Annotated in this window: 109 protein-coding genes and 2 pseudogenes (2 of these 111 running past the window's edge); 35 read left to right on the top strand and 76 right to left on the bottom strand. The window is 42.5% G+C overall.

Translation table 11 applies throughout. The annotated features are described in order from the left end of the window. Positions 1–170, bottom strand: the beginning of a protein-coding gene (locus tag MHN79_RS02775) for a MarR family transcriptional regulator (protein WP_239171618.1). 262 nt of this gene lie to the left of the window's left edge; 170 of the gene's 432 nt are visible here — the first part of the coding sequence; the start codon lies at positions 168–170; its stop codon lies off the left edge, out of view. Between the two features lie 171 nt (positions 171–341). On the opposite strand from MHN79_RS02775, the gene MHN79_RS02780 reads away from it, so the two are divergent. Beyond that, a complete protein-coding gene (locus MHN79_RS02780; protein WP_239171619.1) occupies positions 342–794 on the top strand; it encodes a hypothetical protein in 453 nt (150 codons plus the stop codon). Here the strand turns inward: MHN79_RS02780 and MHN79_RS02785 are convergent. From MHN79_RS02785 to MHN79_RS20970, 19 genes are all read right to left on the bottom strand, one after another. Next, positions 791–2,227, bottom strand: a complete 1,437-nt coding sequence (locus tag MHN79_RS02785; protein ID WP_239171620.1) for a coniferyl aldehyde dehydrogenase — start codon at positions 2,225–2,227, stop codon at positions 791–793. The two genes, MHN79_RS02780 and MHN79_RS02785, sit on opposite strands and share 4 nt — an antisense overlap. Before the next feature lie 120 nt (positions 2,228–2,347). Then, positions 2,348–4,090, bottom strand: a complete 1,743-nt coding sequence (gene dsbD / locus MHN79_RS02790) for a protein-disulfide reductase DsbD (protein ID WP_239171621.1) — start codon at positions 4,088–4,090, stop codon at positions 2,348–2,350. Next, positions 4,084–4,968, bottom strand: coding sequence for an FAD:protein FMN transferase (locus MHN79_RS02795; protein ID WP_239171622.1), 885 nt, complete (start codon positions 4,966–4,968; stop codon positions 4,084–4,086). The genes dsbD and MHN79_RS02795 overlap by 7 nt, the downstream gene beginning before the upstream one ends. Further along, a complete protein-coding gene (locus tag MHN79_RS02800; RefSeq protein ID WP_239171623.1) occupies positions 4,958–6,181 on the bottom strand; it encodes a DUF3570 domain-containing protein in 1,224 nt (407 codons plus the stop codon). The genes MHN79_RS02795 and MHN79_RS02800 overlap by 11 nt, the downstream gene beginning before the upstream one ends. Positions 6,182–6,200: 19 nt before the next feature. Beyond that, on the bottom strand, positions 6,201–6,674 hold the full coding sequence (locus MHN79_RS02805; RefSeq protein WP_239171624.1) for a DUF4266 domain-containing protein: 474 nt from the start codon (positions 6,672–6,674) through the stop codon (positions 6,201–6,203). Beyond that, the gene (locus tag MHN79_RS02810; protein WP_239171625.1) at positions 6,671–7,135 is read right to left on the bottom strand and encodes a TlpA disulfide reductase family protein; all 465 of its coding nucleotides are present in this window, start codon (positions 7,133–7,135) and stop codon (positions 6,671–6,673) included. The genes MHN79_RS02805 and MHN79_RS02810 overlap by 4 nt, the downstream gene beginning before the upstream one ends. Positions 7,136–7,160: 25 nt before the next feature. Next, entirely contained in the window at positions 7,161–8,354 is a 1,194-nt protein-coding gene (locus MHN79_RS02815) for a VWA domain-containing protein (RefSeq protein ID WP_239171626.1), read from the bottom strand. Continuing rightward, a complete protein-coding gene (gene tadF, locus MHN79_RS02820) occupies positions 8,347–8,916 on the bottom strand; it encodes a tight adherence pilus pseudopilin TadF (protein ID WP_239171627.1) in 570 nt (189 codons plus the stop codon). Before tadF ends, MHN79_RS02815 begins: the two co-directional genes overlap by 8 nt. Beyond that, positions 8,906–9,340 carry a TadE family protein gene (locus tag MHN79_RS02825; RefSeq protein WP_239171628.1) on the bottom strand — a complete coding sequence of 145 codons (435 nt, stop codon included), beginning with the start codon at positions 9,338–9,340 and terminating at the stop codon, positions 8,906–8,908. Before MHN79_RS02825 ends, tadF begins: the two co-directional genes overlap by 11 nt. After that, positions 9,340–10,068: a tetratricopeptide repeat protein gene (locus MHN79_RS02830; protein ID WP_239171629.1), complete on the bottom strand. Its 729-nt coding sequence runs from the start codon at positions 10,066–10,068 to the stop codon at positions 9,340–9,342. Before MHN79_RS02830 ends, MHN79_RS02825 begins: the two co-directional genes overlap by 1 nt. Next, the gene (locus MHN79_RS02835; protein ID WP_239171630.1) at positions 10,065–10,919 is read right to left on the bottom strand and encodes a type II secretion system F family protein; all 855 of its coding nucleotides are present in this window, start codon (positions 10,917–10,919) and stop codon (positions 10,065–10,067) included. The genes MHN79_RS02830 and MHN79_RS02835 overlap by 4 nt, the downstream gene beginning before the upstream one ends. Further along, entirely contained in the window at positions 10,916–11,821 is a 906-nt protein-coding gene (locus tag MHN79_RS02840; protein ID WP_239171784.1) for a type II secretion system F family protein, read from the bottom strand. Before MHN79_RS02840 ends, MHN79_RS02835 begins: the two co-directional genes overlap by 4 nt. Beyond that, complete coding sequence (locus tag MHN79_RS02845) at positions 11,821–13,146, bottom strand: CpaF family protein (protein ID WP_239171631.1); 1,326 nt, start codon at positions 13,144–13,146, stop codon at positions 11,821–11,823. The genes MHN79_RS02840 and MHN79_RS02845 overlap by 1 nt, the downstream gene beginning before the upstream one ends. Next, entirely contained in the window at positions 13,146–14,312 is a 1,167-nt protein-coding gene (locus MHN79_RS02850; RefSeq protein WP_239171632.1) for a P-loop NTPase, read from the bottom strand. Before MHN79_RS02850 ends, MHN79_RS02845 begins: the two co-directional genes overlap by 1 nt. Then, complete coding sequence (locus tag MHN79_RS02855) at positions 14,309–14,935, bottom strand: CpaD family pilus assembly lipoprotein (RefSeq protein WP_239171633.1); 627 nt, start codon at positions 14,933–14,935, stop codon at positions 14,309–14,311. The genes MHN79_RS02850 and MHN79_RS02855 overlap by 4 nt, the downstream gene beginning before the upstream one ends. 7 nt (positions 14,936–14,942) lie before the next feature. Beyond that, positions 14,943–16,349 carry a type II and III secretion system protein family protein gene (locus MHN79_RS02860; RefSeq protein WP_239171634.1) on the bottom strand — a complete coding sequence of 469 codons (1,407 nt, stop codon included), beginning with the start codon at positions 16,347–16,349 and terminating at the stop codon, positions 14,943–14,945. 18 nt (positions 16,350–16,367) lie between these two features. After that, positions 16,368–17,207 (bottom strand): Flp pilus assembly protein CpaB, encoded by an 840-nt coding sequence (cpaB, locus tag MHN79_RS02865; RefSeq protein ID WP_239171635.1) that lies wholly within the window; start codon positions 17,205–17,207, stop codon positions 16,368–16,370. Between the two features lie 21 nt (positions 17,208–17,228). Beyond that, complete coding sequence (locus MHN79_RS02870) at positions 17,229–17,411, bottom strand: Flp family type IVb pilin (RefSeq protein WP_239171636.1); 183 nt, start codon at positions 17,409–17,411, stop codon at positions 17,229–17,231. Between the two features lie 39 nt (positions 17,412–17,450). Continuing rightward, the gene (locus MHN79_RS20970; RefSeq protein ID WP_239171637.1) at positions 17,451–20,021 is read right to left on the bottom strand and encodes a DUF1566 domain-containing protein; all 2,571 of its coding nucleotides are present in this window, start codon (positions 20,019–20,021) and stop codon (positions 17,451–17,453) included. 162 nt (positions 20,022–20,183) lie between these two features. On the opposite strand from MHN79_RS20970, the gene MHN79_RS02880 reads away from it, so the two are divergent. Next, complete coding sequence (locus MHN79_RS02880; protein WP_239171638.1) at positions 20,184–22,316, top strand: hypothetical protein; 2,133 nt, start codon at positions 20,184–20,186, stop codon at positions 22,314–22,316. Positions 22,317–22,494: 178 nt separating this feature from the next. Then, positions 22,495–23,217, top strand: a complete 723-nt coding sequence (gene nfsA / locus MHN79_RS02885) for an oxygen-insensitive NADPH nitroreductase (RefSeq protein ID WP_239171639.1) — start codon at positions 22,495–22,497, stop codon at positions 23,215–23,217. 128 nt (positions 23,218–23,345) lie between these two features. On the opposite strand, the gene MHN79_RS20850 is transcribed toward nfsA, so the two are convergent. Beyond that, on the bottom strand, positions 23,346–23,471 hold the full coding sequence (locus MHN79_RS20850; RefSeq protein WP_275435931.1) for a hypothetical protein: 126 nt from the start codon (positions 23,469–23,471) through the stop codon (positions 23,346–23,348). Positions 23,472–23,650: 179 nt separating this feature from the next. Between MHN79_RS20850 and MHN79_RS02890 the strand changes: the two genes are divergently transcribed. Next, the gene (locus MHN79_RS02890) at positions 23,651–25,402 is read left to right on the top strand and encodes an SgrR family transcriptional regulator (RefSeq protein ID WP_239171640.1); all 1,752 of its coding nucleotides are present in this window, start codon (positions 23,651–23,653) and stop codon (positions 25,400–25,402) included. A 176-nt stretch (positions 25,403–25,578) separates the two neighbouring features. Next, positions 25,579–26,526: a hypothetical protein gene (locus MHN79_RS02895; protein ID WP_239171641.1), complete on the top strand. Its 948-nt coding sequence runs from the start codon at positions 25,579–25,581 to the stop codon at positions 26,524–26,526. Between the two features lie 12 nt (positions 26,527–26,538). Here the strand turns inward: MHN79_RS02895 and MHN79_RS02900 are convergent, their stop codons facing one another. The 7 genes from MHN79_RS02900 to MHN79_RS02930 form a co-directional block, all read right to left on the bottom strand. Then, the gene (locus MHN79_RS02900) at positions 26,539–26,916 is read right to left on the bottom strand and encodes a VOC family protein (protein ID WP_239171642.1); all 378 of its coding nucleotides are present in this window, start codon (positions 26,914–26,916) and stop codon (positions 26,539–26,541) included. 171 nt (positions 26,917–27,087) lie between these two features. Next, positions 27,088–28,089, bottom strand: a complete 1,002-nt coding sequence (locus MHN79_RS02905) for an HD domain-containing phosphohydrolase (RefSeq protein WP_239171643.1) — start codon at positions 28,087–28,089, stop codon at positions 27,088–27,090. A gap of 21 nt (positions 28,090–28,110) precedes the next feature. After that, positions 28,111–30,831 carry a response regulator gene (locus MHN79_RS02910; protein ID WP_239171644.1) on the bottom strand — a complete coding sequence of 907 codons (2,721 nt, stop codon included), beginning with the start codon at positions 30,829–30,831 and terminating at the stop codon, positions 28,111–28,113. Positions 30,832–30,848: 17 nt separating this feature from the next. Next, positions 30,849–31,427, bottom strand: a complete 579-nt coding sequence (locus MHN79_RS02915; protein WP_160928783.1) for a SpoIIE family protein phosphatase — start codon at positions 31,425–31,427, stop codon at positions 30,849–30,851. Then, positions 31,424–31,855, bottom strand: coding sequence for an anti-sigma regulatory factor (locus MHN79_RS02920; RefSeq protein ID WP_239171645.1), 432 nt, complete (start codon positions 31,853–31,855; stop codon positions 31,424–31,426). Before MHN79_RS02920 ends, MHN79_RS02915 begins: the two co-directional genes overlap by 4 nt. 27 nt (positions 31,856–31,882) lie before the next feature. Further along, complete coding sequence (locus tag MHN79_RS02925; RefSeq protein WP_239171646.1) at positions 31,883–32,254, bottom strand: STAS domain-containing protein; 372 nt, start codon at positions 32,252–32,254, stop codon at positions 31,883–31,885. Next, positions 32,247–33,818, bottom strand: a complete 1,572-nt coding sequence (locus MHN79_RS02930) for a PAS domain-containing protein (RefSeq protein ID WP_239171647.1) — start codon at positions 33,816–33,818, stop codon at positions 32,247–32,249. Before MHN79_RS02930 ends, MHN79_RS02925 begins: the two co-directional genes overlap by 8 nt. A 265-nt stretch (positions 33,819–34,083) precedes the next feature. Between MHN79_RS02930 and MHN79_RS02935 the strand changes: the two genes are divergently transcribed. Genes MHN79_RS02935 through MHN79_RS02950 form a run of 4 tightly spaced genes read left to right on the top strand, consistent with a single transcriptional unit; the run spans position 34,084 to position 40,231 of the window. Then, a complete protein-coding gene (locus tag MHN79_RS02935; protein ID WP_239171648.1) occupies positions 34,084–35,475 on the top strand; it encodes an HlyD family type I secretion periplasmic adaptor subunit in 1,392 nt (463 codons plus the stop codon). A 45-nt stretch (positions 35,476–35,520) separates the two neighbouring features. After that, positions 35,521–36,183 carry a transglutaminase-like cysteine peptidase gene (locus tag MHN79_RS02940; RefSeq protein WP_239171649.1) on the top strand — a complete coding sequence of 221 codons (663 nt, stop codon included), beginning with the start codon at positions 35,521–35,523 and terminating at the stop codon, positions 36,181–36,183. 5 nt (positions 36,184–36,188) lie between these two features. Next, a complete protein-coding gene (locus tag MHN79_RS02945) occupies positions 36,189–38,099 on the top strand; it encodes an EAL domain-containing protein (protein ID WP_152432466.1) in 1,911 nt (636 codons plus the stop codon). A gap of 17 nt (positions 38,100–38,116) precedes the next feature. Then, positions 38,117–40,231 (top strand): type I secretion system permease/ATPase, encoded by a 2,115-nt coding sequence (locus MHN79_RS02950; RefSeq protein ID WP_239171650.1) that lies wholly within the window; start codon positions 38,117–38,119, stop codon positions 40,229–40,231. A 68-nt stretch (positions 40,232–40,299) separates the two neighbouring features. Here MHN79_RS02950 and ribA read toward each other — a convergent pair whose 3' ends face one another. Beyond that, positions 40,300–40,896, bottom strand: coding sequence for a GTP cyclohydrolase II (ribA, locus tag MHN79_RS02955; protein ID WP_239171651.1), 597 nt, complete (start codon positions 40,894–40,896; stop codon positions 40,300–40,302). Between the two features lie 518 nt (positions 40,897–41,414). Between ribA and MHN79_RS02960 the strand changes: the two genes are divergently transcribed. Further along, the gene (locus tag MHN79_RS02960) at positions 41,415–41,798 is read left to right on the top strand and encodes an SgcJ/EcaC family oxidoreductase (RefSeq protein WP_239171652.1); all 384 of its coding nucleotides are present in this window, start codon (positions 41,415–41,417) and stop codon (positions 41,796–41,798) included. Positions 41,799–41,936: 138 nt separating this feature from the next. Here MHN79_RS02960 and MHN79_RS02965 read toward each other — a convergent pair whose 3' ends face one another. Continuing rightward, complete coding sequence (locus tag MHN79_RS02965; protein WP_239171653.1) at positions 41,937–44,474, bottom strand: glycosyl hydrolase family 18 protein; 2,538 nt, start codon at positions 44,472–44,474, stop codon at positions 41,937–41,939. Between the two features lie 397 nt (positions 44,475–44,871). Between MHN79_RS02965 and MHN79_RS02970 the strand changes: the two genes are divergently transcribed. Beyond that, a complete protein-coding gene (locus MHN79_RS02970) occupies positions 44,872–45,522 on the top strand; it encodes a DUF2057 family protein (protein WP_239171654.1) in 651 nt (216 codons plus the stop codon). Between the two features lie 19 nt (positions 45,523–45,541). Here the strand turns inward: MHN79_RS02970 and MHN79_RS02975 are convergent, their stop codons facing one another. Continuing rightward, on the bottom strand, positions 45,542–46,813 hold the full coding sequence (locus MHN79_RS02975) for an HD domain-containing phosphohydrolase (protein WP_239171655.1): 1,272 nt from the start codon (positions 46,811–46,813) through the stop codon (positions 45,542–45,544). 299 nt (positions 46,814–47,112) lie between these two features. Here MHN79_RS02975 and MHN79_RS02980 point away from each other — a divergent pair, with 299 nt between their 5' ends. The 3 genes from MHN79_RS02980 to MHN79_RS02990 are packed head-to-tail and all read left to right on the top strand — an operon-like array spanning position 47,113 to position 48,583. Beyond that, positions 47,113–47,541, top strand: coding sequence for a hypothetical protein (locus MHN79_RS02980; protein WP_239171656.1), 429 nt, complete (start codon positions 47,113–47,115; stop codon positions 47,539–47,541). Beyond that, a complete protein-coding gene (locus tag MHN79_RS02985; RefSeq protein ID WP_160928807.1) occupies positions 47,538–48,137 on the top strand; it encodes an SCO family protein in 600 nt (199 codons plus the stop codon). Before MHN79_RS02980 ends, MHN79_RS02985 begins: the two co-directional genes overlap by 4 nt. Next, complete coding sequence (locus tag MHN79_RS02990) at positions 48,137–48,583, top strand: copper chaperone PCu(A)C (RefSeq protein ID WP_239171657.1); 447 nt, start codon at positions 48,137–48,139, stop codon at positions 48,581–48,583. The genes MHN79_RS02985 and MHN79_RS02990 overlap by 1 nt, the downstream gene beginning before the upstream one ends. A gap of 57 nt (positions 48,584–48,640) precedes the next feature. Here MHN79_RS02990 and MHN79_RS02995 read toward each other — a convergent pair whose 3' ends face one another. The 3 genes from MHN79_RS02995 to MHN79_RS03005 form a co-directional block, all read right to left on the bottom strand. Next, the gene (locus MHN79_RS02995; RefSeq protein WP_239171658.1) at positions 48,641–49,270 is read right to left on the bottom strand and encodes a PepSY-associated TM helix domain-containing protein; all 630 of its coding nucleotides are present in this window, start codon (positions 49,268–49,270) and stop codon (positions 48,641–48,643) included. A gap of 36 nt (positions 49,271–49,306) precedes the next feature. After that, the gene (locus MHN79_RS03000) at positions 49,307–51,349 is read right to left on the bottom strand and encodes a TonB-dependent siderophore receptor (protein WP_343283924.1); all 2,043 of its coding nucleotides are present in this window, start codon (positions 51,347–51,349) and stop codon (positions 49,307–49,309) included. Positions 51,350–51,825: 476 nt separating this feature from the next. Then, a complete protein-coding gene (locus tag MHN79_RS03005; protein WP_239171660.1) occupies positions 51,826–52,077 on the bottom strand; it encodes a hypothetical protein in 252 nt (83 codons plus the stop codon). Between the two features lie 246 nt (positions 52,078–52,323). On the opposite strand from MHN79_RS03005, the gene MHN79_RS03010 reads away from it, so the two are divergent. Continuing rightward, positions 52,324–52,869 carry a GNAT family protein gene (locus MHN79_RS03010; RefSeq protein WP_239171661.1) on the top strand — a complete coding sequence of 182 codons (546 nt, stop codon included), beginning with the start codon at positions 52,324–52,326 and terminating at the stop codon, positions 52,867–52,869. A 150-nt stretch (positions 52,870–53,019) separates the two neighbouring features. Continuing rightward, complete coding sequence (locus tag MHN79_RS03015; RefSeq protein ID WP_239171662.1) at positions 53,020–53,655, top strand: RIO1 family regulatory kinase/ATPase; 636 nt, start codon at positions 53,020–53,022, stop codon at positions 53,653–53,655. A gap of 145 nt (positions 53,656–53,800) precedes the next feature. Here MHN79_RS03015 and MHN79_RS03020 read toward each other — a convergent pair whose 3' ends face one another. Beyond that, positions 53,801–54,256 carry a YaiI/YqxD family protein gene (locus MHN79_RS03020; RefSeq protein WP_239171663.1) on the bottom strand — a complete coding sequence of 152 codons (456 nt, stop codon included), beginning with the start codon at positions 54,254–54,256 and terminating at the stop codon, positions 53,801–53,803. Positions 54,257–54,927: 671 nt separating this feature from the next. On the opposite strand from MHN79_RS03020, the gene MHN79_RS03025 reads away from it, so the two are divergent. Continuing rightward, positions 54,928–56,232 carry a dicarboxylate/amino acid:cation symporter gene (locus MHN79_RS03025; protein WP_239171664.1) on the top strand — a complete coding sequence of 435 codons (1,305 nt, stop codon included), beginning with the start codon at positions 54,928–54,930 and terminating at the stop codon, positions 56,230–56,232. A gap of 338 nt (positions 56,233–56,570) precedes the next feature. Continuing rightward, on the top strand, positions 56,571–59,681 hold the full coding sequence (locus MHN79_RS03030; RefSeq protein ID WP_239171665.1) for an HD domain-containing phosphohydrolase: 3,111 nt from the start codon (positions 56,571–56,573) through the stop codon (positions 59,679–59,681). 62 nt (positions 59,682–59,743) lie between these two features. Here the strand turns inward: MHN79_RS03030 and MHN79_RS03035 are convergent, their stop codons facing one another. Next, positions 59,744–60,397, bottom strand: a complete 654-nt coding sequence (locus MHN79_RS03035) for a tail fiber domain-containing protein (RefSeq protein WP_239171666.1) — start codon at positions 60,395–60,397, stop codon at positions 59,744–59,746. Between the two features lie 257 nt (positions 60,398–60,654). Between MHN79_RS03035 and nhaD the strand changes: the two genes are divergently transcribed. Next, positions 60,655–62,088: a sodium:proton antiporter NhaD gene (gene nhaD, locus MHN79_RS03040; RefSeq protein WP_239171667.1), complete on the top strand. Its 1,434-nt coding sequence runs from the start codon at positions 60,655–60,657 to the stop codon at positions 62,086–62,088. A 57-nt stretch (positions 62,089–62,145) separates the two neighbouring features. On the opposite strand, the gene MHN79_RS03045 is transcribed toward nhaD, so the two are convergent. From MHN79_RS03045 to MHN79_RS03055, 3 genes are read right to left on the bottom strand one after another with little or no spacing between them, the layout of a single operon-like run. Beyond that, a complete protein-coding gene (locus MHN79_RS03045) occupies positions 62,146–62,511 on the bottom strand; it encodes a hypothetical protein (protein ID WP_114784169.1) in 366 nt (121 codons plus the stop codon). Further along, positions 62,511–62,993: a methylated-DNA--[protein]-cysteine S-methyltransferase gene (locus MHN79_RS03050; RefSeq protein WP_239171668.1), complete on the bottom strand. Its 483-nt coding sequence runs from the start codon at positions 62,991–62,993 to the stop codon at positions 62,511–62,513. The genes MHN79_RS03045 and MHN79_RS03050 overlap by 1 nt, the downstream gene beginning before the upstream one ends. After that, positions 62,990–64,354, bottom strand: a complete 1,365-nt coding sequence (locus tag MHN79_RS03055) for an Ada metal-binding domain-containing protein (protein ID WP_239171669.1) — start codon at positions 64,352–64,354, stop codon at positions 62,990–62,992. Before MHN79_RS03055 ends, MHN79_RS03050 begins: the two co-directional genes overlap by 4 nt. Before the next feature lie 149 nt (positions 64,355–64,503). Between MHN79_RS03055 and MHN79_RS03060 the strand changes: the two genes are divergently transcribed. After that, the gene (locus MHN79_RS03060; protein ID WP_160928826.1) at positions 64,504–64,707 is read left to right on the top strand and encodes a hypothetical protein; all 204 of its coding nucleotides are present in this window, start codon (positions 64,504–64,506) and stop codon (positions 64,705–64,707) included. Between the two features lie 71 nt (positions 64,708–64,778). Here MHN79_RS03060 and MHN79_RS03065 read toward each other — a convergent pair whose 3' ends face one another. Then, a complete protein-coding gene (locus MHN79_RS03065) occupies positions 64,779–65,270 on the bottom strand; it encodes a GNAT family N-acetyltransferase (protein WP_239171670.1) in 492 nt (163 codons plus the stop codon). Positions 65,271–65,418: 148 nt separating this feature from the next. After that, positions 65,419–65,775 (bottom strand): YibL family ribosome-associated protein, encoded by a 357-nt coding sequence (locus MHN79_RS03070; RefSeq protein WP_239171671.1) that lies wholly within the window; start codon positions 65,773–65,775, stop codon positions 65,419–65,421. Positions 65,776–66,252: 477 nt separating this feature from the next. Here MHN79_RS03070 and MHN79_RS03075 point away from each other — a divergent pair, with 477 nt between their 5' ends. From MHN79_RS03075 to MHN79_RS03105, 7 genes are all read left to right on the top strand, one after another. Further along, positions 66,253–67,914, top strand: coding sequence for a methyl-accepting chemotaxis protein (locus tag MHN79_RS03075; protein ID WP_239171672.1), 1,662 nt, complete (start codon positions 66,253–66,255; stop codon positions 67,912–67,914). Positions 67,915–68,250: 336 nt separating this feature from the next. Next, positions 68,251–69,837: a S8 family peptidase gene (locus tag MHN79_RS03080; RefSeq protein ID WP_239171673.1), complete on the top strand. Its 1,587-nt coding sequence runs from the start codon at positions 68,251–68,253 to the stop codon at positions 69,835–69,837. 329 nt (positions 69,838–70,166) lie between these two features. Next, entirely contained in the window at positions 70,167–71,555 is a 1,389-nt protein-coding gene (xdhA, locus tag MHN79_RS03085; protein ID WP_239171785.1) for a xanthine dehydrogenase small subunit, read from the top strand. Next, positions 71,548–73,869 (top strand): xanthine dehydrogenase molybdopterin binding subunit, encoded by a 2,322-nt coding sequence (xdhB, locus tag MHN79_RS03090; RefSeq protein ID WP_239171674.1) that lies wholly within the window; start codon positions 71,548–71,550, stop codon positions 73,867–73,869. The genes xdhA and xdhB overlap by 8 nt, the downstream gene beginning before the upstream one ends. A gap of 34 nt (positions 73,870–73,903) precedes the next feature. Continuing rightward, positions 73,904–74,743, top strand: coding sequence for a xanthine dehydrogenase accessory protein XdhC (gene xdhC, locus MHN79_RS03095; RefSeq protein WP_239171675.1), 840 nt, complete (start codon positions 73,904–73,906; stop codon positions 74,741–74,743). A 31-nt stretch (positions 74,744–74,774) separates the two neighbouring features. Then, a complete protein-coding gene (gene guaD, locus MHN79_RS03100; protein ID WP_239171676.1) occupies positions 74,775–76,094 on the top strand; it encodes a guanine deaminase in 1,320 nt (439 codons plus the stop codon). Positions 76,095–76,237: 143 nt separating this feature from the next. Beyond that, positions 76,238–76,795, top strand: a complete 558-nt coding sequence (locus MHN79_RS03105) for a methyltransferase (RefSeq protein ID WP_239171677.1) — start codon at positions 76,238–76,240, stop codon at positions 76,793–76,795. A 107-nt stretch (positions 76,796–76,902) separates the two neighbouring features. On the opposite strand, the gene MHN79_RS03110 is transcribed toward MHN79_RS03105, so the two are convergent. The 7 genes from MHN79_RS03110 to puuE form a co-directional block, all read right to left on the bottom strand. Further along, positions 76,903–79,041, bottom strand: a complete 2,139-nt coding sequence (locus tag MHN79_RS03110) for an ATP-binding protein (protein ID WP_239171678.1) — start codon at positions 79,039–79,041, stop codon at positions 76,903–76,905. Between the two features lie 5 nt (positions 79,042–79,046). Further along, positions 79,047–79,547, bottom strand: a complete 501-nt coding sequence (locus MHN79_RS03115) for a hypothetical protein (RefSeq protein ID WP_239171679.1) — start codon at positions 79,545–79,547, stop codon at positions 79,047–79,049. 158 nt (positions 79,548–79,705) lie between these two features. Beyond that, the gene (locus MHN79_RS03120; RefSeq protein ID WP_239171680.1) at positions 79,706–80,935 is read right to left on the bottom strand and encodes a urate hydroxylase PuuD; all 1,230 of its coding nucleotides are present in this window, start codon (positions 80,933–80,935) and stop codon (positions 79,706–79,708) included. Between the two features lie 13 nt (positions 80,936–80,948). Beyond that, positions 80,949–81,497 carry an ureidoglycolate lyase gene (locus MHN79_RS03125; protein ID WP_239171681.1) on the bottom strand — a complete coding sequence of 183 codons (549 nt, stop codon included), beginning with the start codon at positions 81,495–81,497 and terminating at the stop codon, positions 80,949–80,951. 13 nt (positions 81,498–81,510) lie between these two features. Beyond that, on the bottom strand, positions 81,511–82,494 hold the full coding sequence (alc, locus tag MHN79_RS03130) for an allantoicase (protein ID WP_239171682.1): 984 nt from the start codon (positions 82,492–82,494) through the stop codon (positions 81,511–81,513). A 66-nt stretch (positions 82,495–82,560) separates the two neighbouring features. Beyond that, entirely contained in the window at positions 82,561–83,076 is a 516-nt protein-coding gene (gene uraD, locus MHN79_RS03135; protein WP_239171683.1) for a 2-oxo-4-hydroxy-4-carboxy-5-ureidoimidazoline decarboxylase, read from the bottom strand. A gap of 1 nt (position 83,077) precedes the next feature. Next, the gene (puuE, locus tag MHN79_RS03140) at positions 83,078–83,998 is read right to left on the bottom strand and encodes an allantoinase PuuE (RefSeq protein ID WP_239171684.1); all 921 of its coding nucleotides are present in this window, start codon (positions 83,996–83,998) and stop codon (positions 83,078–83,080) included. Between the two features lie 266 nt (positions 83,999–84,264). Between puuE and MHN79_RS03145 the strand changes: the two genes are divergently transcribed. Further along, entirely contained in the window at positions 84,265–85,098 is an 834-nt protein-coding gene (locus MHN79_RS03145) for an N-acetylmuramoyl-L-alanine amidase-like domain-containing protein (protein ID WP_239171685.1), read from the top strand. Positions 85,099–85,282: 184 nt separating this feature from the next. Here MHN79_RS03145 and MHN79_RS03150 read toward each other — a convergent pair whose 3' ends face one another. The 7 genes and pseudogenes from MHN79_RS03150 to MHN79_RS03180 all read right to left on the bottom strand — a co-directional run bounded on the left by MHN79_RS03150 (position 85,283) and on the right by MHN79_RS03180 (position 90,841). After that, positions 85,283–86,671, bottom strand: a complete 1,389-nt coding sequence (locus MHN79_RS03150) for an aspartate kinase (RefSeq protein ID WP_239171686.1) — start codon at positions 86,669–86,671, stop codon at positions 85,283–85,285. Positions 86,672–86,977: 306 nt separating this feature from the next. Then, on the bottom strand, positions 86,978–87,373 hold the full coding sequence (locus MHN79_RS03155) for a DUF2391 family protein (RefSeq protein WP_239171687.1): 396 nt from the start codon (positions 87,371–87,373) through the stop codon (positions 86,978–86,980). A 225-nt stretch (positions 87,374–87,598) separates the two neighbouring features. Then, the gene (locus MHN79_RS03160) at positions 87,599–87,799 is read right to left on the bottom strand and encodes a hypothetical protein (protein ID WP_239171688.1); all 201 of its coding nucleotides are present in this window, start codon (positions 87,797–87,799) and stop codon (positions 87,599–87,601) included. Between the two features lie 7 nt (positions 87,800–87,806). After that, the gene (locus MHN79_RS03165) at positions 87,807–87,953 is read right to left on the bottom strand and encodes a hypothetical protein (RefSeq protein ID WP_172971877.1); all 147 of its coding nucleotides are present in this window, start codon (positions 87,951–87,953) and stop codon (positions 87,807–87,809) included. A 370-nt stretch (positions 87,954–88,323) separates the two neighbouring features. After that, positions 88,324–88,536, bottom strand: coding sequence for a cold-shock protein (locus tag MHN79_RS03170; protein WP_114784217.1), 213 nt, complete (start codon positions 88,534–88,536; stop codon positions 88,324–88,326). 281 nt (positions 88,537–88,817) lie between these two features. After that, positions 88,818–90,011, bottom strand: coding sequence for an MFS transporter (locus MHN79_RS03175; protein ID WP_239171689.1), 1,194 nt, complete (start codon positions 90,009–90,011; stop codon positions 88,818–88,820). A 300-nt stretch (positions 90,012–90,311) separates the two neighbouring features. Beyond that, positions 90,312–90,841 (bottom strand): annotated as a pseudogene (locus tag MHN79_RS03180) (HPP family protein). Between the two features lie 141 nt (positions 90,842–90,982). Between MHN79_RS03180 and MHN79_RS03185 the strand changes: the two are divergent. Further along, positions 90,983–91,546 carry a TetR/AcrR family transcriptional regulator gene (locus tag MHN79_RS03185; protein ID WP_239171690.1) on the top strand — a complete coding sequence of 188 codons (564 nt, stop codon included), beginning with the start codon at positions 90,983–90,985 and terminating at the stop codon, positions 91,544–91,546. Positions 91,547–91,696: 150 nt separating this feature from the next. Here the strand turns inward: MHN79_RS03185 and MHN79_RS03190 are convergent, their stop codons facing one another. From MHN79_RS03190 to MHN79_RS03210, 5 genes are all read right to left on the bottom strand, one after another. Then, positions 91,697–92,722, bottom strand: coding sequence for a hypothetical protein (locus MHN79_RS03190; protein WP_239171691.1), 1,026 nt, complete (start codon positions 92,720–92,722; stop codon positions 91,697–91,699). 348 nt (positions 92,723–93,070) lie between these two features. After that, complete coding sequence (locus tag MHN79_RS03195; RefSeq protein WP_239171692.1) at positions 93,071–93,601, bottom strand: hypothetical protein; 531 nt, start codon at positions 93,599–93,601, stop codon at positions 93,071–93,073. Positions 93,602–93,797: 196 nt separating this feature from the next. Then, positions 93,798–94,127 (bottom strand): hypothetical protein, encoded by a 330-nt coding sequence (locus tag MHN79_RS03200; RefSeq protein ID WP_239171693.1) that lies wholly within the window; start codon positions 94,125–94,127, stop codon positions 93,798–93,800. Between the two features lies 1 nt (position 94,128). Beyond that, the gene (locus MHN79_RS03205; RefSeq protein WP_239171694.1) at positions 94,129–94,572 is read right to left on the bottom strand and encodes a hypothetical protein; all 444 of its coding nucleotides are present in this window, start codon (positions 94,570–94,572) and stop codon (positions 94,129–94,131) included. Positions 94,573–94,691: 119 nt separating this feature from the next. Next, positions 94,692–95,618, bottom strand: a complete 927-nt coding sequence (locus MHN79_RS03210; RefSeq protein ID WP_239171695.1) for a LysR family transcriptional regulator — start codon at positions 95,616–95,618, stop codon at positions 94,692–94,694. Positions 95,619–95,678: 60 nt separating this feature from the next. Here MHN79_RS03210 and MHN79_RS03215 point away from each other — a divergent pair, with 60 nt between their 5' ends. The 3 genes from MHN79_RS03215 (at position 95,679) to MHN79_RS03225 (ending at position 98,621) form a co-directional block, all read left to right on the top strand. After that, positions 95,679–96,662: an aldo/keto reductase gene (locus tag MHN79_RS03215; RefSeq protein ID WP_239171696.1), complete on the top strand. Its 984-nt coding sequence runs from the start codon at positions 95,679–95,681 to the stop codon at positions 96,660–96,662. Beyond that, positions 96,655–96,870 (top strand): hypothetical protein, encoded by a 216-nt coding sequence (locus tag MHN79_RS03220; protein WP_239171697.1) that lies wholly within the window; start codon positions 96,655–96,657, stop codon positions 96,868–96,870. Before MHN79_RS03215 ends, MHN79_RS03220 begins: the two co-directional genes overlap by 8 nt. A gap of 287 nt (positions 96,871–97,157) precedes the next feature. Further along, a complete protein-coding gene (locus MHN79_RS03225; RefSeq protein WP_239171698.1) occupies positions 97,158–98,621 on the top strand; it encodes a deoxyribodipyrimidine photo-lyase in 1,464 nt (487 codons plus the stop codon). A 1-nt stretch (position 98,622) separates the two neighbouring features. Here MHN79_RS03225 and MHN79_RS03230 read toward each other — a convergent pair whose 3' ends face one another. Together MHN79_RS03230 and MHN79_RS03235 are read right to left on the bottom strand one after the other, a co-directional pair. Further along, positions 98,623–99,309 carry a flavin reductase gene (locus MHN79_RS03230; protein WP_239171699.1) on the bottom strand — a complete coding sequence of 229 codons (687 nt, stop codon included), beginning with the start codon at positions 99,307–99,309 and terminating at the stop codon, positions 98,623–98,625. Positions 99,310–99,321: 12 nt separating this feature from the next. Then, entirely contained in the window at positions 99,322–99,729 is a 408-nt protein-coding gene (locus MHN79_RS03235; RefSeq protein WP_239171700.1) for a DCC1-like thiol-disulfide oxidoreductase family protein, read from the bottom strand. 166 nt (positions 99,730–99,895) lie between these two features. Here MHN79_RS03235 and uraH point away from each other — a divergent pair, with 166 nt between their 5' ends. Further along, on the top strand, positions 99,896–100,237 hold the full coding sequence (gene uraH / locus MHN79_RS03240) for a hydroxyisourate hydrolase (protein ID WP_239171701.1): 342 nt from the start codon (positions 99,896–99,898) through the stop codon (positions 100,235–100,237). Positions 100,238–100,410: 173 nt separating this feature from the next. After that, positions 100,411–101,262 (top strand): alpha/beta hydrolase, encoded by an 852-nt coding sequence (locus MHN79_RS03245; protein WP_239171702.1) that lies wholly within the window; start codon positions 100,411–100,413, stop codon positions 101,260–101,262. A gap of 23 nt (positions 101,263–101,285) precedes the next feature. Here MHN79_RS03245 and MHN79_RS03250 read toward each other — a convergent pair whose 3' ends face one another. From MHN79_RS03250 to MHN79_RS03315, 14 genes and pseudogenes are all read right to left on the bottom strand, one after another. Further along, a complete protein-coding gene (locus MHN79_RS03250) occupies positions 101,286–102,080 on the bottom strand; it encodes an MBL fold metallo-hydrolase (protein WP_239171703.1) in 795 nt (264 codons plus the stop codon). A gap of 144 nt (positions 102,081–102,224) precedes the next feature. Next, positions 102,225–102,362, bottom strand: a pseudogene (locus MHN79_RS03255) (GNAT family N-acetyltransferase); the annotation flags it as partial. A gap of 152 nt (positions 102,363–102,514) precedes the next feature. Continuing rightward, positions 102,515–102,838, bottom strand: coding sequence for a GNAT family N-acetyltransferase (locus MHN79_RS03260; RefSeq protein ID WP_239171704.1), 324 nt, complete (start codon positions 102,836–102,838; stop codon positions 102,515–102,517). A 148-nt stretch (positions 102,839–102,986) separates the two neighbouring features. Beyond that, positions 102,987–104,918, bottom strand: a complete 1,932-nt coding sequence (locus MHN79_RS03265) for a methyl-accepting chemotaxis protein (RefSeq protein WP_239171705.1) — start codon at positions 104,916–104,918, stop codon at positions 102,987–102,989. A 212-nt stretch (positions 104,919–105,130) separates the two neighbouring features. Further along, positions 105,131–105,802, bottom strand: coding sequence for a DJ-1/PfpI family protein (locus tag MHN79_RS03270; protein ID WP_239171706.1), 672 nt, complete (start codon positions 105,800–105,802; stop codon positions 105,131–105,133). Positions 105,803–105,940: 138 nt separating this feature from the next. Next, positions 105,941–106,807 carry a heme o synthase gene (gene cyoE / locus MHN79_RS03275; RefSeq protein WP_239171707.1) on the bottom strand — a complete coding sequence of 289 codons (867 nt, stop codon included), beginning with the start codon at positions 106,805–106,807 and terminating at the stop codon, positions 105,941–105,943. A gap of 8 nt (positions 106,808–106,815) precedes the next feature. Beyond that, positions 106,816–107,127 carry a cytochrome o ubiquinol oxidase subunit IV gene (gene cyoD / locus MHN79_RS03280; protein ID WP_114785271.1) on the bottom strand — a complete coding sequence of 104 codons (312 nt, stop codon included), beginning with the start codon at positions 107,125–107,127 and terminating at the stop codon, positions 106,816–106,818. Beyond that, complete coding sequence (cyoC, locus tag MHN79_RS03285; protein ID WP_239171708.1) at positions 107,127–107,729, bottom strand: cytochrome o ubiquinol oxidase subunit III; 603 nt, start codon at positions 107,727–107,729, stop codon at positions 107,127–107,129. Before cyoC ends, cyoD begins: the two co-directional genes overlap by 1 nt. Further along, complete coding sequence (gene cyoB, locus MHN79_RS03290) at positions 107,719–109,752, bottom strand: cytochrome o ubiquinol oxidase subunit I (RefSeq protein ID WP_160928916.1); 2,034 nt, start codon at positions 109,750–109,752, stop codon at positions 107,719–107,721. The genes cyoC and cyoB overlap by 11 nt, the downstream gene beginning before the upstream one ends. A gap of 5 nt (positions 109,753–109,757) precedes the next feature. Then, positions 109,758–110,639: a ubiquinol oxidase subunit II gene (gene cyoA / locus MHN79_RS03295; RefSeq protein WP_152432397.1), complete on the bottom strand. Its 882-nt coding sequence runs from the start codon at positions 110,637–110,639 to the stop codon at positions 109,758–109,760. Positions 110,640–111,253: 614 nt separating this feature from the next. Then, positions 111,254–111,982, bottom strand: coding sequence for a transporter substrate-binding domain-containing protein (locus tag MHN79_RS03300; protein WP_239171709.1), 729 nt, complete (start codon positions 111,980–111,982; stop codon positions 111,254–111,256). A gap of 25 nt (positions 111,983–112,007) precedes the next feature. Next, the gene (locus MHN79_RS03305; protein ID WP_239171710.1) at positions 112,008–113,543 is read right to left on the bottom strand and encodes a methyl-accepting chemotaxis protein; all 1,536 of its coding nucleotides are present in this window, start codon (positions 113,541–113,543) and stop codon (positions 112,008–112,010) included. A gap of 254 nt (positions 113,544–113,797) precedes the next feature. Then, positions 113,798–114,316: a GNAT family N-acetyltransferase gene (locus MHN79_RS03310; protein WP_239171711.1), complete on the bottom strand. Its 519-nt coding sequence runs from the start codon at positions 114,314–114,316 to the stop codon at positions 113,798–113,800. Between the two features lie 123 nt (positions 114,317–114,439). Then, positions 114,440–114,928 carry a MarR family transcriptional regulator gene (locus MHN79_RS03315; protein ID WP_239171712.1) on the bottom strand — a complete coding sequence of 163 codons (489 nt, stop codon included), beginning with the start codon at positions 114,926–114,928 and terminating at the stop codon, positions 114,440–114,442. Between the two features lie 113 nt (positions 114,929–115,041). Here MHN79_RS03315 and MHN79_RS03320 point away from each other — a divergent pair, with 113 nt between their 5' ends. Further along, positions 115,042–115,343, top strand: partial view of a DMT family transporter gene (locus MHN79_RS03320; RefSeq protein WP_239171713.1) — the 5' end (the start) only. 589 nt of this gene lie beyond the right edge of the window; 302 of the gene's 891 nt are visible here — the first part of the coding sequence; it begins with the start codon at positions 115,042–115,044; its stop codon lies beyond the right edge, outside the window.

Consider the following 115,343-nt stretch of genomic DNA (forward strand, 5'->3'; position numbering starts at 1 on the left):
ATTTCTCTTTGCGTAACACCTTCTTGCTCCCACAAACACATCAAAGTAGGCCACAGAGCAATACTCAAACCATGCTTTCTTAATTCAACGTCTAGGGATTTAGACATATAGTGAGCCATGGCATTAACCAACCAGCCAAAGCTTTCCTCTCTATTAAATTCTTCACTCACAACGATTGACTATTCGATTAAACAACACAATCCATGTTAACTCATGTCCTAACTCCTCGCATCATCAAACCGCAGTAGATGAAAGCCAACGCAGAAAATTTACACTGCAATTGTTGCTCGCGCAACAATTGCAGTGTAAATTATTAGGGCTTATATAAAAAAGGTAAAACAATGAAAAGTATATTTAAAATAGTCCATGTAATCGCATTATCTATATTTCTAGGGACCATTATTAGTTATATTTTGGTTGGTATTCTCAGTGGGGAAAACAACTTAAGCTTTAGCAGAGACGTTGTCTTAACTGGTACTCAGTATTTGACGATTCCAGCCCTATGGATAGTCGGATTTAGTGGCATTATGCTTAGTAAAAAGTCTTTTCAAGGTTGGAAGAGAGCCAAAATATTCGGCTTTTTATTGATCATGTTCAATACTCATTTCTTTATACTGCCAGCCATTGAAGATTCCATAAAGTACCTCAATCTAGGTGATCTCACCGCCTTAGACAATGCCCTATTTGTTGAAGCGATATCTGGGAGTATCAACCTCCTATTGATCGTGCTTATGACAATAGTTGCTGTGACCAAATGGAGGTCACTCAAAGGAAAAACGGCCGCTTCCGATTAGCGAATAAACAACCAATTGAGGATCTTTTCAGCCATGTTTCTAAATCTCAGTAACATGGCACTTCTTGGTAACCAAGCTGGTGTATAAAGAACCGTTTTTGCTTTGGAAAAGGTCAAAAAGCCCTCTTTCCCATGGTATTGACCAATACCTGATGCTCCAATGCCTCCAAAAGGAGCATCTTCAATGGCAACCTGCAGTAATGAGTCATTAATAGCAATACCGCCACTGTGTGTTTGCTCTATGACTTGGCGTTGCAGAACTTTATCGGTTGACATCAAATACAGAGCAAGAGGTCTGGGGTTAAAATTAATGTAGCTCAGTGCTTCATAGAGGTGGCTATAGCCAATCACAGGCAAGATAGGGCCGAAGATCTCTTGCTGCATTACTTGCATGTGTTCTGTGACACCCGTAACAAGGTGAGGCAGCATTTGACCTTCTTCCAAGTCAATATTTGCAATTGTGTGTACATCAGCGCCTCTATCGCGAGCATCCTCTAACATGCTGCTAAGCCGCTGATATTGAGTTGAGTTGATGATGTGTGTGATCTGAGTCGTATCCTTGTTTTGCAAATACAGCTCTTGGTAGCGTTTAAGATACAGATCAACAAATGTCTGTTCTTTTCCTTTAGGTAGGAGTACGTAATCTGGTGAGACGCAAATTTGCCCTGAATTAATCGATTTACCAAGTAATACCGCATCCACGGCAGATCTTAAATCGATGTCATTATCTATGATGACTGGTGATTTCCCCCCCAGCTCTAAGGTAACGGGAGTCAGGTTGTGCGCCGCAGCTTGAGCAACCAATTTCCCGACCTGAGTTGAGCCAGTGAAAATAAGATGATCGAAAGGCAGCTTAGAAAAATAGCTTGAGATATCAGCTTCACCCTCAACTGGATAAATATGCCCCTCCACACTGGTAAAGACATTACTTAATACAAGATTGGTGTGAGGAGTATGCTCGCTAAACTTAACCATAACACGATTGCCCGCTGCAATGGCGGTAACAATTGGAGCAATGCTCAAAACAATTGGAAAATTCCATGGGACGATCACCCCCACCACACCAAGAGGCTGATACTCGACTCTCACCGAAGATGGAAATAGAAATAAACCAGATTTTCTCCGACTCGATCTCATCCACTTTTTGAGATGCTTAATGGTGTAATTAATGTGCATTATTGCTGGGAGTAAATCACAAACTAGGCTATCGAAACGAGTTCTTGAACCATAATCTAGACTTAATGCATCGATAAGAGCATCTTGGTTTTCAACCAACGCCCGTTTAAGAGACTTGAGCCTCTCTATACGGGCGCTATGGGTCGAAAAAGGCTCGTTTTGATAATATGTTTTTACTTCCGCATAGAGTTGGTAAAGCTCTTCTTGAGTGCGGACATGCTCTTTTTGCCAGCGACTAAAATCAACAACGCCTTCCATCTGGTTATATTACCCAATTGCCCCTTATGTCCGATAACTATAGTATGCCCACATTGCACGGCGCAGTGACCAAAAACACAATTCTAATCAAGTCATAAGAATCTATGTACTTTAGCCGTATTACAGCTTAGCTATGACCGACTTAAAATGCTCAAGTCCGATAGTGCCGACCACTCTCTGTGGAGCAATTTCTGATCCACTGGTATCATAAAAGAAGACTGCCGGAGGGCCAAATACGTTTCGATCTGCTAACCAAGCCATCTGTTCAGGAGTACTCTCAGTGACGTCAAACTTTATTGTCTTCCAGTCAGAAAACTTAGAAAGTACCATTCGATCAGTAAACACTTCGCTTTCAATGACCTTACACGACACGCACCAGTCCGCGTACAGATCCAACATTACTCGCTGGTTTTGCTGCTTCGCTAAAGCTAGGCTTTGATCTAATGCGCGTACAGAATCCACTTTTACAAAAGGCAATAAAGACGTTTGTCCTTGTTTGGTTGGTGCAGAGACAAGGCTCAAAGGTTTAAGAGGATCGTGTGAGCCAAGTAACATACCCACAAAAACTATCAGGCCGTAAAACAAAGACATAAATGCGGCTAGCTTTCTCGTTCTCGCCCAACCAGGCTTGGCAGAGTCCAAAGCCCCAAAATGAATACCACTACCAATGGCAAGTAGTGCCCATAACAGCATAACAAGCCATGACGGCGCAAATCGACTGACCAAAACAATCGCCACAGCAAGTAACAAAATACCAAATAGTTGTTTGATGGCGACCATCCAAGGCCCGGATTTAGGCAACAACTTACCCCCACTCATCCCAATTAAAATCAGTGGTACCCCCATGCCTAATGCCATAACAAATAAGGTCACACCACCTAGCACCCAGTCTTGTGTGGTCGACACGTACAACAAAGCGCCTGCTAGTGGCGCACTCACACAAGGTGACACGACCAAAGCAGATAAAGCGCCCATGGCAAAAACACCAGCAATTTTTCCTCCACCTATGTTACCTGAGCGAGACGTCAGTTTTTGCTGCAATGTCGATGGCAGCTGTAGCTCATAAAAACCAAACATGGCTAATGCGAGGAGAACAAATACGATAGCGAACAGAGACAATAACCATGGCTGCTGCATGGCCGCTTGAAGGTTGACCCCTTTGGCTAAGGTGGTCACCAAAATACCTGTCAACGCATAGCTTGAAGCCATACCAAACACATAGGAAGTTGACAGCAACAGCCCTTTCTTGCCAGTCATCTTAGCATCACCGCCGATAATACTCGAAAGGATTGGCACCATAGGTAAAACGCAGGGGGTAAGGGAAAGGCCAAGACCGAGTAAAAAGAAAATCAGCAAGGCTTGTGCTTTGGGCATGTGGACCAACAGCTCAGATAATCCTGTGGTATTTTCTGCTAAACCACTGATATTTTTCCAACTCAAATCAGGTGGAGAACTAGACAAGCGAGACGGCAAATCCAAGGTTATTGTTTGGGGTAAATAACATAAACCTTGTTCAGAGCAACCTTGATAGCGGACTTTAATTTGCCCTTCACCACTGTATGGAATAAGTACCGTAACAGGTTGATTGAAGACAACCACATCACCAAAATACTTATCTTGCTTAGGTTTGCCCGCATACGAAAACTGAGGTTCGCTGAGCAACACTTTGCTATTGGAAGAGAACTTAAATCTACCTTTATAGAGATAATATTGCGGCTGGATAGCAAAATGGATCTGTACCCCTTGCTCTGTCACAGACCATTGATAAGGAAAGGCTTCATCAACAGGCAGAAACTCTTGTTCCTGCGCCAAAGAGATCCAAGGAAAGTAGATGAAAAGAGCAAGAATAAACGTCCTTAGCATGCGACAAACCCCGTGTCCTGATGGATGGATAATTGATCGTCAATAAATACGACCCCAACGTCGCTTGGTACTTCTAGTTTGGGATCGATAGTGAGTGCAGTACTCAATGCCCCGGCCTCAAGGGCTGTCGGAGCCAATACACTGACTGAGAGTACTTTAGGGTGTGTTCCGCATTGAGATAAAATATGCGAGCTTTGCTGATCGGCAAATTGGAAGCTCCGCTCATAATGAGCCGAAGTGGTTAGCGCCGCATTGACTAATGGCAAAGAGAACCACGGCTCACTTTTATTCTTTGGGTTTCTCACCGCCACATTAAACGCAGAGCCATCTGGCTTTTGACCCAAGGCTCTAATGTCTCCGCCAAAATTTACCAATGCTGATGATACACCCAGTGACTGAGCGATATTAATTGCTTGATCAACGGCAAATTCCTTAATCACCCCACCAAGATCAAACTGAGTCTCTAATGCTGGGACAGTAAGCGTATGTTCTGCTAAAGACCAAGCTTGAGGCCCCATAAAGTGTTTAGCACTATCATAAGCCGTAAACTTATCCAGTTCGGGGGTTTTATTGATTAGCGACTTAACTGTCCCAACCGTTGGATCAAAGATCCCTTTGGTTCCATCGACTAAACGTCTAACGACTTCAAACACTGTGTAGCTTTCATCATCCAAGGTTACGGTAGAGGTTTTACGCTGATTAACAACTTGGTTAAGCCATGATGACTGTGAATAAAAGTTATATTTTTCTTCTAATCGCCGGGTATTGGATTCGATCATCGCCGCGACACTTTTCGCATCAGCAGTGCCATATATCTGGACTTCACACACCACTGTCATGGCTTGAAACCTATGTATAAAAGGAAGATTAGAATTCATAGGTTGCTCCAACCGCCCACCACTGGGCTTCAAAGCCATTGGATTGCTCATAATAAGCACCCAAAAGATTCAAGCGTAGCGTTTTATGCAGCTTTACGCTCGCACCAAGTTCATACGAGTTAGCGGTAAAATCTCCCAAACGCAAATCCGATGTCGCATATCCTGTTGATGCAAAAGTTGGATCACTTCCATCAGGGTCACGGTAAAAATCAGCCGCCGATTGTGTGTACCAAAAATATCCAGGTGCTAGTGTTAACCAACTATTTAGCTGCCAAGAAAATTTACCCCCAATCTGGTGCGAGCTAACGCCCCAGTCGTCGTTGAAAAACTTGTAACGCGGACGCAGCACAATGGACTCAGACAGGGACCAGAAAGCTTGAATATTTACACCACCAGACACGCGCTTATCTGGACGCGAGTCTTGCCCCAGAAAGACTTCATCAGAGCCTATACTACCATTGCCATCAATATCCACTTCCCGCAGTACGGTCAAGTAGTGGTTACTCAGATATCCGGAGCGATATCCGGCATAAGCTGTTAAAATCATATAATAATTAGGCGTAAAAGTTTGCGATAATCCAGCTTCTAAATTGGCAGTAAATATATCTTCCCAAGCTTGCGAGTTTCCCGTAGTTTCATACTTACCAAATGCCATGGTCTCATCAAACAAAGCTGACATACCCAAACTGTATGACCGGTTCTTTTGGGAGTCAGCATATATTAACCCTTTGGCATTCACACCAAGACTTCGATAGTCTTCTTCGGTGGAATAGTTACCACCAAAAGTCCATTCATTGCGCTGCTCATCTCGATAAGTGACACTGCCATTAATTGATTGACGAGTGTCTTCTAGTTCGTACTTTTGCACTTTGTAGTTACTGCTGTTTGGATCATAACCTGCACGTATAACTTGGTCTGTCATCCCCTGTGCTTGCTGAGTTTTGAGTGCTCGATTATTTTTATCCGCCACACTCGCGATCGGTGTTGTTGGCCCCCATGATGGCGATGCCCCAGAGACAGTGTCATAACCCAGTTCAAGGTTCATTGTCCAATCCAAACCAATGCTTTTTTCAATCGAAACAATACTGTCACCAGCTTTCACTTTGTCATCGTATTCTTGGTAATTTAGGTAGTGTACTGAAATATGATCTTCAGCCATTACGTTATTGGCCACAGCCGCTGCACCAAGCAGAGTAATAGGTAATTTCTTCATTGTTAATTAGTTTGATAATCTAGTTACAACCGCAACCGCCGCCACCGACGCCACTGCCACCCACTGATCCTTGTTTGTACGAAAAGACTTTTTCAGAAAACAAATCGAATTCAGGTACAGGCCCACCTGGCTTCATTTCTTTTTTAGCAAGTGTCCCTTTTTGCCAGGGTTTGACCGCCTCAATACCAAGCGCTTCATCGACAAAAGCCAAGGCGGAGGTGTCATTGGTCTCTGCCTTGGGTGTCAATTTAGGTAAATTTAAGTTCTCTGCCTTTGGTTTCACCAATTCAATATTGCGCCGAACTCCGACTTCAGAGCGGCCACTGGTATATACCTGAGTTGAAATAACCTCTTCTTCAACCGTCTTTTGCTGCACTGAAGGCTCATTCTCCACAGTGCTTTTTTTACCCAAATGACTCAAATCGATTTTGGGCGTTGCGCCAAACACAACTGGAGTAAGCAAAAGAGTTGATATCACTATGCTTAGCCTCATAACTGAACTCCCATTTGGGCCAAGTCATCTAAAATAACGCTGCGAATATCCGTGATCGCGCCAAAACGAACTTTCACTACTTGCCCTTGGTATACGTAATACAGAGCTGGCATCCCTACAGGCTTAAATTGTGCGATTAGCTGCTGCTTTGGATCGTTGACCACAGGAAAATTAAGCCCAAGAGACTTTTGAAATTCGAGCCCGACTTCAATATCCTCATCAACGTCAACACCCACAAAAGTAACGCCTGTATCAGATATCTCTCCATATAACTTATTAACGACTGGCAATTCATAGCTACAAGACACACACCATTCAGCAAAGAAATCGACAATAGTCAGTCGATTAGGATCCAACTTTAATTCATTCGAAGCACTTTCTGTCAGTGTCTCCCCTTCTTGAAATGCAAACGTGGTAAAAGGGGTACATATAACGAGCACCATAGCCAATAACTTAACCATTTTTATATCCTTATGTTTTCTGAACTTATTTCTGCCCAAAGTTAAGAGTCGTGTCATAGTCGACATACAATACTTTTGAAAAATACTCATCCAGTTCCTGAGTATTGGTTGCCGACAAAACTTGACCTTTCAATTCGATATTGAGTGCAGCATCAACACAGCGGCTAAACTGCTCCAGTCGATAATCAGGGATATTAAAGCCTATAAAGTTCAGCTGAATACCGAACTCATTTGCCAAGCGATCACAAATTCCTGCGGAGATAAGCTCATCCAACGCTGAACTGCCGTCGACACCATCTGTCATCAAAATTAACCTTTGTGTTGGATGAGTAGCGTACGGGCGATAATTCCACTCTTGACGCCACTTGGGTATGAGCTGTCTAGCGCCCCAAATCAATCCTTGAAATGAACTTGTTCCACCTGTAGTTTGCAAATTTTCAATGGCTTGCTTGACCTCTCTCATATTGTCGGTCAGTGGCATAACAGGTGAAGAGCCGCTGCAACCAGCATAGAAATCATCTTGTACCTTTAGTTCGACTTTATTTTCCGAATGAACCGTATCTATGTTAGCCACTGTCTTTTCAGCAGAAAACTTATCGTTTTCATCCTTGCTTATCCCATTAGCACATTGTACTCCCGTGACATTCGCCCATGCGGGATTAATCACCGACACACCATCAGAAAAAGGGACAATTGAAATACTCACGGCTCTGCGGCCAGCAAGCTGGACATTGTTATGTTCAATGCGGTTAACCGCTCGGGTAAGTATGTTTTTTAGAGTTTGAATGGAGTCGACCATGGAACTAGAAATATCCAGTACTAGCGCCATTTCTGTAGGCGTCACTTTTGCTACATGGTGAACGTAGGTATGCTCCATTGCTCGAGACTCGGCAGCGTTAGAGCCCTGACCTATGCCCAATAGAGAAAAGGGACTATCAAGATGATAACTGACGCTAATCTCACAGTCCGTACCAGACAGATACTCACCATTCACCCCACGTATTTTAGGTTGGTAATAGTCTAAGTAAGCCTGAGAAAGATCAGCTTCAGAGGTGGCACTAAATGCACAAGCTAATGCCACCGTATCGGCTGCTTGCATCGCACGATTGTGGAGCTGAATATTAAACCCAACCATAATGGTAGTCAGTGCTAATGCTATCAAAGGTACTAACAGAGCAAGAAAAGACAAAGAAACAGAACCAAGCACCCGATTACGCACTGTACTTTCTCCCAATCACCGCAGCTTGACTTTGAAGCTTTGTAGGCAACGGCAAATCTAACCACTCAAAAATCGAGTCCACAGATTCTAAAGGTTTAGACACACACAAAGTGACTTGGTAAAGGTCAGCCGTCTTTCCTTGAAGAGACGCAATCATTCTCTGACTTTTGGGAGCAAGAGAAGCAAGTGATTCAATCTGCTTTTCACCCTGACAATCGTTGCCTGAGCGTTGGGTGATGATTTGGGTCTCATTCCCTGAAGAAAAGCGCATTTCCAATATCAAACCTACGCGGCTTAAATCCAAATCAGCCGGTAAGGAGGGTTTCGCCAAAACCATTAGGTGGTCAGCACTATCCGAGTAGTAAGGCGTGATTTGCCCATTTGGCACTAGCGCTCGTGATGCTGCGCTGACCAAAGAATAGGCCGTACTGTCTAAGCGAGTTTGTAGATACAAGATTTTGTACACCGCGAACAAACCCAGAACGATCACCAAAAACCCTAGAACCATTGCAGGGAACTCGATAACAGCAGAGCCGCATTGCCTGTGCGCCTTACGCGTCATAGCTCACCAACACAGTGCGGTTTAAGTTGGTCACCGATGGCAAAGACTCTGAAAATTTGGGAGCCAACAAAAACCGGAATTGATAGTTAATACGATATTGGGCAAGCATAGCCTGAGGCGAGCTGACCAACTGACCTGATGCTAAAGACGCCACACTATCGGCATAGCTAGGAGCATCAACTTGAATATTATCCAAACTCAATAAAGGAAACTGAGCAATATGCTCGCGCATTTTTTCTGCGACGGTAGGCGAAGGTATCATTGTACGGGCATCACGAATCGCTGACGATACCGCAGATTCAAAAACCATAGTCACCCACATAAGCCGAACCAGCTCAAAGCCAACTAACACAAGCATCATCAGCGGCAATATTATCAACGCAAACTCTATTGTCTGACTGCCTTTGTTGCGACGAAACATCATTAATGAATTCCTTGTTTCGCAAGAGTCTGGTAATAAAAAAGCGTACTCTCGAGTTCAGACCGGCTGAGCTCTGCGGAGGCAATAGTCTTAGCCGCATCAAGTTTACCGCTAGACGCATAAGATAAAGCGAGATTCAATCGCATCTTACTTGTTGCTTCCCCTCGGCTGTAAATAGGATATAAGATTTGAATGCTTTGTTCTGGGCGACCGTCTAAGAGCCAACCTAACGCTAGGTTATTTCGATACTCCATGCTATCAGGCCGGATGTTTATCGCACTTTTAAACGCATCACGAGCCTTTATGTAGTCTTTTTGTAGTGAGTAAGCCACACCCAAACTATTTAATGCTACGTCGTCCATTTTATTTGTCTCTACAGCATCAAACAGTTTACTTTCAGCGAGTTGGATATTACCAATAGCAAGATGTGCTCGGCCTAATTCACGATCAAACTCTGAAGACGGTGCCAGTGCACTGCCTTTTGTCAGATAATGCAGCGCTTCATCGTATCGAGCGGCTTGATTACAAGCATTACCAGCCAAAAAGAGCAGCTGAGCATCATTGGGATTTTGCTTAAGCTTTTGCTTGTATATTTCTAAAGCATTATCTGGATGGCCATTAGTTAATGCGGTTTGTGCAAGCTGCAAATCTTGGGCGCTAGGCTGGTTTTTTGTCGACTGACAACCCACAGCAAAGATTCCAACCCATATGAGGATAAACAACCGGCTCATAATCTCTCCAAGGTATCAAATAGGCTCAGGACAACTGGGGCAACGATCATGACCACTACAGGAAGCATGATCAAAACGACAAGAGGAAAAGACATTTTTGCTGGGATCTTACCTGCCCATTCTTCGAGTTCAAGCAACTGATAATGGCGGCTATCTGCTGCTATTAAGCTCAAAGCCTGCGAAAGTGGTGTACCAAACTTCAGTGCTTGACACATGGTTACCACCATATTGTTGATATCGGAAAGTTCCAGTCTTTGATCTAGATTAGTGAGTGCCTGTATGGGCGAATCAAGTACAGCCATTTCTGTCGCCGTCTGACACCATTGACGAGAAAGCGCGGACGAAACGTCTGCCATTTCTTCGCCCACAACTCGAAATGCTCTCTCAAGCGTCAAGCCAGATGCAACACATACAACCATAAGATCGAGTGCATCAGGCACCACTCTGGCGACTTGGCAACGAATCCTGTCCACCCATAGTGTTAATAAGCGATCGACCAGAATGCCGAGTAATATAGAAATGGTGACACACTGAGCAACATCTACCATAGACCCTGTTAGATCTCTCAGAGCAAACCACAGCAATGCGCCCACGACCATGATAGAAAGCCGAAACAATACAAACAGTGTTTCAGCTAAGTCGTGATTAAACCCGATTAACGCCAACGCTTTACGACGCTCAGGATTGGACTTCCAACGCCATTTAATCCTTTGTGAGTTAGCGGCAAGAGACACAGAGCTCACCTGATTGAGGCGGCGCTGAACCAAGTCTTGCTGGCGCGCGAGCCTAAAACACATCAAGGAACTAAAGACACCAGTAATAATCAAAACAGTTGCTATCATGGTGATCATGAGAACTTCCTATTTTTTGTGAGCGAATGCAGCGTCAACCCACCTAGCGCTATGCTGAGGCCACAATAAATAAGCACCCACTGGCCACTCTCACTGTAGATGAGTAATTCGAGCAAAGATGGATCAATCCAAGCAACCGCCAATACCAGAAAAACTGGCAGAAACGACAAAAACTTCGCCGTCATCCTAGGCTCTGAGGTCATGCTGGCAACCTTCTTTCGCATCGCACGATTGTCATGCAGCGTTCTGCTCAGGTTGTGCAAGATATCCCTCAATTGTCCGCCATTACTTTGATTGAGTACTAACGCGACAGTAAAGTACCGAAAAGTGTTATAGGGCAAACGAGTACATGCCTCATCCAAAGCTTGGCGCAGCGGAATACCAAGAGATAAGTTATCGTTGATGCGAGAAAATTCTCTACCTAGTACCCCCTCTTGAGTTTTCGCAACCTGCTCTAACGCCTGCTGAACAGACAACCCAGCAGAAACCGCTCGGCTCACTAAACCCAAGACCTGTACAATCGCTTTCTCAAACTCTTCGACCTGCTGCCTGCGGCGCAAGGCAAACAAAACGCCAAACAGCCCAATCACACAAGATATAACTAATAAAGCTTGCCAGTACCAATGTTGCGGTGGTAGCCACCAAGAAATCAAAAACGGCAGTATGCAAGCTGCTAAAGCCAGAAAAAGCTTATCTTGACGCGGCAATAGTGCTTGAGTCCGGCGCCAAAACCCTCCAACTGGCCCTGCTGAGTATCGCGGTTTAACGATAGCTTTCGCTATAGGCTTGGGCTGAGCAATATATCGTACTAACCGCAGTTTGACGCATCGACGACGCTGCCAATAGTGTTTCAAAACCAGCAGACTGCCTAAGCACCAAATCGTGAACAAGATTATGCTCATCATGCAAGCCTCATTGCGGCGCGCAGCTGAGAATCAAGTTGATAGTGCTGTGCTTTAGCAACAAAGGAAGGAAGGCGCCGAGCACTGACATATTCACCTAAAATCTTGCCTTGGTGATCTTCACCGTGAGTATCAAAATGATACAAATCTTGAGTGATATATTGATCGCTTTCGATGCCAACCACTTCGGTTATTGCGACAATGCGCCGCTTTCCATCACGCATCCTATCAACTTGTATAACGATATCTATCGTATCGGCAATTTGACGACGCAGGGCAAATAAAGGTAAGGTCGATTGCGCCATCATAAGCATGTTTTCAACTCTGACTAGTGCATCGGCAGGTGAATTGGCGTGCAAAGTGGACAAAGAGCCGTCATGACCAGTATTCATCGCCTGCATCATTTCAAAGGCTTCTTCACCCCTTACTTCTCCAAGTATGATGCGATCAGGACGCATTCTTAATGCATTCCTAACCAGTTCTCTTTGAGTGATTGCAGCCAATCCTTCGGCGTTTTCAGAGCGCGTTTCTGCACGCACCACATGAGGTTGCTGGAGTTTAAGCTCCGCCGCATCTTCAATAGTAATAATACGTTCATGAGGAGGTATGCTAAATGACATCGCATTGAGCAATGTAGTTTTACCCGCCCCCGTCCCTCCAGCGATGAGTACATTCAATCGGCAACGAACAATGACATCAAGCAAATGCATCATCCCTTCACTCAAAGCATCATTTTGTACCATTTGGCTTAAAGACAATTTTTCATGATTGAACTTACGTATAGAAATGCACGTTCCATCGAGCGCTAGCGGAGGGATCATCACATTGACACGGCTGCCATCTTCCAAGCGAGCATCAACCAAAGGAGAACTTTCATCAATACGACGTCCAACTTTACTGACAATTCGCCTCGCCATGTTAAGTAATTGTTCTTCCGAGCGAAATTCGATGGCGGTTTTATGCAATCTACCCAGCTTCTCGACATACACCTCATTAGGTCCATTAACCATGATGTCACTTACGCTGGGATCGTCGATCAAAGGTTGAAGAGGTCCTAAACCCAGTAACTCATCGACCAATTGCTGAACAACCTTAGTAACTTCACGATGACCGAGCGGCAGTTGGTGAGTGGCCACCACATCGGTAACCAAGGCAAGAATTCTTGCCTCCAACTCATTCGAGCTCAGTTTTACAACCGCACTCGCTTCTATCGTATTCACCACCTTAGAGTGGATAAGCTGGTAATGATCACGAATGGGATCGGAGTGAGACGTACCTAGCTGAGTATGACTAGGGGTGTCAATGAGTCGAGAAGACTTAAACATTAAGCGCCCCTCTTCCAAAACTGAAATGATCTCGGGCTTTCAACGCCCATCACTTTATCAGCTAACAAACAAAACGCTCGGCTGACTTTCCGGTGGCCCTTGACAGCAGACTGACCAAGCGCGCTTTTGTTTAAAAAATGTAAGGGAGCAAAAGGAATCGAGACATCAATTTCAGCGCCCAAAGTACGATGAATATCGTTTAATGTTAATAATGACGCTTTATCAGATTTAGTATGATTGACCACCAATAAGTTCTTTCTATTGAAAGCCGCTTGCTCCCCGGAAGATAAAATACTTAATATCTGTCCAGCATTACGAATCGCTGCCAAACTGGGTTCTATGACTAAAATACGCACATCAGAGCTCTTTAATGCGCTCATGCCTACTTGATCTCTCAGTGAAAACGCCGGGATATCAAAAATTAGACTGTCTGTGTGCTGTAAACAAAACTTACTAAAATGCTCAAGCGCTTGTTTTTCAGGCCAAAATGGATCGCTATCCAACGGCAGATAACCAGTTAGGAGCGACAGATTTGTCTCTACATTTATGCTGCTTCGCTCAAATACCACAGGTTCGAGACGCTCAGGATATTGCAGCATTTCGACCAATGCTGCATTGCCTTGTACATCAAAATGTAAATCCAGATCGCCTGCTGAAAAATCAAGGTCAGCGACCATCACTGACTGCCGCCTCTCACTCAAGATTCGAGCTAAACTGGCGACAACGGTCGAAGTCCCGACCCCACCTTTACAACCAACCACAGAAATACGACTGCCCATTGACTGAGTTTCCTGCTGGTCATGAAAATCCACCGCCACTAAGCCATGTTCAAGCACAGGGTTAACCAGATATTCAATCGCCCCTGCTTCACAAATAGCGCGATAGTAAGGGATAGTCTGATCATCACCGATGGCAATCACTTTGCAGCCCGTACGACGATTCATATCACTCACCCAGCCACGCGCCTCTTCTATAGACATACCCATTACATCTAGGGCTATCACATCATGACTGTCAGATAAGGCTTGCTTGATGAGTAGTTCTCTGTCTAAAGCAACTTGAGTCAGTTGGGTTATCCCACGCTCAGCAAACGCCAAACTTAAGTGATAAGTATCAAGGGAAGGAGAGGCCGCGACTAATACGGAAAAGTTATCGACTTTCATCATTGGTTACCTGCTGTAATACCGACACTAGAATCCAAGTTTTGGCTGCTACCATTGGTCGCCGAAGGGCTGATATAAGCATCGATAGCAGCGACTACCTTTTCGCCATTGGCTGGCCCCAAACGCTCTCCCACAATCAATTCTTTCGGATTGGCAACCATTTGAGCAAGAGCAGCCGCATTAGTGCAGCCATAAGCCTGATGAGATTGATATTGGTTAAATACTACTGGCTGCATTTTGCTCGCTCCGCAATTTGCCACCTTGGCGCGAAATGATTCAACAATAAGCTGAATATCACCTTGCTGAGATGGGCTTGCGTCCTCACTAATTATTTTGCTTTCACTAATGCCGCGAGCTAGTAAAACTTGATGTATTTTCTCTAATTGATCACGTCCCTTAGTTGAGCCACTAACCAGCTTGACACGCAAACCATAGGGATTACCGCGTTTAGCAATAAAGTCTTCAACTTTCAGGATCTGCTCGGTAGATAGCTCATTGCTATCAAGTGTAAGAGTCAGCTTATTGGTGACAGCAACAACATCAATGGCAGGTTGTTTAGCAATACGGTCATGCACGCAGCCACCCAGTACCAATAAAACCGGCAAAACAAACAGATTTAGTCTCATCTTCACCTCAGTAGTAAAATCCATTATCACCTAACAAACGCGGTTTGCGGTTGTCGGTATAAGTTGCATCACCGCCGGCCGCTGCATTCTTTTTACTTGGTAGTGCTAATAACCTTTCTAGGTCACTCTGGGGTATCAAAGTATCCGTTGGTAAAGCAAAGTTATTAGCGCGGGTAGGCTCAACCAGATAAGCCGTCGCAATGATGATCAGCTCTGTCTCTCGACGCTGATATTGGTTAGAGCGAAATAGAGTACCTAAGATTGGAATATCCCCTATTCCTGGCACTTTTTGTAACTGATCGATTTCACTACTTTGTAACAAACCACCAAGAGCAAAGCTTTGTCCGCTCGCCAGCTCTATCGTGGTTGAAGCCCTACGCGAAGTGAAAGAGGGCAGCACATTACCATTAAATACGGCTTGGTTGTCCACCGAGACACTGCTCACTTCCGGCTCAACTTTTAGACTGATTCGATCAGGGCCAAGCACTATAGGTTTGAAGTTAAGATTAACGCCAAAAGGACGGTATTCAACCTTTGCAGTATCGCCTTGAATCAAAGGAATTGGCACTTCTCCCCCGACAAGAAAACTCGCTTCTTCACCCGAAATTGCCGATAGGTTAGGCTCTGCGAGAATCGACATATCACCCGTCGATGCCAAGGCATCAACTAAGGCACTAAAGTTAGGTTTAGTCCAACTGCTGACACCAGATGGTTTGTTGTACATAAAACTGCCAATCACATTCTCAGCGCTACTCCCTTCCCCCATTAGTGATCCCCATTTAATGCCTAATGTATTTGAGACATTACGAGAAACTTCTGCAATTCGAACACGTATATTGACTTGGGTTGGCATGGTGACAAGTAGCTGGTTGATCAGTTCATCATTGTTCTCAGAGCTTGGCTCGGCTTGCTGCGTTGATGAACTATCAGATTGAGAAGAATCATTATCATTTGTGCCTTGGGACGCGGTGATAGGAGAAAGATAACCTTTCGCCACATTAACTATGCTATGTGCCATAGCTGGACTTGGTACTGAGCCTTTAAGCCATAACTTTCCACCCAAAGATTCAGTCTTGACTGAGGCCTCAGGAAACTGAGTTTTAATCAGGCTATCTAACTCTTGAGTGTCATGAACAACACGAATCTTATTGCTGTATATTACCTGCTCTTTATCGTTCAAAATGGTCATTGTCGCCGTGCCAGCCTGCTTACCAAATACCATTAATTTGGTATTTGTCATTGGCTGATAGTCAGCAATATGCGTGTTAGAGATAAAAATTGATTTTGCCTTTTGGGGCAAACGTACCATTTGCGCTTCATTTATGTTTACTTCAAGCGCCGACGCCCAAGAAGAGCATGTGAAAAACAAGCTAGGAAGCAATAACAAGCCCCACCAGCGCAGTAATGTAGTCATTGGTTGTTCCTGAAATTGTTAGTTATTTTTGTTATTTGGACGAAGCTCAATCAAATCCACATCTGGCGCGATTATTTTGCTTTGTGGGTTAAGCTGCGTCGAAGTAATCATGGAATTAACGGGTTCCGTCAAGTTCGGCTCTCCAGCACCGCGCAAAGACAAAGTAAGCCGACCAAGTTGATTGGCTAAAACAATTTGTGTTGCTTGCTCTGGCGTAACTTCGAGTGAGACTGAACTATTGTCGGGTATTTTGGCGCCGTAGTCTCGGCGCTGCTCTTGAAACCCTTCTGATGATGACAAGTTGTTGAAAGCAAGGATACGCACATTATGCGCAATCGTGCTGACATATAAGCCTTCAACTTGATTGTCATACTTTTTCAATTCGCTAAGCTTTGACGCCAATAGTAACACGTCAACTTTATCTCCCGGTTGAACAAAGCCTGAGTTGGCCGTGACTTGATCAACAGGCACGGATATGGCTCGATAGCCTGACCTGACTTTTAGTGCCAGTGATACACCGCCTCTAGGTGGCGTTAAATCCGCAGAACTTATCACCTGACCTTTCTCAATCGCAATATGCGCAATCCCAGCGGAAAGGTGAGCAGACTCAAGCTCATCTTCTGTAATGTAATCTAAATAATCGTCCAACTCATTTTGGGGCACTGCCTGCCAACGAAACATGGTGGCGCTATATACATCCCCTGCTTCAATATTTTTATTTGAAACCAGAACTCGCTTAAACACCGCTGCAGCTTGGTTAACCTCCGGTGACTGTGGCTTGGGTGAGTTTAAAAGCAGCAATCCTATCCCTATCCCTGACAATAAGATAGACACCAACATCAATCGCTTCGCTGTCATGACTTGTCCTTGTTTGTCTTTTTAATTGCCTGAGTCTTGAGTCTGTTCGAGTGACTCAATCACAGTGTCATAGGCGCCTACAATTGCTCTTGTTAGCTTGCCATCACTGCCACCCACAAATGAGAGTAGAAGCACAGACATGGCCGCAGCTAAAATTGCGTATTCAATCGCTGCTGCCCCACGTTGCTTTGTATTACGTAACATTAATAAACTCCTGAAAATGCTGTTCAGTCTCATTTAGACTTAAGGTGTTGCGATAAAACGGTATAGGTATCTATCATTAAGTAACGATACTTGTTTAACCTCTCCGAGAACGAAATCAAAATAACTACGTGTACTTTGTGTAGAAAAATCAGTGAAGTATTGTTCGCGGATAAGAGTGCCGAATGGATCTTTTACATCGTTGTAAATCAATACATTCTGCTCAACAGGAATTAGATTACCTAACTCACTAACGCTGGGAAGACGCCAATTCGACAAGCCACAAACTTGCTCTGATGTTTGAGCGTCTAGATTTTCTGTGAGGTCCTCATAATCAACCCATCGTGTGTCTCCGCGCTTATCAAACAGTTGCCAAACATGGCCAGTCATTAGATTTTTTGCGCAGCTTGCCTCTGCGCGGTTTTCCACCAACCCACCACTTACATCCAAATATTGCCATTGATTAGGTAAAGTGTTTTCACTCACAAGACGCACTAGAGCCGCCATGTTGTTAGCAGGAAAGGACTTAGATTCCTCGCTGTTACTTGTTGATGCATAAACATACGCTGTTTGTTCACCCTCTTTGCCTGGCTTAGCAGACCAATAATAAACCGGCTGATTGTGCGGATGATTAACAAATACATCAGTGTCGATGCTAAGACCTTTATCACTAGAATATTCTGAGTATTTAACATATCTAGAGGCCAAGCTTTGTAACTGAAGTATAGTGGGCACTCTCCAATCACTGACTCCGCAAAGTGCCTCTTGGTTGACATTTGAAATATACCCTTTGGGGCCTAACACATTTTTGCTTTCATCACTGCTGCCTTGATACGCGAAATAGTCAAGTGTGTTTGCTTCAACCTTGGGCAGTAACATCCAAATTCGTCTTCTATCGCCTGAGCCAAGTTCTAATACGCAGCGCCAACCTTGCTCGTAAGTGGAATTTTGGGCTAAATACAGCCCTGCTTTGTCCAACTTGGCATACTGTTTACCGGCTGCATCAACAATAATGGCTTGAAATTGCGAGACAACCGCCCCTGAGTTTTGTGCTCTTTCTCGTGCCGCTACAATAAGTTGCTCTATATTTTCCTTGTCGTAGTGACTTAACAAATCGTATTTATCTATCAGCGCCAAGGCACCACTACTTTTTAGGTTTGGTAGACTCTCGAGCCAAGCCGTTAGCTCAGCCCTTAATTGCTGAGAAGTAAAAAAGGCCTTGTGGAGACGATTAGCGCCAATCTGCTGTTTTTTACCGTCCTGTGTCCCATCCAGTGCAGCTATACTACTGGCAATAATAGAGTTTTGCTGATGAAGCTTAGCCAGACTATCAACCGCTTGCAGCTCTTTGAGTAAAGCTGCTGCGACTAAAACGTTATACTCATATTCACGCCAGTCACTAACATAGTTGTCCACCTTTAACACAAACTCTTGGCTTTTGCTGTCGCTACGATTTTTTGCTAAGAGCGCTCGCTGAACAAAAAAAGTGATCGCGGGTTGGTGCCCAGAATAGATATCTTGCCATGATGCCAAGGCGCTGCTTAATAGAGTTTGATACTGGGCGTTGTCAGCACTGAGTCTGGTGTAATCAACTTCGGTATCATCTAACAAGCTTAGAAGGTTCACCACGGCATCACGAGCTTGTTGTAAACGAGCAGCTTGTTCACTTAATCGAAGTTTCTGAGTAATCTGGGCACCATCAATCTCATCGACTAGCTGAGCACCAGCAGGCAAAGACCATACAGCAAACCATTGGTGAGAGAGATCGGGACTAATATCGCCTTCACCTGATTCTTTGATAGAAACAAGAGTACCATTTCGCTTGGCGACTAGAGGGCCTGAAAAGCTATTGATTACAAAGCTTCTGACTTTTTCATCAACTGTACGACTGCGTAACCTTTTCGCTGCATCAACCTCGATAAGTCGCGACCCCTTAATATTACAAGCATTCATTGCAGACACTTTATCACTCAGCTCATCGAACGTTTGCCGGTTGTAACTTTGGCTCTTGGCCCAAAAAATAGGCTCACCAGATCCATCTGGATTATATTCTGCAACGCAGTTCGCTCGCGTGTAGTCCCAGCCCTTATCTCCAAAGGTAATCACTTTGTTTATATTATCCATAGGAACAAATTGCAGTGCTACAAACTCACCTCGACTGGTGCTAGTGGCAAAAAGAGTCTCGCTAGCCGGAGTTGGCATGCCTTCAAGAGCATTTTGTTTTACGCGTATACCAACCTTATTTTTTGCGTATGCTTGTGGGCCAATAAACTGAGGTTTGGAAACTACCGTCTGCCAAGTACTTCCACCATCAGTGGTATATTCATAGTGCTCGGGTTGATCGAATGTGACTGGAGAGTTCCAAATACTCACACTGAGGTCGTCCCAAGAAATCATATTCCCGTAGATAGGGTTATCATCTGACGTCGATAGAATGTCCATTTTTTCTGGTGCTGGGAATTTGGGATTATTATTAGAAGAGACATTATCTGTCGTCGTGTTAGCGGCAAGGTTAGTAGCGTCAAGCTTAGGATCCGACTCATTGCCTCCTCCACATCCAGCAATAAAAGCCGCACAGGCCATAATACCAAAGGTTTGAGCGACTATTTTCACGGCCAATTACTCCTAAAACTTTGTGTTCCCTACAAAATCAGGCCGAGATAGTAATGCAAATGATATTTACTATCAATATCATTTGATCTTTTATTTGCACAAGTGATTAAATAAGCGCACACGATAACACTTTAAACCAAATTTGGTAAACAATTGATCAAAATGAACAAACCACCATCACCTCACTTGGTTGCAATCGCTGTTTCAGCAGCAATCTCGCTTTATGGATGTGGCGGCAGTGATAGCTCAGAAAGTACTTCGCCTACCACGAGCTATGCTCACTACAATCAAAAAGCATGCGCTGATACAAACTTTGATGGCCAATGCAGTCAATATGAGCAAAAATTATTACTGGCCAGTGGTTACCCTAAGATGCTCAATGTTGGTGGCGCTATTCTGACCGCTCCCGGCGAACTTGATATTATTTCTCCCTTTACAACCTTAATACACAGCGAAATGCTTTATAACCCCTTGGTTCAAGGTCAAGTCGTCAATGCCAAAGCCTACTTACAAGCCAAATTAGGCAATTATGTTGGTGTTAATTTCGACACGCTCGATATCAATTACGGGCCTAAAAATGAGAGCCAAGTCTTGACTGAATCGCTTATTCAAGCACAACAAAGCGGTCCAAGTGGCGCTTCTCCTTTGGTCAAAATCGCTCACGCCCTCGATATGATGATAAAGTACAAAACGCTGGATCTGAGCTCAATAAACTTAGACAAAGAGAGTTCACAACAGCTGAACCTTGATGGAGCGGTTCTTATACATGGGTCTCAGGAGGAAAAGGGACTCAAGTCACTTAAATCGATTGCACTAAACCCAGCCAACAATAAACTCCTCTATCTCGACGACTTAGATACGGTTAAAGAACTGAGTACTTCAGTCAAAAGAGCAGCTGGCTTAGCGACTTACCAGCAAGCGCCCTCAGAGGGAGCAATAGCCCCAAGTTCAATAACAAGAGCAAGTCTCAGAAATGATGACCATCACGAATCAGACCATGATAAAGAACACGACGATTTTGGTGGTAACGCAAGTAACCTACCGGATTTTGAAAAGGATGCTTCTCGAGAGCTAAAGCAAGTATTGCCTGCATTAAATGGCGTACAATCCTATAAGCTTTATAACCCCCAAAACCACGCTATCCAAGTCGATGCATGTGAAGCGAGTGGCGGCAATGGTATTTTACTAACCAGCCTGCAAGATAACACTGGCCACGACAGCTCTTCAGAGGCTCCTGACATAATCACAATTCAACCTTCTGCGGCTATTGATACTATCGGCGGGGCATCTGGCAGCGAGTTACCGACCTTGCCACCAGCTCCAGTGGTGATTGAGCCCTCTTCTGCCGCCTGTTACAACGATAACTTTGAATGGATGAAGCCCCTATACAGCCAGAGTAGTATTCTGGCCCGTTGGGATAATGGCTTAGATACAAAAAAGGACCAGCTCTGGCTTTTGGATGAAATAAGCCTAAATAAATTATCACTACTGGATCAAGTCTCTGAAAAAAAAATCCTTATATCTAAAGATGAGCAAGACATCCTGCTCATTGCGGATAGTGACAGCCAAACAATTGGCACATTAGAAGCTAAGTTGATTCCACTGAACAATCGAAGTTTTGGCTCCCCATCAATGATCAAACTTCAAAAAGACGACAGTTACCCGATTATTACTACCGCCAGTTTCGCTGCCAACCAGCAGATTGTATTTGCTTTACAAGACGAAAATACAACAAAACACAAAATCATTTGGATAAATAAAAGCGCGCCGACCAAACCCTTATCTAGTATCCAAGGCCAAGGGCAAGGGCAAGGGCAAGGGCAAGGGGTTATAAAGTATTTAGAATCATCGCCCGATGGTAAGTTTACCGTTGCAGTTACGAAAAAAAATATCTACTTACTTGATAATCAAACCCAGCGGATTTCCAAAACAATCGACTTTGATGCAAGCAGCATGACAGACTTATTTGTCCAGAATGATAAGGCGATTGCAATTGGAGAAGGCAAAGTTGATTATTTCCAGTTTGCTAATATTTCTGGCCCTCCGCTGATCGTTGCTACTCACTTAATTACCAAACAATTAGTCAATCAATGGGGCAAAGCACAGCTAGGTCCAATTACTTTGTATGATATGTTAAACCAAACCCCTCAATACACTAACTTGGCAGCTCATAACATACTGACTCCATTTAAAAACATTAACTTAGAATGGAATGTATTAGGTGGCCAGGTTAGAAGCGTGAACATTAGTGGCACCTACAGGGGAGAAGATATTGCTATCACCAAGCCTCTATAAAAGATAAATGTGTTGGTCCTCTCGCTACTTAAAGACCAACACCCTTTTATTCTCTAGTTCCAACAAACCGATTAGTTCGCCTTTATAAGAACCGACCCAAATTCCACAACATGGCGACTAGACATAAGAGCCTACTGTCGATATGTTTCTCAATCATTAGGTTATAAAGGATGTTCTGATGACCCCGACTATAGAAACAATTTTATCTCATCGTTCCATTCGTAAGTTTACCGAGCAAGCGATTGACCCTGAGCAGCTAGATACCATTATCCAATCCGGACTTGCTGCATCTTCATCAAGCATGCTTCAAGTGGTCTCTATTATTCGCGTCACCGATTTGGACAAACGTAAAACCTTAGCAAAGCTCGCTGGCAATCAACCTTATGTAGCAAGCGCAGCGGAGTTTTTGGTATTTTGCATCGATTATCACAGGCATTTTACTATCAACCCTAAGGTCAATGCTGAGTATACAGAACTCACTATCATTGGAGCGGTAGACTGTGGAATTATGGCTCAAAACTGCCTTTTGTCTGCTGAATCGCTAGGGTTAGGAGGCGTCTATATTGGGGGACTCAGAAATTCGGCATCTGAGGTCGATGAACTTCTCGAATTACCGCAGCATTGCGCCGTTTTGTTCGGATTGTGCCTTGGCCATCCTGATCAAGACCCGCAGATCAAACCTCGACTACCAGCGAAAGTGATCATGCATGAAAACAGCTATCAAGCTATAGATTTATCCAACATTGAGAGTTACGATAAAAAGATGCAAGACTACTACGCAAGTCGCAGCGCCAATCAAAAGCAAAGTATTTGGTCTCAAGAAGTGACTAACAAGCTTGCTGGTGAGTCCCGTCCACACATCAAAGGCTACCTAAATCATAAAGGGTTAACCAAACGCTGAGTTCACGATGAAATAAAAAGCAGCACTAACCGCACGTTCTTAGGGGTGTTAGGAGCATGTTTCAATGCTAGTGCTGCATAAGTTATTTATTTTGTGGTTTCAGTTTATCTTAAAGCCTTCCAACCAAATCAGAATGACCATTGGCATAGGTTAATCAAGTTCAAAATAGCACGACGCTCCCATTTAGACTGGGCAAGCTCTAGCCTGGCATAATAATAGGTCGCCATCTGGTTATGCTTATTCGTATTCATCATTTTGTCCTCTCTGATTACCTCAGATATTATCTCGCCATATAGGGAAACTTAAAACTGAGACATTTCAAAAATACCTTTCCTAATTTTGATAAAAATAACCATAACTTCACTAAAATCGACTGTATTCTGATAAAATAGGGAAAATAACACTTCAATAAAATGCTTGTTTTGGAGCCCAAATGTCAGATCTCAATTTGCTGCGCTATTACGCACGCCTTGAACCATTAGGTGTTGGGGAGGACATTAAAACAGCGCTACCGGATATCGCTGAACGGCTATTTACTAGCCATCGCCATGCAAGAAACTTACTCAATCAAATGCAACAACTAGAGTGGCTATCATGGGCCCCCAAAGTGGGAAGGCATCAAAGGTCAACTCTTGTGCTCAACTTAACACTGACAGACCTCAAATCTCAGTTGGCAAGCAAACGCATACGACAAGGTCAATACGAACAGGCCTTAAGCATTCTCGATGATGATCAAAAAGCGTTTGGGCGTTTGCTACAAAGTACGTCAGGGGCCACAATACGTGAGGGACTACTGCATATACAGCTGACTTATAAACGCTCTTTTGAACGCATAGTGCCACACCAATTACAGCGCTCGAGCGAACGTTATCTACTCAGGCAGATATACTGCTGCCTAGTGAGTAGTGACCTAGAAGGCCACTTGAAGCCTCAACTGGCTCACCACTGGCAATGCGAAAACAAGGGTCATGAATGGACTTTCTACCTTAGGCCTGCATTGACCTTTCATAATGGCGCCGCTATTGATGCCGATAGTATTGTGAGTCTTTTTGCTAAACTATCGACATTGCCAAACTACCGGGACGAGCTGGCTCATTTAGAAAGCGTCACTTCACCACAGCCGAATAAGGTCGTATTCGAATTTTCAAAACCCGATCTTGGGTTTGGCGGTTTGGTTTCAGGAGTAAAGTACGCCATCCAACCTACCAGCCAAGTCAATAATGCAAACCATTATGGTGTCATCGGCTCTGGACCATTTGAAGTACGAGAACACAGAGAAGATCGCCTTTGTCTGCAAGCATTCGAGCGCTATTACGGCTGCCGTGCTTTAACTGACCAAGTCACTATCTGGAAATTGGACGAAAAAGAACTGACGAATAGACAAATTCAAACCAACCAACCTGGCGTACAAGGCAATAACGAGTGTGAATACCACCTTTCTCATACAGATGACGCTCAACTTCACAGCAATAGCCACAAGTCACGACTCGAAGATGGGTGCATGCTAGTTTTATTCAATCAATCGTCTCCTTCTGCGCTTGATGACAACCAAAAACGCTATTTATCATGCATACTCAATCCACAGCGTGTTTATGACCAACTCAAACTTAACCAAACACTGTTTGGTTGCAGCAAAGCATACAACATACTTCCTGCATGGCCACCAGTGTTAAGGCCACAAGAGCCAGAGGCTGATCTTCCCCCACACATAGACATTGCTGTCTATGACTACAGAGCGCTGATAGACTGTGCTCTCGCCATTAAAAGCCTATTAAATAAACTGGGTATTGAAACTAGAGTCAGTACCTACTCTTATCGTAAGCTTTATGAAATGTCACAAAACAACCAATTAGCCGAAACGCTAGTCGTGACCAATATCAATTTGGATGATAATCGACACTCTTCAACCTTTTATAACTTATACACTAATCCAGTACTTCATACTTGTATTGGTCACAAGGCCAAACAGTGGCTCATACACTCGCTAGAACAAATTCGTGAAACGACACCTCTCGATCGATATCTCGATGCAATAGAGCCCATTGCTTCAACCTTTATTCATCAGTACTGGGTAACACCTTTATTTCACCACCGACAGACACTGCGCTTTCATGGTGTACTTAAAAATGTTGAGCTAACCAACTGGGGTTGGCCCGATATCAAAAATGTCTGGTCAACAGACTAAGCCGTTGGAGAACTGAACAAATATTGTTATAGGACTCATCACTTAAACGACGATTCGAGTCGTTTATCACGTAACGAAGACCAACTCTTTATCCTAGATTTGAAATTTGAGTCCTGTCACAAGGCATCCCTTGAATTTCATACTTGATTACCTATCATTTCACACAAAGACACTGTATGGATAAACAGTTGAAAGAGAGAAAGCTTCAGTTTCACTATTATTTTAATAATGAATCTCATTCTATGGATGCCATAGTTCGCAACCAATGTGAGACAGAGATCATTTCAATACTGTATGAAATAGCCAATATTCTTGATGTGTCAGTGACAATAGAGAGCGAAGCTCGCCAAGAAGGTGGACTGCGTGATATTTGGAGGTTAGCCAATTCAAATGCCGGCATTCTATCTGTCATCGTTGGTGTTGCTTCGATCGCGATACCTTTGCTTCCCAAATCAGATTCAGAGTTAGAACGGCTACAAAAAGAAGAATTACGCCTAAGTATTGAAGAGAAGAGACTTAGAATACAGACATTAAAACAGCAGGCGAACAAGGATAAAATCGAACCTAAAACCATCAAACAAGTGGCAGAAGTGGTCAACGAAAGTCATAAAGTGATCACACGCCGCTCAAACCTATTTAAACATCTTTGTGCCTATTCAAAAGTCACCCAGGTTGGAGTTAGCGAACTAGATTGCCATGGTACGCCTTTGATCCCAGAGTCATTGATCAAACGATCCAAATTCAAAAGATTTGTTTTGCCCTCCCATCGATTACCAATACAAACCTTTGATGATGCCACCATTGAAATCATTGCACCTGTACTCGGAGAGGGTAAATATAAATGGAAAGGAATATGGCAAGGTCAACATATCAACTTTGCCATGTGTGATAAAGACTTTAAACAAAGGGTTCTAAGCCAGAAAATGAGTTTTCAAAGCGGCTCTACTATACGCTGCATACTAAAGCTGAATTCGAAGTTAGATCAGCTAGGAGATATTGTTATTACTGGTTACTCAGTCACTAGCGTACTCTCATTCGGAGTCGATGAGACGCCGAAAGGCAAGATACACCGCCAGCAGAAAAAATTCGAACAAGCGCAGCTCGAGTTGTTTGAAAACGCATAGCCCAAGTACAATCTAAGCTGATAAACCCATGGGAATGGTGACACGAATACGATGCTCATCTGGGTCCAACGCAACAAAACTAACCCCGTACGACAGTTCTTTAGGCTCTTGAGCAAAATCAACCGATTGATTTTTCCAGCTTTGGTATAGAGACTCGAGCTTTGTTTGGTCTTCAACCAATATGGACAACTCGGTTCCACCACCTGTTATACAACTTGTTGGTACTAAATTTGAGTTCTGTTTTAGTAACAATGTTGTATCGTTTGCAAACTTAATTTCCATACAGGTCGGTGAGAGGGCTCTCGACTCACAACCAAGCACCTTGGTATAAAAACCTTGGCTAACGTGAATGTCCTCTACATAAAGAACATAGGCATCAATAGTTAACATATTATTTCCTCAACAGATAAAGTAAGTGAACAGTGGAATGACTATAATCCACCTAACTGTCAGAACCTGTCAGGAGACTTGAGTAAAGTTGGAGATATAATCGACATTAGAAATGCGTTGGACATCCATTCAGAAGTAGAAATGGTGCTAGCGCTTGACTGGGCAATAAAGCTACTCAATCGAGTTTTCGTCTTTAAGACTCCATTTGTGATAAATTTCTTTAATCTCACTTTCTAAGCCTAAAAAGGTATCCACCATATGTGGGTCAAAATGTGAGCCAGCGTTATTTTGTATTTCACTTAACGCGTCTTCAATTGACCACGCCTCTTTATAAGGGCGTTCCATAGTCAAAGCATCAAATACATCACAGATAGCGACGATCCTAGCGCCTTGTGGTATTTCCTCCCCAGCTAAGCCTTCTGGGTATCCTGTTCCATCCCAGCGTTCATGATGAGATTTGGCTACCTCAGCACCCAACTGGAATACAGGGTTAGAAGACATAGATAATATTTCATGACCAATTTCAGAGTGCTTTTTCATCACTACCCATTCATCCTCAGCTAAAGGTCTTGGCGCTTTAAGTATCGCATCAGGTATGCCAATTTTCCCCGTGTCATGCAAAGGGGCTGCAAGTTCTAATAAGTTATAATTTTCATAATCCCAACCCACAGCTTTGGCTAATAACTTACAGTACTCGGCCATGCGCCAAATGTGACTACCTGTGTCAGTATCATTATAATGGCCAGCAACACCCAGCATTCGAATCGCCGATAGAGCCAAAGAATCAACTTCAGCTAAACGAGTTAGAGATAGGTGAGTGGCAACACGACGAAGAACAATAGCCGGTGAGAAAGGTTTGGTTATATAATCAACGGCGCCTAGATCAAAACCCTTGGATTGATCATCTGTGTCATCTTTAGCTGAGATAAAAATAACCGGAATATGAGCCGTTTCTGGCTCACACTTAAGCCTTCGACAGACTTCAAATCCATCCATCTCTGGCATCATAATGTCGAGTAAAATAATATTAGGCTGAGGCGATGTGTTTGCGAGCTTCAGCGCTTTCTCACCACTTGTGGCTGCCCTTACTGAGTAATTGCCTTTCTCCAATACACTTTTCAGAATTCGGATATTGTCTGGAACATCGTCAACCACTAAGATTGTTTTATCCATTCTAGCCTCTAACCTCAACTCTTATATGCTAGATAGTATTTTATCTAGACATTCTAGCGCTTCGTCACTGTCGTATATTTCAATTGCTTCATTCAAGCGCTCTATCTCACCTGCTGCAACTTGTCCTTGTAACATGGCAACTAAGCTTGCAATGCTTTCCTCTTCAAATTCGCCTAACTCTAGCTGTTCCCTGATTTCCTCGCTCAGAGCTTTCACTTGTTCAAGGTCAAATTCCTGAGACACAATGGGGGAAGCATCAGTTTGAGTGTCAATAAGCGCAATAGATTCGAGGACCTGCTGCAAGGCGGATGAAAGTTCATTCCATTCCTCTGGCAGAATGTCTTTAGCCTGCTGTTTAAACGCTTGCTCAAAGGTAAAAGCAACCTGTGATAGGCGGTGCGCCCCTAGCGATGCTGAGGCCCCTTTCAAGGTATGTGCAGTAATCTCACCCTGCGCATAATCTTTGTCTTGCCACGATGCTTTTAAATCAGAGAAAGTCGTTTGATTATTTTTCGAAAAGCTAGTGAGGAGTTTGGTATACAAAGCTCTATCCTCATTGACTCTAGATAGACCTTCTTCAGTATTGATACCGCACAGTTCTGGTAGTGCTGACTCTTTGTCAATCTCATCACTCTGTTGAGTCGGTGAACATTCAAAATTCTCATCTTTAAAGCTGGGATCAATCCACTTGAGCAACTTACTATATAACTCACTGGTATCTATCGGTTTAGCGATATGATCATTCATGCCCGCTTCGGCACACCGTTCTCTATCCTGCTGCATCGCATTAGCTGTCATTGCAATAATGGGGATGTCTTGGTGAGTCGGTTGTTCTCTCAGCACACTTGCTGCTTCTAGACCATCCATCACCGGCATCTGTAAGTCCATTAGAATCAGCGCATACTCACCATCAAGAGCCTTGTCTACCCCTTCTTTACCGTTGTTCGCCACTTCCACATTCAGGCCAACACTTTCCAATAACTCTACAGCAATAATTTGGTTGACTTCATTGTCTTCAACCAAAAGTACCGGTGCCCCACGAACCGACGCAAAGCTTTCGAATAAGAGTTCGGTTTCATTTTTTTGCCCTGCACTATCAACAACCACTGCTTTACCCATGACTTCCATGACAGTGTCCAACAAAGCCGATGCGCTAACAGGCTTAACCAGAAAACCATCGATCTTAGCCTCTGCAGCCTGAAGAACCACTTCCTCTCTGCCGTATGCTGTCATTAAAATGATTTTTGGAGAACAGTCGAGCGTTTTAATGATTTCCGATGCCTTAATGCCGTTCATTTCAGGCATTTGCCAATCCATTAAAACAAGTTCATAGGGTCGATCCTCCGCCATGGCTTTTTTAACTTTATCAATCGCATCAAAGCCATCTATCGCAGTGGATATATCAAGAGCATAGGAGTGGAGAAGTTCCTTGTTGATATCACGAGCACTCTTGTTATCGTCCACAATCAAAGCTTTCATTCCTTTGAGCTTTTTCCAGTTGTAAATACGCTCTTGCTGATTTTCTATCTCATTATCAAGCACTCCGAATTCAGCAGTAAAAATGAAGCTACTTCCTTGCTGATAAACACTCTCTACCCAGATATCACCATTCATCAAGTGAACCAGGTTTTGACAAATACTAAGCCCTAAGCCCGTTCCGCCATATTTTCGAGTGGTTGAGGTGTCTGCCTGACTAAATGCACTGAACAGCTTTTGTATTTGTTCGGGTTTCAAGCCAATGCCCGTATCTTTGACCTCAAACTTTAACTTCACTCTGTCATTTGATTGTTCACAGTGAGTGATCTTAACGATAATTTCGCCTTGTTCAGTGAACTTAATTGCGTTGTTGCATAGATTGGTGAGTATCTGGCCAAGGCGTAAAGGATCTCCAACAAGTGAGTTGGGCAGTTCAGGTGGGGTTGAGAAAATCACCTCGATGCCTTTTTCCTGTGCTTTTAACGTAATGATGGTGCACAGGTCGTCAAAAACTTTATCAAGCTGGAACGGAATATTTTCCATTTCCATTTTACCAGCCTCAATCTTTGAAATATCGAGAATATCGTTGATGATACCCAGTAGAGCGCGCCCCGCTGAGTTTATCTTACCAATATAGTCATACTGCTTTGCGGTTAATTGCGTTTTGAGAACCAGCTCACTCAAGCCAATAATGGCATTCATCGGGGTGCGTATCTCGTGACTCATATTGGCCAGAAAATCGCCTTTTGCCACATCGGCCTCTTTGGTTCTTTCCAGCGATATTTGTAGCTCACGCATCAACTCTTGTTGCGAAAGCTGATTGAGTTTATGGCGTTGAAACTCAGTATTCTCTTGTGGGTTAAAGGAAAGATAAGGAAAGCGCTTAAAGGCCATCACGGTGTGAGAATGATTACTCGCAGTCTCGATACTGAAAGAATCAAAGATGTAGTCATAATTCATAGATGGAAGCGCCCCAATAGCGCTATGAAACTCGAGTTTTATCCCCCAATTATCAGTAATCCGTGAAAAAGAAAGTGACGCATTGAAGCTATCGCATGTCGATAGCATTTTGTGACAAACTTCAGAGACCGCTGTGGCCACACGAACGGCGTTGACTCTAGAAAAATGACAATCAAGAGCAAGCCTTTTGACTTTATTTCTGAAGTCAACAACCGATGGGCTGTCTTCTATGCTACAGTCGGCAAGCTTGATATTGTCTTCGTCAGACGCTTGCTCCATTTCTTTTAGGACCGTTTCGAGATTCATAATGCATTTCCGAGCTCTCAATTAACTCGGATTACTAGACACGTGGCATCATCAGACGCTTTCGCGAACTTCCGAGTGATATTCTGGGCAATAGTTTCAGCATTATCAGTATAGATGTTTGGATAATCTTTTGGATCAAAATTACTCATAATTCCATCAGAATAAAGTATTAATATTTCTCCAGGCACCATCTGCACCCTATTTTTTTTCGGCGTCCGAATCTGATAGCCGAGTACACCTTGTTGACAGATAAATCTTTGTACTTCTTTACCGACCTTACACATGAAGATGTTACCAATACCGACATACTCTAGGCACAGCGACTCCACATCCAGATTGGCAATAATGGCAACGCCGCCATTTGTGCTTCGTAAGTTGTTATGTAACTGCTCCATTAATTCTGCAAGATCTGTCTGATAGAACTGTTTCAAAAAGCGACGAGTCGTACTAGCGATACTGTGCGCGCTTTTACCATGTCCAGCACCATCAAATAAACTAATAAAATAATCACTGCCATTTTGCTGATAAAAAGCGTCGTCACCATTCACCTCTTCGAGCGGCTTTTCACCAATCGCGATCTCGATTCTTTCTGTCATTGCTTTAGCCATTTCCTTACCGTGACAGCAGTGCCAACACCTAGTTCTGTATCTATATGAAACGAATCCATCAGTCGTTTAGTACCAGGTAAACCCACCCCCATGGTCCCACCTGTACTGTAGTTATCACTCAGAGCTTTTTCGAGGTCTCGTATACCTCCACCGTTGTCTTTAGCGATGATTTCGACCCCTATTTTTTCTCCTTCTTGGACAGATTTAAGGTACAAAAACCCCCGTCCTGCATGATTAAGGATGTTTCGGGTTAATTCACTGACCGCTATTGAAATCATATATTGGTCCACAGTAGAAAAGCCGAGCTGCTGCGCAAAAAGTTTCGCATCTAAACTGGCATAACCGACATCTGAGTCAGTCACAATGTCTAGTTTGGCGTTTTCTTTCACCCAGCCCCCCAAGAGTAGTAGGTTCAAGCACTTGGACTTTTTCCATCATCTTCATTAATGAGAGCGCAAATATTCCAGTGCTTCTTCCATATTTCGTTTGGTCGTCAAACCTCCAATGTCCATATTGGAATCAATCATAGATGCTATGACCCCAGGGCTTAACCCCGTTATGGCAGCACGAGAGCCCATAACTTTAACCATATTGACTAGCTTAATAAATACATTCCACAATGAACTGTCGACAATATCAACACCCGAAAAGTCTATGACAACACCTTTAACGTGTCGTGCTCCTAGCTTGTCCAACAGCACCTCTTGTACTCGCTTTGCATCATCAATCGACAGCTCTTCTTGTATTGGTACAATCAAGCAGCGACTCATATCATGAACCACCACTTTAATCATATCTGCTGGAGTATTACTCATGCCATTTGTCCTGATCACCTTGGCTTTCGCTTAGTGTGTACCCAGCGATTTTAAAGGAATTATTCACACCTTCTTTGAGCGTGGACTGAGTCACTATATCGTTGAGTTCGATACCAAGATTGACGATAGCTTGAGCAACTACTGGAGAGATGCCTGTCACAATACATACACACCCCATCAGCCTTGTAGCCTTAGCAACCTTCAAAAGATGGTTAGCAACAGCGCTGTCTACAGTCGGAACTCCCTGAATATCAATAACAATCACGCGCGCTTCATAATCGATCACTTTTTGCAGCACAGCTTCCATGATCATCTGGATTCGATTTGAATCAATCAGGCCAATCACTGGTAACATAAGTACTTTATCCCAAAGCTGCATCACGGGCGTCGACATTTCCATAATCATCGAGGCCTGTTTTGCTCGTTCCTCAGACATTCTCTTACGATCAGTGATATCCGAGGCGACCTTAAGCACTTTGTATGGTTCACCTTTGAGGTCTAAGACTGGGTTATAAGTGGCTTGGATATAAACTTCTCGACCATTTTTGGCAATGCGCTTAAATTCTCCCGAATTAAACTGTCCAGCACCGAGCTCACGCCAAAATTCTCTATACTGCTCAGTTTCACTGTATTCTTTGTCACAGAACAACCTATGGTGCTTACCTTGAACCTCTGCCAAGCTATAGCCCATAAGATCCAAAAAGTTCTTGTTAGCGGTAATGACTGTTCCATCAAGATTAAACTCTATTGTTCCCAATGATTTATCAATCGCATCGGCTTTAGCCTGAGCTTCATTACTTATAGTTTTGAACTCGGTAATATCTGATGCAACTTTTAGCACCTTGACCAGTTTACCTTGTTCATTGAACACAGGATTATAGGTCGCTTGTATAAAAACAGTTTGTCCATCCTTAGTCACGCGAACAAATTCACCCGAACTGTATTCCCCTTTACCCAAATTATCCCAAAATTGGCTATATGCCACGCTTTGGCGGTATTCATCTTCGCAAAATATTCTATGGTGCTTACCTTTAATTTCGCTGAGGGTGTAATGCATGAGGTCAAGAAAATTCTGATTAGCTGTAATGATGGTGCCATCTAGCTCGAATTCTATTGTCGCTAGTGATCGGTCAATCGCTTGTATATGTGCTTTTGCCTTGATGCTGGCAAGCTTGCTATCGGTAATATCATTGGCAACTTTAACAACTCGTATAGCCTTACCATTACTATCAAATACCGGGTTATACGTTGCCTGAAGGTAGATTTCTTTCCCTCCTTTCGCAACACGTTTATATTCACCAGAATCGTACTCACCCTTGCCTAACTTAGCCCAAAAATCCTTATAAGCTTTGCTTCTAGCGTGTGCAGGCGTGACAAACATTCGATGATGCTTGCCTTTAATTTCATCCAGAGAATACCCAACAACATCAAGAAAATTTTGATTCGCATTATAAATAGTGCCATCAAGCTCGAACTCTATAACACCTTGAGAACGGTTAATCGCGTTGTACACACTTTCATATAACTCTGCTTCTGTATCAAAACCTTTGTTTGTTTTTTTCATTGCCACTCCTTGGAATTATTGCGCCCAATAAAAACTTCGTTTAACCCGATAAGCTTAGTCACTAAACTATAGATTAATGCGAGAAAAACAGCCTAAATCAAACGCCGCAAAAATTTCACACCCGTTCGCCCTACTCAGCGCACAAATCATCACTTCCCCATCGTTTAAGTGCTTGATACCGCTATAACTTACTACTGTATCTTAATAAAATTGGCTATTCTTAATACATAACTAAACGACATGTAAAATTAACAGGAATCAACTCATGACTCAGGATAACTACAGCAAGCTTTCTGACAGCGAACTTGAGTATGTGGATGATAAAACCGCTGCCTTGTTACTCAATACCCCCGGTAGTGCCCGTATTATGCTTTGGGTAATGTTGCTATTTTTAATTTTAGCGGGGGTTTGGGCGTCTTGGGCGCAGATTGACAAGGTAACCGTGGGAGAAGGAAAAGTAGTCCCCTCTTCTCAAGTTCAAATCGTTCAAAACCTTGAAGGTGGTCTTGTTAAAGAAATTTTAGTACGTGAGGGCCAAACGGTTCAAAAAGGCCAACAGCTACTACTAATAGATGACACACGTTTTCGGTCCGACTTTCGCGAACGTGAGCAGCAAATTGCCAATCTCACCGCAAGTGTACTGCAATTATCTGCCTCAATTACGAGCGTGACCGTCAATGAAAAATTTAGCCCGAACTCTTGGCAAAAAAGCGTAGAAATTAATTTTAATAAATTGGCTTTTCCCCCTTCTCTGGTTGAACGACAACCACGCCTTGTTGCAAGGCAAAGAGCTGAATATCAGCAAGACCTCAACAACCTGAATAACCAAATTTCACTGATTGACCAACAAGTGAAGCAAAAGCAACAAGATCTGGTTGAAATACAAGCTAGGGTAAAAAATTTACGTGAAAGTTATAATTTTGCCCTCAAAGAGCTCGAAATCACCAAACCATTGGCTGATGAGGGTGTGGTGCCGCAAATAGAATTACTGAAACTGCAACGGCAAGTCAATGATACGCGGCGAGAAATGACTTCCAGCGAGCTTAAAGTGCCAGTACTCCAATCTGCTATTCAAGAGTCAATGCTAAACCGGATTGATGCTGCGCAAAAGTTTCGTTCCGAGCAACAAGAAAAGCTCAACCAAACGCAAGACAAACTTTCCGCACTAACAGAATCGAGTGTCGGTTTAGAGGATAGAGTCAACAGGACTGTCATCATATCTCCTGTCATTGGGACGGTAAAAACTCTCAATGTGAATACGGTCGGTGGTGTTATACAACCAGGCATGGACATTGTGGAAATTGTGCCCAGTGAAGACACATTACTAGTGGAAGCTAAGATCGCTCCTCAAGATATTGCCTTCTTAAGGCCAAACTTAAATGCCATTGTTAAATTTAGCGCTTATGATTTTACTAAGTATGGCGGACTTGAAGGAAGCCTTGAGCATATTAGTGCTGACACCACAACGGATGAAGAAGGAAACAGCTTTTACCTTGTAAGGGTTAGAACCAAAGAAACAAGCCTAAATAATGATACTTCATTGCCCATTATACCTGGCATGACAGCATCAGTTGATATAATTACAGGAAAGCGCACAGTGATGGAATACTTGCTAAAGCCCATTATCGGAGCCAAAAACAACGCACTTAAGGAATAACAATGCCAGAAACTCTGCTTACTTATTTGCATAGACAGTGACGAAATGAAACTTCTGTTCTCGCTTCTATTATTCATTATGGTCTCAACCACTTCACTGGCACTCAATACCCAAGAACAACGCTGGGTTGATGCGGTTAGGAAGACATATGGAGAGCGAGCAGGAAAAAGAGTCGAAACTTGGCGTCGTGAAATGGTCCAATTCAAAGGGCTGCCGGAGAAAGAAAAGCTGGTCAAAGTAAATCGCTTTTTCAATCAACTTAATTTCATCAATGATAATAGGCTTTGGGGCAAGAAAGACTATTGGGCAACTCCACTTGAATTTTTGGGCAGTAATGGCGGCGATTGTGAGGATTTTACTATCGCGAAGTATTTTTCACTGCTTGAGCTTGGGGTCTCAGATAAAAAACTCAGGCTAGTCTACGTTAAAGCAATAACGCTAAATCAATTCCATATGGTACTGGCCTATTATTCGAAGCCAAGCGCAGAACCTATTTTGCTCGATAACATTGATCCACAGATTAAAAGAGCATCCAAACGTCGAGATTTATTACCTGTATACAGCTTTAACGGTAAAAATCTGTGGCTAATGAAATCGAAGAAAGGGCAACTGGCCGGAAAATCATCAAGACTAAGCTTATGGAATGATCTCAGGGCCAGAGAGAAATCACTCAAATTGAATAAACCAATTTTGAAATACGATGAGTAGGCAATATGACTTTATATAAACAACTTGTCGCGGGAATGATAGCGGTATTTTTGATGCTGATGGTTTCGGTTTTCATCATCGAATTTAACACAACGCGAAACAGCCTGATCCAGCAGCAACGGTCAGAAATGAACAATACCATCAACACTGTCGGCCTTGCTTTGGCCCCCTACTTAGAAAGCAAAGATCAAGTAGCGGTTGAGTCGGTCGTAAATGCTCTATTTGATGGCAGTAGCTATTCCATCGTGCGTCTCATTTTCCTCGATAATGGGGAAGAAATTATCCGCTCCTACCCCGTCAAACCACTCGAGGTTCCCGACTGGTTTACGGGCCTGCATTTATTCGATCGTATTCATGATCGCCGGGTCGTGACCAGCGGCTGGATGCAACTCGCTGAGGTTGAAATTGTAAGCCATACTGGGGATGCCTACACCCAGCTTTGGAATGCATTTGTTCGCCTCGCCATAGCTTTTAGTCTTATCTTCTCCATTGGTTTAATGTCGATTGCTTTTATCCTCAAACGCGCACTGCGTCCTTTACACCTCATCGTTACCAAAATGGAGCAAGTAGCGCGCAATCAATTTGGAGACCCATTACCCAGACCTTCGACTAAAGACCTTATCTATGTTGTCGACGGCATCAATAGTATGTCTTCCCAATTGGAGCAATCATTTAAAGCCCAAGCACAAGAAGCCCAAAAACTCAGAGAACGAGCCTACATTGATCCCGTATCAAAACTGGGTAATCGTGCCTACTATATGAATCAGCTCAATGCTTGGTTAGGCGAAGGTGGAGTTGGTGGGGTTGCCATGCTCGAGGCAAGCTTTATTCATGATCTCTATGAAGAGAAAGGCTATAAAGCCGGCGACAGTATGGTCAGGGAATTATCTGACCACCTCACTGTTTCATTAACCTTCCCAGATATCACCATAGCGCGAATTTCTCCCGAAGAGTTTGCATTTATCATCCCCAACATGAGTGAAAGTGAACTAAAAAATATCTCTGAGAGCATCATTAATTATGTCCAAGGAATTAACCCTGATCCAACTGGGATGGCGAAATCAAATGTGGCGCTAGGTGTTGTGTACAATGAGGTGCCTAAAGACACATCCAGCATACTGACTATGCTGGATAACGCATTAGCGACAGCAAAATCGGACCCAGAAATTACTTACGGTTACGTCACCAGTGACAACTCTGACAATCTGATGGGTAAACAACAGTGGAAAGCGCTCGTTGAAGAAGCCATGAGTAACGACTGGTTCAAATTCCGCTATCAGGTCGCAAACGATGGTTCAGGGAAAACCTACCATAGAGAAGTTTTCTCTGCGATTGAAAGAGATGGCGAAAGATTCAGTGCCAATCAATATATGTTTGCTTTGGAACAGCTTCACGCCAGCCATCTATTCGATGAGTACGTGATTCAAACTATGGTTACTCAACTTGAACAGGGCGCTTTCTCTGATCCTGTAGCGATTAACATCTCACAAAGCAGTATTGCTGAGCCAAGCTTTATTCGCTGGGTTACTCAGATCTTAAGCCGACACAAGTCAACAGCCCCGCTACTGCATTTTGAAATTCCCGAAAACTGCTTTGTCAATACACCTCATCATACGGCGCTCTTTTGTAATGCGATTCGTAATGCAGGCGCTGATTTTGGTGTCGATAACTACGGAAGAAATTTCCAATCTTTGGATTACATCAACGAATTCAGACCCGCTTATGTTAAAGTTGACTATCTTTACACTCACCACTTAGACGAGGAAAAACAGCAATTTACCTTAACTTCAATTTCGCGCACAGCACATAACCTTGGGATTAAGACGATTGCATCTCGTGTAGAAACTCAGGCGCAACTCGACTTTTTAGCGGAGCATTTTATCGATGTATTCCAAGGCTTCATTGTAGATAAGTAATAAGGTTACAGCCGTAAATGCAAGATCCTTTACTCAATTCACTCATATACATTAGCCGCTACTTTGGGTTAGCGAATTCACCAGAAGCTCTGATCAATGGCTTGCCATTATCGTCTGGAAAATTAACCCCGTTTCTATTCCCTCGTTCAGCTGAACGCGCTGGGCTGGTCGCTAAGGAAAACCGCTCACAATTAACCGAAATATCAGAGCTAGTCCTCCCAGTTGTATTACTTCTTAAAGGTGGGGAGGCTTGTGTACTCAATACGATTAACCTAGAGAAGCAAGAGGCTGAGGTGGTCACTGGCGAATCAGGACTGGTGCCGATTTCGATATCGATTGAGGAGCTTAATGAGCTCTATATTGGCCGCTATTTTCTGGTGAAAAAGCAGTTTCGTTATGATGAACGCTCACCAGAAATTTTAAAAACTCGTCAAGGTCACTGGTTCTGGTCAACATTGTGGCAGTCAAAGAATATCTATCGAGACGTTTTTATCGCTTCGATAATGATCAATTTGTTTGCAATAGCAGCCCCTATGTTTACACGTTTGGTCTATGACAAGGTTGTCCCCAATTTAGCCTTTGAAACACTGTGGGTTTTGGCCAGTGGTATCTTTGTAATTTTTCTTTTTGAACTCACACTAAAAATTCTTCGCAGCTATTTTATCGATGTGGCGGGGAAGAAATCTGACGTACTCATATCGTCAAAACTCTTCAGTAAAGTTCTCGGGATTCGAATGGAAGCCAAACCTCCTTCAGTCGGGGCTTTCGCAAGACACTTGCAGGAGTTTGAATCAATTCGAGAATTTTTTACTTCAGCAACGATTGGCTCTCTTATCGACCTTCCTTTCGCACTGTTATTTTTGTTATTAATATGGCTAATGGCAGGAAACCTAGTCTGGATTCCTATCTTAGGCGTTGTGATCCTCATCATCTATTCCGCCATCATCCAAGGGCCACTCAAGCAATCGATTGAAGAAGGGTCGCGTTTGGCATCACAAAAGTATGCCAACCTCATCGAAAGTTTATCTGGATTAGAGACGCTCAAACTGTTTGGCGCTCAAAGTCAATTTCAGTTCAAATGGGAAGAAGCCGTTGCCCACATGTCGAATTGGAGTATAAAAAGTCGACGAATAACAGACGGTATTCACAACACGGCGGGCTTTGTTCAACAAGCCTCAAACGTAGGCATGATCATTCTTGGCGTGTACTTGATCGCCGATGGCGAGCTTACTATGGGCGGCCTTATTGCTGCTACTATGCTCAGTAACAGAGCTATAGGTCCTATGGTTCAGCTATCACTCCTTTCCACTCGATATAATCAAGCTAAGTCTTCGTTGTCTATTATAGAGCAAATAATGGCCATGCCAGATGAACAAGAAGAGGGAAAACGCTATATCCATAGGCCAATAGTGAAAGGTAAAATCGAGTTGGATAAAGTCACTTTCCACTATCCGGACTCTCCTGTCGCTTCAATTCGCGATCTAAATCTCACCATAAGCCCGGGTGAGAAAGTTGCTATTATAGGCCGAATAGGTTCAGGAAAAACCACGCTTGAGCGGCTAATCCTAGGGCTTTATCAGCCAACTGAAGGCCATGTTCGCATTGACGATACAGACATACAACAGCTTCATCATATAGACATCAGACGCAACATTGGGTGCGTTCCTCAAGACAGTCAGCTGTTTTATGGTTCGATACGTGACAATATCACCCTTGGTCGACCGCTCGCCGATGACCGAGATGTCATGGACGCCGCCAATCGCGCTGGAGTGACCGTTTTTACTCAACAAGATCCGGCAGGTCTTGAGCGACAAGTCGGTGAAGGCGGACTGCTGCTTTCTGGAGGGCAACGACAAGCGGTTGCGATTGCAAGAGCATTCTTACATAGGCCACCAGTCCTTCTAATGGATGAGCCAACCAGTGCTATGGATAATCGCTCTGAAATGCATATTAAACAGCAGCTTTCTCAGCTTAAAGCGTCAGAAACACTGGTTTTGATCACTCATAAAACATCCATGTTGGATGTGGTCGATAGAATCATCGTGATGGAGAAAGGCACTATCATAACCGACGGACCAAAAGCTGAGGTTCTCAATAATTTGAGACAAGGCAATATACGCGCAGTTAATTGATAGTTTTACATACTGAATATGAATAGAAACAATCAGCCCAACACACGCAAATGCATTGGGCTGTTCTTTTATACGGTTAATAAGTGGTTGCCGTGGGAAACTTTGGCTTTTAAGTAATGTTCATTGCCGTCTTTGATGTGTGCTGAAGTATTGACGACTTCCACAATTTCAATGCCATAAGCTGAAAGCTCGTTAATTTTTTTAGGGTTGTTCGTAACTAGCCTCACCTTGGTAACACCTAACGCTTTAAGCATTTGTGCCGCTTCTGTGAAATCACGAAGATCATCATCAAATCCTAAATGATTATTTGCTTCATAGGTGTTCATACCTTGACTCTGAAGTCGATACGCATCAATTTTGTTGTATAAACCAATACCACGCCCTTCCTGTCGCAGATACAAAATAATGCCCCCAGATTCCCCCATTCGATTTATCGTTTCTTCAAGCTGTTCTCCACAGTCACAACGCGAAGAGTGGAATACATCGCCAGTTAAACATTCAGAATGCATGCGCACCAGAGGCACATCTGACGTTTTGTCCGCTTGTTTAAATATGACGGCTACATGTTCTTTTTCTGTCTTAAGACCATGAAAAGATACTATTTCCGCATCGATATTACTTTTAAGCCCAACTTTAAAGTCTACTCGTGTACGTACATCTGACATATCTATACTCACCTTAATTATTAACTATACCTAGCTTCCACATCCAAGAATTAAAGATTAACACCAGTGATGTGATAACATAACTAATTACAACTTACTTTATTAGACTAGATGAATATCAAACCTGTATCAAATTTGTTTCATACATAGTTTATACTATTTTGTTTTGAATCAATATAACTATGAAAAGTAATCTATTTTTCTAATTGACCATAACTAAGCGACTAAACTTAATGTTTAAACTGCTCCGAATGGTTGCTGCAACTACCACATGAATAAAATATGTGATCACATCCTTAAACTCTCTTTAAGTTCAGTTCTGCCATACAAGCATGGAGGACACGTTTTAATGCCGTTAGGTCGTCCGACCTGAGACCAATAAATGTTATGTTATAACATAACGCAATGTTGATAAAAATAGTATCTCAATAGATCATCAATAACAAAAGCACATCCATGCTTTATGAACGACATTAATCATTAAAACACGCTCCACATTATGACGGTACAAGACAAGAATGAAAGTAATGAAAACGGAAATATTAGATTTGTTCCAACGCTGGAACGATGCGCTACAAACTGGTGACCCTAAGCTTGTCTCCATACTCTATACCCAAGACGCGATTCTTTTACCAACAATCTCAAATGTGGTGCGCCACAATCATCAAGAAATAGAAGATTATTTTGACATTTTTCTACAACGCAAACCTGTTGGAACAATAGATGAATACAATATTCGGATTATCGGGAATATAGCAATCAACTCTGGGATCTATAGTTTCAGCTTTATGGACACTTCTGTAGTCCAAGCAAGATTTACTTTTGTCTATCGATGGTATGGAAATCAATGGCTTATTATCGAACACCATTCTTCATCTATGCCAGAAAAATCAGAGGTATGACGAGTCACATTTCATCAATTAGAGTGCGAATGCGAAGGACAACATCGCCATGGCAATCGCATTAAAAAGAGAGGTTTATTTAGATTAGATAATACCGCGTAGCGCATACAACCAAACGTATGCGCTACAACAATCGACTTAATTCGTAGAGCAGTTGGCAGGTCCTAACTCTTTCCACACGCCCCATGGCCCAGATTGCAAGGGATTATCTCCTCGTGTCCACCATTTGGCTTGCCACTCTCTTTGATCCCAAGTCACTTTGTCGCCTCCATTATAGGTGGCACTTGCATCCCAGAGATTGTCACATTGACCACCACCTGTCCCTTTTTTTGCTACAACGACTGTCGCTGATGCAACCGAATTAGCTTTTGAATCGCTGACATTGACAGTAAACACTAGTGAGGTGTCTAGATCGTACTCAGCAGCGATGAAACTGACTCGTGCTCCATCAATATCAGCTTTCAATTGGGAAGGTATATCCCAACGGTAAGTTAACGGATCATTATCCGCATCAATTGACCCCGAAGCATCAACGACCACTAAGTCTCCAGCTTTAACTTTAGCTGGGGCAGATAACTTGGCAATAGGCGGTGTGTTGCCTGGCCCAGTATCTTTAGGCTGAACTTTGACGACAAGGTTATCTGTCCCTGTTGCTCCTTGATTATCACTGACTACTAGCCTAAACACGAGAGTTTCAACTTGCGTCACTTCTGAAACATCAAAGCTTGCCTTAGCCGTATCATTTCCTGTTAAGGTTACTGGCGTTCCTGCTATCTGCTCCCATAGGTAGCTTTCAATACGTCCATCAGGATCCGTGGATGCAGAGCCATCAATAACAACCTTTGTTGGACCGACAACATTGAGATCCGGCCCTGCATTGGCAATAGGAACTCTATTCGCCGGTGGACCACCCGCTAAGCCTTCATGCATAGCGTTAAGAATATCGCCATTATCAGCATCAATTTCCCATGAGAATAAACCAGCTAAACCTAAGCTTCTAACATAAGCGCCTTTGGCTTTTACAGAGCGGTCATCATCAAAAGTAATAAGCTGACCTGTTTTAGAGTTCCAAACCCAAGGTGCTTCAGCTTGGCTGTCATAACCATACTCAAAACCATTAACACCTTGTTTGTTGGCCCCAAGCATATAGGTTTTGATACCTTTATAATCGATCACACCATCTTCCCAAACTCCTTGCTGTGTCGAACCTTTAAGCTTCCCTGTTGCGGTGCCTGTCATAGGATCATTTGGATCGGTCAAAGTATCAGGCTTAACCCCTTCCCAGCCTCTTCCATACATGGCGGTCCCCAGCACTAATTTGTTGGCTGGCACACCCTGATCAAGGATAAGTTTAATTCCATTGTCCCCCGTATAAGCTGGACCTTTGTAGGGAACACCATCTCCATCCACACCAGAACCGTCGCATTGACCAGGACGCATGAAAGTACCGCAATAGAGGGCTGTCTGGTGACCAGGCACATTATTCCAACCACCATAAAAGTCATAAGTCATCGCAAATATGTAGTCCATATACTGGACCGCATCGGCGTAGTTGACATCTTCAATCTTGTCATAGCCTACACCAATCGCAGAGGTCAGCTCATATGTTCGGCCTGTATCTCGCTCGAGTTGATCCAACATAGCACGTAGTTCTTGCATTAAAGCCACATAAGCAGGGCCATCATTTACGGGGTCACCCAGATCAGGCGCAGCGCCACCGCCACCAGGAAACTCCCAATCAATATCAACACCATCATAGAATTTCCACGTGGTTAAGAATCGTTTAACCGAAGCGATAAACGTATCTCTGTTGGTCTTATTGGTAAAATCATAAAAGGGATCGGAAAGAGTCCAGCCTCCAATAGATGGAATAATTTTAAGCTCTGGATAACGCTGTTTAAGCGCCATCAACATGGCATAGTTGCCTTTAATAGGTGAATTAAAGGTATGTCCAGCTTGAGAAAAGCTTTTTTGGTATGCCGCCCATGGATCATGAATAACCACCTCATAGTCAGGTACTCCCGTACAGGCCGTTTTGAGTGCCTGATAGCTGTTACCACCAACTGATTTAAGCGATTCATTAGGACCACAGATAGGAATAAAACCATAAAGGATATGAGTGAGGTTATGAGCGGGAATATTATCTACGGTAAACTCTCGTCCGTAGATACCCCACTCAACGAAATACGTACCCATGACAGTGTTGGCGTCTGTATTGTAGTTTTTATTATTTGGATCGACATTCATCGGCAAGGGTTCTAGGTGTGCGCCGTCAGTATCAGCCACCACAATTTGTGCTGGAGAGCTAGCACTACAGCCCGATGAATCACAGGCCTCGACCGTTAACTGATAACGCCCACCTTGCGCATACTTGAAGCTGGCGGTTGTTTGGCTCCCTGAAATATTGCCGCTGGCGACTTCAACTCCATCAAAGTAAACCTTGTATGTATCTCCTGTTGTGCCACTCCATTGGTTAAACTTGATAGTGATATTAGCTTCATCAAAATACTTCACCATCTGGTTGTATCCAGAGGTGGTATCCATCGCGAGTTCAATCTTAGAGAATTGAAGGTTGTTGGATCCGTATACATCAATGGTTGGGGTTGCAGGTAAAGCCATTACTGAGGTTGATGATGCCAAAGCGATACTCGCAGCATACAAAGTTATCCTATTCATACTTGTCTCTCTTATTTCTTGTCTATCTCCCTGAACTGGGAATCTTGTTCTTGCCTTATCAGAAAAAACACCAAAAAAAGGGAGCATGATCAGCTAACTCAACCTCTTGTCACATTCCGATGGGCATAGTTTGAGTATTTAAGAGACTTTTTTTTAAAAGAAAAAAATAAACATTGTTTTCGAGTCAAGCTTAAAAATTCGCGAAGCAAATTTACTGTGTTACATATTAAAGTGGATTTCGACCGAAACTTTATAAAGATTATCCCTAGTTAGTGATCCAATTGTTAACTAGGAAAGTTAACTTTCCGTGAAATCTTATCACTTTGACATTCCTCCAATTGAAATATCGGGTAGCACTAGGCAAAGTGTACGCTTTCCAAACAAAGTGGATCGAGTCATGAACATCAAACCAACACTTCTGGCTGCGGCAGCTCTAACGATAAGTAATCTAGCTATGGCTGATGTGACTATTACTGTACCAGACACTATCGATGTCTTGGTGGTAAACGATAGTAAGCCAGAACTTTCTGGCAGTTTCTTCTCTTCAACAAAAAACCTCACTCTGCCTGATGGAGAAAACCAAATACTATTTCGTTACCAGCCGTACTTCACTCAAGGTAGCGATCGTATCATCCTAGAAAGCGATCCAATTATTGCTAAGTTTAATACCAGCGATACCGAACTAAACTTTGATCTGCCTAAGTACAAAGATCGCTATGAAGGTGAAAAGGAAATCAAAAACCTTAAGTGGCAGCTGACCACAGCAAGTGGTGCAGCTTTAACAATCCAAGAAGACAAACTCATTAAAGATGGGATGCAGGTTGGTCGAAATTTCAAATTAGAGCTAGCCGACTATAACCGTCGAGGTGGTGTGGCATCAGTCGGAACCACGACTTCCTCTACAATACCATCGTCAGCAAGCAAAGTGGCGAGTGAAAATCTAGAGACTGATTCAACGGCTGAAGAAATGTTGCATTTTTGGTACAACAAAGCCGATGCAGAAACTCAATCTCGCTTCAAACAATTCTTGCTAAGTAACGGCTCATAAGACGCAATTGCCAGCGTGTTTAAACGCTGGCTTCTTCGACATAATCAGTTGAAATTCCAAAACAATGCTGTCCATATGCTCGTAAACACTCAAACACTACTTTGTCTAGTTTACCCGCTTCAACCAAAGCACGTATTATTGGCATAGCTTCACTCATTTTTAAACCATCGCGATACGGCCGAGACTGAGTCAAAGCTTGAAAAACATCCGCAACAGCAATGATTCTGCTGGGTAAGTCAATATCTTTCGCCGTCTTTCCGAGAGGATATCCGCTACCATCAAGCCTCTCATGGTGATTAGCTGCCCAATCAACAATCTGGCTAGACTGGAAAATATTCATCAAGGCATGCCTAGTATCTGTCGCATGACGTTTGATACAGGCGTATTCTTCTTTGGTTAAATCTGTTGGCTTATGAAGAACAACCGAAGGCGTTTTCAATTTACCAATATCATGCACTAATCCAGCTAGATACAACATACGCTGCGCCTTGGCCGAAAAACCGAGTTTTTTGCCAAGAAAAGCGCTCAATGCAGCGACTTTACGGGAATGCTGGCTGGTAAATGGGCTTTTTGTATCAACAATCTCCGCAAAAAGTTCAGCAACTGAAATAGAATCCTCTAGACCCATTTGCGCCGAAAAAAAAGGCACGCTTGGAAAACGACTGGCTAAAGTCTCGATATACTCTGGCTGCATAGAAAACCAAAAGTCATCACTGTTTATAAGCTCTGACATACAGGTCACTAGACTAGGCTCAAATAAGGAACCTGAATGTTCAGCGAGTTCATCAATGATTAGGTTTTTATCGTTTTTTGTAAGATTACCAAATTGGTCAAGAGTGCTTCCAAGATAGAGAAAATCCACCCTATCACATATGAAAATCAAACTGGCGAGTTTTTTATCATTAGGCGAAGGTCGAGTTTCTTGAGCCAGCGTTCTCCACTCAGTATGGTGATACAACACGGGCAAAGCGAGTCCTGAAAGAGGCGGACAAGCCTTTAAAAGTTGGTATCCTTTGTCGCAATGTGCTTGTACATTATCAGGTTGCATTGATGCGAATAATGATGCGCGTTCTTTAGGTTGAGATACACCGCAATCATGAATCAACCCAAGCGCAAAAGAAACTTGAGAAAATTCCTCTTCCCAGCCCATTTTCTTAGAACATTGATAAGCCATATACGCAACACGATAGCCATGTTGGATATCATCAACCCCAACTGCATCAAGGGCAATAGCAATCTCAAACAACAAGTTACGCAAGTCTATACTGACATTATCAAGCAGTACATCCATCTCTTATCACTCAACTTCATTTGGCTTGAACAGGCTAAACCAAACCATTTATGCAAGACTACACATAAATAATCAGCACTCATATAAATGTGATGACTGTGGCATATCGGGGAGAATGGCGTGCTACATTTAAGGTTTGGCTTTTTCAGCACTTAGTCTCATTGTTACGTGCTTTTAGATTGGGTCTTTCTTTATCAATAAATAACTCATTGACGGTCCGCACAAATTTCTTTTTCGGCTTGGCCATTTATCTGTGTCTAGTGATAGGATCAATGCTTACTTTAAACTGAGAATGTCCTGTGTCCTCGATACTCAAACTCTTTCTGGTAGTCTGTACCATTGGTGTAGGATTCTTTGCAAGTGATCTCTATCGCTGGGTGAGCACACGCTCGCAAGTCAAACCTTTGTCAGAATATTGCCCTCTGACGACTCAAGCTTGTGAACTTGGTAATATTCGTGTAGAAGCTGATCGCAATATTAGCCAACCTTTAGTCCCGACCAAACTCATCATTGATTGGCCAAGTACTGAGGAACAAAGTCTGCTTGTAATATTGCAGGGCTATGAAATGGAGATGGGGACCCTAATGTTTAAGCTCAACAAAAGCGGTGCTCATCAATATAGCGGATCAGTGACGCTCCCAGTCTGCACCAGTACCACTATGACTTGGGTTGGCGAGATCACCGACGGTCAGCAAAGTATAAGCACATCAATTAGGATGGAACAATGAGTAAAAAATGGTCTTTAATCTTAGTCGCAGCATTTGCACTCGGATTTGGCGTTAACTCTTATCTAGATTCGAAGCCCGACGAAGAGGCTCCTGTTACCTCAAACAAAGAAGTTATTCTGTTTGGCAAAGATGACAAACCTGTTTCTATTTTTGATCAACAGGACTCGAGAATTCGTATCGTGTATTTTGGTTTTACACGCTGTCCGGACGTCTGTCCTACATCGCTTGCCATGCTGGCAGGTGCGTTCAACCAAATTGATGATTCAACCAAATCGAAATTTAGACCTGTATTTATTTCCCTCGATCCCGAGCGAGATGCAGCAGCGGACTCTTACAAATATGCACAATATTTTCATCCTATGATAGAGGGGTTGTCAGCACCACTGGATGTCACGACGCCTTTAGCTCATAAATACGGTGTCATTTTCCGTAAAACTCAGTTAAAAAATTCAGAGCTCAAATACACCCTAGATCACAGCTCTTATTTTTACTTCCTAAAACCAGACGGCAAATTAATCACTAAAGTGCCGCACACGCTGACACCAGCACCTCTGGTCCAAGCAATGAAAACACTTACTTCACAAGGAAATTCGTAATGAAGTTCAAAGCCCTAATTCTCGCTTCTCTTGTTCTTAGCCCATTTGCTAATGCTTGCGGCGACATTATGTTCTCACATACTTATGCGCGTGCAACCCCACCTAATGCTGCAACCAGCGCAGTGTTCAGTGAGATCATGAACCACAGCGATAAAGACCGTGTGATTGTCTCAGCAACAACAGAAGCGGCTGGCAAAGTAGAATTACATGACGTCATAAAAGAAGGCGACGTAATGAAGATGCGTCAAGTCGATAAGCTCACTATCCCAGCGAATAGCATGATCGAATTAAAGCCTGGTAGCTTACACATCATGTTGTTCAACCTTAAAAAGCCTCTCGCTGAAGGTGAAAATATTGATGTCACCCTCACCTTTGCTAACGGCGAAAAGAAAGTTGTCTCTGCCCCCATCAAAAAGGTGATGAGCGGCATGAAACATCAGCACTAATTGGCTTGCCTCCTGAAATAGATCACCCCGTTGTTGGGTGATCTATTTCTTTTGCAATTACAATAGATTCATAATCACGATAGTAAAGGTTGCCCCTATCCCAGAGATAAACAAAGCGACACCGGCCCTTGAGGTACCATGTAACTTGGTCCACATAAATAAGCCCGTCAACGAGAATAAAATCAGAGATAGGGCGGCTAAATCACCAAAGAACTGCCAGCTTATCCCAGTGCCCATTCCTCGATGAAGTCTATTCATGAAAGCCCAAAAATTAGGATCTTGCTGTTTCACTCTCACCACCAATGTTTCCGGCACGTAATAAACACGAAGACTACCGTTAAGACCAACCTTACTTAAACTCCACACAGGTGGAATAGAAATGGAGCCGCTCTTGGTAGGTAAGGATATAGACTCTTTCACTATGACTTCAGTATCATCAAACCAGTCGAGATATTGATTTCTAGAGAAAGACTTAAACTCATGAGTACTGTTAAACGGATTATCTAAGTTAAGGGTCTGGTTAATCATCTCGGTTTTTGGACCAGGTATTTTTAGTGTTGACCTATGCTGAAGCCACAAACCCGTTATGCCATAAAGAAGCATGAGAGGGATCAGTACAATTCCAGTCCATGCATGTATTCGGCGTAACCATTTATTGTTATGTAGGGGGAATCTTCGTTTTCTCATAAAAAATGGCCAGCATTTTCTGGCCATACCTTTTGGTTAAAATTTATAACTAGTCGTTAGGTAAAACTCTCTCGGAGAACCTGGCATGATCTGGCTAGCACTCGTTGAGCTGACGTAATACTCTTTATCCAAGAGGTTCTCAACACTTAGCTGGGCAATCCAGTTATGCCACTCGTATCCAACACGTGCATCGAAGCGAGCATAACCGGGTAAATTGACCTTGTTATTTTTATCTGCAAATCTGTCGCCAACCGCAATAAACCCGGTTTCACCAAACAAACCAGATTCTTGCTTGTATCCAACAAACAATTGACCATTCAATTGAGAGGTATTGGTTGGGCGGTTGCCTTGCACATTACCCTCCGCTTTTACCAATTCTGCATCTTGGTATGCGACGCCACCTCTCACCGTAATTTGTTCGCTAATAAAACCATTGAACGACAGCTCGATACCGTCAGTTCTTTGCAGGCCTGTAAGTATGATTTTGCTTAGATCTAGAGGGTCTTTGGTTCTTTGGTTGTACATCTCTAAACGGTATACCGACAAAGTCGTTGCAAGAGATCCACCAAACCAATCACTTTTAATGCCTGTTTCATACAAACGGGTATACTCAGGGTCTAACTGATTGGCCTCTTTACCCGGGCTAATGCCGATAAGACCACCACCGACAGGTGAAAACGTCTTGCTGTACGAAAGGTAAGCGGCATGCTCCTTAACTGGATTCCAAACTAAGCCAAGACGAGGGCTCCAACTTGAATTAGAGACTGTTTCTTCTGAGTTATCAGTATTCTTATGTGTGTTAATTTTAAAGTCGTCATACCTTATGCCTGCCAAAGCAATCCAGTTGCCAATTGTCACCTGATCTTGAAGGTACAAACCATAACTTTCTACTTTATGCTCAGAATCAAACTGAAGCTTCATAGAACCATCATAGCTAGGTATCATATCCGGCTGGTAGGCATTAGCAGATGGAATGGTACCCGAATGTTTATATAATTTGGGAATACGTTCCTGCCATGACTGCTCCCAGCCAAGGAGTAAGTTATGCTCAGCAATACCAGTACCGAATTGGTTCTCTAATTCAAAAGTGTTTGAAAAGTTACTGGCGTTTAAATCTTGCTGCCAGCGAGAGCGTTTTAAATCGCCGTTCGCCTCTACACTTGAAACGTAAGTGTTATCAAATTCGCTACTAAGATTGGTATAACTAAAAAGATGGCGAAGCTGCATTTCAGGATTAATCTGCCAAGTGAGTCTAGAGCGTGCTGATTGGGCAATGTCTTTTATGTAGTCACGGTCTGTATTGCTGTAAACCGTATCAATCGGAACATCAACGGGAGAGCCATTAACACTTGGAATTCCTCTATCAGGAACACGTTCTGATTCGTGACGTTCATACTGAACAAGCCATGTCACGTCATCATTGACATTCCAGTTAACGGAAGGAGCGAGCATATTTCGCTTGCTATCGACACCTTTTCGAAAGCTACCTGCATCTTCATAAGACATGTTAAGACGCACCTGAACGTCATCATTCACTTCACCAGTGAGGTCAGCATCAACTCGATAGAAATCATGGTTACCAATCCTAGTTGTCAATTTAGAACCTAGGCCTGCTTCTGGCTTTTTGGTGACTCGATTTATAATACCGCCAGAGCTACCTCTACCATAGAGAACAGCTGCTGGCCCTTTTAGAATCTCGACTGTTTCTATATTTCCAAGATCTCTCGTGTACTGCATGTCATCTCTAAATCCGTCTAAATAGAAATCATTAGAGGCTTTAAAGCCACGAATATTTAAGCCATCAAATCGAGTATCTCCGCTAGCATTAACGCCAGGAATACCAACCAGGGCTTCGCTCAGAGTGCTGTTACTAAAGGCGGTGATTTCTTCAACAGGCAGGCTTTCAATGGTCTGAGGAACCAATTTTGCGGGTGTTGCGACTTTAGTAGCCGTGGTCACTTGAGAGTGCTGAGTTCTTTCACCAACAACGGTTATTGTTTCTTCTTGTTCGGCTAAAACAGGAGTGCTAGCGGCCATAATAGCCATAGATATTAGATTAAATTTAAGGTTGTTTTTCATACAGTGTTTATATAACGAGCATAAATGCAATTAAGAATTATTAACATTATCATTTATAAAAAATCAGCTAAGGATAAAAGTGTCAATAAATGTAAATGGAAAGCACCCTTCATAAGAAAAACAGAGGTTTAACTAGCCTTATTTATTACTGGAAGCAATGAGACTATTAGCTTTGGGAAAGACGGGGTTTTAGTAAGGGGATCAGAAAGTCACACCAGGTCTCATAGAGACATGGATGAAAAATAAGCGATCATGCCGATTTTGGGGGACAAAAAGAAAGTAGCGGCGTCATTCGTTCATGTCTTTCCCACCAGAGTGATGAATCGAAAGACAACTTTAGAACAAAACGAAATCAAGGCTTAGAAGTAGAGAAAATATCTGGGAGCTTAATACTTCAATTTTACCTGACAAGCCATTTAGTAATGGGTAGTGAATTATTTGCAATTAATAATGACTCAAAATCACAATAAACTCTGCTAGTAGAGAAGCCTGTCAGTCAAATAAATAACGACAAGGATTAAAAGGCTAAGAAAAAAGGGGATACTCAATTTCATGACCAGCTTTTTCATCAAACTTGGGTTATTATCAAATACCATACCTTCTGCTTGCCTTACCCTTCTCTCTTCATCAAAATGCCACTTAATCGCTAAAAAGGCTCCAATGGCTAATATAATAAGCTTAAAAGCTCCAGCAAAGTACGGAAAAAAATTCGCCCAAGTGTCATTCATTATCTATCCCCATCAAACTAAATATGGATTTTGTGCTGTCAGAATCAAAGGTTCTTGTTTAGACCATATCCAAAAAAGCCAGTTTACTTCTCGCAATAGCGGCCTACAAGTCAATTCAAATATTAACTTCAGCACTTGTTAATTTCATATAAAACAAGTATAAGTATCTATAACATAATAAGTTATTTTAGAGAAGTCGAATAGATTTTCGCTAAAAATAACGCCATTCGAAAGGAAGGAGAATATATGGAAATAGTGGAAGCCAGTCTGTCAGATCTAGAATTATTCTTCGAATATATAGAGGTACAGCTTCTTGAAAATACCGATGATGATTCCCCCCTTTTTCAACCAATATCTAAAGAAAGTTGCCATATTTCTGACGAATTTAAAGCTAAGTTTCAAGATGGATTTAAGCACAACTTAGGAGAGCACGGCTGGAGAAAGCTCTGGGTTATCAAAGACTCTAACGAGAAGGTTGTTGGTCATATTGACTTGCGCCATCACAAGGATGCATATAAATTTCATCGCGTTCTTTTGGGTATGAGTGTTGACTCTCGTATACGAAAACAAGGTTTAGGTATAAAACTCATTGAGTGCGTCACTCAGTTTTGTAGTCAGAACCCAGCCATCGATTGGTTAGATCTTAATGTTCTTTCTGATAATCTTCCTGCGAAAAACCTGTATTTAAAGTCTGGGTTCAAAATCATAGGTGAAATGACCGATTGCTACCGTATAGAAGGAAAGGACGTCTCAGAAACTCTTATGACACTTTGTACTAAAAATCATGCTTAACTCACCTCTTTAAAGTCTTCTAACGTAACTCATTGATGACCCTATTCAAACTCCAATACAAAGTTTTACACTTATTATCATGATGAAAACTTGAATTAATATATGCTACATCAATAAGATATGGCATTAATTGGATATTTTGGTGGAAACATGTATCTTAACACAGTCAGTAATATCATCAATCAGCAAGATAGGGGCAATAGAGAACCAACTGATGAACTTAGTTTGGCAAACAAGGTACGCTCTGTATCCAATAAAAAGCGCCCTAAAAAGCTCGGCTTATCTTTAACCATGCCCCAAACAACAAAGGGAGAGATGCTAGGCAGTGGTTTATGCGGAGAGGTTAGAAGAGATCTCGCTCATGAAGGGTTTGTGTTAAAGAGCTTTAGCCGATTTGCCAACGAGATCGCGCAAAAAGAATGTAGCCTATTCACTCGTATCTATGGAGAAGGAAGCGCTGAAGTGATAGAAGAAGCGGATGGGCTTTATTTACGCATGTTAGAAGTACCAGGGGTGTCTTTAGACAAGTGCGAACCATCTGAATTACCAGATAAAGCGCGTGAGTTGTTTTTCCAAATGATATCTGATCTAAATGATGTAGGTATCATTCATGGAGATCTGCATTCTGGTAACATTATGTTTGATAAAGACTCAAACAGGTTTTGGCCAATTGATTTATCTAATGCCTATGACTCTTACTATGAGAGTTCATCTCATGGCAGAGCCTTGATGGACATAGACAACGAAAAAAGATTTAGGCAAATAATGAGAAAATTGGGTGCGTAACTCTATGTGATGTCGGTGTACGTATCACCTTCTACTCAACACAAAAGTAAACCTTTGAAGAGTATATATCCGCGAGCTCCAAAGAGCTCGCCACTAAAGGTACTAATAATGTGTAAAGCGGAAAGGCAGTGCCCTATTTTTGCGATTATAAATTTCTTTGCCTTTGTACTAACCACTTATCCAAATGATTAGCGAATTGCTGCCTATCAGCTTGACTTAAAGGAGCGGGTCCACCTGTCTGTACGCCGCTACTGCGCATAGTTTCCATAAAATCGCGAATATTAAGACGAGACTTAATATTTTCTTTCGTAAATAGCTCGCCACGAGAACTCAATGCATGCCCCCCCTTGGCTATGATTTCATCGGCTAAAGGGATATCACTGGTGATCACCAAATCATCTTTCTCGCAGCGCTTCACTATTTCATTATCTGCTACATCAAAGCCAGGCTGAACTTGCAGCATGGTCACTTTTGGTGATGCTGGAGTGCGAATAAACTGGTTTGCCACCAACGTAACTTCGACCCCTGTTCGCTCAGATGCGCGAAATAATACATCACGAATCACAACTGGACACGCGTCAGCATCTACCCATATTTTCATTACTTATTCTTCCCAATACTATGATTGCCTCAATTAAACCGCAAAAGTCATGCTCTTGATAGAGCTACCTCGATAAATAGGGACGTAAAGCAATCCATAAACACCATGAATGAATTTGAGGTAACAAAACGCTAGGTTCGCTGTTTAAACAAAAAATCGCAATACACTATCCACTAACTATGCACTTGTTACCATGGTAATATACAGACGTGTTAGTCCAAAACACAAAGTTATTAGCTGGCAGAGCCCAACAAAATTGACATATAAATCAATACTAAGAGTGATCCACATTCAAAACTGAGATCCAGAGTCCTACGTATAATAAGAATTCATAACGCTAATTCTACATATCGACCGTATTAAAATTAAAAATTTGTGAATTATTATTCAACAGAAGTCATTTAAAGAAGAAGCATACACAAAATGAATAATATGAAGATAATGTCGTTATTTTGAGCTAAAACGCCTTTTTGTGTAAATTAAGAATTAAATTTATCATCAAAATCAGCAAAAAATGTTAACCATTAGTTAAATCTCGTGCAATTTAAGTGATATGGATCACATCTATATATCTAACAATACATTTTACGTTCGTATTTTTCTCTTCGCCTGATACCCTCCTGAACACCTTGAAGTGAACTCAAGGTGAATAACTATAAGGAGTGTTCACGATGAATACCAAGAAACCTATGTCGCTCACCAGCCGTGTTATCTTAGGCATGGTAGCGGGTATCTTGACAGGATTTGCCATTCGCAGCCTTTTCGCCGACAACGGATTTGTCGACACATACATAGTCAACGGATTGTTTGACGTTGGTGGCCAAATTTTTGTCGCCAGCTTAAAAATGCTTGTTGTACCGCTAGTCTTTGTTTCACTAGTCTGTGGTACAAGCTCACTTAAAGATCTTTCGACCTTGGGCCGAATGGGTGGTAAAACGCTCGCTTTTTATATTGCGACGACAACTATTGCTATCACTTTTGCTCTTGTTATGGGAAGTGTTTTCCAGCCAGGCGCAGGAGCTGATCTCACTGCAGCCAGCTCGTTTAAGTCAGCCGAAGCACCTTCTTTGGGACAAGTTATTATCAACATGTTCCCGACTAACCCTATTAGCTCTATGGCTGAAGGTAAAACTCTGCAGGTAATCGTATTTGCAGTACTGTTTGGCATTGCAATAAGTGCCGCAGGAAAACCTGGTGAAAGAATCGCATCAGTATTTGCCGATTTAAACGAAGTCATAATGAAGCTTGTTGCCCTTCTGATGAATCTTGCTCCATACGGTGTCTTCTTCCTAATGGCTAAACTGTTTACTGGTTTGGGGTTAAGCGCCATAACAAACCTTGCGGAATATTTCTTGGTTCTTGCTGGCACCCTAGTTCTTCATGGCCTAGTTACCTACAGCTTGATGCTAAAAAGCTTTACTGGCCTAAGCCCTATTACCTTCTTGAAGAAAATGGAAGATGCGATTATGTTTGCTTTTTCTACTGCTTCTTCAAATGCAACCATCCCAGTGTCGATGGAAACAGCGAAAAATCGTATGGGCGTGGATAACCGCATTTCCTCTTTTACTATCCCTCTTGGAGCGACAGTGAACATGGACGGTACGGCGATCATGCAAGGTGTAGCGACAGCATTTATTGCGCAAGCGTTTAATATTGACCTCACCATGGGTGACTATCTAATGGTTATCCTAACCGCTACTCTCGCTTCTATTGGCACCGCGGGTGTACCTGGAGTTGGCCTAGTTATGCTTGCTATGGTACTTAACCAAGTTGGCCTGCCTTTAGAGGGTATAGCGTTAATTATGGGTGTTGATAGATTACTTGATATGATCAGAACTGCCGTTAATATCACAGGTGATAACGCAGTTACCGTCATCGTTGCTAAGTCGGAAGGCGCACTCGATGAAGAGCGCTTTAACAACCCACTAGCAGGTGCAAAAGAAGAGCAAGTTAGTCTAAAACACTCAAAAGCATAAAGAAACCATCCTAATGACCATTAACATTTAATAAGGTCATAGGTTTCCTAAATAAAGTATCAAGCCCCGAAACACATGTTTCGGGGCTTTTTTGATCACAAAATCCAAAACCAAGCAACACATACTTTGCAAATAACCCCAAACATGTCTTTAATTTTATGAGGTTAGCAACACTGATTGAGTGACTAACATCACCTCGTAGAATTGGTAATCAAAGAGTAATTTCAAGCGGATCGATACTTTTTCTGGTGGCTTACGATACGTTTTTTCCAGTTAACTGACACGCTTTTAGTCCGTATTTATTTGCGGTAAGACATTATCAGATTTGGAACACAGTCATGACTCAGCCTAAAGCCAAGAAGCAAACTTTTTCGATCCGCGTAACCATTGGATCTCTACTATTGCTGGTCACCACTCTTACCGCCACACTAGCACTGTCCATTCATTACCACTTTATCTATCAAACGTTAGAAGAGCATCAACTCGAAGAGTCTTCCACCGTTGCTGAGAATGTCAGTGACACCATGAAAGAAACTGACACCCGTATGCGAAACATTGCGTTCACACTTGCACAAGTTATCGATCCGCTCGACAAGAATCAGCAATGGTTACCTGCTTTTCTTGCAACATTAGAGGCAACTCCTGAGCTTTATAGTGTCTTTTTTGGTACAAAAGACGATAACTTTTACCAAATCATCAATCTTGATGTTGAACAGACATTACGAAAAAGTATGGATGCACAACCTGACGACAGATGGGTAATGGTCAATGTTAAACAAACAGAAGGCGGGCAACGAAAGAAAACGGTTTCCTTCGTCAGTCAGGATCTTAAGGTACGCAAAACCGAAGAAACGTTAAGTGGCTATTTCCCTTCACTGCGGCCTTGGTATAGAAAAGCTCATGCGCAAGCGGACAAAGTCATTAAGACCGAGCCCTATATTTTTAGCCAAGTGTCGGTGTCTGGGCAAACTTACGCCACTCAAAATGCCTCAGGCACAGCGGTAATAGGAATCGATGTATTACTCTCAACTCTTGCAACCATACTTAACCAAACATTTGCAGAGCAGCTAAGCGAAGCTTATGTTTTTCGTCAGACAGGTGAACTTCTCGCCGATACTCACCCGATTCCACAAGAGAAACCTTTACCTACTTTGCCTCTTTTATCGATGACAGAACAAGAAAAGGCTCTGATTGAACGTTTAGGTCCTTTGCGTGTTTCCAATCAAAGGAATTGGGCGCCTATTGACTATAGTGTGCTCGGAGAACCAAGAGGCTATGCCATTGATATGGTTAAAATGATAGGCCAGATGACAGGTATACAATGGACATTTAGTAACGGGCTCGATTGGAGTGAACTGGTGAGCCAATTCAATAACGATAAGCTCGATGCTTTACATTCTCTTCAATACCACAAAGACGGCTATGCTAAAGGGGTATTTAGTGACCCGATTTTTTCTCTACCCTTTGGTATTTTAGTTGCCGACAATTTAGGACAAGTTAACGATCTCAAAGCATTTAGTGGCGATAAGTTAGCCATTTTGTCGGGTTGGTCTATTATCCCAAACCTCAAAAAGAATTATCCCGAAATAGAAATCATCGAAGTCAGCGACTCATTTGAGGGCTTGACCCTTCTAAAAACAGGAGAAATAAAAGGTTTTATTGACACTAGTGCCATTCTCGAGCATGCAGTACATCAATATTTCACTGATGGAGTGACTGTCATCGAAGATATCGCTCCGTTCAATCAAGGGTTTGAAACCGAGTTTCACATAGCACTCAATCAAGGCTACGCCAATTTATTACCCATCATTAATCGCGCTATCAAACAAATTAACGATACACAAAAAGAGTTTCTCCTCGCCAAATGGCTCGGTGATTCCTCTGCAACAAAGCATAGAGTCATTCCTCATGCTGCTTTTTACGATCTAATGGCATCGCCATCGCAACATGGCAGCTTAGTCAGTACAACCACAAAAGCAGGAAATACCTATGTTTATCTGCAACCTGTAGGTTCTTCCTCTCCCAGTGAATTCTTGGCTATAACGCTACCCGTTTCCGTACTTCACAGCCAAGTTGTACGTCAGGTTTTGTACGCCACGGGGATATCTGCATTGATCATGCTACCTATGTTATGGCTCGCGTGGCTATCTGGTACTCCTGTTATTCAGGCGATCCGGTCACTAAAAAAAGAAACACAAAAAATACAACATCGTGACTACAATCAGCTTCAACCTGTAAAAAGTAGAATTAGAGAAATTTCACAGCTATCTTCTTCTGTCGAAGAAATGGCTAATCAATTACAAGCCCATGAAAAACAACAAGAAGCCTTACTAGACTCTATCGTTCAGCTTATCGCAAGAGCAATCGATGATAAATCTCCCTATACCGCAGGACATTGTAACCGCGTTCCAGTTATTGCGATGATGCTTGCCGAAGCCGCTGAAGCCTCAGCAGAGCCACCCTTTAGCGATTTTCGTTTTAACAATGAGCGTGAAAAACGAGAATTTCAAATGGCGGCATGGCTGCATGATTGCGGTAAGATAACCGTACCAGAATATATTGTCGATAAAGGCACAAAACTTGAGGCCAACTACAACCGTTTACATGAAATACGTATGCGCTTTGAGGTTTTATGGCGAGATATTACCATTAAGGGCTATATGAAAAGAGATAATGGTGAAGATGCAGATCAAGTTCTCTCATGGATTAAGGAACAACAAGCAAGGCTTCAAGAGGAATTTACTTTTGTCGCATCACTAAATACAGGCGATCGCCCCATAACGGATGAAGACATCATCAAACTCAAAAAAATTGGGGCTCAAACTTGGTGTCGTCAATTTGATGATACTATCGGCCTCTCTCCTGTCGAAAAAGACCGCCTATCTGAATCCTCTATAACACAAACATTACTAAAAGATTTACCAGAGCACAAAATACCGCGCTTTCACCCTCCTTGTTATGATTATGGTATTAAGATGCAAGCACCTGAATATTTGAGTGACCATGGCGAAATCTATAATTTATCAATTCAAAGAGGAACGTTAACCAAAGAAGATCGCTACCGAATCAATGAACATATGGTAAGCGGGATTAAAATGCTAGAAAGTCTGCCTTTCCCTGATGACCTAAAACAAGTACCCAGACTTGCAACAACACACCATGAAACACTAGCAGGTAAAGGCTATCCTCGTCAGCTGGACGAAGATGAACTCTCGGTAAAAGAGAGAATCCTTGCTATTGCCGACATATTTGAGGCCCTGACAGCCGCCGACCGTCCTTATAAAAAAGCCTTCACACTCAGTAAAGCCATCGCTATCATGGAAGAGATGGTCACCAACAAACATATCGATGGCGACCTTTTCACTCTATTCATAGAACAAAATTTGCACATATCTTACGCAGAGCGCTTTTTAGATCGCAGCCAAATTGACGTTGAGAATCGTACATAACGCCAATCTTATTCATTTTTCAACGCAGTTTTATACATGTAAGACCAACTATTACTGCTCTACTAAGGCTGCTTGTTTTCCATGTCGGACACTCGCTCATCGAGCTCTTTTATCGATTCTAAGAGAATTGCCACCATTCCTCCATAATCTACCTGCATATATCCAGATTCAGAATGTGTATAAATGAGCTCAGGGTACGATCGCTCAACCTCTTGGGCAATCAAACCTATTTCAGTTCTTTCATTTTTATCAATGTAGTTATAACGATAACCATTCATCTCTCTCAATGCATCCAGCGTATTGGTAACGCGCTGCACATTTTCTTTTAGGTTCGCATCGCTAAAGCGAAGAAAAACATGGTCAATCAGGGTGTGGTAGGAACGTTTTCCCGGCGCAAAATACGAACGCTGACCATCAGAAACATAAAAAACTTTCCACATCGAAAAGTTCCCTTCTGCGGGTTGGGGAACACTACCTTGAGGGCAAAAACCATCAAGAGATTTGTATGTGCTCTCTGAAATGGGTACAAATTTGAAATAGCTGTTTTCCCAAGGCTGCTCTTGGGTCATCACTGGCCAGTCAAATACCTGTTGATTCTCCGACCAGTCCCACTCATCTTCTTGTTGATCATAACAAAAGATACTAAATTCTTGTGCCACGCTCATTAGCGGGAAAAAAACCAAACTTAAGGACAGAAAAACACCACTTTGCTTCATTATATGTCACTCTTTATGTTTAAAAATTGGTCAGAGTATCTTTTAGCAACAAAAATGAAACAAGTTGAATACATAAAAATTCCACCTTAGCTCAAATATTAAACAGATTTTATGCTTTAAAATAAATCAAACAAAACAACCCAAGATCTTAGGTTGTTTATAATTCAGTCAGATTGAACCTAACTCACATACCCATCTTGAAAAGCACTCTAGAATAACGGCACTGTTATTAGTAACGTCTTTCAAGGAGTGAAATAATGACGATGCGATGGCCAGCCTTAATCGCCCTTTTGTTATTTCCTATCAGCTCTTTTTCCGCCATCAATACCCAAGAAACGCTACCATTGACTCAATCATTTATTGGTTATGCTGCCTTGGCGATTTTTGTTGGAGCTTATACTTTGGTCATGCTCGAAGAGCACCTTTCTTTAAGAAAATCCAAACCCGTTCTATTGGCAGCAGGTCTAATATGGGCGCTGATTGGTTATGTCTACTCGCAGCAAGGGCAAATACATATTGCTCAATCTGCACTAGAACATAACCTTTTAGAATATGCAGAATTACTGCTATTTTTGCTCGTCGCAATGACCTATATAAGTGCGATGGAAGAAAGACGACTATTCGATGCACTGCAAGCATGGATGATTGGTAAAGGCTTTAACTATAAGTCACTATTCTGGCTTACTGGGATATTGGCTTTCTTTATTTCTCCGATTGCCGACAACTTAACTACCGCATTACTTATGTGTGCTGTAGTGATGAAGGTAGGAGGAGGGAATAACAAGTTCATTAACATCGCCTGTATCAATATCGTTGTAGCGGCAAATGCTGGAGGCGCCTTTAGTCCATTTGGTGACATCACTACATTAATGGTCTGGCAAGCAGGCTATGTCTCATTTTCTGAGTTTATGCCACTCTTTCTTCCCTCGGTTGCCAATTATTTGGTGCCGGCGGCAATAATGTCACTGTTTGTGCCCAAAACAAAGCCAGATGTCATCCATCAACATGTTGAACTTAAACGCGGTGCTCGCCGGATTGTCGTGTTATTCATCATTACGATTGCCACTGCCGTTGCGTTTCATGCTGCTCTGCACTTCCCTCCTGTCATAGGTATGATGATGGGCCTCGCCTACTTACAGTTCTTCGGTTTTTTCCTGCGCAAAACACTGAAATCATCACTACAAAGAAAGGCTGCTATCGCTATTGCTAACCGTGACGATAATGCGTTAAAGCGTCTTGGCTCAGTCGTTCCATTCGATGTATTCCGGCGAGTCTCTCATGCAGAGTGGGATACGCTTTTGTTTTTTTATGGGGTGGTAATGTGTGTCGGCGGCTTGAGTCTTTTAGGTTACTTAGGGCTCGTTTCCGAGATCATGTATTCTCAATGGAACCCTATTTCAGCCAATATTATGGTCGGAATACTGTCAGCAATCGTCGATAATATTCCCGTTATGTTCGCGGTCCTTACCATGGAGCCTTCCATGTCAATGGGAAATTGGTTGTTGGTCACGTTGACCGCAGGTGTGGGAGGAAGTTTACTGTCAATCGGATCAGCGGCTGGTGTAGCTCTCATGGGCGCCGCGCATGGTAAATATACCTTTTTCGGCCACCTAAAATGGGCGCCTGTCATTGCTATAGGGTATGCCGCGAGTATAGGGCTTCACCTTATACTCAATGCTTCTTTGTTCTGACCTCTCAATAAAAAGCTCCTAGGGCAGACATCGGCTGCTCTGGGAGATGCTGGTTTGTTATTCAAGTCTGCGTTGCCAAACACTCGATAACTGATATTTCGCGCAAATACTGCAAGTTAGCGCTTCATTGTCACCGTGGATGCGCATCACTATATCTTCTCTTTTCTCTAAAGAGCTGTTTCTCATTGTGATAATTAAATAATTATCCTCAACTTTGAATGACTTGATGACATCTGGAGCGCCAACTTTGCTGATGGTAACTTTTGCATCTTTGAACAAAAGTAAATCTTGGGTATATAAGTTTTCATAGACCCCTTCAAAGTCATAAGTTGGCTTATTTATCATTCTATTTAAGTTATCTTCAAAGCATCCCTGTAACATCAAAGTGAATATTACAAAAATACCCCTATATTTTAACCGCATTAATCAGGTTCCCAATGCTCTAGTTTTAGTAATGCTGCTTTTCTATCTAACCCACCCGCATATCCCGTAAGCTTACCTTTTTTACCAATCACTCGATGGCAAGGTACTATCACTGAAATAGGGTTTTTTCCATTTGCCAATCCAACCGCTCTCACTGCTTTCGGATTCCCTATGGCTTCTGCTAGCTGCTGATAACTCCATGTTTCTCCGTAAGGAATTGTCTTTAATGCTTGCCATACTTGTTGCTGGAACTCAGTACCTTTAGCAGCCAGTGGCAATTGAAACATTTCTCTACGATGTGAAAAATATTCCTGTAACTGGTTGATTGTTAAAATAAGTATAGGATGCTTTGGATCTTTTTTACCTAAGTCTTGCGGTTGTGTGGTCTGAGTCTCAAACCAGGCTCCCATTAAGCCGTCGTCATTCGCTTGAATGGTCATCTTACCTAATGGCGAATTAAAGGTGGTATAACAGATACTCATACATGGCTCCAACAATGAAAAGTGGCATAACTCCCCCATGGAGAAACACTTTCAGAATTCAGTTCAGGAAACTGCTTCAGGACTTTTTTCACAACTAAATCTCCTTGCAGAAAACAGTTAGCCTCAGATGTACCTCTCAATTTTGCATAATTAACAGTCCATGGGCCGATACCTTTAATATCCAACCATTTGTCACAGTGCCCTTCAGGGTATTCTTGCATATATTCAACAAAACTGAATAACGTTTGCTTTCGGCTTTCTGGCATACGTAAAAAAGAGAGATCGGCTTGACTAACCTCTTGTGGTGTCGGAAATTGAGTTACTTTTTCGCTTCGCAATTCATGTACCAATAAATTAAGCTGTTTGATGGCGGCTTTTACCGACACTTGCTGACCTAATATGGCTCGCACACCCGCTTCCCAAACATCCCAAACGCCAGGGATGCGTATACCGCTTCGTTTGATTAACTTGGGGTTCAGTCTTTGTAAAGCATTTTCAATTGTTAAGATGTCACTATCCAGATCGAACATCCTACGTAGTTGATTAACTAAAGCTCTTAGCTGAAAATGATCAGAGAGTTCAAACTCTACTCGTAATACTCCAGCTCGAATAGGGTAAATAATAAACGTGCCTGATGCGCCATTAATCACAAAGTTTCGTTGATAGCTTTTATCACTGACATACTCTAGCCCCTCAATCGCTCTTAAACGGTAAAACTGCAACATATATTCCCAGTCCAATGGTCCTTTGAATGCAAGATCAATGTAATTTTTATTATTCTGGATTACATACTCCTGCTTACGCACTTGCGTCGGAGTCAACCTCATAACCTGCTTAAATGCATCATTAAAGCGGCGAACGCTGGTAAAGCCACTTGCAAAAGCAATGTCGGTAACAGACATCGAGCTAGAGTGTAGTAATTGTTTGGCAAACATCAGCTGATGGTACAAAGCATATTGTTTAGGTGGCATACCGAGGTAGCGTTGAAATAAATGACGTAGGTATCTGTCACTTATACCCAATCGTTGAGATAGGTCATTGAGACTATATAATTGAAGCTCCCCTTGTTCTATGAGTTTAACCGCACGTAAAAATGTCGTTTCGACACCTTTCCACGCCCATGAATTGGGGGCGCTATCAGGTCGACACCGCAAGCATGGTCTATATCCGGCTTTTAAAGCCTGAGCCTTATCAAAGAAATAGGACACATTCTCTTCCTTGGGCAAATTTGCCGGACAAATCGGGCGGCAGAAGATACCTGTTGTTTTCACCGCAATATAAAAGCGTCCATCAAAACGTGCATCTCTAGCTTGTCGAGCTTTTTGACACTCATGTAACGGGATTGTCGGAACTCTTTCCATGGCATTTTTATCTTTTGAATTCTTGAGTAAAGTCTATCTTTGTGGAAACGAAATACTAGCCATTTTCGGAAACGAATCGAATTTGCTATCAGTTGAAACTCATCTAGAGTTACAATGAAGAATAAAATATATAAAAAAGGAAGTTGGCTATGAACTTACATACATGCACTATTGTGCTTACTAATAATCACAAACTCACGTATCACAATGTTGAAAAAAGCCTAGAAACGATCGAAGAACACGGCACCTCTGGAATTAGCAACATATTGATTGATGCTGTTGATGGAAAAACGATACGTTCGTACTATCACCTATCGGTAGAAGAGTCGATCGAGAGTTTGATGGATTTATAGTAAATCTAGGAATTAAATTAGGCCTGCTTTGCTGGGCCTAATTTTATGTTTTTCTGGACCAAATAAAGGTGTTAGAAGTGCTTAAGCATCCATACATCACAACCACCATGTATAGTACCCACTAGTGGGGAGGAAAGGTGCTTAAAACCAAGATTCTCATATAACTTAATTGCCTGCGACATGCTCGAGAGAGTATCTAAATAGCATTGTTCAAATCCTTTCCGCTCAGCAAAATCAAGACATTGTTGAGTTAGCTGCTTTCCAAGCCCTAGACCTCGACCTTCCTTTAGCAAGAAAAGCTTTTTGAGTTCACACACTCTTCCATCATCAGAAAATGGAGAGATACCACATCCGCCCACGATTCTGCCATTAAATAGAGCGACCAAATACAAAGAATTCTGCTCTGGCAGATAATACTGACTCATATTCTCCACTTCAGCGTCCGATGGACCAAACCCCTCTCCCACCGCGCCATATTCTTCACCAACCCGTTTAATGATCTCGCATATTGCTGCGTCATGGGCTGGGATTATTGGAACAATTTCAAGCCTTCGCTCACTCATGATACTTCCTAACATAACTACTATGGAGATAAAAAATAATATGAATATCTTTTTATATCAATAGGATAAAACCAAAAGGATAACAAGAAGTTATACGGTCAACATAGACAATGATTAGTCAAACAACAGAATATAAGCTGGGCAAGGACTAAAAAGGACTCGACGCAAAGCCTGTCATTACACTGAGCTCCATCGACTTACCCAGTTTTGTCATTGGATGCACCAGTACTAAACCTTTAACTGATTTTTTTAATTTTCCAATATCCGCTTGCTCTGACTTGGTGATTTCACGAGAAAAGCCCATGGCTTTCAGCTTCTTACGCTCTTTATTCAAGTCATAGGATTGCTTACTTTTGATAGTGTGAACTTTCTTTGCGAGTTTATCGACTTCATCAGTAAATTTGGTGATCATTTCTTGATCGCCACGAACCTTAGCAGCATCTAGCTTACGATTATACTTGTCGAGGCGATTGTTAAGGTTTTGCAGCTCTTGCTTAGTGCTCATTAGGTCATGCTCTGAAAATCAAAAAGACCCATCACTCTACCATAAATAAGAACTTTTGTATTGCCGAAAAACCTAGACCTAAACTATGGAGACCACTGTCAGTATTCGATAGACATAAAATTGACAGAATACTTATGGCTATTTTTTCAGTACAACTCAACTCATCAGTCCAGTGAACAATACCAGAAGTCTCGATAGACTGCACATAGCTCTTAACCGGTTAACATGCTGACAAAGAGAATAAAAAAGGCTCTTCATCAGTAAAAATCTGTTCTCAAGTATTCTACCTACTTAATCATTAAAAAACTATTTTATCAATAAAGCATACCTACTCTTGCATATTGTCTAATCTTAAAGGAGTAAAGAGTTGAACCTGTTCTCGTCTTTGAAACGCTGAGACCATGAAATTGCGTTCGGCAAATTATAACCTGGCACTAACATTGGCGCCTTATGAACCTTTTAAAACAGGATGTTTGTATGAGCCTTACAATTCGAAGCCGCCTTTATATATTGGCACTGGTCCCATTGCTTGTAATAGCATTAGGCATGCTTGGCTTTACTTATGTAAAAACTAACGAGCTCAATGCTCAACAAATAGAAGTTACTAGAAGCAATATGATGCACATGAAGAAGGAAGAGCTTAAGCACTATCTTCAAATGGCACAGTCCGCTGTTCAGCCTTTGCTTGACAAAGGGGCAAGTCTCGAAGAGGCCTTCCCAACGCTCAGAGCACTGAAATACGGTAAAACAGGTTACATGTTTGGCTACAACTCCAAAGGTATTAGACAAATACAAGGCAGCAGCATGGGCGGAGTGGGTGATAGTTACTGGGATTTACAGGACAAGAAAGGTAACTATTTAGTGCGAGATTTAATACGAAATTCTAAAACCGGTGACTTTACAACATACTACTTTCCTAAGCCCGGCGAAACAGTAGCACTTCCAAAATTGGCATACTCTATCTATATACCTGAATGGGATTTGATGCTTGGCACGGGTTTTTATACCGATGACATCGACGCAATCGTCGCCGAAATGGAAAACACCACCAATGAAGCCCTACAAGAAACCTTATCTGCCATCATAGTGTTCTGTATCATTATCGCAGTCATAGTTGCTGTCTTTTCCGTTGGGGTCAATCGTACCATCCTCAAACCTCTCGAACTTTTTGACGCATCAATCAGCTCATTCGCCAGCGGGGATGCTGACCTTACAGCGCGGATGGAAGACTTCAAAGCACCAGAATTTTCGCAGCTGAGCAAAAACTTCAATGCGTTTGTTGAAAGCCTCCAGACCATCATTCGAAGTGTGAGTGAAGTCGGTCAACAAGTAGTATCCGAGACCACAAATATGTCTGGACGCGCAGGTAAAGTGGATGAACTTGCTTCAGGGCAACGTGAAGAAACAGAGCAAGTTGCTACAGCTATGACCCAAATGACAACTACAGCATCAGAAATATCGAACAACGCCAGTCAAGCAGCTGACTCAGCTAAAGAAGCAGATGACAATGCTAAAGATGCGCAAAATATCGTCAACTCTGCGGCCAAATCAGTTGAAGCACTTGCAGAAGAAGTATCTCAAGCCAATGGCGTTATCTCTCGATTAGAAGGTGATGTTCAGAATATCTCCTCATCGTTGGAAGTGATCCAAGATATTGCTGAACAAACAAACCTACTGGCGCTAAACGCTGCGATAGAAGCAGCTCGGGCTGGGGAACAAGGTCGCGGCTTCGCCGTGGTTGCTGATGAAGTCCGTAAATTGGCCAGCCGCACACAAGACAGTACTGGTGAAATTCATGAAATGATCGAACAGCTCAAATCCGCTTCCGATGACGCAGTTAAGGCGATGGAGTCAAGCCAAAAACGAGGTGCGAGCACGGTAGAAGAAGCAAACGCAGCTGCCAAAGCTCTGGTCCAAATTCAAGAATCGATTGGCACCATTATGGATATGAACTCGCTTATTGCTACGGCTACAGAAGAGCAAAGCATAGTAGGTCAAGAGATCTCTGAACGCATTGTGGTTATCTCAGACCAAAGCTCTCAATCGGCGGATCTAGCCAATGAAAATAAAGCGGGTAGCCAAGCACTTAACCATAGAGCCAATGAGCTTTACGACTTAGTCGGTCGATTTAAAGTCTAAACTCAGCCAAGGCCTGTGAAAGCAGGCCTTACATTTTCTCCCTCTTCCATAATTCACTCTCCCCTAGCACGTCCACAATAGTTCATAGAGTAAAGACTCTGATTATTGAAGTGCGTCTCAATAAAAAAGTGACCTCATATTTAGATTTCACACATTTCCATAAATCACACGCAAACTTATTGACAAAACAGCACAATTAAAAGCCCCAATTTTTCCATGTGTGTAATTTGTGCGTAACTTGTAGATAGGTTCTTTGAGAGCCGAAAAATGTCAAACGCTTGATGTTTGTAGTAGGCCATGTTCAACACTATTTTTTATTATCCAAAGGAAAGTAACATGTATAAAAATATTATAAGTTGTTGTATCGCCTCAGCTCTTTCAGTTATGTCTGGCTTGGCGCTTGCACAACAAGGCGAGGTGAAATCGGTCTTAGCTGAAGGTCAAAATCTTGCACCTTTACTCACAGTCGAAGATGAGAAAGGCATAAAAAATAAATATATCGTAGTGCTCAAAAAACCAGAAATGTTGCTTGAGGGCTCGCAAGCTTTTGTCGAGTTTACTCAGCAAACTGTAACTGGATTGGCTAGTCAACATTCGCTTAAAACAGAGAGAATATACGATCATGTTTTGAGTGGATTTTCTGCCACTCTAACGAAGGAACAACTCAAAGCACTTCGTGAAGATCCACAAGTGGCTTATATCGAGCAGGACAGAATCGTAACTATCGACCCTGTATTCTCCGACGAAGGCACCCAAACCAATGCTATTTGGGGCTTGGATCGTATTGACCAACGAAACTTACCACTTAGCGGCAGTTACACATACAACTATGACGGCACAGGTGTCACGGCTTATGTTATCGACACTGGTGTAGAAAACAATCATAGCGAGTTCGGTGGCCGTTCGACTTCAGGCTACGATTTTGTTGATAACGATAATGATAGTTCCGACTGTCACGGACATGGTACTCATGTAGCGGGCACTATTGCTGGTAGCCAATATGGTGTAGCAAAGAATGCCAATATTGTTGGTGTCAGAGTACTCAGCTGTCGCGGTTCTGGTTCTAACTCAGGGGTAATTGGAGGTGTAAACTGGGTTGCAGCCAATGCATCTGGCCCTTCGGTGGCCAACATGAGCTTAGGCGGTGGCGTATCTAGCTCACTAGATAGTGCAGTAGCGAGTGCTGTCCAATCTGGAATCACTTTTGTATTGGCAGCAGGAAACTCAAGCGCTGATGCTTGTAACTCTTCACCAGCTCGTGAACAGAGTGCAGTAACAGTGGGTGCCAGTACAAGCAGTGATAGCCGATCAAGCTTTTCAAATTGGGGGAGCTGTGTAGATGTCTTTGCTCCGGGTTCAAATATCAAATCAGCATGGATTGGAGGTGGCTATAGGACAATCAATGGTACTTCTATGGCAGCGCCTCATGTTGCTGGTGTAACCGCTCTTTACCTTCATGAGAACAATGCATTATCACCTTCACAGGTATCTAACCTTATTAGCACACGTGCGACATCCGGTAAAATATCTGACACTCGCGGCACAGTTAATAAGCTCGCGTACAGCCTCAGTGGCAGCGGCTGTGAACCAGATTGTGACAATCCAACGCCAACTCCTGATGGTGAACTGACCAATGGAACCCCTGTCAGTAACATCAGCGCGAGCCGCGGGGCACAGAAACAGTACTATATTGATGTGCCTGCTGGCCGTTCGCTCAGCGTAACAACAACGGGTGGCACTGGTGATGCAGATCTATATGTACGCTTTGGCGCACAACCAACAACTGGCACTTGGGACTGTCGCCCTTATCGCTCAGGTAATAATGAGGTTTGCACCATTTCAAATACACAAAATGGTCGCTATCACATAATGCTTAATGCCTACAGTACTTATAATGGAGTCACTCTAAAAGCGAGTTATTAACTAGTAACGTCCAATCAAAGCATAATACCAGTCAACCTTAGTTGGCTGGTATTTCATCTGCTAAACAACATATCTGATTTATAACCTGAGATTAAATCTATTCTCTCATCAGTAGGTAACCTTCCAAAAATCTTTCTTGCAAAAGTTAATTACTTTGATTCGATGTTAGAAAATATCGACTATCATTCATATACTTAAAGTTGGCAATCAACTTCTTGGCATTATCTTTTCCGCCAAGCAAAAGCTCATAACAGTACGACATTGGAGGTCTCTTGATTACTTTCATGCTCAATCAAGAAGTCAAACAAGAACATCATATTTCACCCAATATGACGGTGCTGCAATACTTAAGATCGCATATCTATAAAACGGGAACTAAAGAAGGGTGCGCATCTGGAGACTGTGGTGCTTGCACCGCAGTTTTGGCTGAAGTCAAACACGGTCAACTCCAATATCGTTCAATTAACACTTGTATTACATTCATATCCTCATTACACGGAAAACAGCTCATTACTGTTGAAGATTTACGTCAAGGAGAGCAGTTACATCCTATTCAGCAAGCCATGGTTGAGTATCACGGCTCTCAATGTGGATATTGCACCCCTGGTTTTATCATGTCGATGTTTGCACTTGTCAAAAACAAACCCAGCGCTAACAAACAAGAAATCATAGAATTTCTGGCTGGAAACTTGTGTCGCTGCACAGGCTACAGAAGCATACTAGATTCGGCGCTTTCTCTTAGGTCTAACCAACCCTTAGTCGATCATTTTTCTGCTAACGAAAAGAATACCATTTCGCAACTCAAGAGACTAAACCAAGAATCCGCATCACTAACATATGGTGAACTCAAAGCCTACTTGCCACGCACCATAAAAGAGCTTGCCAAAATTTACAGTGTAAACCCCTCTGCCAAGTTGGTTGCAGGAGGCACGGATCTCGCTCTCGAAGTTACTCAACAACATAAAAAAATTGAAACTCTTATTTGCTTACACCTGGTCGAAGATATGAAAGTATGCTTTGAAAAAGAAGGCATGCTTCACATTGGTGCCAATACCAATATCACTGATGCAGCGCAAGCACTTGTGAGGTTGTTTCCTGACTTTAGCGAACTGTTACATCGATTCGCCTCTCCGCAAATACGTAACTTGGGTACCTTGGGCGGTAACATTGCTAATGCCTCACCTATTGGTGATATTGCCCCGCTCTTCATCGCGCTAGATGCCAAGCTAAAGCTGCGTTGCGGCAATAAAACTCGTACTTTACCTCTCGAGGACTTTTTTGTCCGTTATAAAATAACAGCACAACAAAAAAGCGAGTTCATTGAGCAGATCCAAATACCCAAACTTAGGAAGCAGGATTTTTTTCGCGCCTACAAACTTTCCAAACGTCTGGATGATGACATCTCTGCAGTCTGTGGCGCTTTCAATATCCAAGTAAACGATAGCAAAGTCGTCAGCGCTCGAGTTGCTTTTGGTGGAATGGCTGAAATTCCCAAACGGGCCACTCAATGCGAAAGAGCCCTCATAGGTAATAGTTGGAGTCAAGAGACGATTGACTCTGCGATGGCTTCATTAAGCAAAGATTTCAAGCCAGTGAGCGATTTTCGAGCCAGTAAGGAATATCGTTCAACCACTGCGGCAAACATGCTTCAACGACTATTTATCGAATATAACTATCTCAGCAGTCAAATTGAAACACGAGTGACCACCTATGTCTAAATTACACAAAAAAACGCTCAAAACTGGCGTGGGTAAAAGTGTCGAGCACGACAGTGCTGCCAAACAGGTAACGGGCGAGGCCACTTATGTTGATGACCGACTTGAGTATCCCAATCAGCTGCATGTGTATATAGGGACAAGCACACAAGCCCACGCAAAAATCACAAAACTAGATACTTCTTCTTGCTATAATTTCGCAGGCGTCGCATGCGTGATTACACAGAAAAATATTCCAGGAGACATAGACATAGGCGCGATTTTACCCGGAGACCCTTTACTTGCGAACGGTGAAGTCCAATATTATGGCCAACCCATTTTTGCAGTCGCCGCCAATTCAATCGATACGGCGAGAGAAGCAGCACAAGCCGTTATTATTGAGTATCAACCTCTTCCACCTCAGCTGGACGTTAAACAGGCACTAAAACAAAAACAGTTTGTCAGCGAAAGTCATCAGCAGACACGAGGAAACCTACAACGCGCCTTTAAGCGTGCCAAACACATCATCGAAGGTGAGCTTGAAATTGGTGGTCAAGAGCATTTTTATCTTGAAACACAAGTAAGCAGCGCAATACCGACAGAGGATGGCGGGATGCAAGTCTTCTCATCAACCCAAAATCCAACAGAAGTGCAGCATAAAGTCGCTCAGGTTCTCAATTTACCAATCAACAAGGTGGTGATTGAAATACGCAGGATGGGCGGCGGCTTTGGTGGAAAAGAAACACAAGCGGCGATACCTGCGTGCATTGCCGCTGTAATTGCCAATCTCACTCAAAGACCAACCAAACTGCGTCTTCCTCGCATGGAAGATATGATAATCACAGGAAAAAGGCACCCTTTCTATAATCAGTATAAGGTGGGATTCAATGATGAGGGCATAATAGAAGGTGTCGACATTGTTGTTTCCGGTGACTGTGGGTACTCGCCAGATTTATCCAGTTCAATTGTCGACCGCGCCATGTTTCACTCAGATAACGCTTATTATCTCGGTGCTGCAAGTGTTACTGGTCATAGATGTATGACGAACAAGGCCTCCAATACCGCCTTTCGAGGCTTTGGTGGGCCCCAGGGAATGATGACAATAGAACACATCATGGATGAAATTGCCCATTACCTGAAAAAAGATCCCCTAGACATCCGCAAAGCTAACTATTACGGTGGCCAAGGCCGAAATATCACCCATTATCATCAAAAAATTGAAGATAATTGCCTAACAAGTATCACCAATAAGCTCGTTAGAGATTGTAAATATCAAGCTCGCCGCAAGTCTATTAATCAATACAACAAACAAAGCCCGATTCTTAAAAAAGGCCTAGCAATTACACCAGTGAAGTTTGGCATTTCCTTTACGGCTAAATTTTTAAATCAAGCTGGTGCTCTTATCCATATATACACCGACGGCAGTATTCATCTTAACCATGGTGGTACTGAGATGGGACAAGGCCTCAATACAAAAGTAGCGCAGATTGTCGCAGAAGAGTTTCAGGTTGAAGTAGAACGCATTCAAATTACAGCCACAAATACCGACAAGGTTCCAAATACCTCCCCTACTGCGGCATCTTCAGGTACTGATCTCAACGGAAAAGCCGCGCAAAATGCCGCTAAGACAATAAAGCAGCGGCTGATTAAGTTTGCCTCAAAGCACTTTAAGGTCATGACGAAAGAGGTGGTATTTAAAAATGGTCATGTCATGGCTGGTAAAAAGCAGATGACATTTGATGCCTTAGTTCAATTAGCCTATTTCAACCAGATCTCACTGTCGAGCACAGGCTTTTATCGCACGCCAAAAATCCACTATGACCATGACAGAGCGCGTGGTCGTCCTTTCTATTATTATGCCTATGGCGCAGCATGCTCGGAAGTAATTATTGATACCTTGACTGGCGAATACAAACTACTGCGAGTGGACATTCTACATGATGTTGGAGCATCACTAAACCCAGCAATAGACATAGGACAAATTGAAGGTGGCTTTATTCAAGGCGTGGGCTGGCTTACTAGCGAAGAATTATGCTGGGATGGGCAAGGACGTTTAACAACAAGCGGACCTGCAAGTTACAAAATTCCTGCCATCTCCGATATGCCATTGGAGTTTAATACGCAATTACTTCAAAACCACGCCAACTCAGAAGACACCGTCTATCATTCAAAAGCGGTCGGCGAGCCTCCTTTTATGCTCGCTATTTCTGTATGGAGTGCATTAAAAAATGCCATTACTTATGCTGTACCTAAAGGGCCAGCACCACAATTAAATACCCCGGCAACGCCTGAGCGGGTGTTAATGGCGATTCACAGTGCAAAAAATGCCAGTGCCTGAGGCCTTAATTAGGTAATCAGCTAAGGAGAAAACCATGTACAGCGACAATTGGATTCAGGAGTTGGCCAAACTAGAACAAAATCAACAACCTTGTGTAATGGTAACTGTACTGGAAACAACAGGTTCTGTACCAAGAAATGCGGGAACCAAAATGCTGATTACCGAAGATAGATTGATCGCAACCATTGGAGGTGGCCACCTTGAACACTTGGCAACACAGATCGCGCGCGACATGCTCTCTTTTGGCCAAACATCTCCGAAAATAGAGCGGTTTAATCTTGGTGCCAAATTAGGCCAATGCTGTGGGGGCGTGGCAACCTTAAGTTTTGAGCCGGTCGGCTTTCACTCAAACTCTTTGGTCATTTTTGGTGCCGGCCATGTCTCCCAAGCCCTTATACATGTTGTGTCAACACTCCCATTCCATATCACTTGGGTTGACCAGCGTAGTGACATCTTTCCTGATTTAGTCCCAAGTAATGTGACAAAGGTTGTCTCTGATGACCCTATTTTTGAAGTCCGAGAGCAAGCTCCCCAAAGCTACTATTTAGTCATGACACACAACCATCAGCTCGATTTCGATCTGACAAAAGCTATCTTGGACCGAGCTGACAGCCTGTACCTTGGCGTCATCGGTTCAAAATCGAAGCGAAAACGATTCCATATGCGCTTATCTCAACGAGGGTATTCAAAGCAACAAATCCATTCTCTTACTTGTCCGATTGGCATAAATGAGATCAGCGGTAAGCACCCTGCCGAAATAGCTGTGTCTGTTGCTGGAGAGCTGATAACGCACTATCAAGGCAGGACTAAACATCTGCAAGTCGCTGAATCAAATGAGAAAAGTGGCAGTTCAGCACCAGAAAAAATCGCCTAATTACCGACTGCAGCCAAGAAAGGAAGTCTATATGGCAAGTCAACGCAAAGCATATCGCGCGAGTATCCTGCATTGTATCGCCGATCCCAAAGACGTCGGTCTCGACAACTGTTATGAGTTTTTTGAAGATGGTCTTATCGTCATTGAAGATGGATACATAGTCGATATTGGCGAGTCAAATAAACTAATGAAAACGGTGCCAAAGAACATTCCCATCCAAGAGTATGAGAATAAACTTATTACCTCAGGATTTATCGACACTCATATTCATTATCCTCAAATTGGGATTATCGCTTCCTATGGTGAACAGTTACTCGATTGGTTAGAAAACTACACTTTTCCAGAAGAAATGCGTTTTAGCGATCCTCAATACGCTAGAGATATGGCCAACTTATTTTTCCAACAGCTGATGAGTAACGGAACCACGACAGCCTTAGTTTTTGGTACCGTACATAAACAATCTGTGGATATTTTTTTCGAAGAGGCACATAAGCGCCGCCTACGAATGATCGCGGGAAAAGTGCTCATGGACCAAAATGCTCCCCCAGAACTAACCGATACTCCGGAGTCGGCTTATCAAGACTCAAAAGCATTAATTGAAAAATGGCACAACAAAGACAGGCTGCTCTACGCAGTTACACCTCGTTTTGCCCCCACCAGCAGTCCACAACAACTTAAAATGGCGGGTAAACTGTTAAAAGAATTCCCAGATGTTTATATGCATACGCACCTGTCTGAAAACCTTAAAGAGATTGATTGGGTCAAAGCGCTTTTCCCTGAACGCGCTGGCTATCTGGATGTGTATGATCATTATGGCCTTTTGCATAAGCGTTCCGTCTTTGCTCATGGCATTCACCTATCGGATCATGAATGCCAGCGCCTGGCACAAACTCATTCATCGGTTGCATTTTGCCCAACTTCAAACCTTTTTCTCGGTTCAGGCTTATTCAACCTTTCCAAGTTAGAAAGTCATCAAGTACGAGTCGGTATGGGGACCGACGTAGGCGCAGGCACCAGCTTCTCTCTATTACAAACCATGAACGAAGCATACAAAATCATGCAGCTTCAGCAAGAGAAACTGCATCCACTAAAGTCGCTCTATTTGGCAACGTTAGGAGGAGCAAAAGCACTGCACCTAGAAGATAAAATAGGCAACCTCAAAGTCGGTAAAGAAGCGGACTTTGTCGTGCTCGATCTACACGCAACGTCGCTGTTTACGATGAGAATGAAGCAAGCCAAAACGCTAGAAGAGCGATTGTTTGTACTTATGATGCTTGGAGATGAACGCAACATACATCAAACCTACATTATGGGAGAAAAAGCCTTTCAAACAGGCTCGATAGGCGATTAATAAATTTAGACGAAAACTCCAAAATAAGAACTCGGTCAGTATCAGTATTTTTTATTCTTATAAGTATCTATAAAACATTAACTTATCTTTTGGCTATGGTCGGCATAAAATTTGCTAATTACTTGATACTGGCGGCATTTATTATGTCTGAAAAGATTAGATTACTGAATCCTCAACAAGCTCACTTTCTCGACACAGGGGGAGGAAATAGCTTATATGCTGACAAACTCATCGCCCAATATCAGGGCTGTTTTGTCGATATTGTTGAACCTGACTCGCATATGAACACCAAGAACAAACCCAATGATCATAAAGTCTTAGCAAATAGTGTCTATCAGGAGTTAAAGGGACTGCAAGATTACGATATGATCCAGTTTAACTGGGTACTGCACCACTTTATTGCTCATTCCTATGCAGAAACCCACGCTCTAGAGCTAGAAGGACTGAGATCAGCCTACAATATGCTTGGATCTGAGGGCATAGTGATCATCTTTGAAAACTTCTATGAAGGGAAAGAGCATACCAATTCACCAGGAAAGCTAATTTACCAGTTAACCTCATCTAAGTTACTCAAGCCTGTTACTTCTGCGCTCGGTGCTAACACAGCAGGAGTGGGTGTCTGCTTCAACTCTGAGTTACACTGGCGAGAGGCAATTGATAAAAGCAGGTTTCAACAGCGTCTTCTCAGCACACTGCTATGATTTGGGCACCCTAAACCCATTTAAGAAACGGATACTTGGCATCGAAAATCAGCGTGTCGGTATGATAGTGGGTATAAAAACTCGCTAAACGAATGGTGGAAAAAAGCTTACCCCAGATTCTGGGCATGCTTATCGAGTATGCCCTTTAACCATTCCAATTTAAAAGGCTTACCAAGAACATTACTGAACCCTTGTTCCAAGTATTGCTCCACATCACTATCAAACGTGTTAGCAGTTAGGGCAATAATTGGTGTATTTGGCGCAAGGCCTTCAGACTTGATTCGCTTTACAGCTTCTAGGCCATCCATTACAGGCATCTGTATATCCATAAAGATGATGTCGAAGCTTTGCTGACGCAATACATCGAGACATTCTTGCCCATTGTTGACCGTTGTTGTTTCTACGCTCAATGTCGACAACATTTTTTCCGCCACTATTTGATTCATGCGAATATCTTCCACCAGCATGGCTGAGATCTTTCTTTGCTCAGGCTGTGCTTCAGCATTGTTATTGTTACTGTCAGAAGTGGACACTGATAACATCACTTCCTCTTGTAAATGATCGATCAAATTTAACAAATTATAAGGCTTACTTAGCAATCTCGTGTTATCTAACAAAGGCATAGTAGTGTTCAGATGACCATAGACCAATATAGAATCAGGCTTGGTCTCAACGAATTGATTAAGTTGATCACCCAATTGCTCTCCATTGCTAAGGTAATACAATAATGTCGAGCCTTGCGGATCATAAAGACCCAAAGCGTCTAATTCTCGAATTATCAATGAGCGTACACCTTGGTGACTGGCAATAACTTGTACCGATTTCTTTTCCCATAACGGGTTCAGCAAAGGCTTTTCTTCAATTATCTGTGTAGGTATGTTGACGACGAACTCGCTGCCTTGCCCGAGTTCACTGCTTACTTGTATTCTACCGCCAAACATAGAGACTAAAGATTGACAGATGGATAGCCCAAGTCCCGTTCCTCCATACTTTCGTGTGATCGATTCATCAGCTTGAGTAAATTCTTGAAACACTTTGTCAAGCTGCTCCTGGGTCATCCCTATACCACTATCTTTCACACAAATGTTGAGTTGAGTTTGGTCCTCTTGCTTCACAATAGAGATGGATAAGTCAACAAATCCCTTCTCGGTGAACTTAAGGGCGTTATAACCTAAATTATTGATAATTTGTACAAGCTTGGTTTTATCTGAACGAATTTTATAATTGCTTGTTAGGCCTGTACTATAAAAAACCTCTACATCACGCTGCTTATCAAAATTCACAAATACGGTTTTGGACACATCAATAAGCTCGCTGATATAAAAGTCACCGTAAGATATCGCCGAACGACCTTTTTCTATTTTGCTCAAATCCAAAACATTGTTGATAAGCTTTAGAAGATGTTCACCCGAGCTATTGATCATAGCGATAAAATGGCGTGTCTGCTCATCTAATGATTGATAATACTCCTTTTGACTCAAGCCAATAATCGCATTAAGAGGCGTGCGCATTTCATGCGACATATTGGCCAAGAAGCGAGCTTTAGCACTTGCGCTTTGCTCAGCATTTTTTTTGGCTTCCTCCATGATTTTTGTTTTATTTTCTAGAGCTTTCCCCAAACGTATTTGGTTCAAGTACATCCGGGAAATAACACCAATCATTAACATAGAACACAAAAGGATAATGCCCAAATAAACGTACTGCTTGTTGTAAAATGACTCTTTAAAATCAAGGAATTCCGCCTGCCTGTGCTGAACGCTGTTCACAAATCCCGCCAGATAGGCGTTCAGTCGCTTGTAGGATCTATCAAACAAAGCGATGACACTTTGAGCGCTTTGTATATCACCCAAAGTGAGCTTGTCTATACCGTCAAAAGCTTGAGCGATTTGGTCATTGATCTGCTTGAGTTCATTGACATCACCATAATCAGAGTGCAAGTCAAGCGTTCTTTCTGCGAGTAAATCATGGTAGATGCTCGCTCGAAACACTTTAGATTTGAACTTGAGCTGTGCCAGATGTTTTTTGTCCCTATGAGAAGTATAGGTAAGGATGGCTGCCTTTACAGTTAGCAACTTAGTTTTTGCGGTGATATTATTGTTAATGATGGTGACATAGGGCTCTGGTGTCACCTCTTTTATTTTCGATACTGAGAAAAAAACGTAAACAATAACCGCCACTAAAACAAGACAAAGTGCCGAGATAATAGCAACGAAGTGTCGACCTCTTTCCCAGAAACTCTCGCTCATGTAAGCTACTCGATGATCAAGTCACGCACCTGCCAAACTGACAATGCATAGTACAAATCCTTATCTAACTCAGGATGTTCTACAAACGGAAAAACGATGAAAAAAGGCCCTTTTCCATCAATGGTCATCTTAATCCCATCTTCATGAGTGGCAAGAAGGACGCCGTACTTTCTAATATCTGCTATCAGGATAGTAGCCACATAGTCATCCCAAGCGACCACTTTAAGTGATGACCCTTTGGCCCCGACATAATCAAGCAAAGCACTCAGTTTAGGCCCTTTGTATTCGAGCGCTTTTGCAACAACATGGTTGTGAGTAGTGATGGTCCCCTGCTCTAGCTGTTTGATCATCTTACTATCAAATTCAACGCCATCCGGGCTATTAGACTCAGTGATCTTGCCAGATACCCAGAGTATTGGCTCTCCTTCTGGGGCTGGCAGGGCTAAAACCACATTGGCAAACAGCAATCCAATACTCATCAAACTGACAACAACGGCTTGGCGCATAGTAACCTCTCAGAAATGATACAGGTTTTATTTTCAAGACTTATGACTTTGTCTTTTAGTATAGACGAAGATTAGGCCATACTTAGCGAGTCTGCTTGATTCAACTGATTGATGCGAAATACAAAATATCGCATCCCACGACAACATCTCAATCTAACTTACTCCTTCTCAGGCCTCTCTTGCGCCGCCCAGGCTCCGATCAGAGCACGTTCTTCATCTGTCATTTGGGTATTATTACCCGGTGGCATCACCTTACTCTGAACCGACTGAATGATGATAGAGGGGAGATGACGTACAATGTCTTGTGGGGTATCAAACATCACACCCGCAGGTGCGGTTGAAAATAACGGGTTGGAAGGTGCGGTAGAATGACAAACCGTGCAACGCAGCCGAATGACATCATTGACCTCCTCAAAGCTAATAAGCCTCCTTTTCACATCATCCACGCTCGCCATAGCGACATCATGAGTTTTCTCTTGAGCGTTGCCTGTACTTTTATATGGTGAGGAGACAAAGGCCAGTATAATCATTCCCAGCGCAGCTGCAGGGATGAGCCAAATAAACTTCTGACTGAGATGACGAGTATTAAAATAATGACGCAACATAATACCCACAAAAGATAAACCGGCCAAAATAGCCCAGTTAAAACTTGAGCCATAAGTACTAGGAAAGTGATTACTGATCATAATAAATAGGACAGGAAGCGTCATGTAGTTGTTGTGCCTAGAACGAAGTAACGCTTTTGCAGGCAATGCGGGATCAGGTGGTCGCTGCTCTTGTATTGCCTTAACCAGATCACGCTGAGCAGGTATGATAACCCGAAAGACGTTACCGACCATAATGGTACCTATCATGGCGCCAATATGAATATAGGCCCCGCGGCCACTAAAAACTTGAACCATTCCATAACTAGCGGTCATAAAGAAGGTAAACAGCACCAATGCCAATACTATAGGGTAGTTTCTCAGCGCCGAGTCACTCAGCGCGTCATAGACAAACCACCCCACAAAAAGTGATAGGATACCAAGTACCACAGAAGCAGGGGCAGAGAGCATAGAGTCAGGGGCCATAAGATAGAGCTCAGCATTCAAATAGTAGACAACACATAAAAGCAGCATGCCCGTTATCCACGTAAAATAGGCTTCCCATTTAAACCAGTGCAAATGCTCTGGCATGTTGTTCGGGGCGAGCTGATATTTTTCAAGATGGTAGATACCGCCACCATGAATAGCCCACAAATCGCCTGCTAACCCTTGCTTTGGGTTAATTCGATTTAAGTTATTTTCCAACCAAACAAAATAGAAAGAGGCACCAATCCAAGCAATACCCACCACCATATGAGCCCAACGAATTGCTAAATTCAGCCACTCTGTGATATGAGGATCCATAGTGAGCTCCTGTTTAACACCAGCTTAATCCTAATAAAGTGGAAGCAGGGATCGATTCTTTGTGCAACTCAACCGCACCGCCATCACATGCTTTAGTCTCACAATTATCCCCGGCCCCATCTCGATCAATAACCAGTAATTGATCCCGTTCCACCAATGCGAGTAAAGGGAAGTGCCAAACGCCTTTGAAATAGTTCACCCCTTGACGACCATTGGTAACAAATGCCCTAATTTTAGAAGACTTTGGGCTATCACCTTCTGGTGCAACAAGGATTAAAAACGGGTTTCCTAGAAGTGGGATAAAAGCCTGCGATCCAAGTGGATGACGCTCCAGTGAGTCAATGATTAGTGGAAAGCTTGGGATACGTGCTTTGAAGATACTGATAATGGCCTCCCCACCTTCATCCAGCACATCCGCCGTCGCAAGCTTATGGTAGCGGTGCGCAAGGCCATTATTGATACTGGTGTACTGGCGGTTATCGATCTCAATCACTTCACCAAAGGCAGCAAACTCTTGCGGTGTGAGCGTCTCAACAATTAACCGTCTTGATTTAATCACCATCGCTTTACCACCTTTACGCCTTGGTACCAAATAAACGTAAGCGGCTGATGCCTCCATCCGGAAAAATATTTAATCGTACGTGAGTCACTGGCCCCAAACCCACGACTTCTGCGGTAAATTCATGAATATCATCGGCGTTGAGTTTTTGAGGAGGTAATAACTCAGACCAAAGCGCGCTTTGACTTATCAATGCCTCGCCTGTCTCATCTTCAACATAAGCAGCTTGAATCGAGCAATAGTCAGGAAAGTTACCTTTAAAATGCCCTGTATCCACCACCACACACTCGATATTTCCGGCGTGTCCCAACTCGACAAGTACCCAATCGTTACCCGGCGTTCTTCTGCGAGCCGTTTCCCAACCATCTCCCATATTTTCGCCTCGCCCAACTCCCAAAATATTGGATTTATTGCCGTAATGTTGGTCGCTGCATGCCAATGCGCGGCCACCATTTTCAACCGCTGCAAGATCAACCCTTTGTCTATGATCCAAACCTTGCCAATCGACACTGGGGCGGCCATAAACTCGTAAACGAGCTACACCACCATCAGGATAAATGTTGAGACGTAAGTGAGTGTATACTTCGTCGCTATCGATTTTCTCTATGTGGTGACTGTTACCATATAACGTCATTTTAGGTAGGATTTCTTGCCATTGAGTCAGCGCACACGGATCGCCATCAGGCCAATAGCAGGCATCAATTGATGCTGCAGGCGGAAAATTTCCGGTAAAAAAAGAGGTATCGATATCTACGCCTGAAACCACCCCAATTAAGCCAAGGCGCACAATACAAAAATCATGGCCTTCTTCACGTTTACGACGACTTTCCCAGCCATCCATCCATTTTCCATTTTCATCGTAAACGCCTTCTCGCCATTTGGGATCAGCCCGCCGTATCAAACGACTTTTATCCGCAAAGAAGTCATCCGTGGCATAAATCACCTGAGCACCAAGCTTCTCATCAGCAAGATTAATATAATGTTCAACGTCTAATGACATGGCGGTACCCTCACCAATCTACTTGCACATCAGTGCTTGTTTACCAGAGTTCAGAAAGTGGCTCATTTACATATCTCGTAAACGAAATAGCGCAATCTTATTCACTTCTTCAAGAGCTAGAGCAAATTCAAACTCAGGTTCATTATCAATTCTGGTTTTAAAGCCATCGATAATTTGTGCTCTATTCGCCCCCTTCACAGCCATAATGAAGGGAAAATTAAAGCGGCTTTTGTATCTATCATTTAACTCAGTAAATAACTTAAACTCCTCCAAAGTACATTGGCTAAGTCCAGCCCCTGCTTGCTCTTTGTGAGAAGAATGACTCAACTGCTTTTCTATTGCAGCCCGCCCTGCTAAATCTGGATGGGCACAAATAACACCAAGCTGCTTATTTCTATCAGCTTGAATGAGTACTTGGGCCATGCGTTGGTGTAAGAACTCAATGTCATCGTCTTTTTCGCTTAGCCCTTGTCGGTAAGAAGATTCCGCAATCCAAGGGCTGTGCTCATACACCTCACCAAACTGATCAACAAATTCAGTCAAGGACATGCTTGAAGGCGTGCATGAACTAAACTGGGTCATCTTAGTTCTCTCCCACACAATATGGATGGTGCTGATGCCAATGCCGAGCAATATCAATCCGCCGACATACCCATACTTTTTCCTTTGCTTGAACATAATCCAAAAAGCGCTTTAACGCTGCAATTCGCCCAGGACGACCAATCAAGCGACAGTGCAGACCGACAGACATCATTTTTGGCGCCAACGCTCCTTCATCATATAAAACATCGAAACTGTCTTTTAAATACTGGAAGAACTGCTCACCACTATTAAAGCCTTGTGTGGTGGCGAAACGCATGTCATTGACATCCAAAGTATAAGGAATCACTAATTGAGGACGCTCTGTATGTGTATGCCAATAAGGCAAATCATCATCATACGCATCAGAGTCGTATAAAAAGCCGCCTTCTTCTGCAACCAAGCGGCGAGTATTGGGGCTGGTCCTGCCAGTATACCAACCCAGCGGACGAGTGCCCGTCACTTGTTCGATAATACGTATCGCTTTGGCCATATGCTCTCGCTCGAGCGCCTCTTCCATGTCCTGGTAGTCAATCCAGCGATATCCATGACTACATATTTCATGTCCTGCTTTTACCATTGCTCTGGCCACATCCGGGTGACGCTCAATCGCCATGGCAACCGCAAAAACTGTCAAGGGAAATGAATATTGCTCAAACAAACGTAAAACACGCCATACGCCGGCGCGACTACCATATTCGTAGATAGACTCCATGCTGATATGCCGAGCACTTGGAATGGGCATAGCAGCAGGAATGTCAGATAAGAAGGACTCGGATTCATCATCGCCATGTAAGAGGCAACGTTCGCCTCCTTCTTCGTAATTGAGCACAAATGACAGCGCAACACGTGCGCCATCCGGCCACTTAGGATGAGGCGGATTGGCGCCATAGCCAATCAAGTCTCTGTCATAGGCCTCATCCATACCAGCTCCTTGGCATTAAGTTATCAAAACACTCAGTAATCCTATAAATTTAGCCTATACAAAAAATATGAGATAGAAGAGCACCTTGTGACTTTGTAATATCAAACGATCGACTTCTCTTAAAATAATTCGGTATTGTCTCAAATTCAAAACAGACTAATGACAGTATTAACATTAAAATGCCAGATCTTTATGGATAAATAACGAGACTGAATCGAGCGCTTATTTATCCCCTAAACACCTAGAATTCGAAGTAGGTCATTGTTATGAAGCAGTTAACAACCCTATTGGTACTTTGCGTTAGCGCGCTCTCTCACCCAGCATCTGCTAGGAACACTGAGTCATTTGCCAGAGATGCAAACAACAGTCAAACAAGGTTGTTTTCTGATTATGCTTCGTTTTATACCCTAGCTCAGGCACGCTTAGAAGCCATCATTGATACCGAACAACTTCCTACCTCAGACAAAATTCGCCAGCTTTCTTCAGTATTTATCGATGTTCCCTATGCTGCAAATCGGATGATTGGCAGTCAAAATACCGATGAACAGTTAGTCATTAAGCTGGGTGAGCTCGATTGCTTTACCTACCTTGATTACGTTGAAGCCTTGCGAAAATCAGAGCAGCTAGATGACTTCAAAGATAATCTTATCCAAACCCGATACGTTAACGGTAAAGTAGACTTTAAAACCCGACGTCACTTTTTCTCAGACTGGGTAAGTGAAGAAACCTATAACGCCATTGATATCACTGCTGAGTTATCTAACTTTTTTATCAAGGTCACAAAAAATCTCAACCAAAAAGAAAATGGGGACCTGTTTCTAGTTGGCTTACCCATAAAAAGGCGCGACATCACCTACATACCGAGTGACAAGGTGGATGAAGACGTCATAAAAAACATGCGAGATGGAGATTATATTGGCACCTACTCCAATATCGAAGGGCTTGATGTAACTCATACTGGCATTTTTATTCAAACGGATAACGGCCCTGTCTATCGTAACGCGTCTTCCAAACGAGCCAACAATCGCGTGGTGGATACCCCTTTCCTAGAATACGTCAAAGCTATACCCGGTATAGTGGTCTATCGGGCGGTGGATTAGTAACCCAACAACATAATTTTGCTCGTAGTATCATTAATGACCAACCCATTGATCACCAGTTAGTTACACATTTAGGGCTAGAAACAAAATTAGAAGCTTGGCTTCAAGAAGTCATTTAAGTGACAAATACGATCTAGAGAGTCAAAAATTTTATCGACGGTGTTTAGTTGAACTATACGAAATTTCAGAAGCTCTCTAAAAAATCACTATGTAATGCACACAATGCCGCCCTAAATTGAGCGCTGGCCACAATGAATATTGCGCTGTGACCATCAGCAGACAAGTGGGTATTAACCGGATTTATTCCATGTTGCTTCAAAGCACTGCATCCAACTGAAAGCACATCTTCAAAGTCTATCTTGGTTCCAATCGCTGAAAGTAAAGCGACTCGCTGAACAGTTAAGTCACCATCTGGCAACAGTTTTTTAGCCTTTGTTAGTATTTTTCCAAAGTGAGACATCGTACAGTCAAAATAGTAATAAGCTATTTTCCCGATTACATCATGATGCAGTAAACTGATATCCGGCAATGGTAGAAAATGTGAGTTCAGTTTATTTAGATTATTTTCCGTTAAAGTCACTGTTAAAACGCACACCCCCTCTTTACCAGAAATCACTTCAACCCTCGGCTTTTTCGGGCAATGACGACGACTAATAAAAGCCCCTGGATTATCAGGTTCGAAGGTACATTTAACCCGCAGGTCGATATTCTTTTGAGATAACTCCTCGATAGCTACAGGGTGTACGACTTCTTCCGACAATTCTGATAATTGGTTCGCAACTTCATAGCTCAATTGGCCGAGAGGGTTTACCTGGTCAGCACCAATTAATGATGGGTCTCCTGAGCTAAGAAAATGGGACTTGTGTATAATTGCCTGATCGGCTTCAGTAAAGGCTGCAATCTTACTTAGTGTGGTATCTCCATAACGTCGATCATTCTGATAATAGTCTTCAGAATCACAAGAGGTATACGCCGCAACAACCGGAAGCTCATTACTCAAATCCAGATCCCCTAAGTTACTACGAACCTGGCTATCCAGCGATTTGTGTGGATCACTCGGTGAACCAGCCAAATCTATAAACTTGGTTTTAACACCGTAACACTCTGCCTTCAACGCCGTATTAAAAGCACTATGAGCTTCGCCTATAGATGCTAGTCGACCTCGAATATGCCCCATATACTGGTGAGTAGGTAAGTTCTGTTCTCTGTCATTCATTGATAGATGATGTCGAATCCACTGACGTGTTCGAGACACACGCTCTAATATGAAATCATCAGCTTCTCTGCGAAGCATAGGGTCAGCAAATAGACTGTCATTGACGAATAACAGTCTCTGAATAACGCTATCAAGCTTGCCTTCCCATTCACTTCCCTCACACAAGGTATACTGGTACACCCCTGCTTCATTTGTGCTCTTATTTTCCAAAAGAGCATCTGTTATGCCCTTATATGCAGGCACCACTAAAATTCTGTTGTATCTATCTTTGGGTTCAGGCTTAAGAATGACGTTGTCCAAGACATCATCAAAAGCAGACATTGATGAACCACTCACTTTTTCCACAGTATGAGGCATACTCCCATCCTTTGTCTTTGTGGCAATCTAATCAACTCTAACAACATTAAATTATTTAGACAACTAAATATAATACATACAATGATACACTATAAAAAGTAGATAATTAGGCAGATAAAGGAGTAATCTTAGATATTAATCATTTTTAATTATTTTGATGTCTAATCTTTTTGTCTAACAAACTCACGGAGATGAAGAGGACTTGGGGCTCATACGACAAATCGACACCACCAACAAAAAGTGAGTCAACATTAAATAACTAAGGTAGCCATATATGCATTGTGTCGTGGCGCAGAAGAAAGACAGCTACTCCTTATCAAAGCTATCTACAACGATTGCTCCCATTGAGGCGGGCATAGAGATAATAATGACGCGTTTAATCGCAACGAATGGGTCGGAGAGCAGAGGGAATTTATTGATACACAGTAAGACCAAGATAACCACTAAAGCAGTGATCAGATAAGCGATAACTATACGGAGTACAAATACAAATTTACGATGGGCAATATTACGCTCAAAGACACTCTCAAAGGTATACAAAGTGAGAAATATTAGTGACAGAAAAAACAGCATTACTAAGTTTAGTAATGGTAGAGTTTCACCCAAACGCCAAGCTTCTTCTGAAAAAGAGATTGGGACGGCTAATGCAAACGCACCAACAAATATTTGACTTGCATCTTGGAAGTTAAAGCTATATTTCATGGCAGTCCTTATACTCAATTGAGTCCAGATGTCCAACTGAACGCTGTTACTCATCAATAAACTAGAGCAGTAAGCACAAGATAGTAAACTTCAGAAACACATGCCACACGAGCCCAAAAAGATAACGAGCCAACGACAAGTAGGCAGAATAACACTGACTTATTGAGATGAGGTCCCTACCGAATAAGAGACCTAGTATGTTTACCTAAGCAGCAGTTGACCGTTTTATTTGGCATTGATAAATTGTTCAGCATTTGCAAATAACCTATCACAAACCTTTTTTTGTTTGGCATATTCTGGAGTTCCTTCACTCATTGTATCCAGAAGGTCTTTCGCCTTGTTATATTCTGCCACCATAGCGGAAAATCGTTCTTCGAAGTTATTTTTCCGTATTCTTGTATTTAATTTTTTCATTGGTTTTCGCATGTTTACCTCACAGATCCCACAACTTTTTCTGTTCACGTTCCAGTAGGATGTCTTCGATTTTTTTTCTTATTTTATGAATACTTTCTTTGCGATCATCGTTGATGTTATCTTCAACATTGATGGTTTTTAATTTACGACCTGTTGGTTTTTTCAACGCCTAGTCTCCTTTGCACGATGAAATAGTAAAGTTTCCCAAGACCATACCCTGTGAATTTTTTATTTCACCCGTATTTTCGGACTCACAAAATGAAAAATTCAGATTAAAGAAGTTCGCATTTGCTTTGGGGAGAATATGACGTTGCAACACGTCGCTGTTGAGCTGATTTATGGTCGATGACCATGATTCTTTATTGTGATAAAGATAATATCTGATTTGGTACAATTAATTTCTTCTCTTTTGGTATTTTTTGCTCACGCAAAACATAATACCAATACACTTTTCTTCGATTCATTCTACTCCTTATTCAACATACAAAGGGAGATCTCACCATCACTAGGAAAAGAGCAAGATCTCGCTTAGGCTCTTAGAGAACAGTAACGTCAGCAGCTTGTGGGCCTTTACCGCCCTGCTCTACGTTGAAAGACACTTTTTGGCCTTCTGCAAGCGTTTTAAAGCCATCAGTGGCAATTGATCTAAAGTGAACAAATAGGTCGGCACCGCCGTTGTCTGGAGTGATAAATCCAAAACCTTTAGTTTCATTAAACCATTTTACTGAGCCAGTTGTTTTATTTGACATGAATATCTCGATAGATTGTTTAAATAAATAAGCGAGCTACTAAATAAGGAATGAAGAAAAAGGTATCGCAGAAAAGAGATGACGAATCAAATCGGAAGACAACTGAGAAAGTCTTGAACTAAATAAACTATTAATAGCTCACCATATGAGCTGACGAACACTATACACTATCTCGAAGCAATAGATATCTTTTTCTTAAAATTTTACCAAAACCCGCTAAAATAGCGTTGTCATTGTTAAAATTGACGTTTGCTCCCCTGACTAAGAAACCTGTATAAGAATTAGTTTAGACATGTCGTTTGCTCTTTTCTGGTGAACCCCAAGGTGAAAATGATCCCTCCAATAATAGCGACCCAATACGCCCAACTATGACCATAACTAGCACTAACGGCTAAAGCGGCAGCTCCCCCTGCCATTGATTGCTGTAAGAAACCACATAGGGCGATACTGTGGGCGCCATTGTGAGCCGAATTACTTGCTGCAAGAGACATACTATTTGGAAAAATCACTGCCTGACCAAAAATGATTAATAAATACAAAGACATATAACCACTAGTAAGGAACTTATTTGGTAATGATTCACTGAACAACCAGAGCGCCAGCATAAGTAGAGCGCCCGTTAAAATGATGTATGACCCTCGATTCATTAGTTGTTGACTACCGACAATGGTGACATTACGTTTGACATACAGAGATCCGAAGAAATAAGCCACACCAATCACAAGACCAAACAAACCAAACTCTTGGCTAGACAGGTGGAGGTCATGATCGAAAATAAATGGACTGACTTCTTGTAAAATCACAATCGAGGCAAAACCCAATCCACCTTGGGTACAAGGAATGAGGAACCCCCGATCCTTTACTATCTGTATGTAACTGTTGCTGGTTTTTGATTTCTGCTGATCACTTTGGGCCGGTCCTTGAAGTTGCAACTTAGTGATGGCGAGCAAAGACAAAGTAGCTATGGATGACAAAATCAAAAAACCGATACGCCAATCGCTGTATTGGGTGAGCATTGACCCAATAAACTGGCCGATACCCAACGCTGCAATAAATGACATCGATAATAAAGACAATTTTTTCGTGAGCGCATCACCATTCCAGTTATCTCTCACGATAATTCGAGCAATGATCGCAGCGCCGCCAGCTCCTGCCCCTTGTATCACCCTAGCAATCAGTAAACATGCGAGAGACTGGGTAAAATAAAGAACGATACTGGCGGTAATAAACACAACTAAGGCCATTGAAAGAGAAGATTTCCGACCGTACTTTTCTGCAGCATGCCCCCAGTAAATCACAGGCAGCGCGGCGCCAATCACAAAAAGAGAAATGGACAACTCTGCTAAGTGACGGCTGATGGCTAATTCACCAGCGACTTGGGGTAAGGCAGGCAAATAAAGGGTTGTAGCCATCTGTGCCATTAACACTAATACACAAGAAAACAGCATGACGAATCGGTTGCTTTGACTACACATATAATTCCCTATATTTTTGCGAGTGCTGATTCAGTACCAATAAAAGTTCAATTTTTTAATTATCAATCCATTAGTAGTAAATATTATATAATTATTAATTTATATCAGTGACTAAAGTAGAATTTAATGATTTATCAATTGACTTGATTACCATAATTTTTTGTATATCAAAACATCATTAATACACAAAAAAATACCACTAAGAACAACTCCTAACATGAATATCTCATTAAATAAATGGCGATCGTAATGAGTGAAGTAAGGCAAATAACGGCATGATTCCTTCTAAGTTCGAAATGTTTACTTTACCTTCTTAATTTTCACTCCATACCAATAGACAGGCCAATACTTCCGGAACCAATGTTATTAATAATTGCCGCAATCAATACCAAGCCTAAACTCCCAACTAATACTGGAGTTATTAAGAAATCAAACCCAATTGTGGTTTGGCCTGACAATATAATCACTAGTGGGTTTGCTCCAGCAGGTGGGTGAACAACGCGAAAGAGTTGCATTAGCATAATGGCGGCACCGACTGCCAGTGCGGCTATATATAGAGAGTCCCCAAAACTATGTAAGAAAACTAAGCCTATAGACGCAGTCACCAAATGCCCTATTACTACATTACGTGGCTGCGCAAGCGGTGATGCGGGAGCTGCAAATAGAAGAACACAACTAGCACCGAACGGAGCCATTATCAAAGGTAATTCACTAATCTGACTTAGATAACCAAGAACCAATATACTAAGCGTTCCTCCTATTAGACCTTTTATTAACTGTTCAGCTGAAGCTTTAGGGGGTAGAGCCCCGCCTCCATTAAGTTTTGCCATTTTACGACTCCTTACAAGTGTACTTAGATTAACGATAATTAATGTGGTAAGATTCATAGAGGTGTACAGATCTGTACACCCACGTAAAGCATCTTATATACTACTGGCATGATCATCAAATACTTTTTATTAGAATTTATTATGACCAATAAAAAAGAATACATTCTAGATATTGCTGAAGAGTTGTTCGGAGCACGGGGATACACCGCTGTTGGCGTCGATATGATCCGAGATAAGGCGGAGGTCTCCAAAACATCCATGTACAAACATTTTGGTTCAAAAAATAAACTTATTGAGGCTGTGTTGATAAGACGACATCATCGCTTTATAAGAGAACTAACCGCTGTGGTATCTTCTGAAAGAAATCAAGAGAGCCGGATGAATGCCATCTTGGACTGGCACTTCTCTTGGTTTCAGTCAGTGAGTTTCAAAGGATGTATGTTTATGCACGCCTTAGCTGAATTCAAAGATAGCGATGATTCATTAGCTCAACATGCAACACAACATAAAGAATGGCTAAAATCTCTGATAGCTAGTACATTTGAGCCAGATACAAAAGAGCTGGAGGAAAAATCCGAGGCTATTATGACCTTTCTAGAAGGTATGATTATTCGGGCAGAGTTTAGTGGGTTAGGTGGTTACGAAGAGGTATATCGTTTAGGCGCCAGAGCGTTATCTCTCATGACCTTTTCGTCTGATAAGTAGGTGTCATAAAAAAGTACACGATTATATTTGCAAGTGCTGAAATAACCGCTTCTCTCGGACTTTAACAACAACTAAAACACTCAAGTCAAATTAAGATGGCTAGCTTTTAAGCCTTCGCTGCCTGTATGTAAGACAGCGAAGGCATAAAGCTTAAATGTCTTTAAGGTACTTGCTGATACCTTCTTTAATCTCTCCCTCCAAATGACCAAGGAAGTGGCCGATTTTTTCCTTTTCTAACTCTTTAATAACGTCGAGATTAGGTTTAAATAGGGTGCCATCAAAGTATTTAGCTTCGCTTCCATCCCCATCTGGAGAGCAATGATCCACATCGATAGATTCACGCCATCTTTGGGCATGGGTTCTCCATTCTTCAGTATTAACGAGCTCAGGCTGAGTAAACCAGACATTCCAAGTCAGCACATTACCCATTTGCAGCATATTGCCTGAGCCTAAATTAAACACATCCATGATCAGCTTATTAAACTCATCAACCACTGGATAACCCGTCCTTAAAGGCGCTCCGATTTCTACACCCAAATGCCCGACACTCCACGCCTGTGGATGTTTAGCAAAATCAGGAATATCAAAATCGCTACTTTCACCTTTAAGAAGTGGGAATATCGGCTGGTCCGCTTGCCCCACTTTATGGGTATAAACAACAATCGCGCTCGATTTTCGAAAAGGAAAAGGTTGTTTACTCTTTTCAAAGTGAGACCATAACAACTTAACAATGGGGTTTTGCAATGCACTCGGGCTAAACCAAATTTTGCCCACCACACTCATATCCGCTGCCAGCCCACGATCGGTTTCATTCACCCAGCCTCGCTGACCTGTCACTGTGACTTCAACATTCATGGTCCCTAGTGAGGGGGAGTAGACCCCTTGCTGAGGACAGATAATCGAATATACTCTCCCTTTATCTGTGTATCCGAGTCTTGAAATATCGGGGGCAAACATCTGAAAGCAGCGTTTTGGGTTTTCGCTGCCTTTTTCGGTTTCCCAACTGAACTCTGGCCACTTCACCGCTTGCTGACGCTGAAGCAAGTCAATATTCGCCATATTGTCTAGCATTGGCAATGAGGTTAGGTTTGGATTAGGGTACGAAAATTCAGGGTTTGACTCTTCAAAACCTCCCTGCCAACCCGGTACAACACCAATATCTTTTTGAATGCCCATAAGCACTATCTTCCTTTTCAGTTAATTCAGCTCTAGCTTCAACAACCAAGAAAAACTTTGACTTCATCAAATAAAGATTCATTAACCTGAGCTGCGGATAAAATTTGGACTCGAGCCTCAATCGTGATCAGAAGGCTTGATAAGCACGGACCATATTAAGGGCCTTGGAATAGTTAACTTAGAAGCTATATTGACTGGCGTCGATGCACGCCAATTGCTTTTTACCCAAAACAGCCCGTAGTTCACTGAATTAGGATTCAGGGAACGTGTAAATTATCAGTGGGAGAACTGGCGGCAGCTATTGCATTAGCTATCAAGACGGCAGAAGTTGCCCAATTCATATTTTGTCTAACTTTTGTACAGGTTATGCTTTGTATCAAGTGGAGAAAACGAACGAATGCGCCCACTTTCCTCAAATCCATACTTTGCAAATGGTACGCTAACTTTATGGCTACACGCCTGACAATCAACCCAGTCAACGTCAATAGTAAATTCAAATTCGTAAATACTTTCAGTTAATCCATCAAGCAACTTACCACTCGTTACAAATGAGTTTGTAAAACTTGAAGCAGGAAAATTAATCTTACATTGCGTAGCAGTACCTGCTTTTATTAACATTGATGGCCCTTCGCCAATTTCCACTCTCTGTGCAGGAGAGAAGCGAGCTTGGTCACTTTGCACGAACCAGCCGGAAATCGAAGTTACCAAAATATCTTTTGAGCCGCTATTAACTATGGCAAAGCGCGGGCTATTGAATTCTCCATTATTATTAATTCTAACAAGATGGAGGGCGTGGTTAACCCTCAAGTGAACCCAATAAAACGTAAATGAGCTTAAACCGAACGCTAGTGCAGAAAAAATGAGTGATACATATTCCATTTTGAGTCCTAAAGTTTTATTAGACGTTTATTTCTCTGGCTGCCATACCGACCAGAAACGTCTAATTCTCTGAGTATTCATAGAAAACCATTCACTAGTGACCGCAATAGTTGCTAAAAACAAGCCTTATCGACTCAAAGTACTATACTCCATGAGCGCAGTTGTGTAGAAACAAAAAAGCCGTGAAAGTACACGGCTAATGATTGGCTTGTTTTTTAAATTCTTCGTACGCTTTCAAAGTATCGAAGTTAACTGAAAATACGCTCAACTTGGCTAGTCTGTCGGCATTTTCTAGAAACTCAGCGTCTATAACCTGTTTTTGACTCTTCAATAGGTCGTTTTCTCGTAAAGACAGATAAATATCCAACGGCTCTCTATTTCCGGTGTTGATATAAACGAGAAAAGATTGATACAAATACTCCTTGTCAGCGTCTGCTATGCACTGCTGAAAAGCTCGGTGTTTTAGCGTTAGCAGCATCGTTTTAATAACTGGTTCAGACTGACTTTCCAGCCACTTGTCACGCATATCACCACTTATTGGCTGAATGGCTGAACACTCTGAGAACTTGGCGTTTAAGGCGTCGTAAGAAGTTTGCACATCGGCAAACGCGCTGGTAGACAATAAAAGTAAACTCGTAGCGAGTCGCATCATATACACACTTCCAAAAGTCTTGCTCTTTGCCTCTTGAGGTTAATCTCGCTTTATCAGCGATACGATTAACGAGTTCTTTTGTTACAAAGTGGCTGCTTGCCATCGCTTGCCCGAACTTTTCCCAATCATGCTCATAAATGGTTTGCAGTCTTTTACCCGCACTCATTCGTCCAGAGAAAATTTGTATAAATTGCGATGATGCAACCGATGTCGCCAACAAATTACCGAGTGCTACTTTTGATTCGATTTCATTCAAATGATTCTGCATATTGCGAGTGATGACCATGTCATCAATTTTGCAATAAGACAAAACACCCATTGTCATATCTCCTGATAAAGAGGAGTTATTGTATATAAAAATTAATCACTTAGAATTGCAGTTTTAATTTTTACGATGAAAGTCAAATTATAAAACTCTCTTAGTTACATCTTTATTTATCAAAGGCCAGTTAATTCTTGATTCTTGGCCTGAATAAGCGCGGTTAAAAATTCAGTCACAGCTCTTATTCTTGTAGAGTGAATAAGGTCGGAATGCACTGCTGACCAAATAGGTTGGTCGCAGCCAACGTCTTTTTGTACGCAGACTAAGCCTTTTTTCTGGCCAATAAAGTGAGGAATAATCGCCATACCTATTCCAGCTTGAACTGCGCTGACTTGCGCAGACATATTGGTTGTCGTCAGTCGGCAAGGTTTGCCACGCAACGTTCTAGCGAGCCACTTTGCAGCCGGAAGCTGCTGATTGTCTTCAGGCCAACCAATAAAGTCATCTTGCTCAAATAGACCAGAGCTTTCACACCTTGGCCTACTCTGCAAATAGCGCTCTGAGGCATAAAGGCCAAACCCAAGATGACCGATACGGCGAATACTGATATTGCCATTGTCTGGCCGAACCATTCGTATCGCGAGATCGGCGTCGCGTTTATGCAAATTCACCACAGAGACACTGGTAACTATTTCAAGGGTTAAATTAGGGTGAGCGTCAATAAAATCAGGCAGTGCTGGAATAATAAGCTCGTCGGCAAGTCCCTGCGCCGTTGCCAGCCTAACATGCCCGCTCACCCTAGTCTCTTTGCCTTTCGCTGCTGCACTGAAGGCAAATCCTGCCTGCTCTAACATTTCTGCTTGCGAGATCAGATCAGCACCATCATCGGTTAAACGATAGCCAAGTTGTGAGCGAGTAAATAGCCGTACCTGCAAGGCATTTTCCAGCCTTTCCAATCGGCGCGAAGTGGTGGCAATGCCAGTACCAAGCAGCTTTGACGCTCCGCTCAATGTACCTGTTCGGGCGATAGCCAAAAACACTCTTGCGTCATCCCAATGTAACTGATTTCCGATATCGGAAATCTGATTGCCACTTTTAAGCATATTCATCTCCATTTTTAGAAATCATACTAGAAAGACTTTCACCAACAAAGCAGGATAAAAATGAAAACACGTAAGTTAGGCAAAGAGTTAGAAGTATCCACCATTGGTTTAGGCTGCATGGGCATGAGTGAGTTTTACGGGCCTCGTGATGACAAAGAATCGATGCAAGTCCTACACAAAGCCGTGGAATTAGGCTGCACCTTACTTGATACCGCAGATACTTATGGTAACCATCACAACGAAGAGCTGATTGGACAGTTTCTACAACAAACGTCAGCGCCCGTTAAGGTTGCGACCAAATGCGGAATTGTTAGACGCCCGGGCGAGTACCAAAGAAGCATAGATAATAGCCCAAGCTATATTCGAACCTCATGTGAGCACTCACTTCGGCGTCTTGGCATTGAATGTATCGACTTATATTACATTCACCGTCTTGATCCAAACGCCTGCATAGAAACAACCATGCAAACTCTCTCTGAACTTGTAAAAGAAGGTAAGATCGCAAACATAGGTTTATCGGAAGTCAGCGCTGCCACGTTAAAAAAAGCGCACGCAGTGCATCCTGTAAGCGCAGTGCAAACCGAATATTCTTTGTGGACTCGGGATGTCGAAAGAGACGTTCTGCCAACATGTAAAGAATTAGGTATTGGCTTTGTGCCCTATTCACCACTCGGACGCGGCTTTTTAACTGGGCGCTTCGATAAAGAGGCCAACTTTGATAAAAACGATGCTCGCCAAGGTCTGCCCAGATTCTCTGCCGATAACCTAGAAGCAAACCGTCCTTTATCGTCTGCTGTCGAGCAAATCGCGCGTCGTCAGTCCTGCTCGCCTGCTCAAGTGGCATTGGCATGGCTTCTAGCACAAGGTGACCATATAGTTCCCATTCCAGGCACAAAAAAAATCCATCACCTTGTCGATAACTTCGGCGCGGCATCAATAAACTTACCTGCTGAAGAGTTGGTCTATTTGGAAACCATACTTAAGGAATTTGAACCTGCAGGTGAGCGTTACACCGCCGAGGGAATGAAAGGGGTAAATGCGTAACTCCAAAGATATTGCAGCGCAATTGTTAAAAAATATGAGCCATCTCAATACGAAATGGCTCACGTTGCTAAGCTATGGTATTTATGATTATACAGCCGTCTTAGCCAATGCCAGTCTAAAAACAGCTCACTGGGTTAAAGTAACACTTCCAATAAAAGCCACCGTCATCATTATCAGCCAGCGCGCTGGGAGAAGAAAAGGCCAATAGTGCTAATCCTGTTAGCCCTAATAATCGTATTTTTGTCATATCAAAACCTCAAAATTTAATGAAAATTTAACAAAAATGAAATAATTCGGGCGAATTTTATACATTGTTTATATGAAATCAAGCGGATTTAGTCAGTTCTCGAACTAGTCTCTTGATCCTATCTTTTACCATTACCACATCGCGAGGTTTCTAAATACCAGACCAGAGACAAAGAATATTTTAGATAAGACGATCCTCAGCTCTGTTTGTACGTAAAACTTTTGTAACTAACTGCATCGGAAGTAGAAATGGAGCGAATCAATCTAGTTTGGCTCAAAAGAGATCTACGTCTAACCGACCACCAGCCGCTTAATCGAGCATTAAACAGCGGAACAAAGACGCTCATACTCTACATTTTTGAACCTGAGCTTTTGGAGGATAAGCATTACTCTGAAAGGCATTGGCGTTTCGTCTGGCAGTCACTTCAAGATATCAATCAAACACTGAATACACACGGCCATCGCATTACCATTATGCAAGGAGAAGCTCTGGCGTGTTTTGAATCTATCGCTGAGGATTACTGTATTGATCACGTATTTTCTCACCAAGAAATTGGCCTTAAAAAAACGTTCGAACGTGATATCAAGCTGGCTAACTGGTTTAAGTCACACCAAATTGAATGGGTTGAAAGTCAGCAAGGCGCTGTGGTTCGCGGTGCCAAAAACAGAGAAAAATGGGATGCTAAGTGGAATAGCACCATGAGAGCCCCAATCGAGCCTATATCTATCACCGCGAGCTCCCCTATTTTGAATTACCAGTGTAAAGATAAGTTTATTTTTACACTGCCTAGTTCATGGCAAAGGGAGGCCGAACCCTTTCAGCATGGTGGAAGCCGATATGCTCATCAAGTACTGAGCAGCTTTTTTAATCACCGCGGCAAAGATTACTTTAAAAATCTCTCCAGCCCCTTGAGTGCGCAGCACGCCTGCTCTCGCCTATCACCCTACCTTGCATGGGGCAATGTATCTTTACGAGAGGTGTATCAGGCACTGCTTGCACATTGGAACAATCCAGGTTGGCGCCGCAGTCTCAGCGCACTCAGCTCTCGGCTACATTGGCACTGTCACTTTATACAAAAGTTTGAGTCAGAGAGTGAAATGGAACACAGGTGCATTAACCATGCGTATGAAGCATTGATAGAGCAAAGTCCAAACGATAAGCGTTTACTTGAAGCGTGGAAAAGCGGGAATACAGGGTTACCCATGGTCGATGCGTGCATGCGCAGCGTCACCCAAACAGGCTACCTCAACTTTCGTATGCGTTCCATGTTAGTGAGTGTGTTAACCCACCATTTCCATTGTGATTGGCGCTTGGGTGTCGCGCATTTAGCTCAGCAGTTTCTCGACTTCGAACCAGGTATTCATTATGCACAGTTTCAGATGCAAGCTGGGGTAACTGGCATCAATACCATACGAATATACAACCCTACCAAACAGGCCCAAGAGCAGGATCCCACCGGGGAATTTATTCGCCAATGGATCCCAGAATTACAGCATGTACCAACACCTTTGTTGTTTGAGCCATGGAAATTAGCACCACTTGAAGCCACCATGTATCAGTTACCTGCAGATAGCCCTTACCTCAATCCTGTCATTGATTTAAAAGCAGAAGCACAAAACGCTAGGCAACGCCTTTGGTCATGGCGAAGTAGACATGATGTTAAAGCCGAAGGCAAACGTATTCTAGCTAGACATGTTAGAGTCGATCGTTGAATCAGCGGTCAAAATCGCTCAGGCCAAATGCATCCCAAGACGAAGGATCACCTTCTTTGGTCAATGGATGCAGCTTTTGATCTGGCTTGGCGTAGCTCAAACGCCCTATTCTCTGGGTCATATGATAGCTATCTAAACCTGATATGGTGACCAGATCGAGCGCTTCTATATCAACATAACCATCTGGCATTACCGCGCTATCTGACACGAGAACATCTTGTATCTCACCAATCACCATCTCTGTTCCATTAACCGCCAGAGTTTGATGGTCAACCAGCCTCATCGCTAATTTCAACGGGCTTTCCATCACAAATGGCGCATTAAAGTCATTAACGTAGTAAGGAGTAAGGTTCGCTTTTTCAAATTCAGATTCAAGCTTACTGTATCGCGCTGATGTTTGGTGAGCCGCTGCGAGAAACTCGTGTGTCACCGCGTTGATGGTATAACACTCGGTAGCCAAAATATTTTCTAATGTATGACGCTCAACGCTACTTGGCCTGATAATGAGCCCCATCAAAGGAGGGGTCGCGCCAAGGTGAAACGCAGAGCTGACAATAGCGAGGTTCTCATTGCCATCACTATCGCGTGTACCAATTAAATTCGCACTTTTAAATCCAGATAAGCTATTGATAAAACGAGCTCGATTCCTAGGTTCCATCATGGCAATGCTATGTGCATCGTAGTTCATTAAGTACTTCCTTTACTGTTTGTCCCCTTGGGTGGGATTAGTGGTGCATTGACTATCACAGCGTGATGTACCAGTAAACAGATACGAAATGCGATAACGGTTGTTAGCGAAATACAAATAAAGCCTATCGGCTATTGGTTTGATCAAGCGCCACCTTAAAGGAGCATACATCCAGCCTCGGCCCAGAATATCCCATGCTCGATACGCGGCATCCAAACCAAGCCAGAGCCTCCCACTATCATCTACCGCATGGAGTATTTTATTGGCAGCCACAGGGTCAATGTCTGGGTATTTGCTAAAAGCCTCACTATAAATATCGATAGTCGTAATATCGCCATGACTATCTTTAGCTCGAATAGCACGCATTTCTTTAGCGCAAAGCGGGCACGTCCCGTCGTAAAATAGTGTTAATTTGCTCATGATTCTATTTTTCCTATTGTCCGACTACCTTTACGCAGACTGAAACATCTCGATCAGTACACTACCCCACAAATAGCCAAATAATGGCTCTTTTTCTAACACTAGCCTATGTCCACCTATACTGTAAATACAAGCAAAATAAGCCTGATAGTGAAGACAATTCCCAATGACAAAGCTCACCACACATGTACTTGATACTATGAAAGGCCGCCCTGCAGCTGGTATTAGGATCGAGATATATCGCCAAGACAGCCAATGCTGGACAAAGATTGATACTGTGGTAACCAATCAAGATGGCCGAACGGACGAAGCCTTGCTGCAAGGAAATGAATACAAGACTGGGAAATATCAGCTAATTTTTTATGTTGGGGAATATTTTGCGCAAAACGAAGATCCGAACTTTCTTGACGATATCGTTATTCGATTTGGGCTAAGTGATCCAACATCACATATGCACGTTCCCCTGCTGGTCTCCCCTTATAGTTTTTCTTCTTATCGAGGGAGTTAAATTAGGTTTTGTTTATTAATTGTTAGATTTATTTTGCTAATACATTGATCTATAAGATACTCTATGCATTAGTTTATGACCACTAACAGAACTGTTTGATGAAACGAATCCACTGACGCACCTCACTTTACATCGACTATCAATCTTTTTTACCATTGTGCTAAGGAGCAAACATGCAAAACAAGCAGGTTCATTTTGTCGATCGTGACGGTTTTAGATTAAAAATCATCGAACAGGGGCAAGGTCTAAATTTACTCATCATAGGCAGCGCAGACTATTACCAGCGCACTATGCCCGATATGATTTACGACCATTTTCGCTGCATTTTCATTGATCACAGAGGGTTCGCCGAGTGTAATCGGGATGTTACCCATGATGATGCATCGCTTGAGAAGATATCATCAGATACCGAAGCAATTTTGCGAAATCTGGGCGTCGAAACAAGCTGGGTGCTGGGTCATTCCGGTCACGCCTATATGGCATTGGATTTTTGTCATCGTTACCCTAACAAAGTACTGGGCTGTGCTATCGTCGGCGCGGCGCCTAGCCTTTCTGAAGAGATGCAGACACTGCAAATGGAACATTGGCAAAACAATGCAAGCCCCAGCCGTAAATCTGTTTTCGAAAAGAACTTCCCACAACTCGAGAAAGATATCAAGCAAGAGCCAAAGCGTAAATTTGCTCATCTATGCTTCAGGCTAGGTGCAATGCGATGGTTTGATGTCAGCTATGATGAACGACCTCTGTGGCATGAGGTCAAAATGCAAACTCAGATCCTCGACATCTTGTGGGGTTACGTATTTTCCAGCGTTGAAATAGGCCAATACGCCCAATCCTTAAAAATTCCCATTTTAATTTTGGGAGGAGAGCAAGACTACAGCATTGCACCAATATCGTCATGGTCAAGGATTGAGCCAAGTTTTAAGAACGCCCAGATTAAAACGATTGCACATTGCGGGCATACGCCCATGCTAGAGCAACCAGAGGCGTTTACCCATTCAATGATCGAATTCGTCTCTAGATAAACACCCGCTCCCAATAGCCTCGCCTAATGGTGTGGCTTACCTGCGGTCAGATTGTATTCCAGTGCAGGAGAGAGCAGTTTTGGCTTGGACAGCTGATGATCTCGGCTTTCTCTGAGAGTGACAAAATCTTGTTGTGTCGTGTGCTCACTCATCATAACATTTTCGTGTTTTTCTTCACCGATAGTTGTCTTGTAGACCAACTCATTCTCTATATTCGGATAATTGTGGCAGAGATATACCGCCGTCGAGTCTTTTAGCGCATAGAGTTTGGAAAGGGACTCATACATTTGCTCTGCGCTGCCTCCAGGAAAATCTGTTCTACCTGTTCCATGGTGAAACAGCGAATCACCTACAAAAATAGCATCGCCGATCTTAAATGTCAGATCAGATGCAGTATGCCCCGGAGTTTCAATCACTTCCAAATGTGAATGACCAAAGTCTAAGTGCTCATCTTCCATCAGAAAATGCTCGAAGTGATAGAGCTCGGATAAACAAAGCTCGTCTTTCCAACTTGCATATACCTCTTTGACATGATCAGAAATATAGATGGGAGCTCTAAAGACTTTACTGAGATGAAAACAACCAGACAAGTGATCAGCATGGATGTGCGTTTCTAAAATCGCCGTTACGTGAAGGTGGTGTTGTTCTACGTATTCAACGATACTTTGTGTAGATTCAAAACTAATTTTGCCATGGTCTTCATCGTAATCGGCTACAGGGTCAATAATAATTGATTCGTTGGTATCAGAATCGGCCACGACATAACTGATACTACCGGAATCAGAATGGAAAAAATGCTGGATAACCTGACTGGTCATTAATGCCTCCTTTGCGTTCAAATTTTGAACAAGGTAATTATTATTTTAGTCAACAAGGCATTCTCATAAGCGAGACGGACTATGATATTGTATTTTTTTGAGTATTAATTATTGTGGTAACAACAGCTTGAACCCCTCGTGGGTTGCTTTAAATGCCGATATGTAGGATTCATTGAGAGGCATGCTTGCATCTTCTCTTTGACTCCCTAGTTCATCATCGGCAAGAAGGGATACCAAACTGGCTAAATCATCTAAGTTGGCACTGCGATAGATAAGGTTCATTGGAACTTCCTTGTAAACATCCATAAAAACATATAAAAATAATGGCTTTCCTTATAATGTATGGAATTTAATGATCGTCTCCAGCATAAATCCACATAGGCTCAGTTTTCCCAGCTCGTTCAAAACCAAGAGCCTTGTAAAACTCAACCGCTTCAATATCTGAGGTTAACATTTGCTGGTGAAAACTCTGATACTTGGTTTGCATGACTTGCATTATCTTTTCGCCCAACACCCAGCCCCTGATAATTTGGGTGAACGAGTAAATGAGGATAATACACAACAAGAGAACCATCGGATATTGCGTTACCCAGCCCTATCAACTCATTATTTACCCTTGCGGTAACTAAAGTGTCTGAATTCAATAATGCCGGTATCAGCTTGTCGGGGCATTGTGCTGAAGACCACCCATTCTCTCGATACAAACTTACGACTTCAGACTCTTGTATTTCTTTACTGATTTGAACGTAAACTTCCATATATCCTCTATCAAAAAACTGACACAAATAATATTTTTATTAAAAATATCATGACTTTAGAGTTTAATATAGAAATAACGTGATATGGACAGTAGAAAAAGGCAGTGTAATCTGAAATTAAACTGCCTTAGACAAAAAGATGCCTTACTCACATTTTAAAGAAGCTGCTCAAACGTTTGAGCTCTTCGCCAACTCTGGCAAGGTTGCGACTGGATTCGGAAGTTTGATCAGAGGCACTAGAGGTCTGATCTGCAACATCACTAATCGTATTCATACGTTGACTGACATCTTCCGCGACCTCTCCCTGCTCGTTAACCGCCTGAGCAATTTGAGCGTTCATTTCGGTAATCGTGCTTACTTCGTTTGAAATCGATGACAAAGACTCTTTGACCTTTTCTGTTTGCTCTACCATACCGTCGACCTGCTTCTTACTTTTCACCATTTCTGCAACCGCGGATTCGGCGCCAGATTTGAGCACTTCTATCATTTTCTCGATTTCGACCGTAGATTCTTGGGTTTTTTGGGCAAGAGAGCGCACTTCATCAGCAACCACCGCAAAGCCTCGACCATGCTCGCCAGCGCGAGCCGCTTCAATCGCAGCGTTTAAAGCCAACAAATTGGTTTGATCAGAAATATTTTTAATCACGTCCAAAATAGTCGCTATATTTTCGCTGTCCCCTTTTACTCGCTGAATTACCTCTTGAGACTGCCCTATGGCTACAGCAAGTTGATTCATTCCATCAACGGTTGTACTGATAAGCTCATTACCTTTTACGGTTTGAGAATTTGCTAAATTCGCTGCATCTGACGTGGTATTGGCTTTTTGTGCAACTTCATGAGCTGACGAGCTCATCTGAGTCATTGCAGTGGCAACCTGATCAATATCTTGCTTCTGCTGCCCGACACCTTCACTCGTTTTGGTTGTCAGGGACGATAGATCCTCTGATGAGTTGGCAATACTTTCAATATTGGTCGACAAGTTGCCAATCATATCTCGAAGCTGTTCTGTCATGGTCGCGATCGCACACAGTAGTTCACCAATCTCATCGTTTCGATTGACTTCAATGACAACGCCAAGATCGCCAGAAGCAATGCGCTGACTGGCTTCTACAGCACTTTTAAGGGGTGGTACGGTTAATCTCGTCATTAGCATAGAAATCCCCACCCCAAGAAGAATGGCGACCAATGCAATCAACAGGTTGGTCACACCCAAATTCTCTTCAAAGTCTTTGAGCATCGCCTTACCAATCTTACGTGCTTCAGAGGTCAAGTTTTCGACATCTCTAGCTTCAGTTAACATAAGTTTATTAGTTTCAACACTTTGCTTGTTAACGGAAAGATAGTTATCAAAAGCCTGTTGATACAGCAGTATTGCACTTTCTAACTCTTTAAGCTTTGGGGTATCCTCAGGGAAGCTTTTCATCAATAAATACATATCCGATAAGGTGTCACGAACATTCTTTATTGATTGCTCATCGCCAGACAAAATGAAGTTTTTCTCAGCTCGCCTTGCTTCTAACATCCATTTGATCATTCGATTTGCATCATCAGCGATTTTAATTGAGGTCAAAATTTCTTCAGGTGGCGCATTAAATTCAAAAAGTTGTTCGACTTCCTGCTTTTCGATAATACGAATGTTGGCCACGATTTCATCGACCTGTCTTGCGTACTTACGCATATCTTCACCAGCTTTGGCTTGCTGCCTTCTCTGAGATACATATTGATCCAAAGCAGCTTGGTATGCATTTAAAGAGTCAACCACCTCATTAAGCAAATCTTTAACCTTGGCTTCGCTAACTCTGCCCTGTAAAACACCTGCTAGAGCATTGCTCTTGGAAATAAGATCTTTAATTTCTCCAGCATAAGCTTCGTCATTACGCAAGGCGAGATTTTTTTCAGCAATGCGAATTTCACCAGTGTATTTGACGATTCGATTAAAATCATCGGCGATCTCTACTTCACTATTGAAGCGAGACATTCCCATCATGCCATTTAAGGTTACAACCGCTGTCATAATAACCAGTAAGCCAAAGGCACCAGATAGCTTAAAACCCATTTTTAGATTATATAAAAACTGCATTTGCACTCACCGATTGGATTGAAATGATAGTTATAGAGCGATACTTAGTAAGCCTAGGATCTACCCACGACAATTCAAATGGTTTTATTCACATAAGTTGTGAAAGTACTTCGATGATAATGGTAGGAAACGGATGTGAGATAGATAGTTCCGTGGGTAACGGGAGAGACAGCTATCTGGCTCCTCATGGTGAAAGTGATACGAGAAGGATGTTATGGCTCAATGGCAAAGCCATCATTGTCTGGGTCATGATTCCAGACGTATTCCGTCAGATGCGCGATTTTTTCTGCATGCTCACGACCATACAAGTGCTCTAATATAGCAAGAGACATATCGGTTCCAGCGGAGACACCGGAGGAAGTATAAATATTGCCTGATTTAACCCAGCGTGCTTTCTTATGCCAATTTGTTGAAGCACTGAAACCTTGTACCCAGTCAAAGGCAATTTTGTTTGTCGTCGCGCAGTGATTGGACAAAACACCGGCTTGAGCCAGTATCGCGGCACCTGTGCAAACTGATACAACATAAGTTGCTCGCTCACTCTGAGCTTGGACCCAGTCAATCAGTTCCTTGTTATTGACTTCTTGTCTTGACCCTAACCCGCCAGGAACCATCAAAATATCGCACGTTTCAAAGTCACTAAAACAGTAATCGCAGACGCTCTTAGGCCCTGCGCTACTTGCGACAGCACCACCAGTCTGGGAAACGAATTTGAGCTCAAGGTTTTGGTTAATGAAGCGAGACATACCAAACATTTCCAAAGGACCAAAAACATCCAGTAGTTCAAAATCAGGATATAGAAGCGTTGCAACGATAAGCTTTTTTGAAGTACTAGTTACATCTTTGCATGAAGTAAGTTTACTTGCTTCTGTCTGATTACTCATTGCAGTAATCTCCTTGATATGAGGGTTCTGAGAGGAAAAGCGCCCCTTTCTATTTTACTTACACAAACATGCCTGAACAAATATCGGGCTTTTACAGCCAATACTTAGGCTTAGCAAAACAAAAAGGGGCCGCTGTTTTTAGATAGGTAGTGAGATCAGCTCAACGCCAAGAACGCCGCTAACTCCCATCACAACTAATAAGGACACTTTAAATACGGTTTTTGACCAAGGAATATAGTTATCCTCATCAACTTTTTTAAAGGTTACTTTCATCCACGAAAAGCAAGCGATCGCAGTAACTGCCAAGTACTCATAACCCGCTTCACCTAACACAAATAACGCGAATGATATCGCAGCAAAGGCCACAACATAAGCTTTCATGTGACGATGAGCTTTGCTAATTCCTTCTTTAACTGGCAACACCGGAATACCAGCATCTCGGTAGTCTTGCATGCGGAACATAGCAATGGCATAAGAGTGAGGCATTTGCCACAAGCAAAACATAGCAAAGAGCAGAACAGCCTCCGTACTTATGTAATTAGTCACCGCTAAGTAACCAACAAGTGGTGGGACAGCACCAGAGATGCTGCCAACCAAGGTACCGTATACAGAAGTGCGCTTGTACCACATAGTGTAGAAGAAAACGTAAAATACGTAGCCAAGTAAAACCACTACTGCAGAGAGAGGGTTAGCCATCTGAAATAAAATGGCCGTTCCAACGAGTAATAAGACGAGAGAGTAAATAAAAGCAACATCAATATTAATGTTTCCTTTGGCAAGCTCCCGATTTTGTGTGCGCTTCATTTTCTGATCGATATCTCGATCGAAAATGTTGTTTACCACACAACCCGATGCAATCACTAGCCCTACCCCAGCAAGGGTTGCCAATAATAGAGCTACACTGACGTTCTCTGTTTTTGCGGCAAGGAAGAACCCCGCCGCAACAGATATCAGGTTGCCGAAAATGATGCCTGGTTTAGTAATAGACAAATAACTTTTCAGCATGCTCCGACCTACAACTTCATGTTCACGGTCATGTTGTAGATGATCCACACAGAACCTGCGATTAAGATCAGTACAACAATGGCGGTAAACATTAGCGATACAAAGTTCCACTGCCCATCTTCAGTTTTGACTTCCATATGCAAGAAGTACTTAAAGTGGACGAAAATCTGCACAATCGCACAACCAAACAATAAGACATAAGTTGCCGTATCAGGAAGTGATTGAGACCAGACAAAATAGAAAGGTATGACTGTCAAGATTAAAGAAGCAATAAAGCCTTTAACATAATCTGAAGCACCTGTTTCCAAATGTTGAGCCATTACATTACCCCCAGCAAGTAAACGATAGTGAAAACACAAATCCATACAATATCGAGGAAGTGCCAGAACAGGCTTAAGCAGTTAAAGCGCATCGCCATGTTATCGTTAAGTCCCTTGGTTGAAAGCTGGTGATAGCACACTGCTAGCCAGATAAGACCAAAGGTTACGTGAAGACCGTGAGTACCCACTAGAGTGAAGAAAGCGGACAAGAAAGCGCTCTTCTCTGGGCCATGGCCTGCGGCGATTAGATGATGAAATTCGTAAATTTCCATGCCAATAAAGCCAAGGCCAAGTAGGAAGGTTACTTTCAACCAACGCTTGAGCCCAGCGACATCTTGGCGTTTCATTGCGATCATGCCAAAACCAAAAGTAATACTACTAAACAGCAGTAACATGGTTTCAACGAACACGAATGGTAGCTCAAAGATGTCTTTACCAGTAGGGCCACTAATTGAGCCTGTTTCAAGTACTGCGTATGTTGCAAATAGAGTTGCGAACAATACACAGTCACTCATCAAGTAAACCCAAAAGCCGAACAGTTTATTACCGTTCGTATCATGATGGTGATCATGATGACCGTGAGATACAGAATTAGCTTGCATACGTTACCTCCAGATCATCTTTCTTATCACCTTGTGGAGATTGTTTCTTTGCTTCTTCAAGCTGAGCACGGCGCTCTGCTTCAATCGCTTTGATTTCTTCTACTTCCACGTAGTAATCCACATCGTCATTGTAACTGTGTTGGATACAAGCGACGACAATGCCCACAAAACTTGCAGCGGCTAGCCACCAGATGTACCAAATCATTGCAAAGCCAAACACTAAAGCCCATGCAGAAACATAGATTCCTGTCGGTGTGTTCTTAGGCATATGAATACGCTCGTATTCAACCTCTTTGGTTGGATCAAACTCACCATTTTGCTTTTGATACCAGAATGCATCCAGTTCATCACCTTTTGGCAGGTGAGCAAAGTTGTAGAATGGTGGTGGTGACGAGGTCGCCCACTCAAAAGTACGTCCACCCCATGGGTCGCCAGTAAGATCGCGATTCTGGTCTCGGTCACGAATACTCACATAAATCTGAATAAATTGACAGAGAACACCCATAGCGATAACCGCAGTACCCGCAGCTGCAACGGCAAGTAGAGGGAAGAATTCAGGGTTAATATCTTGACTCAAGCGGCGAGTCATCCCCATAAAGCCAAGCGCGTATAGAGGTAAGAACGCCATCAAGAAGCCGATGATCCACAAATAGAAAGCGCGTTTACCCCAAGTTTCATTCATCATGAAACCAGTTGCTTTCGGGAACCAATAGGTGATCGCAGCAAAACAGCCAAATACTACACCGCCAATAATAACATTATGGAAGTGGGCAATTAGGAATACTGAGTTGTGAAGTACAAAATCAGCACCAGGAACCGCCATCAATACACCTGTCATGCCACCAACACTGAAGGTGATAAGGAAGCCAACTGTCCACATCATTGGTGTAGTAAAGCGGATACGGCCTTTGTACATGGTAAATAGCCAGTTGAAAATCTTCACCCCGGTTGGGATGGAAATGATCATAGTGGCGATACCAAAGAAGGCGTTGACATTTGCACCTGAGCCCATGGTAAAGAAGTGATGTAACCAAACCACAAACGCAAGGATGGTAATGACGACAGTCGCCCATACCAAAGAGGTATAACCAAACAATTTCTTGCGTGAGAACGTTGCCGTAACTTCTGAGAACACTCCGAAAATAGGCAGAACTAAGATGTACACTTCTGGGTGACCCCAAGCCCAAATCAAGTTGACGTACATCATAACGTTGCCGCCAAGATCATTGGTGAAGAAGTGGAAGCCTAAGTATCTATCCAGCGTTAGAAGCGCAATGGTAACCGTTAAGATTGGGAACGAGATGATGATAAGGATGTTGGCACACAAAGAAGCCCAAGTGAATACTGGCATCTTCATGATTGGCATAGAAGGCGTACGCATACGCAAGATAGTCACAAAGAAGTTTACGCCAGTTAACGTTGTGCCCACCCCAGATATCTGCAGCGCCCAAATCCAATAGTCGACCCCGACCCCCGGACTGGCCTCGATACCAGACAGTGGAGGGTAAGCTAGCCAACCTGTTTGACCAAATTCACCTAACCCAAGCGACATATTGGTGAGAATAACACCCACAATAAATAGCCAGAAGCTCAGGTTGTTCAAATAAGGGAAAGCCACATCACGAGCACCAATTTGTAATGGTACGATAATGTTCATCAAACCGATTACTAATGGCATAGCAACAAAGAAAATCATTATTACGCCGTGAGCAGTAAAGATCTGATCATAGTGATGCGGCGGTAAGTAGCCCGCTTCCCCAGCAGAAGAGAGCAATTGTTGGCTACGCATCATGACGGCATCAGCGAAGCCACGAATAAGCATTATCATAGCCACAGCTATGTACATGAAGCCAAGCTTCTTGTGGTCTACTGACGTAAACCATTCGTTCCACAGGTACTGCCATTTCCCTGCTTTTGTTATCGCGACCATTACCGCTAAACCAACCAAAGCAACCACGGCTAAGGTAATAACAATAATGGGCTCATGATAAGGAATTGAGTCTAGAGTTAATCTTCCAAACATTTCGATTATCCTTGGTTTTCAGGCAAACAGTTCATTGAACCAGGATGCTGTGTCACGACATCAGTAAACAAAAATGGCGGAACACTTGAGAATAGAGTGACGGGTTCTGCAATACTTGGCTCGGCCAAAGTTCTGAACTGTTCCCAGTCTTCGATTCGATCTGGACTAGACTTCACTTCTTGAACCCAGTTAAGGAAAGCAGCTCGGTCAGTCAGTGCTGATGCAGTAAATTTCATCTGAGAGAAACCTTCACCGCTATAGTTAGAAGCAAAACCTTTAAAGTTACCTTCATGATTAGCAATCAAGTTCAGCTTGGTTACCATACCTGGCATAGCGTAAATCTGAGAGCCTAAACGTGGGATAAAGAATGCGTTCATGATGTTGTCAGAGGTGAGTCTAAACGTCACAGGTACATCTTTAGGAAAAGCGACATAGTTGACAGTAGCAATGTTCTCTTCCGGATAGATAAACAACCATTTCCAGTCAAGCGACACTACTTCAATCGTCATAGGTTTAACGTCACTTTCAAGAGGCTTAGAAGGCTCAAGCTCGTGTGTTGAACGCCATGTTATAACGGCAAGAATAGCGATGATAATGATAGGAATCGTCCATACGACCAGTTCTATCTTAGTCGAATGTGACCAGTCAGGCGCATACTCTTGATCAGTATTCGTATCTCGGTATCGGTATGCGAAATACACTGTCATTAGAATCACGGGTATGACAACAATTAGCATCAACAAAAGGGCCGTAATTATGAGCTCTTTTGTTTGAACGCCAATAGCGCCTTTAGGGTCAAGTAAAGCAGAATTACACCCAGATAAAAAAAGAATGGCCGTCGCCAAACTTCCTCTAGACAAGATGCGTTTATATCTTGAGGCTTCCATTAACTTTCTCGATGTTTGTCCGAGTCCAGCTTAAATAAACTGAAGCTCAGTTGTTATATTCATTAGAATGTTTATGTGTTGAGCGTGTAACACTGATACAAAGAACAAAGTAAACAAATCAGCAAAATAGTTAATAACCATGCTATTTATGCGGATTATTCTTTACACTTTGAAGGAGAATGTTACAAGGGGCGCATTATGCTTAGATCAAGATCGAAGCTCACCCCTCGTATGCGTAAACTAACATTTCATTAATGAAAATAAAAAGAAAAGAGTCAATAGAAAATGAATGGATATAGAGACAAAATCATTAAATAACAATAACTAAACAAAAAACAACAAAACCGACATCGTTCAGTATTTAATCAAAAAAGACATAAACCACCACCAATTTAAGATAGTGATAAAAATCACAAATATAAGATCACATAGTATTAATAAGGTATTTAGATGCTTTATTTAAGCGCTTAACACATTCAAGAGTAGGGCAAATAATAAAGTTCAGAAAGAGCGAATGCCCCAAGGTAAGGACTGGGAAACTTGGCTTATATTTTTGGGGCTGATAACACACGCTCTGTGTTATCAGCCCCAACCTATTATCGTCTCTACATCAATTACTTGATGCCATACTTGGCCAAAATTTTATCAAAGGTTCCGTTCGATTTTATTTCCGCTAACCCTTTATTGAACGCATCAATGTATTTACCATTGTTGGAGTTCGCTTTACCAGAAGTGACATGCAGTGGATTAACCGACAAAGCGTTTTTAGTAAACTCGAAGTCAGCCAGATTCATCCCCGCTCCGGATAAGGTCGACTTGGCCACTAATTCATCTTCTAACGTTAGGTCAATCCGTTTGGCAACCAGCTTCTTCGCATTGGAGACTAAATCGTTAGCTTCAGGTTTCTTAAAGTTGCTTGCACCAAGAAAATCATCGCCGTAACCGTAATTGCGAATAATACCTACCGTTTTACCCGATAAACTCTCCATACCATTGTATTCAAAAGCATCACCTTTACGTTTAATAAACTTGAGTGAGTTTTCAAGATAAGGTTCACTGTAGTTGAGAAAAGCCGTTCTTTCGTTGGTAAACCATGTGGCAACCAATATATCAATTCTTCCATCTTTAACTTCGTTTAACGCTCGAGTCCAGGGCATTATTTTAAAATCTACGTCATAGCCCTGTGTTTTCATCGCTTCGGTTAAAATTTCAACCGAAACCCCGGGACTACTGGTATCTTTTTGGACAAAGGGAGCCCATGGATCTTGAGCTGCTGTTACGGTTGCAGCAACACTCTGCACCGAAAAAAGGGCCGCAACAGCCAGTAATAAAAGGTTTTTCATAACAGGTCCTCGATAATTATCTAACTTAAGTTCGGAATTTAGACATATGGCTTGCAATACTCTGGCTTAAGCTAAGCACTTCCTCTGTTGTTTGTGCATTTTGATCAGCACCTGACGCCACTTCATTCGTCGCTTCAGACGCTTCGACAATCGCTCGACTTATTTCTTCGACCGCCATTCTTTGTTCATCAGTAGCCTGTGATATTTGACCACTGCGATCAGATATTATGGTGATTAGGCTCTGAACTTCCCCGACAGAGTCTTGAGATTCACTTACTCTTGCTGCTGTGTCTTCTAAAAGCGTTGCAATACGGGTAAGTTCATCTTCGACTGATTTAGTCGCCGACCCCAAGGCGGTAATATTTTTCTGAATCTGTTCTGTCGACTCACTGGTTTTTACCGCAAGGTTACGAACTTCATCGGCAACCACAGCAAACCCTCGTCCTTGCTCGCCAGCTCGAGCCGCCTCGATCGCTGCGTTGAGAGCAAGTAAGTTGGTTTGTTCAGAAATGTCATTAATAACGTTAAGGACGGTAGTGATCTTCTCACCTTCTTCTATCAAGATGTGCATTTCGGCATTAACATGATTCATCTCTTCACGCATGTTAATAATGTCTGTGGCTGAGCTTTCTATTGCATCATTAACGCTAGAGGCAAGCCCTGTAGCCGTCTGTGCCTGATCTGCTGTTTCAGAGGCAGTGTCAGCAACAATAGCCACTGACTGGTTGAGCTCTGTCGCTGCAGCCGCTACTGTCGTCAACTGGTGCTTCTGCGAATCTAGACTATCAGCATTTTTTCGCGCCGTTGCTCCATTAGCCTGGGCTTTCTCACCGAGCGCTTCAGAAGATTCATTCACTTCTTTTACAATAACCCGTAGGGATTCTGTAAATGTATTAATACCGTTTGTGATAGCATCGAATTCTCGGTACTTTGCCGGAGCCAATTTATTGGTTAGATCCCCATCACCAGATGCGAGATCCTTTATAACTTCCGTTAATTGAGATATCGGCCTTAATACCGTAATTGAGAGGGCCAGAATGATTACAATCGAAATAATCAGATCCAACACAACAAGCTCTATGATGCTTGTACGAAGGGAATCGGCAAGCTTAGCATCCATAGCGTGGGTATCGAAGTATACAACGACCTTACCAACGTTATTTTCTTCTCCGTAATCAACAAAGGTAAGTTCCGTAGTTTGGCTCAATTCTTCTGGGAAGGCATCTTTATTGGTTACGTCAACAAGCTGTTTCTCTTCGCCCTCTCCTTCCTTCGTCAAAAATAGCAATTCGCTACCTTGAGCATCAATAAGTTGAATTGCAGAAATCTCAGGTAAATCAAGTTCAGCAGACATTGCAACTTTGGCAGTATCCAAGTCAAAGTCCCACACCGCTTTTGGAAGACTTATCGACATGCGTTGACTGGTATTTTGCACATTGATTTCTAACTCTTGGTGTAAGTTTCCTTTGAAAGTCTGATATTTAATAAACGCAGAAACAAGCAGCACAAAGGTCAGTGCTACAATCACTTGAACAATAAATACTACCTTTAACCTTTTCAAAACTTACCCCTCATGATTTTCGGCAGTTACTAAAAAAGTAGTAACTGATTAATTAATTATCAAATAGGATTATAAATGAGATTGAGATCACATTATATACCATTGATAGCATTGTGTTTTATGTAGGGGTTAAATGTGAAGTATTTTAACTATTCGTTAAATCGTGCCTAAACTCACGTGTCAGCGTAAAAGCCAATGAAGATGAAATCCGGAAGTGAGATAAAAGATAAACAAGGATGTATTTAAGAATTAGGTCAGACTATAGAGCTACGATAAACACATACCTCTTGGAGTTTTCCTCTGACTTGGACAAAGCGATTTTCTTTATACTGCATTCCAAGTTTTCTGATCACAGAGCTAGACTGATGATTGTTAGCAAGATGCTGGGCTTCAACTTCAGAAACCTTGAGCTCACGCTTTGCGCAGCCTATCAGAGCTTGCGAAGCTTCTAGAGCAATTCCCTTTCCCCAATGGTCAGTTCCTAACCAGTATCCTAAAGTAGCAACCCCATCCTTTAGGAAAGGAAAACTTACCGCACCAACAATGCTATCGCTTCCTTTGATGGTAATAGCATAAATAACCGCGCTTTTATGCTCAAATTTCTCTGAATGAGTCCCTATCCACTCCATTGCCATTTCCTCGGTGTAGGGATGGGGGATATTTGCTGTCATATCTGAAATAATTTTTTGGCCAGCCAGTAACGCAACTCTCTGACTATCTGATAGACGAAAGGGTCTTAAAAGTAGTCTCGGCGTCTCAATACTTGGTTGCATTATTTCTCCACTTTATGTTTACAGTGTAAAAGCCAAAAAGGATGTAGAAATGATAATGAGAAAGATAGCCCTAGAATAATAAATTTATCAAAGATATAAAAGAGTAAATCATTTCGTCTTCCCTTAGCTACTCTCTAATTCATACATCAAACATTTCAGATTTTGGTTTATTTGCTTTTTTTGCTCTTGGCTCAACCCCTTTACTAACTGACTTTGCATTTGCACATGCTCTTCTAGGATTCTATCAATCTGTACAATACCTTGTTTTGTCAGTTGGACGGGCAAACTACGACGATCAGATTGGTTGCTTTGTCTTGTTATCAAACCTTTGGAAGTTAGTTTATCCAAGCGGTTTGTCATTGCTCCTGAGGTCAACATCATAGAATCAATAAGCTCAGACGGGGTCAATTGAAATGGTTTGCCACTGCGACGCAGTGTTGCTAACACATCAAACTCTCCGAATGTTAAGCCGTACTGTTTATGAAGTTGTGCAACTTGAGCTTCCATATATTTACTCACTCTAAGAAGCCTTCCCATGATAGCCATAGGTTCGGTCTCTAGATCAGGTTTTTCTCTCGCCCATTGCGCTACCAATCGATCAACTGCATCCATAACCTTTTCTCTCAAATCTTTGCTAATTAAATATCTTCACATTAAGATACTTTACAATAGCACACTAAAAGCGTACATTTCGGAAATGTATCTTAACATAAAGATAAATTATCATGAATATACTACTGGCAATGATTCCCGCTTTTTTCTGGGGTACAACGTATGCGGTTACCCAATATACCTTGGCTGATTGGCCTCCTCTTTTGCTCGGAGCACTCAGAGCATTGCCTGCTGGACTGCTGTTATTAGCCTTAAAACCTTCACTACCTAAAGGTGAGGATTTACCGAGCCTACTAAAGCTTGGATTAATTAATATCGCGGCTTTCTTTTGTTTAATCTTCATTATGGCGCAGTCATTACCCTCAGCAATATCAGGAGTCGGTATGGTATCTGTACCTGTATTTGCTATGTTGTA

It is taken from the genome of Vibrio sp. Of14-4 (assembly GCF_022347625.1).
In the GTDB taxonomy this organism is placed as follows: Bacteria; Pseudomonadota; Gammaproteobacteria; order Enterobacterales; family Vibrionaceae; genus Vibrio; species Vibrio pristinus.

What these genes read in the sequence shown, in the direction of transcription:
- MHN79_RS02780 (WP_239171619.1), top strand. Translation starts at nt 342, where the DNA reads ATGAAAAGTATATTTAAAATAGTCCATGTAATCGCATTATCTATATTT.
- MHN79_RS02785 (WP_239171620.1), bottom strand. Translation starts at nt 2,227, where the DNA reads ATGGAAGGCGTTGTTGATTTTAGTCGCTGGCAAAAAGAGCATGTCCGC.
- dsbD (WP_239171621.1), bottom strand. Translation starts at nt 4,090, where the DNA reads ATGCTAAGGACGTTTATTCTTGCTCTTTTCATCTACTTTCCTTGGATC.
- MHN79_RS02795 (WP_239171622.1), bottom strand. Translation starts at nt 4,968, where the DNA reads ATGAATTCTAATCTTCCTTTTATACATAGGTTTCAAGCCATGACAGTG.
- MHN79_RS02800 (WP_239171623.1), bottom strand. Translation starts at nt 6,181, where the DNA reads ATGAAGAAATTACCTATTACTCTGCTTGGTGCAGCGGCTGTGGCCAAT.
- MHN79_RS02805 (WP_239171624.1), bottom strand. Translation starts at nt 6,674, where the DNA reads ATGAGGCTAAGCATAGTGATATCAACTCTTTTGCTTACTCCAGTTGTG.
- MHN79_RS02810 (WP_239171625.1), bottom strand. Translation starts at nt 7,135, where the DNA reads ATGGTTAAGTTATTGGCTATGGTGCTCGTTATATGTACCCCTTTTACC.
- tadF (WP_239171627.1), bottom strand. Translation starts at nt 8,916, where the DNA reads ATGACGCGTAAGGCGCACAGGCAATGCGGCTCTGCTGTTATCGAGTTC.
- MHN79_RS02825 (WP_239171628.1), bottom strand. Translation starts at nt 9,340, where the DNA reads ATGATGTTTCGTCGCAACAAAGGCAGTCAGACAATAGAGTTTGCGTTG.
- MHN79_RS02830 (WP_239171629.1), bottom strand. Translation starts at nt 10,068, where the DNA reads ATGAGCCGGTTGTTTATCCTCATATGGGTTGGAATCTTTGCTGTGGGT.
- MHN79_RS02835 (WP_239171630.1), bottom strand. Translation starts at nt 10,919, where the DNA reads ATGATCACCATGATAGCAACTGTTTTGATTATTACTGGTGTCTTTAGT.
- MHN79_RS02840 (WP_239171784.1), bottom strand. Translation starts at nt 11,821, where the DNA reads ATGAGCATAATCTTGTTCACGATTTGGTGCTTAGGCAGTCTGCTGGTT.
- MHN79_RS02845 (WP_239171631.1), bottom strand. Translation starts at nt 13,146, where the DNA reads ATGTTTAAGTCTTCTCGACTCATTGACACCCCTAGTCATACTCAGCTA.
- MHN79_RS02850 (WP_239171632.1), bottom strand. Translation starts at nt 14,312, where the DNA reads ATGATGAAAGTCGATAACTTTTCCGTATTAGTCGCGGCCTCTCCTTCC.
- MHN79_RS02855 (WP_239171633.1), bottom strand. Translation starts at nt 14,935, where the DNA reads ATGAGACTAAATCTGTTTGTTTTGCCGGTTTTATTGGTACTGGGTGGC.
- MHN79_RS02860 (WP_239171634.1), bottom strand. Translation starts at nt 16,349, where the DNA reads ATGACTACATTACTGCGCTGGTGGGGCTTGTTATTGCTTCCTAGCTTG.
- cpaB (WP_239171635.1), bottom strand. Translation starts at nt 17,207, where the DNA reads ATGACAGCGAAGCGATTGATGTTGGTGTCTATCTTATTGTCAGGGATA.
- MHN79_RS02870 (WP_239171636.1), bottom strand. Translation starts at nt 17,411, where the DNA reads ATGTTACGTAATACAAAGCAACGTGGGGCAGCAGCGATTGAATACGCA.
- MHN79_RS02880 (WP_239171638.1), top strand. Translation starts at nt 20,184, where the DNA reads ATGAACAAACCACCATCACCTCACTTGGTTGCAATCGCTGTTTCAGCA.
- nfsA (WP_239171639.1), top strand. Translation starts at nt 22,495, where the DNA reads ATGACCCCGACTATAGAAACAATTTTATCTCATCGTTCCATTCGTAAG.
- MHN79_RS20850 (WP_275435931.1), bottom strand. Translation starts at nt 23,471, where the DNA reads ATGATGAATACGAATAAGCATAACCAGATGGCGACCTATTATTATGCC.
- MHN79_RS02890 (WP_239171640.1), top strand. Translation starts at nt 23,651, where the DNA reads ATGTCAGATCTCAATTTGCTGCGCTATTACGCACGCCTTGAACCATTA.
- MHN79_RS02895 (WP_239171641.1), top strand. Translation starts at nt 25,579, where the DNA reads ATGGATAAACAGTTGAAAGAGAGAAAGCTTCAGTTTCACTATTATTTT.
- MHN79_RS02900 (WP_239171642.1), bottom strand. Translation starts at nt 26,916, where the DNA reads ATGTTAACTATTGATGCCTATGTTCTTTATGTAGAGGACATTCACGTT.
- MHN79_RS02905 (WP_239171643.1), bottom strand. Translation starts at nt 28,089, where the DNA reads ATGGATAAAACAATCTTAGTGGTTGACGATGTTCCAGACAATATCCGA.
- MHN79_RS02910 (WP_239171644.1), bottom strand. Translation starts at nt 30,831, where the DNA reads ATGAATCTCGAAACGGTCCTAAAAGAAATGGAGCAAGCGTCTGACGAA.
- MHN79_RS02915 (WP_160928783.1), bottom strand. Translation starts at nt 31,427, where the DNA reads ATGACAGAAAGAATCGAGATCGCGATTGGTGAAAAGCCGCTCGAAGAG.
- MHN79_RS02925 (WP_239171646.1), bottom strand. Translation starts at nt 32,254, where the DNA reads ATGAGTAATACTCCAGCAGATATGATTAAAGTGGTGGTTCATGATATG.
- MHN79_RS02930 (WP_239171647.1), bottom strand. Translation starts at nt 33,818, where the DNA reads ATGAAAAAAACAAACAAAGGTTTTGATACAGAAGCAGAGTTATATGAA.
- MHN79_RS02935 (WP_239171648.1), top strand. Translation starts at nt 34,084, where the DNA reads ATGACTCAGGATAACTACAGCAAGCTTTCTGACAGCGAACTTGAGTAT.
- MHN79_RS02940 (WP_239171649.1), top strand. Translation starts at nt 35,521, where the DNA reads ATGAAACTTCTGTTCTCGCTTCTATTATTCATTATGGTCTCAACCACT.
- MHN79_RS02945 (WP_152432466.1), top strand. Translation starts at nt 36,189, where the DNA reads ATGACTTTATATAAACAACTTGTCGCGGGAATGATAGCGGTATTTTTG.
- MHN79_RS02950 (WP_239171650.1), top strand. Translation starts at nt 38,117, where the DNA reads ATGCAAGATCCTTTACTCAATTCACTCATATACATTAGCCGCTACTTT.
- ribA (WP_239171651.1), bottom strand. Translation starts at nt 40,896, where the DNA reads ATGTCAGATGTACGTACACGAGTAGACTTTAAAGTTGGGCTTAAAAGT.
- MHN79_RS02960 (WP_239171652.1), top strand. Translation starts at nt 41,415, where the DNA reads ATGAAAGTAATGAAAACGGAAATATTAGATTTGTTCCAACGCTGGAAC.
- MHN79_RS02965 (WP_239171653.1), bottom strand. Translation starts at nt 44,474, where the DNA reads ATGAATAGGATAACTTTGTATGCTGCGAGTATCGCTTTGGCATCATCA.
- MHN79_RS02970 (WP_239171654.1), top strand. Translation starts at nt 44,872, where the DNA reads ATGAACATCAAACCAACACTTCTGGCTGCGGCAGCTCTAACGATAAGT.
- MHN79_RS02975 (WP_239171655.1), bottom strand. Translation starts at nt 46,813, where the DNA reads ATGGATGTACTGCTTGATAATGTCAGTATAGACTTGCGTAACTTGTTG.
- MHN79_RS02985 (WP_160928807.1), top strand. Translation starts at nt 47,538, where the DNA reads ATGAGTAAAAAATGGTCTTTAATCTTAGTCGCAGCATTTGCACTCGGA.
- MHN79_RS02990 (WP_239171657.1), top strand. Translation starts at nt 48,137, where the DNA reads ATGAAGTTCAAAGCCCTAATTCTCGCTTCTCTTGTTCTTAGCCCATTT.
- MHN79_RS02995 (WP_239171658.1), bottom strand. Translation starts at nt 49,270, where the DNA reads ATGAGAAAACGAAGATTCCCCCTACATAACAATAAATGGTTACGCCGA.
- MHN79_RS03000 (WP_343283924.1), bottom strand. Translation starts at nt 51,349, where the DNA reads ATGAAAAACAACCTTAAATTTAATCTAATATCTATGGCTATTATGGCC.
- MHN79_RS03005 (WP_239171660.1), bottom strand. Translation starts at nt 52,077, where the DNA reads ATGAATGACACTTGGGCGAATTTTTTTCCGTACTTTGCTGGAGCTTTT.
- MHN79_RS03010 (WP_239171661.1), top strand. Translation starts at nt 52,324, where the DNA reads ATGGAAATAGTGGAAGCCAGTCTGTCAGATCTAGAATTATTCTTCGAA.
- MHN79_RS03015 (WP_239171662.1), top strand. Translation starts at nt 53,020, where the DNA reads ATGTATCTTAACACAGTCAGTAATATCATCAATCAGCAAGATAGGGGC.
- MHN79_RS03020 (WP_239171663.1), bottom strand. Translation starts at nt 54,256, where the DNA reads ATGAAAATATGGGTAGATGCTGACGCGTGTCCAGTTGTGATTCGTGAT.
- MHN79_RS03025 (WP_239171664.1), top strand. Translation starts at nt 54,928, where the DNA reads ATGAATACCAAGAAACCTATGTCGCTCACCAGCCGTGTTATCTTAGGC.
- MHN79_RS03030 (WP_239171665.1), top strand. Translation starts at nt 56,571, where the DNA reads ATGACTCAGCCTAAAGCCAAGAAGCAAACTTTTTCGATCCGCGTAACC.
- MHN79_RS03035 (WP_239171666.1), bottom strand. Translation starts at nt 60,397, where the DNA reads ATGAAGCAAAGTGGTGTTTTTCTGTCCTTAAGTTTGGTTTTTTTCCCG.
- nhaD (WP_239171667.1), top strand. Translation starts at nt 60,655, where the DNA reads ATGACGATGCGATGGCCAGCCTTAATCGCCCTTTTGTTATTTCCTATC.
- MHN79_RS03045 (WP_114784169.1), bottom strand. Translation starts at nt 62,511, where the DNA reads ATGCGGTTAAAATATAGGGGTATTTTTGTAATATTCACTTTGATGTTA.
- MHN79_RS03050 (WP_239171668.1), bottom strand. Translation starts at nt 62,993, where the DNA reads ATGAGTATCTGTTATACCACCTTTAATTCGCCATTAGGTAAGATGACC.
- MHN79_RS03055 (WP_239171669.1), bottom strand. Translation starts at nt 64,354, where the DNA reads ATGGAAAGAGTTCCGACAATCCCGTTACATGAGTGTCAAAAAGCTCGA.
- MHN79_RS03060 (WP_160928826.1), top strand. Translation starts at nt 64,504, where the DNA reads ATGAACTTACATACATGCACTATTGTGCTTACTAATAATCACAAACTC.
- MHN79_RS03065 (WP_239171670.1), bottom strand. Translation starts at nt 65,270, where the DNA reads ATGAGTGAGCGAAGGCTTGAAATTGTTCCAATAATCCCAGCCCATGAC.
- MHN79_RS03070 (WP_239171671.1), bottom strand. Translation starts at nt 65,775, where the DNA reads ATGAGCACTAAGCAAGAGCTGCAAAACCTTAACAATCGCCTCGACAAG.
- MHN79_RS03075 (WP_239171672.1), top strand. Translation starts at nt 66,253, where the DNA reads ATGAGCCTTACAATTCGAAGCCGCCTTTATATATTGGCACTGGTCCCA.
- MHN79_RS03080 (WP_239171673.1), top strand. Translation starts at nt 68,251, where the DNA reads ATGTATAAAAATATTATAAGTTGTTGTATCGCCTCAGCTCTTTCAGTT.
- xdhA (WP_239171785.1), top strand. Translation starts at nt 70,167, where the DNA reads ATGACGGTGCTGCAATACTTAAGATCGCATATCTATAAAACGGGAACT.
- xdhB (WP_239171674.1), top strand. Translation starts at nt 71,548, where the DNA reads ATGTCTAAATTACACAAAAAAACGCTCAAAACTGGCGTGGGTAAAAGT.
- xdhC (WP_239171675.1), top strand. Translation starts at nt 73,904, where the DNA reads ATGTACAGCGACAATTGGATTCAGGAGTTGGCCAAACTAGAACAAAAT.
- guaD (WP_239171676.1), top strand. Translation starts at nt 74,775, where the DNA reads ATGGCAAGTCAACGCAAAGCATATCGCGCGAGTATCCTGCATTGTATC.
- MHN79_RS03105 (WP_239171677.1), top strand. Translation starts at nt 76,238, where the DNA reads ATGTCTGAAAAGATTAGATTACTGAATCCTCAACAAGCTCACTTTCTC.
- MHN79_RS03110 (WP_239171678.1), bottom strand. Translation starts at nt 79,041, where the DNA reads ATGAGCGAGAGTTTCTGGGAAAGAGGTCGACACTTCGTTGCTATTATC.
- MHN79_RS03115 (WP_239171679.1), bottom strand. Translation starts at nt 79,547, where the DNA reads ATGCGCCAAGCCGTTGTTGTCAGTTTGATGAGTATTGGATTGCTGTTT.
- MHN79_RS03120 (WP_239171680.1), bottom strand. Translation starts at nt 80,935, where the DNA reads ATGGATCCTCATATCACAGAGTGGCTGAATTTAGCAATTCGTTGGGCT.
- MHN79_RS03125 (WP_239171681.1), bottom strand. Translation starts at nt 81,497, where the DNA reads ATGGTGATTAAATCAAGACGGTTAATTGTTGAGACGCTCACACCGCAA.
- alc (WP_239171682.1), bottom strand. Translation starts at nt 82,494, where the DNA reads ATGTCATTAGACGTTGAACATTATATTAATCTTGCTGATGAGAAGCTT.
- uraD (WP_239171683.1), bottom strand. Translation starts at nt 83,076, where the DNA reads ATGACCCAGTTTAGTTCATGCACGCCTTCAAGCATGTCCTTGACTGAA.
- puuE (WP_239171684.1), bottom strand. Translation starts at nt 83,998, where the DNA reads ATGGATGAGGCCTATGACAGAGACTTGATTGGCTATGGCGCCAATCCG.
- MHN79_RS03145 (WP_239171685.1), top strand. Translation starts at nt 84,265, where the DNA reads ATGAAGCAGTTAACAACCCTATTGGTACTTTGCGTTAGCGCGCTCTCT.
- MHN79_RS03150 (WP_239171686.1), bottom strand. Translation starts at nt 86,671, where the DNA reads ATGCCTCATACTGTGGAAAAAGTGAGTGGTTCATCAATGTCTGCTTTT.
- MHN79_RS03155 (WP_239171687.1), bottom strand. Translation starts at nt 87,373, where the DNA reads ATGAAATATAGCTTTAACTTCCAAGATGCAAGTCAAATATTTGTTGGT.
- MHN79_RS03160 (WP_239171688.1), bottom strand. Translation starts at nt 87,799, where the DNA reads ATGCGAAAACCAATGAAAAAATTAAATACAAGAATACGGAAAAATAAC.
- MHN79_RS03170 (WP_114784217.1), bottom strand. Translation starts at nt 88,536, where the DNA reads ATGTCAAATAAAACAACTGGCTCAGTAAAATGGTTTAATGAAACTAAA.
- MHN79_RS03175 (WP_239171689.1), bottom strand. Translation starts at nt 90,011, where the DNA reads ATGTGTAGTCAAAGCAACCGATTCGTCATGCTGTTTTCTTGTGTATTA.
- MHN79_RS03185 (WP_239171690.1), top strand. Translation starts at nt 90,983, where the DNA reads ATGACCAATAAAAAAGAATACATTCTAGATATTGCTGAAGAGTTGTTC.
- MHN79_RS03190 (WP_239171691.1), bottom strand. Translation starts at nt 92,722, where the DNA reads ATGGGCATTCAAAAAGATATTGGTGTTGTACCGGGTTGGCAGGGAGGT.
- MHN79_RS03195 (WP_239171692.1), bottom strand. Translation starts at nt 93,601, where the DNA reads ATGGAATATGTATCACTCATTTTTTCTGCACTAGCGTTCGGTTTAAGC.
- MHN79_RS03200 (WP_239171693.1), bottom strand. Translation starts at nt 94,127, where the DNA reads ATGCGTGACAAGTGGCTGGAAAGTCAGTCTGAACCAGTTATTAAAACG.
- MHN79_RS03205 (WP_239171694.1), bottom strand. Translation starts at nt 94,572, where the DNA reads ATGGGTGTTTTGTCTTATTGCAAAATTGATGACATGGTCATCACTCGC.
- MHN79_RS03210 (WP_239171695.1), bottom strand. Translation starts at nt 95,618, where the DNA reads ATGCTTAAAAGTGGCAATCAGATTTCCGATATCGGAAATCAGTTACAT.
- MHN79_RS03215 (WP_239171696.1), top strand. Translation starts at nt 95,679, where the DNA reads ATGAAAACACGTAAGTTAGGCAAAGAGTTAGAAGTATCCACCATTGGT.
- MHN79_RS03220 (WP_239171697.1), top strand. Translation starts at nt 96,655, where the DNA reads ATGCGTAACTCCAAAGATATTGCAGCGCAATTGTTAAAAAATATGAGC.
- MHN79_RS03225 (WP_239171698.1), top strand. Translation starts at nt 97,158, where the DNA reads ATGGAGCGAATCAATCTAGTTTGGCTCAAAAGAGATCTACGTCTAACC.
- MHN79_RS03230 (WP_239171699.1), bottom strand. Translation starts at nt 99,309, where the DNA reads ATGAACTACGATGCACATAGCATTGCCATGATGGAACCTAGGAATCGA.
- MHN79_RS03235 (WP_239171700.1), bottom strand. Translation starts at nt 99,729, where the DNA reads ATGAGCAAATTAACACTATTTTACGACGGGACGTGCCCGCTTTGCGCT.
- uraH (WP_239171701.1), top strand. Translation starts at nt 99,896, where the DNA reads ATGACAAAGCTCACCACACATGTACTTGATACTATGAAAGGCCGCCCT.
- MHN79_RS03245 (WP_239171702.1), top strand. Translation starts at nt 100,411, where the DNA reads ATGCAAAACAAGCAGGTTCATTTTGTCGATCGTGACGGTTTTAGATTA.
- MHN79_RS03250 (WP_239171703.1), bottom strand. Translation starts at nt 102,080, where the DNA reads ATGACCAGTCAGGTTATCCAGCATTTTTTCCATTCTGATTCCGGTAGT.
- MHN79_RS03260 (WP_239171704.1), bottom strand. Translation starts at nt 102,838, where the DNA reads ATGGAAGTTTACGTTCAAATCAGTAAAGAAATACAAGAGTCTGAAGTC.
- MHN79_RS03265 (WP_239171705.1), bottom strand. Translation starts at nt 104,918, where the DNA reads ATGCAGTTTTTATATAATCTAAAAATGGGTTTTAAGCTATCTGGTGCC.
- MHN79_RS03270 (WP_239171706.1), bottom strand. Translation starts at nt 105,802, where the DNA reads ATGAGTAATCAGACAGAAGCAAGTAAACTTACTTCATGCAAAGATGTA.
- cyoE (WP_239171707.1), bottom strand. Translation starts at nt 106,807, where the DNA reads ATGCTGAAAAGTTATTTGTCTATTACTAAACCAGGCATCATTTTCGGC.
- cyoD (WP_114785271.1), bottom strand. Translation starts at nt 107,127, where the DNA reads ATGGCTCAACATTTGGAAACAGGTGCTTCAGATTATGTTAAAGGCTTT.
- cyoC (WP_239171708.1), bottom strand. Translation starts at nt 107,729, where the DNA reads ATGCAAGCTAATTCTGTATCTCACGGTCATCATGATCACCATCATGAT.
- cyoB (WP_160928916.1), bottom strand. Translation starts at nt 109,752, where the DNA reads ATGTTTGGAAGATTAACTCTAGACTCAATTCCTTATCATGAGCCCATT.
- cyoA (WP_152432397.1), bottom strand. Translation starts at nt 110,639, where the DNA reads ATGGAAGCCTCAAGATATAAACGCATCTTGTCTAGAGGAAGTTTGGCG.
- MHN79_RS03300 (WP_239171709.1), bottom strand. Translation starts at nt 111,982, where the DNA reads ATGAAAAACCTTTTATTACTGGCTGTTGCGGCCCTTTTTTCGGTGCAG.
- MHN79_RS03310 (WP_239171711.1), bottom strand. Translation starts at nt 114,316, where the DNA reads ATGCAACCAAGTATTGAGACGCCGAGACTACTTTTAAGACCCTTTCGT.
- MHN79_RS03315 (WP_239171712.1), bottom strand. Translation starts at nt 114,928, where the DNA reads ATGGATGCAGTTGATCGATTGGTAGCGCAATGGGCGAGAGAAAAACCT.